The sequence below is a fragment of the Kitasatospora sp. MAP5-34 genome (assembly GCF_029894335.1).
Classification (GTDB): Bacteria; Actinomycetota; Actinomycetes; order Streptomycetales; family Streptomycetaceae; genus Kitasatospora.
Genome location: NZ_JARXZC010000008.1, coordinates 57,672 through 173,014, shown reverse-complemented (window position 1 = coordinate 173,014; position 115,343 = coordinate 57,672). Strand labels below are relative to the sequence as shown.

Genomic DNA, 115,343 nt, shown 5'->3' with positions numbered 1-115,343 from the left:
AAGGCGTCGCGGTGGACACCACACTGCGGACCGACCCCGAACGCTTCCCCTGGCTGTGGGCCCTGGCGGCCCCGCTGGTCGTCGTGGCGACCGCGATCACCGGAGCCCTGCGCCACCCGCACCTGCCGGCCACCCTGACCACGCACTGGGACAGCCTCGGCCACGCCACCGCCTCGGTCGGCGCCGCCTTCACCCCGGTCCTCGCACAGGCCGGCGCCACCGCCGTGCTGGTCGGTGCGGCCCTGGTCGCGCTGCGCAGCGCTCAGTCGCTGGATGCCGAGCAACCGGCCGTATCGGCCGTGCAGCACCGGGTCTTCGTGCGCTGGACCGCGAGAGGCCTGCTCGTGCTCGCCGCCGGCGTCGACCTCTCCCTGCTGGGCACGGCCCTGCAGAGCTGGGGTCTGGTCAGTCCGTCCGGTGCCGCCGTGGCCGCCACCGCTGTCCCCACCCTGCTCGGTGTCGCCACCGTGCTGGCCATCGCGCTCCGTACCGGCCAACAGGGCACCAGGGTGTCCGCCGACCGCCCGAGCACGACGGCTGTCGCCAACCGGGACGACGACCGCCACTGGCGCGCCGGGATCTTCTACGTCAACCGGGACGATGTCACGGTCTTCGTGCCCAAGCGCTTCGGCGTCGGCTGGACAGTCAACCTCGGCCGCCCGGCGGGCTGGCTGGCCGTCGCCGGTACGGTCGCGGTGCCGCTCGCCCTGGTGCTCCTCGGCACCGCGCTATCGCGCTGAGCAGTGCTTTTGCCGTACCGGCGATCCAACCCACCCGCCACAAACGGCGACACCTCTCCGGCCGGGGCGATATTCGATCTGGCGGAGAAGTACAACGCGCTGACCTTCCTGGACGAGACCCACTCGATCGGGGTCCGTGGCGCCACCGGCGCCGGTCTGAGCGAGGAGCTCGGGAACCACCGGGCCACCTTCATCCAGGGGGTCTTCGGCAAGGCGATCGGCACTGTCGGAGGCTATGTGGTCGGCCCGGACGCGGCGTTGGACTACGTGCGCTCCTTCGCGCCCGGTTTCATCTTCACCACCTCGCTTCCGCAGACCGCCATGGAGGCCACGCTGAAGAGCCTGGAGACCGTCCAGGCCGGGGTCGGACTGCGGGCCGAGCTCTACCGCAAGACCGCGTTCATGAAGGCCGAACTCCGAGCCAGGAACATCGACTTCATCGGCCTGGAGCTGACCGGTGGTGACACCGGCCTCGGTTGTCGACGACCCGGCCAGGCTCTGTGGCGACAAGGTGCGGCTCATGTCGTCACTGCAGCGTACGTGAAGGCGGTGACACGTCCCTCGGCGTCCTTGGCGGTGGTACGGCCCACCGACTCGTAGCTGTATCGAATCTGCTGACCAAGGGGATTGGTACGGGCGACGACCTGGTCGGCTGCGTTCAGCCGGTAGCTGACGGACCGCCCGTCGAAGTCCTTCTCGCCGGTGAGCCGACCGGCCGCGTCGTAGGAGTAGCTCCAGCACTGGCCGAGCGCGTTCGTGACGCCGACGAGCTGCATGTGGGCATCGTGGGTGAACTCTATCCGGGCGCCGTCGGGGCCGGTGCGAGCCGCGAGCGCCTCGAAATGGGTGTACTCGAAGGTGCTCACTTGCCCGAGCTGATCGGTGTGGGTGAGGGGATTTCCCTCACCGTCGTACGCCCACGACTGGGTAGCGCCGTTCGCAGTGGTACGCGACGTCAGGTAGCCCTCGGTGGTCCAGATCAGGCGGGTGACGGCGCCCAGCGGGTCCGTGATGGCGGTGGTGCGGTTGAAAGCGTCGCGCTCATACCGGGTGGCCGCTCCGGTCGGGTCGGTGATCTCGATGGGGAGTCCGGCAGGGTTGCATCGGATCAGCGTCGTGCAGCCGAGTGCATCGGTAACGGACATCACGTGCCCGAGGCCGTCGTAGCCGTACCGGGTGACGGCCCCGGTCGGATCGGTGAGCGAGCTGCGTCGGCCGCCCTCGTCGTAGCCAGACCGAAGGTGGCCACCGCCGCCGCCTGGTCCGCCACGAACGCCGCCGCCATCGTGGCGAGTTCGGCGATCGCCTCGGCCTTCATGCCCACGATCACGTCGGCCGCCACGTCCAACGCGGTCGCCACCGCGTGGCACGCCTGGACCATCTCGGCCATGTGCCCGCTCGACAGCTGCGTCCACTTGGCGAGCAGCGCCTCGTACGACGCCCCCTGGTACGCCTCGGCCAACTGGTGCACCGTCGCCGTCGAGTCCTGGTGCGCCGACTCCACGTTCTGGGCGAACTCCCGTACATGCGAAGCGAATTCGCGGACCTTGTCCTCGTTCACCTGCGGCCAGTCGATCCCGAAGAACTGTAGGACGACACCACCTCGCCGGGCAGCTCGATCGCCATGCTTTCCTCCCCCGTGACGGCCTGCGACCCCGACCGTAGCCCAGAGCGGAGGCCCGGGGAATGCCGATCGGACAAGGTAGCCGTCAGTACTCAACTACCTTGTCCCAGCTATGCCCTGGATGTCTTCACAGCGCTAGGGAAGCGCCGGCCTTCAGTGCGTACGCGACCCCGTGGGAACCTCCTCCGCCCCGGAGCGGGGGGCGACCAGGTGGCGGTCGGCGGGCACCGGGCCGAGGGTACCCTCGAGGATGAGGCCGCAGGAGAGCAGCGGGAACAGGTACTGCAGCGTCCTGAGCGCCAGATTGGCCCCGGCGACCAGCGGAACGGCGGGCCGTGGCACCCGGGCGCGGAACAGGTGCGGGTCGTAGTAGTACGGGCGCACCGTGATGTCGTGCAGCGGCGCGCGGCCGGAGAGCGTGCTCAGGGTGCGGAAGGAGTAGACCTGCAGGTGGTCCGGGTGGCAGCTCTCGCGGCCCAGCAGGGCCAGCAGCAGGTTGACCACCGAGGTGGTGTTGGGAGTCGTCGCCACGAAGCGCGTGCCGGGGGTGATCCCGGCGAGCCGGGAGATCCAGCCCAGGGTGTCCTGGGTGTGCTCGACGAGCTCCCCGGCGACGATCAGGTCGGGCTTGAAGTCCTCGACGATCCGGTCGAGTTGCTCGACCGTCCCGTAGACGATCGAGGTGTCGCAGGGTGTCCGCACGGTGCCCTTGACCCGGACCTTCTCGGACGCGTCCACCCCGAGGCACTCGGCGGCGACGGAGGCGATCTCGGCGTGCAACCAGCGCCAGGAGGTGTCGTGTTCGTTGTCGACCTCGGTCTCGTCGTAGGCCCCGAGGTCGAGCACCCGCCGGCCACGGCTCAGTTCGCGCACCCGGTCGTACCGGTCCACGGGTCGCGGCACCCGCAGCCGCGCGAGCGGCCCGGGGTCGGCCGCGCCCGGGGTGGCGGCGAGCGCGCAGATCTGATCCGCCGTGAGTGACTGGCCTGAACGTGCCATCGGATCCTTCGATTCTGGGAGGAATGCGAGCCGCGCGACCGAGCCGGACGACAGAACAACGCGCTGCAAAACCCAACGAAGTAGCGGGAGATTGGTCACCCCCACCTGGCCAGGTACCGCCGTCAACCGGCCAACGAACGTTCGGTACTCGAACTCCTGCTCATGACAAGGACATTGGCGGCCAGCAGTAGCGCCACCGTCCAGCAGCCGGCCAGGTAGGCGTTCTCGACCGCCGGCACGGCGTCCTCGTGCGCGGCGGCGGAGAGGACGAAGACCGTTGCGCCCACGATCCACGCTGCGCCCTGCAACCGCTGCTTGCGCAGTGCCAGCAGAGGCTGGCCGAGCACCATCGCGAACAGGTAGCCCACCGTGCCGAGGCCCAGCAGCAGGAAGTCACGACGGCCCAGCAACTCCGGCGCGGACAGGAAACGGACGGACACGTACGGCCCGGCGAGTACCACGCAGAGCAGCGCGCCGACCCCGATCGCCGCCACCACCCGGCAGGCGGCGCGTACTTGGCCGGTCCACGCCTGCCGGTCCCCCAGCGTCACCGTACACGCGAGCGCGGAGAGCAGCGGCACCTGCATGGCGGCCACCGCCATGACCGGGATCCGGACGATGATCGAGGCGCAGAGCAGGGCGGGCACCGCCCGGGAGTCCGCCGGCTCGAGCAGCTTCGCGGCGATCACCGGCGCATTCGGCAGCAACTGCGTCAGCAGCGTCGAGCACATCAACACCGGTAGTCCGGCCCGCAGTTCGGCCGGACAGGGCGCACTGCCGGGGCGGCAGGACCGCCGCAGGGCCGGGCTGACGGCGGCCACCGACACCACCGGCGCCACGACCAGCACCAGCGCGAAGGCGAGTGGTGAGCGGACCTGGCCGAGCCAGAGGGCGGCGGCGGCCGCGACCCGCAGCAGCGCGTCCAGCCACATCTGGGTGCAGTAGTCCCGGAACCGGCCGTGTCCCGCGAGCACCCCGCGCGCCACATGCGCCGTCGCCAGGCCCGCGAAGCCCGCGCCGAGCGCCACAACCATGCGCCGGTCGCCCGAGAACAGCAGGTCGGCCACCGGCCGGGCGCCGACCGCCAGCAGTACCAGCAGGGTGGCCAGCAGTCCACCGGCGACCCGCATCCCCCGTAACAGCACCGGAAGTCCGCCGTCGCCCAGCGCGATCCGGGCCGCCACCGCCCGGCTGGCCTCCTGCTCCAGCGGGATGAACAGCCCGGCCCCGACCGAGAAGACCAGCGCCCAGACCATCGAGAACTTCGCCATGGCCACGCCGTCCAACACCTTGCCGGCCAGCGCCAGATGCAGATACGACCCCCCGGCGAGGGCAAGCGCTCCCGCGCCGACGGCCAACGTTCCCGAGGGTGGTACCGCGACCCGCAGCGGTGACTTCAATGGTGACTTCACGAAACCGGAACTATACCCAACGTGACCAATGGTGGGCGGGCGCGGCCTCGTCGGACCGGACGGATAGCCTGTCCGATCGTCAGTGATGATCCGGTTACGCAGTAGCAGGGGGACCCAGCACGATGTCATCTCGCCGCTTGATCAAGGCCGTTGCGGCTGCCACGGCCGCGCTCGGACTCGCCGCGTGCGGGCCGACCAGCAGTTCGAGCAGTTCCGCCACCACTGCGGCCGCCGCCGCGCCATCGGCCTCCACGGCCGTCTCGGCACCCGGCGCGTCCGGCGCGCCCACCGGATTTGCGCCGAGCAGCGCGAACCCCGCGCCGACGGACGGTGCCTCCTCCGCGTCGGCCACCGACGACGGCGGCCCGGCCATGAGCTGCACCCAGCCGGTGCCGGCCGCCGGACACAAGATCGTGATGCCGGTCCGCCGCCCGACGCAGGACACCCTGGACGCCAAGGCCGTCAAGTTCGTCTGTGACCCGAACGACGGCCACTACGAGGGCACCGGCACCGAGAAGCCGTACCTCTTCGCCCCCACGGTCAAGGCCCAGCTGGCCACCGGCGCCGACCAGTTCAAGACGGTCATCGTCGGTGACCTCTGGATGCACATCGGGGACTGCCTGAGTGGCGGCACCACCGTGCAGCCGCCGCTCAGCTGCTCCGCGTACCCCGCGTACGAGATCACCCTGGACTCCTCCGGCAAGATCAACGCGATCAAGGAGATCTGGCACTCCTGACCAGCGCGGGAGCAGGGTGCGGCGGGGGTGGTGCGGTGAGCGAAGATGGTGCGGTGACCACCACCCCTCACCGCACCCGCCTGATCGCCACCGACCTGGACGGCACCCTGCTCGGCGGCAACGGCACCGTCTCCGACCGGACGGCCGCAGCGCTCGCGGCGGCCGAGGCGGCGGGCATCCAGGTGGTGTTCGTGACCGGGCGGCCACCACGCTGGATGCAGCAGCTCAGCTCGCACATCGGCGGTCACGGGGTGGCGATCTGCTCCAACGGCGGCGCGGTCGTCGACGTCCGGCGCGGCGAGCTGCTGGAGACCTTCCCGCTGAGCGGCGAGGACGTACGCGCGCTGATCACCACGCTGCGCGGCGCACTGCCCGGCATCAGCTTCGCCTTCGAGTGCCCGAACGGCTGGGCCCGCGAGCCCGGGTACCAGCTGCGCATGTGGGGCGACGACCAGGAGCACGCGGTCGCCACCGCCGAGGAGCTGCTGGCCGACGGCCGGGTGGACGGCCTCTTCAAACTGCTCGCCAAGCACCCGACCCTCGCCCCCGACACCTTCCTCACCGAAGCCCGCCGCGCCGCCGGCCACCTCGCCGAGATCACCCGCTCCGCGCCGATATCGATGGTGGAGATCAGCGCACTCGGGGTCACCAAGGCCAGCACACTGGAGACTTGGTGCCGCGAGCAGGGCATCGACCGCACCGAGGTGGTGGCCTTCGGCGACATGCCCAACGACCTGGAGATGCTCGCCTGGGCCGGCACCTCCTACGCCGTCGCCAACGCCCACCCGGACGTCCTCGCCGCCGTGGCGCAGCACACCGTCAGCAACGAGGACGACGGCGTCGCGGCAGTACTCGAAGAACTCCTCGCACAGGGTTGACCACAGCAGGGGCGCGGGGAACTGCGCGACCAGGGCACAACGTTGGTACACGGTTGCGCGCACAGCTCCCCGCGCCCCTACTGTGGTTACTCTGAGTACAGACTCAGAGCCTCGCGGACCAGCGAACCCGCGTCCCCCGCCCGTACGGCCCCGGTTCGTGCCAGGCGTCGCCGCCGAGCGTCTCCGCGCGGCGGGTGAGGTTGCGCAGACCGCTGCGGCGGCCGCCGTCGGGGATGCCGACGCCGTCGTCCGTCACCGTCAGCAGGACGCCGGGGCGGCCGGCCCGGTCGAGGGACTCGGGGTCGCCGGAGACGGGGTGGCCCTGGGCGTCGAGGTGGACGGTGGCGTCGACCTCGACACCGACCCGGGAGGCGCGGGCGTGGCGGGCCGTGTTGGAGAGTATCTCGCGTAGGGCGGCGAGGAGTTGGCGTCCGGTCTTCTCCCCCACCAGGCTCTCGACCGGGCCCGTGAAGGTCATCGACGGTTTGAAGCCGAGCGCGGCGGCGGCCTGGCTGCCCTCGCGCAGGACGCGCGTCCGCAGGGTGTCCGGCTCGTTGCCGTGGTCGTCGTGCTGGAGGGCGTAGATGGTGGTGCGGACCTCCTGGATGGTGGCGTCCAGCTCGTCGACGGCTCGGCCGATCCCGGTCTGCACCTCTGGGACGAGCGAGCGGCGGGCGGCGCTCTCCAGCATCATGCCGGTGGCGAACAGCCGCTGGATGACCAGGTCGTGCAGGTCGCGGGCGATCCGGTCGCGATCCTGGAAGACGGCCAGCCGCTGCTGGTCGCGCTGACCCTCGGCGAGCCGCAGGGCGAGGGCGGACTGCGAGGCGAAGGTCTGGGCGAGCTCCTTCTCGGACTCGGTGAAGGGGGGCGCGCCCCGGCTGCGCCAGACGCAGAGCCCGCCGAGCACCCGCCCGGCCGCGACCATCGGGATGGCCATCGAGGCCCCGAAGCTGCGGGCCAGCCGCAGCACCACCTTCGGGTCGGTGGACATGTCGTCCCGGTAGACGCTCTCCCCGGCGAGCAGTTGGGCGGCGAAGCCGGTGTCCGGCATCAGCTCGCCGGTGAGGAACTCGGCGGCCTCGCCGGAGGCGTGGGCGACCCGCATCTGTCCGTCGCCGGTGGGTAGCAGGATCATGCCGAGCGCGGCGTCGGCCAGCTGCCGGACCTGTTCGGCGGCGACGAGCAGGGCGACCCGGGCCTCGTCCGTGGAGAGCAGCGCGGTGGTGACGGCGGAGGCTCCGGCGATCCAGCGCTCGCGGCGCAGGCCCTCCTCGTAGAGCCGGGAGTTCTCGATGGCGACCCCGGCGGCGGCCGCGAGGGCGTGCACGACTTGGGCGTCCTCGGGGGTGAACGCGCCGCTGGCGCTCTGTTTCCCGGTCAGGTAGAGGTTGCCGAAGACCTCCTCGCGGACCCGGATCGGCTCGCCGAGGAAGGACTGCATCGGCGGGTGGTGCGGCGGGAAGCCGGACGAGCGCGGGTCGGCGGCGAGGTCGTCCAGGCGGAGCGGCTCGGGGCGGTCGATCAGGGCGCCGAGGATGCCGCGCCCGGTGGGCAGTTCGCCGATGGCGGCGGCCGTCTCGTCGTCCACACCGATGTGGATGAAGTCGGAGAGCCCGTCGGCGTGCGGGGAGATCACGCCGAGGGCGGCGTACTTGGCGTCGACCAGTTCGGCGGCGGCGGTGGCGATCCGCTGCAGGGTGGCGTGCAGGTCGAGCCCGGCGCCGACGGAGACCACGGCTTCGAGCAGCCGCTGCATCCGGTCGGTGACGGCGGCGGCGGACTGCAGGCGCTCGGAGACCTCGGTGACCAGGGAGTCCAGGCCCAGCGAGGCGATCTCGGGCACGCGGTGGGGAGCTTGGTCCGGGGGAGTCTCCATACGATGAGCGTAGTTTGTCCGGGTTTATCGTCAGCCCGTGACGAGCAGCGTGTCGGCGCGCTGCTCCCGCTGCCACATCGCGCCGAGCCGGCTGTCCGGGCGGCCGATCAGCTCGGACCAGCCGCCGCGCTCGGCGATCCGGCCGTCGTCCAGTACGAGCACCTCGTCCACCGACTCGTCGTCCAGACCGGCCAGCCGGTGGGTGATCAGCAGGGTGGTCCGGCCGGCCGTGGCGGCGAGCAGGTCGGCGGTCAGGGCGTCGGCGGTGGGCAGGTCGAGGTGCTCGGCGGGCTCGTCCAGGATCAGGACCGGGAAGTCCGCGAGCAGCGCGCGGGCCAGGGCCAGCCGCTGGCGCTGGCCGCCGGAGAGGCGGGCGCCGTGCTCGCCGACCATGGTGTCCAGGCCGTCGGGGAGGGTGTCGACCCAGCTCAGCAGGCGGGCCCGGTCGAGGGCTTCGCGAAGCTGCTCGACGGTGGCCTCCGGCCGGGCGAGGCGAAGGTTCTCGCGCAGCGAGCTGTCGAAGACGTGGGCGTCCTGGGCGCAGAGACCGATCGCGCGGCGGACGTCGTCGGAGGCGATCGTACGGGTGTCCACAGGCTGTGGAGAACCCGCCGTCACGCTGCCCGCGCTCTGGTCCAGGAAGCGCAGCAGCACCTGGGCGAGGGTGGTCTTGCCGGAGCCGGACGGGCCGACCACGGCGATCCGGCGGCCTGTGGTGAGGTCGAGGTCGATGCCGTGCAGCGCGTCCTCGGTGCTTCCCGGCCAGCGGGCGGTGAGTCCGCGTACGGCGATCGGCAGGGGCTCGGCGGGCAGCGCCACCGGCTCGGCGGGTTCGGCCACGGGCGGCTCGGTCTCCAGAACGTCGGCGAGCCTGGCCCGCGCGGCGCGGCTGCGCTCGCGGAACCGTACGGCGGTCGGCATCCCGGCGACCGCCTCGAAGGCGGCCAGCGGGGTCAGCACGACCAGCGCCAGGCAGACGCCCGACACCGTGCCATCGCCGACCCCCCGGACCCCGGCCGCCGCGCTCGCGGCGACCGTCAGCCCGGTGACCAGGGCGATCAGCCCGGCCGAGAGCGCGGCGGAGGCGGCGGACCGGGCCGCGAGCACGGTGAGCCGGCCGTCGGCCGTACGGGCGGCGGCGAGGCGCGCGGGCAGCGCGCCCGCCACCGTCAGCTCGGCGGTGCCGGTCAGCACGTCGACCACCGCCACCGCCAACTCACCTCGGGCCGGAGCCTGTTGGCGCTCGGTACGACCGGACAGCCGCACCGCCAGCGCGGGCACGGCGGCACCGGCCAGCAGCAGCCCGAGCGCGAGCACCGCCCCGGCGAGCGGGAGGAAGGCGGCCAGCGCGGCGGCCGAGCCGAGCGAGACGGCCAGCGCGATCCCGGCGGGCAGCCGCCAGCGGAGGTAGTGGTCCTGGACGGAGTCGACGTCCGACACCAGCCGGGAGAGCAGGTCACCCCGCCGGAACGCGGGCAGCCCGGCCGGAGCGAGCCGCTCCAGCCTTCCGTACACGGCGGCCCGGATGCCGCCGAGCGCGCGCAGCACCGCGTCGTGCGACACCAGCCGCTCGGCGTAGCGGAAGACGCTGCGGCCGATGCCCAGCGCCCGGACGGAGGTGACGGCCATCATCAGGTACAGCACGGGCGGCATCTGGGAGGCGTACGAGATCAGCCAGCCGGAGGTGGCCATCAGCGCGACGGCGCAACCGAGGGCGAGGGAGCCGAGGACGGTGGCGAGCAGGAGCTTGGGCTTCGCGGGGGTGGCGCGCTCCGGAGGCTCGGGGAGCTGGGCGCCGAGGGAGGGTGCGGGTCGTTGCCTTCCGGTTTCGCGCACGCAGTCGACAAGCAGAGCCTCGCGCCCCTGTTGTGCTTGCCCAGGGGCCTGAAGGTGGTGGCGGTGATCGGCGACGGCGAGGAGGGCCGGGCGGTGGGCGACCAGCAGGACGGTGCGCCCCGCGAGTCCCCGGACCGCGTCGACGACGGCCTCCTCACTGGCGCCGTCCAGGTTGGCGGTGGGCTCGTCCAGCAGGACCAGCGGGCGGTCGGTGAGCAGGGCGCGGGCCAGGGCGAGGCGCTGGCGCTGACCGGCCGAGAGGCCGGTGCCGCCCTCGCCCAGGACGGTGGCGAGGGCGGCGAAGTCGGTGGCGTGCGCGGCGGCGAGGGCGGCGCGCACCTGGTCGTCGGTGGCGGACGGCCGGGCCAGCCGGACGTTGTCGGCGATCGTCCCGGCGAACAGGTGCGGGTGCTGCGGGACCCAGGCGATCTGCCGCCGCCAGCTCTCGGGGTCGAGGTCCGCGAGGTCGTACGAAGCGGACGCGGTACGGATCGTCACCGTACCCGAGGCGGCCGGGGTGAAGCCGAGCAGGACGGCGAGCAGGGTGGACTTGCCCGCGCCGCTGGGCCCGGTGAGCGCGGTGGTCTCGCCGGCGGCGAGGGTCAGCGAGAAGTCGTCCAGCGTGGCGCCGGTGCGGTCCGGATGGACGACGGTGAGCCCGCTGATCTCGATCGTGGCGCCGGCCAGCGCGGGCGCCGGGGTGCTGCCCGTGGCGGGCAGCGGAGTCTCCAGGACCTCGAAGATCTGGTCGGCGGCGCTGAGCCCCTCGACGCTGGAGTGGTAGAGCGCGCCGACCTGGCGGATCGGGAGGTACACCTCGGGCGCCAGGATCAGGATCAACAGCCCGGTCTCCAGGCCGAGGGTGCCGTCAACCAGCCGGAAGCCGATCGAGACGGCGACCAGGGCGACCGAGAGGGTGGAGAGCAGTTCCAGCGCGAACGAGGAGATGAAGGCGATCCGCAGGGTGCGCAGGGTGGCGCGGCGGTACTCGTCGGTGATCCGGGTGATGGTCCGGGCCTGGGCCTTGGCGCGGTTGAAGACCTTGAGGGTGGGCAGGCCGGCGACCACGTCCAGGAAGTGGTGCGAGAGCCGGGAGAGCGTCCGCCACTGCTGGTCCATCCGGGACTGGGTGGCCCAGCCGATCAGCACCATGAAGAGCGGGATCAGCGGCAGGGTCCCGGCGATGATCGCGGCCGAGGTCCAGTCGGCGCCGACGATCCGCGCGAGCACCACCACCGGGACGACCACGGCCAGCGCCAACTGCGGGAGGTAGCGGGCGAAGTAGTCGTCCAGGGCGTCGACACCCCGGGTGGCGAGGGCGGTCAGTTCGCCGGTCCGGCGGCCGGCCAGGTAGGCCGGGCCGAGCGCGGTGGCGTGGTCGAGCAGTCGGCGGCGCAGGGTGGACTTCACCCGGGCCACCGAGCGGTGCGCGGCCAGCTCGGTCAGCCAGGCGACCACCGCCCGGCCGACCGCCGTCGCCACCAGCCAGAGCAGCGGGGTGCCGAGGTCGTACGAGTGCTGTTGGAACGCCCGGACGACGATCTCGGCGATCAGGCTCGCCTGCGCGACCACCAGGGCCGCGCCGACCCCGCCGAGGATCACCGATCCGGCGAGGAAGGCGCGGGTGGTGCGGGCGTACTGGAGCAGTCGGGGGTCGACGGGCTTCATCAGGGGTCCTGTTCAGTGGTCCTGGACCGGTGCGGGGATGTGCTGGACGCCGATCCGCTTGCGGAACACCCAGTACGTCCAACCCTGGTAGAGCAGCACGAGCGGGGTGAAGACGGCCGCGACGATCGTCATCAGCTTGAGCGTGTAGGGGGAGGAGGCGGCGTTGTCGACCGTCAGCGACCAGTTGCCGCCCAGGGTGGAGGGCATCACGTCCGGGAAGAGCGCCAGGAAGAGCATCGCGACGGCCGCCACGACGGTCAGCCCGGAGAAGGTGAACGCCCAGCCCTCCCGCCCGAGTTGGTTGGCCGCCAGCGAGGCGGCCAGGGCCAGCACCGCGACGGTCATCGCGGCCAGGCTCCACCCGGTGCCTTGGTGGGCCTGCGTCCAGCCCAGGAAGACCAGCGCCAGCACGGTTGCCACCAGGCCGAGTTGGCCCGCGACGGCGCGAGCGCGCAATCGGATGTCGCCGACGGTCTTGAGCGAGGCGAAGATCGCGCCGTGGAAGGTGAAGAGCGTCAGGGTGACGAGCCCGCCGAGGATCGCGTACGGGCTGAACAGGTCCCAGACGCTACCGACGTAGTTCTTGTCCTTGTCGATCGCCACGCCGTGCACGATGTTGGCGAAGACGACGCCCCAGAGGAAGGCGGGCAGCAGCGAGGTCCAGAAGATCGCATGCTCCCAATTGCGCTGCCAGCGCTTCTCGTTGCGCTTGGCCCGGTACTCGAACGCGACACCGCGCACGATCAGGCAGACCAGGATGATCAGCAGCGGGAGGTAGAAACCGCTGAACAGCGTGGCGTACCAGTCGGGGAAGGCCGCGAAGGTCGCGCCACCGGCTGTGAGCAGCCAGACCTCGTTGCCGTCCCAGACCGGGCCGATGGTGTTGATCAGCACCCGGCGTTCGGCGGTGTCGCGGGCGAGCAGCTTGGTGAGGACGCCGATGCCGAAGTCGAAGCCCTCGAGGAAGAAGTAGCCGATCCACAGAACGGCGATGAGGATGAACCAGACGTCGTGGAGTTGCATCGCGTTGTCCTCAGTAGCTCAGTGGGCGAGTAGCTCAGTGGGCGAGTAGCCAAGTAGGCGAGTGGCTCGGCAGTCGCTCAGTAGGCGAAGGCGAGGGGCTTGTCGGCGTCCTCGTCCGAGGACGGCCCGCGCAGGGTCGGGTCCGTCGCGGGGGGCTGCTCGGCGGTGTTCGGGCCGGCGCTCGCGTACTTGACCAGCAGCCTGACCTCGATCACCGCGAGGATCGCGTAGAGCGTGGTGAAGGTGGTGAGCGCGATGACCTGGGTGGTGACACTGACGTTCGGCGAGACCGAGTTCGCCGTTGTCATCAGGCCGAAGACGGACCAGGGTTGACGGCCCATCTCGGTGAAGACCCAGCCGAAGCTGTTGGCGATCAGCGGGAAGCCCATGGTCAGGATGCCGATCCGCCAGCTCCACTTGGTGAGCTGTGGGCTCAGCTCACGGTGCTTCGTGAGCATCAGCTTCGGGACCTCGTCCTCGGCGGTGCGGTGCTCGGGTGCCAGGAACAGCCTCCGCCGGGTGGTCCAGAGGCCGATCAGGCAGGCCACGAAGGACGTCATCCCGAAGCCGATCATGAGGCGGAAGCCCCAGTACGTGACGAAGATGTTCGGGATGTAGTCGGTGGGCTTGCCGCCGTACTTGGCGGCCTCGGCGGCGGCGGTGTCGTTGATGCCGGGGACGGGCGAGCTGAAGTCGCTCTTGGCCAGGAAGGACAGTATCCCGGGGATCTCCAACTCCACCGAGTTGTGGCCCTGGTTGACGTTGCCGACCGCGAAGATCGAGAAAGGGGCCGGTGCCTGGGTGTCCCAGAGCGCCTCGGCGGCGGCCATCTTCATCGGCTGCTGCTCGAACATCACCTTGGCGAGGCTGTCACCGCTGACGGCGGTGCCGAGACCGGCGATCACCCCCAGCGCCAGGCCGACCCGGAGCGAGGTCCGCATCGAGGCGACCTTGCGGCGGTCCGGCTCGCCCTCGCGCTTGGCGCGCCACAGGTGGAACGAGGCGATGCCGACCATGAAGGCTGCGCCGGTCAGGAAGGCGGCAGTGAGGGTGTGGAAGACCACGACCAGGGTGGTGTTCTGAAACAACACCGCGCCGATGTCGGTCAGTTGGGCCTTCCCGGTGGCCGGGTCGATCTTGTAACCGGTCGGGTGCTGCATCCAGGAGTTGGCCGCCAGGATGAAGTAAGCCGAGAGCATCGTACCGAGCGCCACCATCCAGATGCAGGCGCAGTGGATCTTCTTGGGCAGCTTGTCCCAGCCGAAGATCCACAGGCCGATGAAGGTGGACTCGAAGAAGAACGCGATCAGCGCCTCCATCGCGAGCGGAGCACCGAAGACGTCCCCGACGAAGCGGGAGTAGTCGGACCAGTTCATCCCGAACTGGAACTCCTGAACGATGCCGGTGACGACACCCATCGCGATGTTGATCAGGAAGAGCTTGCCCCAGAACTTGGTGGCATGGAAGTACTTCTCCTTGCCCGTCCGGACCCAGGCGGTCTCCAGCCCGGCGACGATCGCGGCCAGGCTGATCGTCAGCGGGACGAAGAAGAAGTGGTAGACGGTGGTGATGCCGAACTGCCATCGCGCGATGGTCTCGTGAGCGACTGATAGCTCCACTGCGCCCTCTCTCTTCCATGATCCTGGGCCCGCACGTTCGTCCCGAACACGGCAGGCAGCAGCTTTGCCACATATCGGGGCAGAGCACTGCAAGCTTGTCCGCTTGTGAACGTGAACACGTTCACAAGCTCAGTATCCAACATGCTTACATCTGCTCGAACAGCGGGGTCAATACTGGGGACGACAGCAAGGGTCACAACATCGGGGTCGACCGAACGGTCAACCGGATCATCCGACGCGCCGCTGACCCCTCACAAGAGCCGGACGGCCGCCTGCCCACGCCGATCCGGCACTTGACAGGCGACGGCCGGACGGGGCCTCAGGCCGACGGCCCTCAGCTGCGGCCCTCAGCTGCGGGCCTCAGTTCCGGCGGAGCGCACCCGTGATGGCAGGGCCGATCGCGAAGCCCTTGGCCGGCCCCTCTGGAACGATCGCTTCCTCGCCGTAGGGCGTACGGACGGAACGGGCGTAGCTCCCGCGCACGCTGTCCGGTCCGCTCAGGATCGTGACCGAGCCGCCGTCGTCGTAGTCGTCGATGATCACGTAGACCGGGATGCCGGCCGTCGCGTAGGCGCGGTGCTTGCGCACGAGGTCGCGCTTGCGACTGTCAGCGCCCGGAGACACCGTCTCCACCACCAGCGAGACGCCGGAGGCGAGCACACCGAGGCCCTCGGGGTGCTCGATCTCCTCAAGGTCGTCAGGGGCTACGAACAGGTCGGGGATCCAGACCTTCAGCCCGTGGATCACGTTGCCGTCGTTCGCGGGACCGCACCCCGAACCGCGGAGATGCTCCAGCAGAGCCCAGTAGAGCCGCCGGTTCACAGTCAGGTGACGCTGTCCACCGGTCGGTGACATCTCGACGGCCCCCTCGATGATCTCCGCACGGAAGCCCTCCGGGACGTCCATGGCCCTCCACACCTGCCACAGAGCCTGGTCCAGGTCCACGGTGATCTCCTCCGTTGCGAGCGCGAACATCGAGGCACCTCTCTTGGACCGACCGGCACATGGTGGGCGGATGAAGGAGCGGCGTCCGGGCCGAGTCTGGGCGGTGCCGACGATGGAGTAGCAGCGGAGCTGCGGCGACTGAGGAGAAGCCGTTCAGGCGAGAGTCCGGGCGTTGCGACGCCGCCCACCATGTGCCGGTCGGTCCTGGTCCAGTGTGGGCAGCCCGCTCGGCGTGGCACAAGCCGCAGCGGAACAGTCGCACACGTCCATCGGGTCTGCCACCACATTCGCTGCACGTCACCCGATCGACGGACGCGCCTTCGGGATGCGGACCTGGAAGGCCGCGCCCCGGCCCGGGGAGGTCTCCAGGGTGAGGGTGCCGCCGTGGGCGTTGACCAGGGCGGAGGCGATGGCGAGGCCGAGGCCGGCGCCGCCGCCCTCGTGGCGGCTACGGGAGGCGTCGACGCGGTAGAAGCGTTCGAAGACCTGGGCCGCCTGGTCGGGGGCCAGGCCGGGGCCGGAGTCGGCGACCTCGAGGAGGCAGCCGCCGTCGGTCGCGGCGAGGCCGACGCCGATCCGGACGGCGGTGCCCGGCGGGGTGTGCTTGACGGCGTTGCCGACCAGGTTGGTCACCACCTGGCGCAGCCGGGCCTCGTCGCCGAGGACGGGCGCGGGCTGCGGAGCACCCGTACCGTCCGGGCCGGTGAGCGCGACCGGGCGGCCCGGGTCGAGGGCGGTGAGGTCGTGCAGGGCGTCGGCCGCCAGCGTGCGCAGGTCCATCGGGGCCAGGTCCAGCGGGCGTTCCTCGTCCAGCCGGGCCAGCGTCAGCAGGTCCTCGACCAGGCCGCCCATCCGGACGGCCTCGCTCTCGATCCGGTGCATCGCGCTCACCACGTCGGGGAGCGCGCCCATCCGGTGCAACTCCGCGAAGCCCCGGATGCTCGCCAGCGGGGTGCGCAGCTCGTGCGAGGCATCCGCGACGAAGCGCCGCATCCGGGCCTCCGACTCGGCCCGCGCAGCGAAGGCCGCCTCGATCTGGGTGAGCATCCCGTTGAGCGTCGCGGAGAGCCGGCCGACCTCGGTCCGGGGTGCGAGTTCGGGCATCCGGTGCGAGAGCCGGCCGGCCGCGATCAGTTCGGCGTCCTGCCCGATCCGGGCCAGCGGGCGCAGCCCGGCCCGGACGGCGAAGAAGCCGAGTGCGGCGATCAGCAGCAGCACGGCCGCGCCGATCGCCAGGAACGACGCCCGCAACTTGCCGACGGTGGAGTCCACGTCGTCCAGCGAGACGGCCGCCAGTAGGTAGGAGGGCTCGACGAAGTCACTGCCGCCCGTGCCCCGGGCGACCGGGAGGACGAGCACCCGCCAGGTGCCCTCGCCGTGCTCGTCGGGGACGGTGAAGCCCGCGCCCTGCTTGGCCATCAGCTGAGTCGGCGTCAGATCGTCCAGCTCGGGCGAGGGATCGGAGTCGGAGATCGGCTGGCGGAGCACAGCCTGCACGTTGCCGTTCGCACCCAGGTACTGCACCACGTACTGGCTGGGCAGGTACTGGCCGCCCCGCTTGGCGGCCGGCCCCTGGCCGTAGGGACGGCCACTGCCCCACGCCGCGTGCCGGGACATCGGCTCGGCGAGGCGCTGGAGCTGCTGGTCGGCCCGCTGCACCAGCTGCATCCGGACGGCGCCGAGCACCACCGTGTCGCTCACCGCCAGACCGGTGGTGACCAGCACGAGCGACAACACCAGCAGCCGGGCCCGCAGCGACAGCCGGGACGGCGCCAGCCACCGCAGCCTACGGAGGCTGCGGAGGCCGGGGAGCCGGCGGAGGCTGCGGAGGCGGGCGACGGGCTTCATCGGCTCAGGACTGCGGCGGGCGACGCAGTGCGTACCCGATGCCGCGAACGGTGTGGATCAGCTTGGGGCCGTGCGCCGGGCCGGAGTCGAGCTTGCGGCGCAGGTAAGAGATGTACGACTCGACGATCGAGAGGTCGCCGCCGAAGTCGTACGCCCAGACGTGGTCGAGTATCTGGGCCTTGGAGACCACCCGGCCGACGTTGGCCATCAGGTAGTGCAGCAGCTTGAACTCGGTCGGCGAGAGCGCGATCGAACGGTCCGCGCGGGTCACCTCGTGGGCGAGCGGGTCCAGGGTCAGGTCGCCGACCATCAGCCTGCCGTCGTCGGACGGACCGCCCGCCCGGCGCAGGATCGCCCGGATCCGGGCGATCAGCTCCTCCAGGCTGAACGGCTTGGTGACGTAGTCGTCCGCTCCGGCGGCCAGGCCCTGCACCTTGTCGCCGGTGCCGTCCCGGGCGGTGAGGAAGAGCACCGGCACGTGCTCGGCGGACTGCGGCCACTGGGTCTGCTCGCGCAGCCGCTCGACGACGGTGAAACCGTCCAGGTCGGGCAGCATCACGTCCAGCACGACCAGGTCGGGCCGCTCGTTGGCGACGGCGGCCAGCGCCTCTTCGCCGGTCGCGGCGGAGACCACCCGGAAGCCGGAGAATCGGAGCGAGGCCGAGAGCAGCTCGCGGATGTTGGGCTCGTCGTCGACGACCAGCAGGAAAGCCTCGCCGGCTGCGGCAGTACCCGCGACCCCGGTTCCTGTGGTCGGCACGGCTGCGGTCGTAGTCCCTTGCACGGTTGATCCGCCTCCCGGTCGAACGCTGACATCCTTGATGGACGATAGCCCGGGGGACGCTACGTGTGGTTGATGAAGGCTTGATGAACCCGCCCGACACCCCACAGCCCACGGAGCACCGGCCGGTTCGCATACCTGATCGTCCAGGTCCGCCGGCCGCGCAGTGTCGAGCGGCCGGTACCGGACTGTACCGGAACCCGACCGGGACCGGACCGGAATCGGACTAGCCCAGACCGGATCGGACCGGCAGGACCACCCAGGACCGGACCGCCGGACCGCCGGGCAGCACGGGACGGCCGACCGGCGGTGCCGGAAGACGGACCGGCCCGGCCGATCGGGGTATCGGCCGGGCCGGAGTCTGTCGCGAGCGGGTGTCAGCCGCCGGACGGGGTGCGGGTCCCCCCGCCACCACCGCCGCCGAAGCCACCGCCACCGCCGCCGCCGCCGAAGCCGGTGGTGCCGCCCTCGGTGAGCTGGGTGGCGGCGTAACCGCCGGAGGCGTCCGGGGTGCCGACCACCACGACGCTCTGGCCGGGCTGGAGGTCGGCGACCTGGCCGTCCTTGCTGAGCTGGATCTTGGTGGTGGCGGCCGTGGTCACCTTGATGGTGTTGCCGTTGGCGTCGGTGAGGTAGACGGTGCTGCCGTCGACGGCCTTGACCGTGCCCCGGGCGAAGCCGCCGCCCGCGCCACCCTGGCCGCTGCGACGGGTGCCGCCACCGGCGCCGCCGCCGTAACCCCCGGCGCCGCCGCCCGCGCCACGGGCGCCCTGGCCTGCGGCCCGGGTGCTCGTACCGGTGGTCGTGCCGTTCCCCTTCTCGTACCAGGCGCCGCCCGCGAAGGCGGCCGTGGCGATCGCCGCGCCGGCCAGGCCCAGCGAGAGCCAGGGCAGCTTGCGGCGCGGGGCCGCCGCGAGTTCGGCGGTGATGTCGCGGGCGTCCGGCGGGGTGGCCAGCAGCTCCGTGTTCGGATCGTTCTCGTGAGGCATGGTTCGGTGCTCCTGGTTCACTCGTGCCGAAGGGCTTCGATCGGGCGCAGCGAGGCGGCCCGGTTGGCGGGGTAGCTGCCGAAGAACAGCCCGATGGCCACCGCGATCGCGAAGGCGCCGAGCACGGACTCCGGGATGACCACCGGCTTGATGCCGACGATGCTGAAGTGCGATCCGAAGATCCCCACCGCCACCCCCAGCCCCGCGCCGATCACCGAGAGCAGCGTGGATTCCGTGAGGAACTGCCCGAGGATGACGCCCTTGGGTGCCCCGAGCGCCTTGCGGATACCGATCTCCCTGGTCCGCTCGGTGACGGTGACCAGCATGATGTTGGTGATGCCGATCCCGCCGACCAGCAGCGAGATCGCGGCGACCGCGCCGAGCAGCACGGTGAAGGTCTTGGTGGTGCTCTCCCGGGCGGTCAGCAGCGAGGTCTGGTTGCTGATCCGGAAGTCGACCTTGCTGGGGTCGCTGATGGCGTGGGTGCCCATCAGGATCCGGGTGATGTCGCTCTGCGCGGCCGTCGTGGTGTCGGCCGAAGTCGCCTGCACCAGGATCTGGTTGACCGAACCGAAGCCGGTGAAGGCGTTCTGCACGGTCGGCAGCGGGGCGATCACCACGTCGTCCGGGTCGTTGAAGCCGGTGCTGCCCTTGGTCTGCAGCACACCGAGGACGGTGAACGGGGTGCCGCCGATGGTGATCTTCTTGCCGACCGGGTCCTCGGTGTCGAAGAGCTGGCTGGCGGTGGTGGAGCCGATCACCGCGACCTTGCGGGAGTTCAGCACGTCGTCGTTGCTGAAGTAGTCGCCCTTCGCCACCTTCTGGTTGGCGGTCTCGAAGTACGCCGGGTAGGTGCCGATGATCGAGCCGGGCGTGTACGAGATGTTCCCGTACAGCGCGGCGGCGCTGGTGGTGACCACCGGGGCGACGGACTTGATCGAGGGCGCGTCGGTGGCCGAGGCCAGCGCCTTCGCGTCGTCGACCGTCAGCTTCTTGACCGTGCTGCCGGCGGCACCGCGCGCGCCCATCGAGGAGACGGTGAGCGAGTTGGTGCCGAGCGAGGTGATCGAGTTCTTGACCGCCGTGGAGGAGCCGTTGCCGACCGCCAGCAGCAGGATCACCGAGGCCACACCGATCAGCACGCCGAGCATGGTGAGGAACGAGCGCACCTTGTTGGCGGCCAGGCCGCCGAAGGCGAAGCGGAGCATCTGCCAGAGGATCACGCGCGAACCCCCACGAGCTCGAGGAGGGCGGGCGGCAGGCCGTTGACGGGCGCCTGCCGTACGTCGTGGATGATCGCGCCGTCCACCAGGCGGATGACCCGCTTGGCGTGGTGGGCGACCTCGTCCTCGTGGGTGATCAGGACGATGGTGCGGCCGGTCGCGTTGAGGTTGTCGATGATCGACAGCACCTCCTCGGTGGAGCGGCTGTCCAGGTTGCCGGTGGGCTCGTCGGCCAGCAGCATCGCCGGTGCGGTGACCAACGCCCTTGCCACCGCGACACGTTGCTGCTGGCCGCCGGAGAGTTCGTTGGGCTTGTGCCCGGCGCGCTCGGTGAGCCCGACCATGTCCAGCGCGGCCAGCGCCCGCCGCCGGCGCTCGGCGGAGCGCACGCCCGCGTAGGCGAGCGGGAGTTCCACCTGAGCGAGGGCGGTGGTGCGGGGCACCAGGTTGAACGACTGGAAGATGAAGCCGATCTTGCGGTTCCGGACCAGCGAGAGCTGCCCCTCGTCCAGGTGACCGACGTCGATGCCGTCCAGCAGGTAACGACCTGCCGTCGGGACGTCGAGGCAGCCGAGGATGTTCATCAGCGTCGACTTGCCGGAGCCCGAGCTGCCCATCACCGCGACGAAGTCACCCTGTTCGATGTCCAGGTTCACCCCCAGCGGGGCGCCGGTCACCGGATCGTCCGGACCGCGCAGGGCGTGCACGGTCGCGTCACCGTGGCCGTACGACTTGGTGACCCGGCGGATCTGGATGACGGGGGGCTTCTGACTCGACATCAGCCCTTGCCTCCGCCGCCGCCACCGGTGCCGCCACCGCCACCACCGGCTCGACCGCCACCGCCGCCACCGCCGAAGCCGCCACCACCGAGGGCGCCACCGCCCAGACCGGGGAAGCTGCCGCTCGGGAAGCCGTTGCCGCCACCGGCGGTGGTCGAAGCGAGCTCGACCTTGTCACCTTCGTTGAGTCCGGAGACCACCTGCACGGTGGAGTCACCCTCGACGCCGACGGTGACGTCGACCCGTGCGGTGGTGCCGTCGTCGTGGACGAGCGTCGCGGTCCGGCTGGTGCCGGTACCGGCGAGCGCGGTGGTCGGCACCGAGAGCGCGTTGTCCGCCTCCCCGGTGATGACCGAGACGGTGGCGCTCAGGCCGGTCCGCAGCTTGCTGGTGTCGCCGTTGATCTGCAGCACCGCGCCGTACTGGACCGCGCTGGACGAGCCGCTGCTCGCCAGCGGGAGCGAACTGACCGACAGGACGGTCGCGTTGAGCTTGGTGTCGGACTGCGCGTTGAGCGTGACGGTGGCCGCCTCGCCCTTCTTCAGCTTCAGCGAGTCCAGCTCGGAGAAGGCGCCGCTGACCTGCATCCCGGAGGGGTTGGTCAGCACGACGAAGCCGGTCGGCGAGGAGCCACTGGAGCTCGAACCCGAGCTGCCGGAGGAGGACTTGGAGCCACTCGCCCCGGAGCCGGAGCTCGAACCCGAGGCGGACGCGACGGTGTCGCCGACCTTGCCGGCGACCGAGGCGACCGTGCCGTCCGCCGAAGCGGTGAGCGTGGTGCCGGCCAGCGCGGTCTGGGCGTTCGCCAGCGCGATCTTCGCGGTGTCCACCTGCTGCTGGGCCTGGGCGACCTGGGCGTCGTCGACCTTGGTGGTGGTGATGGTGGTCATCTGCGGGGCAGGCGTGGTCGAGGAGCGACCGCCGCCGCTGCCACTGCCGCCACCGGTGCCGGTGCCGCCCGTGGAGGGCAGCGGGGAGCTGGTCGTGGTGGTGACGCCGGCCTGGGCCTTGGTGAGGTTCGCGTCAGCGGCGGTCAGGGCCGACTGGGCCGTGTCCACCTGCTGCTGGGCGTCGGTGGTGTCGACGGTCGCGAGCACCTGGCCCTTCTTCACCGAATCACCGACGGCGACGTCGACCGAGGTCAACTTGCCGCCGGTGACGAAGTCCTGGCCTGTGTCACTGGGGGAGGAGAGGGTGCCGGAACCGGACACCGTGGCCAGGACCGTGCCCTTGGTGACAGCGACACTGCGGATCTGGGCCTTGCCGGCGGCCGAACTCGTACCGCTTCCCAGAATTGTGTAGGCGAGCGCGGCCCCGGCCAGCAGGGCCACGCCGAGCGCGGAGTTGACTAGGACGGCACCGCGCCGTCGCGGGAGGACCTTCATGGGCCACAGCTTCGCGCGGGGCTCTTGCCAACCCCTGTGCCCCGGCTGGGAGAAACCTGAATCCAGCAATCCGGACAATTACCACCCAACCGGTGTGGCCGAGTCCGATTCACTACCCGTTTCCGGCAAGCTGTTGATTGAACTACCAGCGAGTTCCCAGCGCATCCAGTGTGCTTCTGAATCCTCCTGCCCCAGCCCGGCCGCAGCACCCTCCCGACGTCGTCCGGTGACCGTCGCAACCGGCCGGACGGCCAGGGCGGTTCCGGAGGGCGCGAGGTGCTGTCACCCGCCCCCGAGGTGCTGTTACACGCCCATGACAGCCGCCGCACAGCCCCGGGATCCTTGGCTGACAGTCTTCTCTCATCGCACAGAGCGGCAGCAGGTCGAACGGGTGGACGACAGACCCAGGGGACGAGCGGCGCGGCTCCCGAGCAACCAAGCAGCATCCACATCCCTGGGGGGAAACACTCATGTCCGCTCGTATGCACCGCCGCTCCGCCGCCATCGCCCTCACCGTCGCCATCACGGCCGGCGCCGCAGCACTGCTCTCCGCCTGCGGTCCGAACGCCACCGGTAGCAACAACGCCGCACCGGCCGGGAACACCGTGGTCACCACGACCCCCTCGGCAACGGCCACTCCGACCGCCGCCCCGACCGCGTCGGTCGCGCCCAGCACCGCCCCCAGCACCACCCCCGGCAGCGCCGCCCCGGTCACCGCGACCCCCCGCCCGGCCTCCCTGCACAGCGCCCCCGCTGCCGCGCCCGGCCGGAACGGCACCGCGAAGAACGGGCTGACCATCAGCAACGGCACCCGGTACGTCCTGATGAACGGCACCTCGGTCGACTTCGGCACCGCCGTCAAGGACCTCGCCTGGTCGCCGAACGGCGCCAAGGCCGCCTTCATCGACGGCGCCGGCGACCTCGTCACCGCGAACCCGGACGGCAGCGGACGCGTCGTCGTCGCCAAGAACTCCGGCGGGCAGACCTGGTCGCACCCGACCTGGCAGGTGGCCCCGGCCGACTCGCACTACCTCATTCCGGCGAAGAACAACCTCGTCTTCAGCGTCGGCCGCGGCGGCGCCGCCCGGTTGGAGAAGGTCCCCGCCGACAGCGTCGACGCGCAGCCGACCGTGCTGACCCTGGGCGGCTACGCCGGCGACAACGTCGCCCCGCTGCCCGAGACCGGCAACGGCTGGGCGAGCGGCGGCGGCAAGATCGCCCGGATCGTCTACGCCAACTCCACCGACGGCAATGTCTACATCCGTGACGAGTACCTGCGCCAGAACGGCGGCGTACTCACCCCCGGCTCCGAGCCCGCGCTGTCGCCGAGCGGCTCGGAGGTCGTCTTCGTCCGTTCCGTCGGCGGGCACGACCACCTCTTCGCGGAGCAGCTGGACAACGGCCCGGTCCCCGCGAAGGACCTCACCCCGCACGCCACCACCGACTACACCGAGCCCGCCTGGTCCCCCGACGGCACCACCCTCGCCGTCCGCACCCCCGACGGCATCGCCACCCTGCCCGCCAACGGCTCCGCCGCGCCGACCCTGGTCTCCACCTTCCCTGGTCTGCCGTCCTACCGCTGACCGAACCCACGAGGTGAGGGGCGGAGCGCCGGTGGCGCTCCGCCCCTCACCCGTCGGCTCCCTGACTCAGACCGACCGGTCCTACGTCACAGCTCCTTGCGGAAGGTCTCCGCAGTGGCGAGGAAGATGTCGTTGCCGGCCACCTCGCCGATGGTGACCCGGACGCCCTCGCCGGCGAACGGACGGACCACCACGCCGGCCCGGTCACAGGCCGCCGCGAAGTCCATCGTCCGCTCGCCGAGCCGCAGCCAGACGAAGTTGGCCTGTGAGTCGGCCAGCTCCCAGCCCTGCTCGGTCAGCGCGGCGACGACCCGGGCCCGCTCCTCGACCAGCGCCTCGACCCGGACCAGCAGCGCGTCCTCGGCCCGCAGCGAGGCGACGGCCGCGTCCTGGGCGAGCCGGCTGACGCCGAACGGGACGGCGGTCTTGCGCAGCGCGGTGGCCACCGGCTCGTGCGCGATGGCGAAGCCGACCCGCAGGCCGGCCAGGCCGTACGCCTTGGAGAAGGTCCGCAGCACGCAGACGTTCGGCCGGTCGCGGTAGATCTCGACGCCGTCCGGCACCTCGCTGTCGCGGATGAACTCGCGGTACGCCTCGTCCAGCACCACCAGGATGTCGCCGGGGACGGCGTCCAGGAAGCGCTCCAGCTCGGCGCGGTGGATCGCCACGCCGGTGGGGTTGTTCGGGTTGCAGACGAAGATCAACCGGGTCCGGTCGGTGATCGCGGCGAGCATCGCGTCCAGGTCGTGCGCCTCACCGGCGGTCAGCGGCACGGGCACGGGGGTGGCGCCGGCGACCTGGACGATGATCGGGTACGCCTCGAAGGAACGCCAGGCGAAGATCACCTCGTCGCCCGGGCCCGCCGTGGCGAGCAGCAGGGACTGCGCCACGCCGACCGATCCGGTGCCGGTCGCGATGTGCTCGGCGGGCACGCCGAAGCGCGCGGCCAGCTCGGCGGTGAGCTCGCTCACGGCCATGTCGGGGTAGCGGTTGAACGAGCCCGCAGCGGCGATCGCCGCCTCCAGCACGCCGGGCAGCGGCTCGTACGGGTTCTCGTTCGAGGACAGCTTGTACGAATCGGCGCTGGCCGGCTTGCCGGGCTTGTAGGTCGGGATGCCGTCCAGGGTCGGCCTGAGCCGGGGACCCTGCGCTGCCGTACCGCTCACGGTGCACTCCTTCTGTTCTGGCCGTCTTGCGGCGCTCTGCCTACGTCCGGGACCGCCGTCGTACGGAGCCCGTGACCCGGACCCGCACCACCCCGGTCGGGTGCCCTGAACGATACCGACCGCTCTCACCCGTAGGAGTGAGATGCGGATCCGGGTCACAGGTGCAGATCAGCCATTCTGCCGCGTTCCTATGGCACATGTCAGAGGTAAGAAGGCCGAATCGAGGCGGGTATCGAAGGGGCCTCCAGCGCCCGACTCACGGAGAAACGGTTCTCCATCACCTCCGTACGCCTCGGTCACAGAGACCCGTCATGCGCCATACGATCGGTCCGCCATGACAGCAGCAGCCAACCAGAGCGGTCGGCGACCCACCACCTCGCGGCGTCTGGAGCGGGCCGGCATCCGGGATGTGGCAGCAGCCGCCGGAGTGTCGATCACCACGGTCTCGGACGCCTTGAACGGTAAGGGCCGCCTTCCCGACGAGACCAGAAGCCGAGTGCGCGAGGTCGCGGAGCGCCTCGGCTACCGCCCGTCCGCCGCCGCCCGGACCCTGCGCACCGGCCGGTCCGGTCTGATCGGACTGACCGTCACCACCTATGGCGAGGAGCCCTTCACCTTCACCGAGTTCGCCTACTTCGCCGAGATGGCGCGCGCGGCCACCAGTGCGGCGCTCGGCCGTGGTTACGCGCTGGTGGTACTGCCCGCCTCCTCCCGGCACGACGTCTGGAGCAACATCGCCCTGGACGGCACCGTCGTCATCGACCCGCCCGACCAGGACCCGCTGGTCAGCGAGCTCTACCGGTCCGGCGTGCCGGTGGTCAGCGACGGCAAGCCGGGCAACTGCCCGGTCACCGCCTGGGTCGACAACGACCACGAGGCCGCCGTACTCGGCATCCTCGACCACCTCTCCGAGGCCGGCGCCCGCCGGATCGGCCTGCTCACCGGCACCTCCACCGACACCTACACCCGGCTCTCCACCGACGCGTACCTCGGCTGGTGCCACAAGGTCGGCCAGGAGCCGGTCTACGAGACCTACCCCGCCCACGACCCCGCCGCCGGCGCGGTCGCCGCCGACCGCCTGCTCGCCCGCCCGGACCGCCCGGACGCGGTGTACGGCCTCTTCGACCCCAACGGCACCGACCTGCTCGCCGCCGCCCGGCGGTACGGGCTGCGCGTCCCCGACGACCTGCTGCTGATCTGCTGCAGCGAGAGCGACGTGTACGCGGCCACCGAACCCCCGATCACCACCCTCTCGCTCAAGCCGCGCCGGATCGGCACCACCGTGGTCAACCTGCTGATCGACGCCATCGAGGGTGTCGACTCGGGCACGGGCGTCGACGTCGGCCGCCTCTTCCCCGCCCGCTACCGCACCGCCGGCACCGGCCCGCCGCCCGGCACCCTGATGCCCACCGAGCTGATCGTCCGGGCGTCCTCGCAGCGCCGCAGCACCCGCACGACCGTCAGCCCACCCCGCCCCCGCCCGGCCGGCGAGGCCTGACCGCCGCCGGCCCCCGCAAGAAACTGCTCCAAGAGGTCACAGTTCTGCCCCCGGAGGGACTCTCCGGACGATTGGATACCGACCAGGTGAGGACGCCGGGAGAGTGGTCTTCCTATGATGGGCGAATGACACCCGAGGACCGCTTCCCCGGGCCTGAACAGCCCGACTCAGGCCCCCGCCATCAGCAGGACCTCGACGTGCTCCCGTACGGCTCCTACTACGAGCCTCCCGAGCCGGCCCCCGGGTACGGCTACGACAACACGTACAGCGACAACACCTACAGCGGCTACGGCGGCGCCCGCTTCCTGGAGCAGCACTGGCCGACGGTCAGTCACCACCCGGACGCCCGAACGGCGCAGCCCTCGGAGCCCGCTCCGGGGCCGCAGCACGAGGCGCCGGTCCAGCAGCTCCCCCGGCACGAAGTTCCGCAGCACGAGATCCAGCAGCACGAGGTCCCCCAGCACGAGGACCCGCCCACGATCGAGCTGAGCGCGCTCGGCGAGGAGCTCCACTACCCGTACCCGCAGCCCGAGCCGGGCGAGGCCCCCGGCCCGCTCTACGTGGTCGGCGACGTGCACGGGTACCTCGACGAGCTGCTCGCCGCCCTCCACCAGCAGGGTCTGATCGACGCCGAGGGGCACTGGTCGGCCGGGCGTTCGCGGATCTGGTTCCTCGGCGACTTCACCGACCGGGGGCCGGACGGCATCGGCGTCATCGACCTGGTGATGCAGCTGGCCGCCGAGGCCGCCGCAGCGGGCGGGTACTGCCGGGCCCTGATGGGCAATCACGAACTGCTCTTCCTCGGCGCCTCCCGGTACGGCGACGAACCCGTGCAGTCCACGGCGGGCACCGCGTCCTTCCTCGCCGCCTGGCGGCTCAACGGCGGCCAGCAGCACGATCTCGACCGCCTGGAGACGCACCACATCAGCTGGCTCTCCCGGCTCCCGGCGATCGCGCTGGAGGACGAGCACCTGCTGCTGCACTCCGACACCACCGCCTACCTGGAGTACGGCGAGTCGATCGCGGCGGTCAACGACGCGGTCCACGCCCTGCTCGCGGACGAGGGCGCGGACGAGTGGTGGGACTGCTTCCGCCGTTTCACCAAGCGCTTCGCCTTCCGGGGCGACGCCGGACCGACCGCCGTGCACGAGCTGCTCTCGGCCTACGGCGGCCGCCGGGTGGTGCACGGACACAGCCCGATCCCGTACCTCACCGGCTCGGCCCACCTGGAGGACGGCACCCCGCCGCACGTTCCCGGCCCGTACATCTACGCGGACGAGCTGGCGATCGCGATGGACGGCGGGGTCACCATGGAAGGCCGCCTGCTGGTCGCCCGGCTGCCGCTCAACTGAGCGTGACCGGCCGGGCCACCGGCGTCAGCATCGGCGCCGACCTGGGGCTGACTGAACAAGTGTTCAGCGCTGCAGGACTCCTGACGGTGCGGAAAATCCGGAAACCGACTGTCTCCCGCTCGGTGCTCGCCCCTACGATCGAGGCAACCACACCGGACCACGACCGGCCGCCGCACGGCCCGCCCTGGTCCGTCCGACCAACTTCCGTCACCAAAGCGGAACGGGGTACCCATGGCCAACACCCCGCACCTGCCCGCCGAGGACCGCCCGGACTACGAGCGGGCCCTCGACGAAGCACTGCGTGACCGTTCGATCCTCGATGCCCTGCACGCATCCGGGCCACATCTGAACTCCGAGCAACTGCACACCAAGGCGCTGCTCGCGGCGGACGAGGTCGCGGCAGTCGTCGCCGCCGAGCACGAGCGCTACGCCGGACTGCGCGCCGCACTCCACCCGGCCGACGACCGGTCCACCGACAGCACCGGCGCCCGGGCCGATGACCGGGCCGACTCGGGCAGGCTCACCGCCCGGCTCCGCTCCGAGGAGGGCGCCGGGTTCTTCCCGGTGCTCACCGTGCTCACACCCGTGCTGGCCTGGGCGGCCGCAGCCGTCCTGCTGCTCATCGGGTACCTGCTGCGCGCCGGGAGCCCCACACTGCCGCTCGGCAGGGCGCTGGTGACGGCCGGCTGGGTGCTGGTCGCGGTCGGGGCCGCCGCCCTGGTGGTCGGCACAGTCGGCCTGCTGCTGACCGCCCTCCGGGACGGCTCCGCCACCCCGTACGGCCAGGACCCACAGCTGCGCGCCGACCTCGCCGAGGCCCGCCGGGTCTGGCTCACCGCCCTGCGCGAGCGCGCCATCCTCCCCTACCTGCACGCCAACCTGGAGTCCGCACCCGCGCTCTCCCCCCAACCCGTGCCGGCCACCCGGCCCGACCACGGCGGCCCGGACTTCACCAGCCCCGACTTCACGAGCCCCGGCTACAGCAGCGCGCGCTTCGGCAGCCCGGGCTTCACCAGCCCCGGCGCGGACGGCCTGACCGACCCGACCGGCGGCGCACCCCGCACCGCCGAGTTCAGCAGCCCCGGCTACAGCCCACCCGACTTCACCGGCCCGAACGAGGTCTGACCGCTGCCGAACCGGACCGGACCGTCGCCGGTCCCGACCGTCATCGAGTCGGCTCGGGAGGCATTGGCGGCACCGGCGGCGGCCGGTCGACACCTGCGGGCTCGGTGAGCAGCCGGTCCGCCGACCTGCTGTTCCCGGGGCCGGCGGCCGAGGCGAGCGCGGCCAGGGCGACACCCCGCCGGGTGCGCGGTGGCACCACCAGCAGCAGGAAGTGGTCCTGGTGTCCGCCGCCCACGCTCATCGTGTGGGCACTGGACGAGAAGCAGTTGATCCGGATGACATGCCCGTCCACCGTGATCCGGCTCGGCACCTCGTCCCAGGCCGACCGCTCGACCGCGACATGCAGGACCGGCCCGATCACCGGCCGAAGCGCGTGGATCAGACCGGGCAGCTCACGCTCTATCCGGCGCGACCGGGGCCACCAGCCCCCGTCGAACATGCCCGAGTGGGACAGCGAGGAGTCGATCCGCAGTCGCGGCGCCCTGCGCAGCACCGTACGGAGGGGCGGAAGATGGATCAGCGGATAGGGCGGTCCTCGGTCAGCTGCCATGACAGCCCGTCTCCGGCTCTCGACGAACCGGGTCACCGTCCAAGGGCGACATCGACTTCTGCGCCGACATGCTGGATGTCCTCAGTACCTCCAACAGTACGCCGCCGAAAGTCGATCCGGACCTCCCCGCCGAGCGTCGCTCAAGCTCCGAACCGGCGACCGAGTCAGCGGTCCGGAGCCTGCCGGGCGACAGCCTCAGCCGACCTGGTTCTCGGCAGCCGCAGCCGCAGCCGCCGGCACCGGCTGCGGCACGGCGTCCTGCGGAACAACGGCCTGCGGCGGGACCGGCTGCGCCATCGGCCGCGCCATCGGCTGCGGCGCGCTCGTCTTGCTGCGGGCACCCAACGACCGGAAGAAGTTGACGATCATCATGACCGGCAGGATGAACGCCTTGAAGAAGATGACGTAGTGGCCACCCTGGAAAATGAAGCCGAGGTAGACGCCGTAACCGACGAACCCGAGGCCGGCCACCACATTGAAGATGCGCCAGCCGGTGCTCAGCGCAGCTGACTTGACGGCACCGATGACAATCATCGCAATGCCGCTGAAACACAGAAGTACGACATACCAGGAGAAGAGGGGCTCGGCACTGAAGTCAAGGTTCAAGAAAGGGATCCGTATCAATATCGGACAAGCAGTCAGTAGGTACGGTCGCGTACCGTACTGGACCGCAGCAGCCCGTGTCTCCCCCATTTGCTCCGCGAGTTCGACCGGTGAGGTCTGGCTGATGGCCATCCCGGCTGCGGACCCAGACAGTGCATGCCGCGAATGCGGGACTCGATCGACGCACTGATCAACTCCCGTAGCACGAAGCGCACATGACTGTAACTCAGAAGCACCACCGGGATCGCCACCGGGGGCGGATGCGATTACTCCAGGCCGTCTTCGTCAGGCAGAATCTCGGCCTCCTGGAGCTCCTGCCATCCCTCGTAGTCCCACTGCCGGGCGGCCTGAATGTACCGGGCACGCTGGGCAGCACGCTCGGGGCACCCGTCAGACCCCGCTGGTGCGTCGGTCGACTTGTGGCAGGTACACCTGGTTACCCGAGGTGGGGCCGCGAGGCCCCTGGCCGGGCGGGGCTCGAAGGGCTTTCCGGGCTCCCCGGCGGCCGGCTCATCCGCCATGACTTCCTAGCCTCCAACGCACTCGACCGGGGGAGTCTCGAAGCCGTTCGGACACCTGCTCGACAGGCAAATGCGGTACAGCGGAACCGCGCAGACGAAGGGCTTCCGTGACAGCCGGAGGCCACCACGCCTACAGCCGCACGGACAGCTTCCCCACCGTGGCCATTATCGTCAGCTCGCCACCGATGGCGTGCAGGTACGCCGCCATCGTGGCGGTGTCGAGGCGGGCGGTACCACGTTCGATCTGGCTGATCCGACCCTGGGTGACACCCATCTCGGCGGCAACCTGCGACTGGGTGAGGCCCTGGGACTTACGCAAGGTGGCAAGCTCGTGCCCGCGCTCGGCGTCGACCAGCTCCGCCTTGAGCTCGTCGATCCGTTCGCGCTGCTCCGGAGTGATATCGGCTGTCAGATCGGTCATGCCACCGAGCTTCATCGTCCGTCACCTTCCTTCCGCTGGTGGTCCAGCTTCTCCTGTTCGAGTGCTTCAAGGTACGCCGCGTACTTGCCGTCCGCCTCTTTGATCGCCTTGGGATACCAGGATGCCCACTGTCGGCTCGCGGCCTTGTTCCCCGCGACCAGGAAGATGGCCCGCCGCTCGGGATCGAAGACGAAGAGCAACCGGATGCTGACCGTTCCGCCACTACGCGGACGCAGCTCTCTCATGTTCCGGTAGCGGCTCTTCTCGATCGCACCGACCGTGGGACGGCGCAGGGAGGGGCCGACCTCCTGAAGGCGCTCAAGTGCGGCGATCACGTGCAGGTGACTGTCCGGGTCCTCCTTGGCCAGCGTCTTGATCCACTCCAGCACATCGGCAAAGAAGCGCAGCTCATATGGTTCACCCACACAAATAAATTAGCACGAGCTAATATCTTGTGCAAGGCCTAAATAGCCCCGGACTCCGGCTGTGCGACCTGCGTGTCCCCCTGCCCGGATCCGCACCTCGCTACAACCCCGTGCAACGCCGAGTCGCTCCCCCGGCGGCTGCGAGAGCCGCCGGGGACAGCGCCCGTAGTGCTACAACCCCGCGAGGTTGTCGACCAGGTCGTCGAGGCCGAACGAGCCCTGGGAGAGGGCCTTCATGTGCCAGGCCTTGAGGTCGAAGGCGGCGCCGTGACGGCGCTTGGCGGCCTCGCGGCCCTGGAGCCAGGCGCGTTCGCCGAGCTTGTAGCCGATGGCCTGGCCGGGCCAGCCGAGGTAGCGGTCGATCTCGCCGTTGCGCCGCTCGGCGGGGCTGCCGTGGTAGGTGGCCATGAACTCGGTGGCCAGCGCCGGGGTCCAGCGTTCACCGGGGTGGAAGCCGGAGTCGGCGGGGATGGTGAGTTCGAGGTGCATGCCGATGTCGATGATCACCCGGATGATCCGCAGCATCTGCTTGTCCAGGTAGCCGAGCCGTCGGCCGGGGTCGGTCTGGAAGCCCAGGTCGTCCATGAGGCGTTCGGCGTACAGGGCCCAACCCTCGACGTTGGCACTGACCTTGCCCAGGGTGACCTGGTAGCGGCTCAGCCGGTCGGCGACCACGACCCACTGGGCGAGCTGCAGGTGGTGGCCGGGGACACCCTCGTGGTACCAGGTGCTGACGATGTCCCAGGTCGGGAAGGTCTCCCGGCCGAGGGTGGGCAGGTAGGTACGGCCGGGGCGGCTGAAGTCGAGGCTCGGGCCCGAGTAGTACGGCGCCGCCGAGCTGCCCGGGGGCGCGATCCGGGACTCGACCTTGCGGAGGGGCGCGGAGATGTCGAAGTGGACACCGTCGAGGGCGTCGATCGCCTCGTCCATGATCTGCTGCAACCAGTCCCGGATCCCCTCCTCGCCCTTGATCGCGTGGCCGTGCTCGTCCAGATGGTGCATGGCCTCCAGGGCGGACGAGCCCGGCAGCACGCGATCGGCCTCGCCCTGCATCTCGGCGGCCGTCCGGTGGAATTCCTCCCAGGCCCAGGTGTAGGCCTCGTCCGTGTCGAGGTCGGCGCCGGTGGCCTGGCGCGCGGCGCGCAGGTAGCGTTCGCGGCCGACGGCGTCCGGGGTGTCCGCTGCAGCGGGGAGGTAGGTGTCGCGCAGCCAGGCGCGGAACTCGTCGACGGCGGCGGTGGCCCGGAGGGCGGCGCCGTCGAGTTCGGGGCGCAGGCGCGCGGAGCCGTCCGCCGCGAAGCCGGCGAACCAGCCCGCGCCGCCGGTGTCCCGCCCGGTCCAGGCGTCGAGTTGACCGATCACCGCGTTGGTCTGGCGCGGAGCGGACAGCAGCCCCCGGGAGATGCCCTCGCCGAGGGTGGCCCGGTAGCGGTCGAGCGCACCGGGGAGGTTGCGCAGCCGTCCGGCGACTGCAGCCCAGTCCTCGTCGGTGGCGGTCGGCATCAGGGTGAAGATCCCGCGCAGCTGGTGGACGGGCGCGGCGACATTGCGCAACTGACGGAAGTTGTCGCCGGCGTCGTGCACGGCGAGCTCTGCGGTGAGGCGCTCTCGCAGCAGCCTGGCACAGGCCAGTTCGGCCGGGTCATCGACGGTGGGGAGGGCGTCGAGGACGGTGAGCGTACGGCGGGCGAGCTCGGCGACGGCGTCGAAACCCTCGGGCGAGAGATCCGGCTGCCGGTCGTCACCCGGGTGCAGGCCGAGCCACGCCGAGGTCATCGGGTCGAGGGCGGCGACCTGGTCCACATAGTCGTCGGCGATACCGCGAGGTGTGATTAGGTGATCTGACATACGGTCATCCTGTCTGACCGAGGGCTGTCATGTAAGGACACCAGCCACTTCGGCAGCACGGACGCTGTCACCGCCGCCGACACCCGCGCGACCGGCACACCCGGCAGAACACCCAGCCGGCACCCCCGGACGCCGGATGCCGCGCGGCACTGCCCCGGAAGAGCGACCAGCGGAAGCGCGTAAATCGCTATCCGGGAAACCCGCGCCGATCTCCCGGTACAGCGTCTCGGCGTCGAACTCGGTCACCACAGCCGTGGCGGCGGGCTGGTTCGGCAGCGGGACGCGCGGGCCGTCGGGGAGCCGAGGTGGAGATCGAGCGGAAGGACCGCAGCACCGCCGTCTTCTCCGTGGACGCCGTCGAGCTGTACCCCAAGGACCGCTTCCCGAGCGACAAGGTCTACGGCGATACCGGCCGGCCGGAGCTGCGGCTGATCACCTGCGGGGGTGGTTTCTCCAAGAAGACCGGCTACCTGGGCAACGTGGTCGCGTACGCCCACCTGACCCGCACCAAGCCGTGACGGTGGGCCACCCACCTGGACACCACACGCCCGGCGGCTCCTGAGAAGCCGCTTCACCCGTACGGGCCGCCTACCGTGCTGCTCGGCAGGCGGCCCGTCAGGTGAGGGAAGGTCAGGAGTAGTAACCCTGGAGGTCGGCGAGCAGGTCGACGTTGCCCGCGTTGTTGGTGATGTCGATGTAGCCGTCCGGGCTGACCGGGACGATCACCATCGCGGCGATGTCCTTGCCGGGGACGAAGTTGAGGTTCGAGGTGCGCGGCTTGGCCGTGCCCGAGGCGTACGCGGTCAGGTGGCTCGGAACGGAGGCGTTGGTCGCCGTCAGGTTGAGCACGACGGCCGACACCTTGGCCGGGGCACCCTTGATGCCGGTGACCTTCAGCCGGACCGTACCGCCGCCGCCGACCTGCCGCTTGGCTGCGCCGAGGCCGGCGCGGGTGTCCAGGATGCGGGCCGGGGAGGTGGGGCTGAACAGGCCCGAGGTGCCCGGGTTTCCGTTCGGGTGGCGGTCGAAGACGCCCACGTAGTCGAGGACCAGGTCCGTCCAGCCCGCGTGGTTGTAGATGTCCAACCCTCGCTGGTCGACGCTGACGAAGGTGAGGTTGGTGATGTCCTCGCCGGGCGTCACGTTGAGGTCGGACGTCTCGGGCTTCGCAGGGTTGAGGGCGTTGTACGCGTCGACGTAGCTGGGCTCGGTGGCGTTGGTGGAGGTCAGCTGCAGCACCAGATCCGAGGAGGAGTTGGGCGACGGGTCGGTGACCTTCGAGATGTCCGCGAGCAGCGTGGTGTCCGGGCCGACCCTGCCCCGGCGGTTGCCGATGTCGGTACGGGTGTCCAGGAGGCGGGTGGGCGCACCGACTCGGAAGGTCTCACCGGCGAGGTCGTCGTGGTGGCTCACCTCGTACTCACCTACGAGGTCGACGACGAAGTCGGCCTGGCCGGCGTGGTTGTAGAGGTCGATGACGCCGTCGGCGCCGAGCTGGACCGTGACCCGGTTGGTCACGATGTTGCCGTGGCCGGCTTTGAAGTTGAGAGTCGAGACGGTCGGGCGCGGTGCACCGTCCGGGTAGACCGACGCGTAGCCGTTCTTGGTCGGTCCGATCGCGGTCACGTTGAGCACGACTGCGGTCGTGGTCGCCACACTGGGGTCGACGCCCAGGTTGCCTATATTGATCTTGAGCACACTGTCCGCGCCGAGCGGCACGTCCGGAGCGCCGTAGCCGACACGCGTGTCCACGAGGCGGCTCGGGCCGCCCCCGAAGAAGGTGCTGGCCGGGCCGACCGCCGGAGCGACAGCCGCACTCGCCGGAACGGCGGGCAGAACGAGACCGGCCACCAGGGCCGTAGCGGCGAGGCCGAGCAGACGAGACTTGCGCATGATTGTTTCCCCGAGTCCTTGTGTCCGAGTGGGCGTACGGCCGTGATCCCCCCTGAGCCGGATCGCCGCGCTCCACGCGCAGGCACTTTATCTGACTACTCGCCCTCGCCGGAGGCGGTTTACTCCGTGCCCCTGACGGGTCTACAGCGCCGCGAGGTTGTCGACCAGGTCGTCGAGGCCGAACGAGCCCTGGGAGAGAGCCTTCATGTGCCAGGCCTTGAGGTCGAAGGCGGCGCCATGGCGGCGCTTGGCGGCCTCGCGGCCCTGGAGCCAGGCGCGTTCGCCGAGCTTGTAGCCGATGGCCTGGCCCGGCCAGCCGAGGTAGCGGTCGATCTCGCCGTTGCGGCGGGCGGCCGGGCTGCCGTTGTAGGTGGCCATGAACTCCGTTGCCAGCGCCGGGGTCCAGCGCTCGCCGGGGTGGAAGCCCGAGTCGGCGGGGATGGCGAGTTCGAGGTGCATGCCCAGGTCGATGATCACCCGGATGGTGCGCAGCATCTGCCCGTCCAGGAAGCCGAGGCGGCGCGCGGGTTCGGCGAAGAAGCCCAGGTCGTCCATGAAGCGCTCGGCATACAGGGCCCAGCCCTCGATGTTGGCGCTGACCATGCCCTCGGTGACCTGGTAGCGGCTGAGCCGGTCGGCGACCACGGCCCACTGGGCGAGCTGGAGATGGTGCCCTGGGACGCCCTCGTGGTACCAGATGCTGACGAGCTGCCAGGTCGGAAAGGTGTCCTGGCCGAGGGTCGGCAGGTAGGTGCGGCCGGGGCGGCTGAAGTCGAGGCTCGGGCCCTGGTAGTAGGGCCCGGAGGCGCTGCCCGCAGGCGCGATCCGGGACTCGACCTTGCGGATCGGGCCGGAGAGGTCGAAGTGGCTGCCGTCGAGGGTGTCGATCGCCTCGTCCATGAGCTGCTGCAGCCAGTCGCGGATGGCCTCCTCGCCCTTGACCGCGTGGCCGTGCTCGTCCAGGTGGTGCATGGCCTCGAGGAGGGTGGAGCCGGGCAGGACACGCTCGGCTTCGAGGCGCATCTCGGCGAGCGTCCGGTGGAACTCGCTCCAGGCCCAGGCGTAGGCCTCGTCCAGATCGAGTTCGGCACCGGTGTTGTGGCGGGCGGCGCGCTGGTAGCGGTCGCGGCCGACGGCGTCCGGGGTGTCCGCCGTGGCGGGGGCGTAGGTGTCGCGCAGCCAGTCGCGGAACTCGGCGACGGCGGCAGTGGCTTGACGGGCGGCGGTGTCCAGCTCAGGGCGCAGCCGGTCGGGGCCGTCCGCGACGAAGTCGGCGAACCAGCCCACGCCGCCGGTGTCGCGCCCCGTCCAGTCGGCGAGCTGGCCGATCACCCCGGCTGCCTGCCGGGGAGCAGCGAGCAGACCACGGGAGATCCCCTCGGTGAGGGTGGCCCGGTAACCGTCCAGCGCGCCGGGGAGGTTGCGCAGCCGTCCGGCCACCGCCGCCCAGTCCTCGTCGGTGGCGGTCGGCATGAAGGTGAAGATCGTCCGCACCTGGTCGACGTGCGCGCCCACGGTGCGCAGCTGTCGGAAGTTCTCGCCGGTGTCGTGCATCGCGAGCTCGGCGGTGAGGCGTTCCCGGAGCAGCCGGGCGCAGACCTGTTCAGCGGGGTCGTCCGAGGCAGGGGCGGCGTCGAGTGCGGCGAGACTACGGCGGGCGAACTCGGCGTGGGCCTCGAAGCCGTCCGGCGATAGGTCCGGCTGCCGGTCGTCGCCCCGGTTCAGGCCCAGCCATGCGGAGGTCATCGGGTCATGTGCGGCCACCTGGTCGAGGTGGCTGTCGGCAATGCCGCGCGGGGTGATCGATTCATCTGCCATGCAGACATCCTGACGTGTCGTCGGATTCGGCCGTCATGACGGTCGGACATCGATCTGGCGGACGTGCCGGCCGTCTTCGGGTGCCTCCACTCGCCGCGCGGAGGTACCGGCCTCGGCCTGTCCCCTGCTGCGGTGGGTGGCCGACGCCCAGGTGCTCACCGTCACGCCTGCGGGAATCGCCCGGATCGTCGCCTTCGTCGACCCGAGCGTGTTCGCCGCCTTCGGTCTAGGCCCCAGCCTCGACAGTCTCGACGCCGACGGGCTCACCGGACGCTGACCTGCGCCCAGTGCTCCAGCTGCTTCGCAGCGGTTCCCTCACAGCGAGGGGTCGGCGAGCTCTACCGGCTGCGCATCAACAGATGTCCTCGGCGGTACCGCTCCTCCTCGCAGGGCTCGCGCAGCATCCGGCCGACTTCGTCGAACCCGGCCTCGCGCGCCAGCGCGGCGAGATCGTCGATCGGCCAGCGGTAGGCCGGCGCCACCTTGTGGTCGAACGCCAGCATCGACCCGCCCTCGGACTCGAAGAACGCGAGCAGAAGCCAACCACCTGGGGCCAGTACCCGGCGGAACTCGGCGAAGTACGGTGGTAGTTCCTGCGGCGGGATGTGGATGACGGAGTACCAGGACACGATGCCGCTCAGTTCGCCGTCGGCCAGGTCGAGGGCACCCATCGAACCAACCTCGAAGCGCAGGTCGGGGTACGCCTCGCGGGCAATGTCGATCATCACAGGCGACAGGTCGACGCCGAAAACATCCAGACCCAGATCCCGCAGGTGCGCGGTTATCCGTCCGGGGCCGCAGCCGAGCTCGGCGACGGGCCCGACGCCGGCAGCCGACACGAAGTCGGCGAACGCCGCGACGATCGCCCGATCCAGCGGCAGGTGGTCGAGCCCGTCCCGGACGAAGTCGGCGTAGCGGACGGCGACGGCGTCGTATGCCTCCGCCGTCGCACTGAGGTAGGAGGGTGATTCAGTCACAGCGAAGGATGCTAGCCCGGCCGATCCCGCCGTGGACGGCTATCCCCGCATAACGGCTAGCCCCGCATGGGTGAAGACGCAGGTGAGGCCCACTCCCCAGTCGTCGCCGTCGTCGCCGTCGTACCGAAGGACGGGGTCCGCGAAGGCGGCGTGGAGCTCATCGAGCGGTATCACCGTGAAAGCGTCGCTGGACGCACCAGGAAGGTGCCGGACCTCGATCCAACCGTCACGGACGAACGGGAGCAGGGGAGCAAGTTGGTGATCGACCCACTCGGCCCGGTCGGCGGAACCCAGCTCGGTCGGCAGGTCCTCCCAGATGCCGAACGGCCCGGTCAGCATGCCGCTGCCCTCCATGGCGCAGACCAGGACTTCGCGTTGACCGATGCTGAGTTCGTCCCAGGCGGGCAGAGCATCGGAGGCCACCTTCGGGGATGCGGCCGCCCGCCACTGCTCCGTCGCGGACTCCGTTGCGGCCAGGTCGAAGTTGCGTGAAGCCTTTGATTCCCAGCGCCAGTTGGCCGGATCGGCAAGGACCTCGCGCAGCTCCACGCCGGTGAGGACCGGGTCGGACGCAGCAGGGAAGTGGCCCTGCCGCACCCGGATAGTCATCAGGCCGCGCCCGACGAGACCCAGGGCAGCGGCCGCCAGTTGCGGCACCAGCGCCCGCTCCTCGTCCTCGGTGTAGTTACGCAGCGTTGGAGCGCCCTCCGCCCCTGCCCACCGCAGATCAATGCCGTACTGCTGAATCGTCCACGCCAGGCCATTGCCGAACATGGCACGACGCATCAGCGTCTGCTCGGCAAAGGTCAGGGCATCCCAGGGGTCCATGGATCGCATCCTCCCAGGAGTTGCGCGGGCCGTGAGGTGCAATCCCTCGGCCCCGCAATGGCCGAGCGCTGCTCAAGCGCCGTATTCCTCCCAACCAGCACTCGCCCCTGACTGATCAGTCGCCTCGGTGCTCCAAATCGCGCGCGTGCACAGCGCCGTCCGCGGGCTCGACGACGAAGGGTACGCATACCCTGCGCACCCTTGGCAACGACCAGCCGACTCCTATCCATTCGCGCGCACGATGGAAGGCGGCTTGCCTCAACCACGTGATGAACTCGAAGCGTTCGTCGGACAGCACGCATCCTCCCAACTCCTGGGCGCCGGGGTGGATCCCGGTGGAGCGGGCCGCAGTCTGACCAGTCCGTTGAGCGCCGCACCGAGGATTCCCCTCCGGTCCCCGGTGCGGCGCTCAACGGTCGGCGGTCAGTCCGCCAGCGGCAGGTACACCCGGTTGCCCGAGGCCGCGAACTCCTCGGACTTGGCGGCCATTCCGGCCACCGCCTCCGCGTCGAACTCGGTTGCCACGGCGGTCGATCCCTCGCCGTGCTCGGCTCGGATCTGCTGGGAAATCTTCATGGAGCAGAACTTCGGACCGCACATCGAACAGAAGTGCGCGGTCTTGGCGGGCTCGGCCGGGAGGGTCTCGTCGTGGAAGGCGCGGGCGGTCTCCGGGTCGAGGGCCAGGTTGAACTGGTCCTCCCAGCGGAACTCGAAGCGGGCGTCGGACAGGGCGTCGTCCCAGTCCTGGGCGCCGGGGTGGCCCTTGGCGAGGTCGGCGGCGTGGGCGGCGATCTTGTAGGTGATGACGCCGGTCTTGACGTCGTCCCGGTTGGGGAGGCCCAGGTGCTCCTTGGGCGTGACGTAGCAGAGCATCGCCGTTCCCCACCAGGCGATCATCGCGGCGCCGATGCCCGAGGTGATGTGGTCGTAGCCGGGTGCGACATCCGTGGTCAGCGGGCCGAGGGTGTAGAACGGCGCCTCGTCGCAGATCTCCTTCTGGAGATCCATGTTCTCCTTGATCTTGTTCATCGGGACGTGCCCGGGGCCCTCGATCATCACCTGCACGTCGCGGGAGCGCGCGATCCGTCCGAGCTCGCCCAGTGTCTGCAGCTCGGCGAACTGCGCCTCGTCGTTGGCGTCCGCGATCGAGCCCGGCCGCAGGCCGTCACCGAGCGAGAAGGTGACGTCGTACGCAGCGAGGATGTCGCAGAGCTCCTCGAAGTTGGTATAGAGGAAGTTCTCCTGGTGGTGCGCCAGGCACCAGGCGGCCATGATCGAGCCGCCGCGCGAGACGATCCCGGTCTTGCGACGGGCCGTCATCGGGACGTACCGCAGCAGCACGCCCGCGTGGACGGTCATGTAGTCGACGCCCTGCTCGCACTGCTCGACGATGGTGTCGCGGTAGACCTCCCAGCTCAGCTCCTCGGCCTTGCCGTCGACCTTCTCCAGTGCCTGGTACAGCGGCACCGTCCCGATCGGCACTGGGGAGTTGCGCAGGATCCACTCGCGGGTGGTGTGGATGTTCCGGCCGGTCGAGAGGTCCATGACGGTGTCGGCGCCCCAACGGGTCGCCCAGGTCATCTTCTCGACCTCCTCCTCGATCGAGGAGGTGACAGCGGAGTTGCCGATGTTCGCGTTGATCTTGACGAGGAAGTTGGTGCCGATGATGGACGGCTCGACCTCGGGGTGGTTTACGTTCAGCGGGATGACGGCCCGGCCGCGCGCGACCTCGTCCCGGACGAACTCGGCCTCGAGCCCCTCGCGCAGCGCGATGAACTCCATCTCCGGCGTGACGATCCCCCGCTTCGCGTAAGCGAGTTGGGTCACGGCGACCCCGTCCCGGCCCCGCAACGGGCGGCGCGGCCGGCCCGGGAAGACGGCGTCCAGGTTGCGCAGGCCGCCCCCGCGCGGCGCGGTGTGCTTGATCCCGTCGTCCTCCGGGCGGGCCTCGCGGCCGTCGTACTCCTCGACGTCGCCGCGCTGACGGATCCACGGGTCGCGCAGCGCCGGCAGGCCGCGCCGGACGTCCGGCTCGTAGGCGGCGTCGGTATACGGCCCGGAAGTGTCGTACAGCGGGACGGTCTTGCCGTTGGTGAGCACGACCTCGCGGTACGGGACGCGCAGGTCGGGCCGCGAGCCCTCGCGGTAGGCCTTGCGCCAGGCCGGGGTCGGGTAGCCGGTACCCGCGCTGGCCACACCACTGTTCAGGGCAGGGCTCTGCGATGCTTCAAAGGTGGTCATCAGACCTCTATCTCCCTACGCCGGCATTACCCGGTCCAGGTTCCTGCGGTCGGCGCAGCAGGTGGTACGTGCCGTCGTAGCTGACGACGTACCGTTCAGCGCCCTCTCAGCCCGGTGCTCCGAGCTCCCGTGTCCACAGACGGATTTGCCTGCGGACAAGATGTCCAACACCGTAGCGGGCGGAACCTCCCTGGTCCAGACGGGGTCCGGCCCGTGGTCCGGCCCGTAGTCCGGCCCGTGGTCCGGGTGTCAGACTCGGAGCATGGTGGGCAACGTGGGACGAGTGACGGGGAAAGTCGGCATGGGACTGGTGGGGGAGGTGCTGGTGCACATACCCGAGCGGCAGGGGACGGAGGCCTTCCTCGCCTACCTGGCCACGCCGGGGGATCCGCTGCCGGTCGGTACGCAGGTGCTCGTGACTGAGTACCAGCCGCCACGCACCGTGTACGTGACCTCACTGATCTGATGATCTTGCGGCGCCCTTTCGGACAACCGGTCGAGTGAGCCGCGACACGCCGGTGAAATGCTCTTCCCAAGTGATCCGGACAGGCGCAGAATCTCGTGCTGCCACCGAGTTCCGCGCCATCCTGCACAACAGAGCGCAGCCACGGAACGCGGTGTGCCCTGAAGGGGGAATCAGCCGATGCTCATCGGCATCGCGGGGGCCGTCGTGGCCGCCATCATCGTCTCGGTCGTGCTCTTCAAGGCCATGTGGCGGGTCGCCGAACCCGACGAAGCACTGGTCATCTCCGGCTCCAAGCACCGCACCGAAGGTGTCGGCGAGGGGCTCGGCTTCCGGATCGTCACCGGGCGGGGGACGCTCGTCACACCGGGTCTGCAGGTGGTCCGCCGACTGTCGCTCGACCTCAACGAGGCCGACCTCGACGTCGAGTGTGTGACCTCGCAGGGGATTCCCGTGCACGTCAAGGGAGTTGTCATCTTCAAGGTGGGCGACGACATGGTGTCGATCGCCAACGCCGCCCGGCGTTTCCTCGGCCAGCAGCAGCACATGGGACCGCGCGTCCACAACGTCTTCGCCGGTCATCTCCGTTCCATCGTCGGTGGGTTGACGGTCGAGGAGATGATCCGCGACCGCGAGCGGCTGACCGGGGAGACCCGGATGGCGTCCGGCAGCGAGATGGAGAAGCTGGGCCTGATCATCGACTCGCTGCAGATCCAGGAGATCCTGGACCCGACCGGTTACATCCAGAACCTGGCCGCGCCGCACGCCGCCGCCGTCCAGCGGGACGCCCGGATCGCGGCCGCCGAGGCTGACCGGGTGGCCACCGAGGCGGAGCAGGAGTCGTACGCCCGCAAGGCCCAGGCGACGCGTAACTCCGGTATCCAGCAGGCTGGTTACCAGGCGGAGATGGAGACCGCAACGGCCCGTGCGATGCAGGCCGGGCCGCTGGCCGAGGCCGCCGCCAAGCAGGAGGTCGTGGTCCAGGAGACCAAGGTCGCCGAGTTGGAGGCGCACCGCAAGGAGCAGCAGCTGCAGGTGGACGTCCGCAAGCCGGCCGACGCCCGCGCGTACGAGACCCGCACCAAGGCCGAGGCCGACCGTGACGCCCGGATCTCGGCGGCGGAGGCCCAGGCCCGGGAGACCGAGCTGAAGGCGATCGCCGAGGCGAACCGGGTGAAGATCGCGGCGAGCGCCGAGGCCGAGTCCACCCGGGCCCGGGGCCTGGCGAGCGCCGAGGCGACCAAGGCGACCGGTCTCGCGGAGGCCGCAGCCGCGGAGGCCAAGGGTCTTGCCACGGCCGAGGCGACCCGCGCGCTCGGTCTGGCCGAGGCCGAGGCCATCAAGGCCCGGGCGGCGGCGCTGGCCGAGAACCAGGAAGCCGTCGTCGCGCAGCAACTCGCCGAGAACTGGCCGGAGATCGTCCGCGCCGGGGCCGAGGCGTTCGGCAACGTCGAGCACATGGTGCTGCTGAACGGCGCCGAGGGCATGGGCGAGATGTTCGCCAAGGCGCTGACCATGGGCGGCACCGGCCTCGGCCTGGCCCGCCAGCTGCTCAGCTCGATGAACAGCACCCCCGACACGGCGTCGCCGTCGGGTACGGCGACCGGGCCGGCCAAGCCCGCTGGCCAGCCGGTCCCGGTCGTCAGCCAGTCGATCCCGGTCCAGCACGACGGCGTCTGACCCCGGCAGGCGTACGTATCCACGTACGAGGCGCCCGCTCACCGTCCAGGTGAGCGGGCGCCTCGCGCGTACCGGGGGCAGGTCAGACGGACTTGCTCTCCTCGATGACCAGCTCGGCCATCCGCCCGGCGAAGAAGTTGCCGACCGCGATGGCGAGCACGATCGCGCCGACCAGGAAGACGGTGCCCAGCCAGACCATGGTGTCCAGCGGCAGTGTGTACGCGCCGACCACCTTGGCCGCGCACTCGGCGACCAGCGCGGAGCCCCAGACCAGGGTGAAGCTCCGCTCCAGCCGCCGGAACGTCACCGAGGTCGCGGCCAGCCGGTCCCAGGCGGCGTCGCGGCCGGCGTCGCGCTTGACGACGAAGGGACGCATCCCGGCGGTCATCATCGGACGCCCGGCGAACACCGACCCGATCATGGCGAGCCCGATCACGCTGCTCACCGCGCCGTCCTTGGCGATCATCAGCCTCGGGTCCCCGGCGACCAGCGAGAGCCCGATCCCCAGCAGGTTGACCACCAGCATCAACGTCGCCAACCCGTTCAACGACCGCTCCCGCAGCAGTTGGTGGCCCGCCCGGACCGCCGGCACGACACTGCCGAGCACCAGCGAGTCGACCAGGCTCAGCCCGAGCACCGAGTGGGCGGTGTAGTAGGCGAGCAGCGGCAGCGCCACGTCGACGGCGATCGGGCGGAGGGCGCCGGACATCTGGTGGGTGCCGGTCTCGACCGTCGCGCTTCGGGTGATGACTGCCATGGTCCGCTCCTTCAGTGTCCGGGTCCTTCGCTGTGCCTCAAGAATCCCGTCCGGGAGGGGTCGGGCAGCAGTGTCCGGCGTACCTGAAGCGGTATGACAGATGTCATCCCCCAGCTGCCATCCGGCAGCTGTCATCCGGCAGCGCTGAGGGCTCGGCCGGAATGCTCAGCCGGGATACCGAACGAGCCCCGCTCTCCCTGGGATCAGGGGGAACGGGGCTCGTTCGAAGTCCGGCCCGGCGTCAGTGCTTCGAAGCCTTCTTCACCAGGATGATCACGGCGGCGGCTATGCCGACCAGTACCAGTCCGTTGATCAGCAGCCCGATCAGCGAGCTGACCACCACCCAGAGCAGCTTCCAGGCGAGGACCACCACGATGATCGGGATGACGATGTTGCGCACCCACGAGGGCAGCGACTTCCAGAGCTCAGCCATGTCCGTTCCTTCTCTCCCCTCGGGCTTGCGCCGGCCTGTCCGCCGCGTCCCGTCCGCTTTCGATAACTCGATCGTACGGGCGTCGTGCCTGGTAAACGAGGGTTCCAGCCCCCGAGAGAACCCGGAGATCCCCCTTAGGGCGTCCGCCAGTAGGGGCCGGGTGAAGGAGCGGCGTCCGGGCCGAGTCTGGGCGGTGCCGACGATGGAGTCCATGCGGAGCATCGGCGACTGAGGAGAAGCCGTCCGTGGGGGTCCCCCCGGCCGAAGGCTGGGGGAGAGAGTCCGGGCGTCGCGACGCCGGCCCCATACTGGCGGACGCCCTTCGGCCCGCCCCAGGGATCCCTCGGGCTACGGGTTGAGACCGACCGGCCAGGTCTCACCGCGCCAGGCCGCGTCCCAGAACATCCACTCGTACCGGGACGTGATGCTGAAGTGCTCGACCATCCGACGGCGTTCGGCCGGCGAGATCTCCGTACCGAGGCGGTCGGTGAGGGCGAGCACCCGGCGCACCACCGACTGGAACGCCTCGTCGCCGTAGGTGGAGATCCACCGGGCGTAGAGCGGGTCGGGGGAGGACTTGGTGAGCAGCTGCTCACCGACCCGGGCGTAGATCCAGTAGCAGGGCAGTACGGCAGCGACCGCCTCCGCGAAGGACCCGCCGTACGCGGTGGCGAGCAGGTAGCTGGTGTAGGCGCGGGTGGTGGGCAGCACCGGCTCCGCAGCGGCCTCCTCGGCGGACTGCCCGAAGGCGGACATGAACTCGGCGTGCATACCCTGCTCGGCGGCCAGCGCGCCGATCGCGTCGTCGGCGAAGGCGCGGACGTCCTGCTCGTCCGGCGCCTTGGCGGCGCAGACGGCGAGGGCCCGGGCGTAGTCGCGCAGGTAGTGCGAATCCTGGATCACGAAGTGGCGGAAGGCTTCGCGCGGCAGGGTGCCGTCGGTGAGGCCCGCGATGAAGGGGTGGCCGAGGATCTCGGCGTAGACCGGCTCGACGGCCGACCAGAGTTCGTCGGTGAGCGACGCGGATGCGGGCGCGGATGCGGGCGCGGACGCGGGCACGGACGCGGGCGCGGACGCGGACATGGGTGTGGACGCGGACATGGGTGTGGACACGGGTGGTGACTCCCTCCCTGTCCCGGGCAGGGTTTCCCCGTGCCACGGCCAGGTTCTGGCGGTCGGCGCAGCGCGTCAGCGCCCTCTCAGCCCGCTGCTACGGGCTCCCGCGTGATCGGTGAAGTGAGGTGAAGTGAATGACGTGAGTGACGTGAGTGACGTGGATGATGCAACTGACGTAAGTGCCGTACGCCGCACGCGACGCACGGCGCCGACCCTACCCGGGCGGTGGCGTCGGGTCGGGTCGGGTGGGGTGGGGTGGGCCGGTCCGACCGGGTCAGTCCTCCGGTGGGGAGAACACGACCAGCACCCGCAGTTCCTCGGTGATGTGGTGGAAGCGGTGCGGTACTCCGGCGGGTACGTACACCACGCTGCCCCGGCCGACGGTGGTGGTCTCGTCCCCGACGGTCAGTTCGGCGCGGCCGCTGATGACCTGGTAGATCTCGTCCTGGGCGTGCGGCGACTGGGTGTCGGTGTCGCCCGGCGAGAGCGCGTACAGGCCGGCCGACATGTTCCGCTCCTTCAGGAAGCGGAGATAGGCGCCCTCGTTGGCGGCGCGCTCGGCGTCCAACTGGTCCAGCCGGAAGACCTTCATCGAACCGTTCCTCCACCCTTGTCCCGCGCCCACGACATTGGACAACATATCGGGGCGAGGAACTTCCCCCGGGCCCGCTGGACTGCAACGATCTCCGATATGAAGAGTTTCGTGGTCAAAACCCTCATCAACGCCGCTGCGATCTGGGTGGCCGCCTGGATCGTCAACGGGATCACCCTCTCGGGGGGTGACTGGCAGCACAAGACCATCACCGTGATCGTGGTCGCACTGATCTTCGGCGTGGTGAACTGGCTGATCAAGCCGGTGGTGAAGCTGTTCTCGCTGCCACTGTTCATCCTCACGCTCGGCCTGATCACCTTCGTGATCAACGCGCTGATGCTCTGGCTGACCTCGTGGGCCTCCGACAAGATCAAACTGGACTTCCACGTCTCCGGCTTCTGGCCGGCCCTGATCGGCGCGCTGATCATCAGCCTGGTGTCCTGGGGCCTCAACCTGGCCTTCGGGGACGAGGACTGATCTCCCCCGCTACTGGCGGGCCCACCGAGGAACCCCCGCCCCGGCAGCGCGGTACCGGGCCCCCGGCGTTCAGGCGCTTCCCGGGGGCCTCTCCGCATCCACGGCCGGCCCGGCCGCGCGCAGCCGTCCAACCACTCAGCCGGCGTTCTCGCAGCCCCGGCTGAGGATGTTGGCCAGCTGGGCGTCGAGTTCGGCGCCGGTGATCTCCTCCCCCATCGGCACCAGCTGGTCCGTCCTGGCCAGGAAGGCGATCAGCGGCGGGGCCGAGGCGCGCAGCAGGGCGTCCCCCTCGGGGGCGTACAACCGGATGCAGACGTCGGAGAGTTCACCGCCGACGGGATGAATCTGCACATCGCCCTCGCCCGTGGCACTGCTGATCCCGTCGAGCAGCAACTCACGCGCGAAGACCCAGGCCACCGGCGTGTCACCGGGCAGGTGGAAGATGCAGCGGACCGCGTAGGGATCGGCGGGGTCGTACTCGAGATCGACCACGATGCGGAAGGAGAGCTCGTTCGAGACCACGAGCTGCATGACCACGTGGCCCTGGACTGTGCTGTGCATGCGCCGGTACCTCTCGTTCTGGCACGGCCTGGGACGACGCCCGGTGGCGGCGCCGCCCGGCCCTGCGGCGGTCGGGGAAGTGCAGCCGCTCGTACCTTCACTCGCGGCCGTGGCATCCCGGCGTTCTGCTCCATGGCCATGCCCAGCCCCCAGCCCGAGTCGCTGCACAGGAGGGCATTTGGAGTACTCGGCTCCGCTTTGCCCGACTGGCGCTCATTGCAGCACAGGGCCAGCACGCCTGCAATCATTAACACTCGAACGGCCCACAAATGACCTTGGAATCTTAGGTCGCGATCCGACAATTTCAGCATTTGCTCCCCAAATCAGCGGCAGCTTCCCCTGCTATCGAAGATCCACAGCATTTATGCCACAGTGCGCGAACGACACCCGCCGGGCCCCGCGAATCATCCGTTCGGCGCAGCACCGCCCCCCCTGAGCGGGTCTGTACGAGTTTCAGCCGCCCTGTGGTGCGGGAGAATCCCGCACAACGCTCGTGACCCGGAGGTGGCCATGCCCAGCCCCGTCCGCCCTGTCGTCAAGCGCACTGCCAGGGCGATCCTGCTGGAGTTGGACCCGGACGCGCCGCACGCCCCGGCCACCATCGTGCTGATCAAGCGCACCCGGCCCGGCTCGCATCCGTACTGGATCACTCCGGGCGGCGGGGTCGAGCGCGCGGACCGGACCGTGGTGGACGCCCTGCACCGCGAGATGGACGAGGAGTTGGGCGGGAAGGTCCAGGACGTGGTCCCCGCCTTCGTCGACACCGTCGCCCACTCGCACCACGAGGACGGCACGCTCGCCCACCCGCACGGGGTCAAGGTGCAGCACTTCTTCGTCTGCCGGCTCGCCTCGATGGACCCTTCGCTCCGGCACGGGCCGGAGGTCGACGAGCCCCAGGGCGAGTACGAGATCGTCCGGCTGCCCTTCACCCGGGAGGGCGTCACCTCGGTCAACGTCGTACCGCCGCGCCTGCGCGCCTACCTCGCCGCGAACATCGAGGGCATCCGCGCCATGCTCGCCCCCGACCTCGGCTGAACCGTGCGCCCCAGACCGGTCAACCCGCCGCGAGGTCATGGTGGATGGCCGAGTTCGCCACCCCAGCGCGCAGCAGTGCCCCGCTCGCCCGCCGCACCATCGCGGCGGGGCCGCTGAGGTATGCGGCCCGGCCCGCCAGGTGGCCGTAGCCGCCGATCACCTCGGGCAGGTCCCCGAAGAGCGCCTCGGCCGTGGCGACCCGCTCCTCCGAGAGCACCGCCCGGAGCGACAGCCAGGGGTGCCGCTCGGAGAGCCTGCGCAGGCTCTCCAACTGGTACAACTCGCCCCGCCGCCGGGCCCCGTAGAACACCTCGACCGAGCGGCCCGCCGAACCGTACTCGGCGACCTCCTCGACCAGCGCGCTGATCGGCGCGATGCCGGTACCGCCGCCCAGGCAGAGCAGGTCGGTACCGCTCGCATGGTCCACCACCATCTCCCCGGCGGGCGGGCCGAGCCGCAGGACGTCCCCGGGGGCGGAGCGGTTGACCAGTGCGTTGCTCACCCAGCCGGCCTGCACCGCCTTGACGTGGAAGCTGAGCAACCCGTCCGGCCGGGGCGCGTTGGCGAACGAGAAATGCCGCCACACCCGGGGCCACCAGGGCGTCTCCAGGGTGGTGTACTGCCCGGCCCGGTACGGGTAGGACTGGTCGGGCCGGACGGTCACCACCGCGATGTCGGACGTGACCCGCCGGTGCTCGACCACCTCGGCCTGCCACCAGGGGGGCGAGGACTTCGCGGCGCCCTCGGCCGCGTCGATCATGATCTTCGAGATCAACCCGTAGCCCCGGCGCCAGGCCAGTTCGGTGGCACTGTCCCAGCGGCTTCCGCAGAAACGTTCCAGCGCGGCGATCAAACACTCTCCCACCGGCCCGTAGTGGCCGGTCAGCGTCCCGTACTTGCGATGTCCCCGGCCGAGTCCGGTCAGGTACTCGGTCAGCCCGGCCGGGTCGTCGGCGTTGCGGCCGGCCATCAGCAGGGCACGGAAGAGCCGGTCCCGCTGCACGTCCATCGCCGCCGGGAAGAGCGCCCGGATCTCGGGGTGGTGCAGGAAGATCAGTGCGTAGAAGTGCGCGGTGGCCCGGTCGGCGACCGGCTCGACGATCGCCAGGCTGGCCCGGATCAGCTGGATGTCCGCCGGAGTCGGCGCCTGCTCACCGGCCGCCCGCAGATCCGGGGCGGGCCCGGCAACGGCCGGGGCCGCAGCGCTGCCACCGAGGGTGTCCATCGCCCACGCCCGACTCCAGTGATCCCCCGGACCGGCCCAGTTGAGCCCGGGAGCCCGGGTGAACATCGGCTCGATCGCCGGACTGGGAAGGGGAGTTGGCACCACCGGCACCCCCGGCGCAGCCGGTACCCCCGGAACCATCGGTGCCGCCGGAACCATCGGCGCCGGGGGCGGGGGCGAGGGCGGGGCCGGAGCCGGTACGTCCGGTGGGAAGGCCGGGCGGGCCGGGATCACCAGTTCGGCCACCAACTGCGGCTCCGGCCCGGGATTCTCCACCACCGGCATCCCCGGAACAGCGGCGACCGCCACCGACCCGCTACCCGCTCGGACCCTCAACGAGGTCGGCTTCACCATGACTTGACGAGTGCCCAAGAGAATCGCTTCGCTTCCGGTCGTCCCTTTGAACCACACCTGGCTTGTCTCTGCTGACGCCCTCGGTAGCCTGGCACGCCCAAACAGCTGATCCGACAAATCCTGTGAAGCCCTGACGCCCGGCCCGGACAAGCGCTACGCTCGCCCGACCTATGGTCGACCCACGGTCGCCCCGCGCGGATCTGCACCGCGCGGAGCGACCGACCCCACCTCCGTTACAACTGCCGCAGCAGCATCCCCGGCTGCTCGACACAGTCCGCGACGAAACGCAGGAACCCTCCCGCCGTGCCCCCGTCGCAGACCCGGTGGTCGAAGGTGAACGACAGCTGGGTCACTTGCCGTACCGCCAACTGCCCCTCGTGCACCCACGGTTTGGCGACGATCCGGCCGACCCCGAGCATGGCGGCCTCAGGGTGGTTGAGGATCGGGGTGGATCCGTCGACGCCGAAGACGCCGTAGTTGTTGAGCGTGAAGGTGCCGCCGGTCAGCTCGGCCGGGGTGAGCCGGCCGTCCCGGGCAGTCTCCGTCAACCTGGCCAGTTCGGTGCCGAGTTGCTCCGTCCCGAGCAGGTGCGCGTCACGCACCACCGGCACGACCAGACCACGGTCGCTCTGCGCCGCGAAGCCGAGGTTCACCACGCCGTGTCGACGGATCCCCGAACCATCGCTCTCGACGCTGGAGTTGAGCTCCGGAAAGCGCTCCAGCGCGGCCGTGCAGATCCTCGCCAGCAGTGCCAGCACGCTCACCTTCGGTCCGGCCGACCGGTTCAACTGTGCGCGTAGAGCCATCAGTTCGGTTGCGTCGGCGTCCACCCAGCAGGTCGCGGCGGGGATCTCCTGGTGGCTGCGGGTGAGCTTCTCGGCGATCGTCCGCCGCAGCCCGCGCAGCGGCACCACCTCGTCCGACGTCGGTGCCACGGCCGCCGCCACAGCAGCGGCCGCCGCAGCCGGACGGGACGCGGCAGCCACCGCCCGCTCCACGTCCGCCCGCAGGATCAGCCCGTCCGGCCCGCTCCCGGTGAGCCCGGCCAGATCGATCCCGTGCTCCCGGGCCGACCGCCGGACCAACGGCGAGATCACCGGCACCACCACCGGCACAACTGCCGGAGCAGGCACCTCAGGCACCGCAGCAGCCAGAACCGCAGACACCGCAGCACCCGCCCGCACCCGCCCGCGCCGGGCGCCCTTGGGCCCGTCCGCCACTCCGTACCCGACCAGCGGGCGCTCGTTCGGGGGCTCCGGCACGGCAGGCCCTGCGGAGGGCGAACCCCCGGACGGCGAGACCGCGACCGTCACCAGCGGAGCGCCGACCGGCACCTCCTCCCCCGGCTCGCCGTACCGCGCGGTGACCACGCCGCCGTAGGGGCAGGGGACTTCGACGACCGCCTTGGCGGTCTCCACCTCCACCACCGGCTGGTCGACGGCGATGACCTCGCCCACCTCGACCATCCAGCGCACCACCTCGGCCCCGGTGAGTCCCTCACCGAGGTCGGGCAGGGTGAACTCGCGTACAACCGGCATCATCGTCACTCCTCCCACTGGAGCCGGGACACGGCGTCCAGGATCCGGTCCACCCCGGGGAGGTGGTGGTGCTCCAACATCGGTGGCGGGTACGGGATGTCGAAGCCGGCCACCCGCAGCACGGGCGCGGCCAGGTGGTGGAAGCAGCGCTCGGTGACCCGGGCGGCGATCTCCGCGCCGACGCCGCCGAAGCCGGTCGACTCGTGCACGACGACCGCCCGGCCGACCGAGCGAACCACCTCGCAGACCGTCTCGTCGTCGAACGGCACCAGCGTCCGCAGGTCCAGCACCGCGAGGTCCCAGCCCTCCGCCTTCGCGGCCTCGGCCGCCTCCAGGCAGACCGGCAGCGAGGGCCCGTACGTGATCAGCACGGCCGACCGCCCGGTCCGGCGCAGCGCCGCCCGCCCGATCGGCTCGACCGGCGCGGTCGGGTCCCACTCCGCCTTGCCCCAGTAGAGGCGCTTGGGCTCCAGGAAGATCACCGGGTCGTCGGAGGCGATCGAGGCGCGCAGCAGCCCGTACGCGTCGGCGACGGTCGCGGGGGTGACGACGTGCAGGCCGGGGGTCTGGGTGTAGTACGCCTCGGAGGAGTCGCTGTGGTGCTCGACGCCGCCGATGCCGCCGCCGTACGGGATCCGGATGGTGATCGGCAGCGGCATCGCGCCGGCCGTACGGTTGCGCATCTTGGCCACGTGCGAGACGAGTTGCTCCATCGCCGGGTAGGCGAAGGCGTCGAACTGCATCTCCACGACGGGCCGCAGCCCGTACATCGCCATGCCGATCGCGGTGCCGAGGATGCCGGCCTCGGCGAGCGGGGTGTCCAGGCAGCGGTCGGCGCCGAACTCGGCGGTCAGGCCGTCGGTGATCCGGAAGACACCGCCGAGCGCGCCGACGTCCTCGCCCATGACGTGGACCGTCGGGTCGGCCCGCATCGCGTCCTTGAGCGCCGAGTTGAGCGCCTGCGCCATGGTGGAAGTGCGGGTCTGTACTGCTGTGCTCATCGCTCGTGCACCTCGGACTCGGCGGCCAACTCGGCGGCGAGCTGGGAGGCTTGCTCGCGCAGTTGTGGGGTGGGCTCGGCGTAGACGTGGGCGAAGAGCGCGTGCGGGTCGAGCACCGGCTCGGCGTGGAACTCGGCGCGCATCCGGGCCGCGAGCGCCTCGGCCTCGTCGGCGGCGTCCTGGACCAACTCGTCGTCGAGTATCCCGGCGGCCCGCAGGTGGCGGTCCATCAGCAGGATCGGGTCGTGCTCCCGCCAGGCCGTCACCTCCGCGGCCTCGCGGTAGCGGGTGGCGTCGTCGGCGTTGGTGTGCGCCTCGATCCGGTAGGTGAGCGCCTCGATCAGGGTCGGGCCACCGCCGTTGCGGGCGTACTCGATCGCCTCGCTGAGCACCGAGTGCATCGCGACCGCGTCGTTGCCGTCCACCAGCCGGCCGGGCATGCCGTAGCCGACCGCCTTGTGCGCCAGGCTGGGTGCGGCGGACTGCTGGGTGAGCGGGACGGAGATCGCGTAGCCGTTGTTCTGCACCAGGAAGACCACGGGGGCGTGCAGTACGGCCGCGAAGTTGAGCGCCTCGTGGAAGTCGCCCTCGCTGGTGCCGCCGTCGCCGAGCAGGGCCAGTGCGACGGTGTCCGAGCCGCGCAGCCGGGCGGCGTGCGCCAGGCCGACGGCGTGCGGGGCCTGCGTGGCGAGCGGGGTGCAGAGCGGCGCGGTACGGGCCGCGCGCGGGTCGTAGCCGGTGTGGGCGTTGCCGCGCAGCAGGGTGAGCGCGGCCAGCGGGTCGACACCCCGGGAGACCACGGCGAGGGTGTCGCGGTAGCTCGGGAAGAGCCAGTCGTCCTCGCGCAGTGCGAGCGCGGCGGCGACCTGGCAGGCCTCCTGGCCGGTGGAGGCCGGGTAGACGGCGAGCCGGCCCTGCTTGGTGAGGGTGGTGGCCTGCTGGTTGTAGCGGCGGCCGACGACCAGCCGGCGGTAGAGCTCGCGGAGCAGCAGCGGGTCGGCCTTGTCCAGGGCGGGCGTGCCGAGGACCCGTACGGGCGCGGCGTCGGGCAGCAGCGGTGCGGGGTCGCTGCGGGGGCCGGTCGCACCGGGCAGCCACCCGGGGACGGGAGCCAGGTGTCTGTGATCGAGAACGGTCATCTCGGGCACCTCCAGAGGGTGGGGGAGGGGTGCAGCGGGGGCAGTGGTGATGCCGTGGTGCACGAGGGGTGCCAGTGCTCGTCGCCGGGCCGTTCCTCCCTACCGATTGTTCGGTCGTCTGGTCATTCTGGCCACAGCTGCGGCAAGGTGGTGGACATTCGGTCCGATCGGCGGTCGACTTGTTGCAGCACGTCCATTTTCGGAGGGTGGGGGACCATGTCCGCTGAACAGATGTCCAGGTCGGAGCGCGCGGACCGGCTCGACCGGGTCGACCGTGCGATCCTTCGTCTGCTCCAGCAGGACGGCCGGGCGTCGATACGTTCGGTCGCCGAGCGGGTGCACGTGTCCCGGGCGAACGCGTACGCCCGGATCTCCAGGATGGTCGAGGACGGCGTGATTCGCGGCTTCACCGCCCGGGTCGACCACGAACGGGCGGGGCAGGGAGCCACCGCGTACATCACCCTCAAGATCGTGCAGAACTCCTGGCGGACGGTCCGCGAGCAACTGCTCGGCCTACCCGGGGTGGCCCACATCGCCCTGGTGGGCGGCGAGTTCGACGTACTGCTGCTGGTCCACACCGCCGACAACCACGCACTGCGCGAGCTGGTGCTCGGCCGGATCCAGTCGTTCCCGGACGTCCTGGCCACCCAGACCCTGCTGGTCTTCGAGGAGACCGACCAGGTCCCCCCGGTCTGACCTCACCAACTTCTCAGGCAATCGGCCGGCCACAGTCAAGGGCGCGAGGCTCTGCTCAATGAACCGCGTGCGCGAAACCGGAAGGCAACGGCCCGCACCTCACCGCCGCGTTCAGCCCCGCCAGGCCCCCAGCGTCAAGCCCGCAACCCGCCGAAGGCGAGATGCACGACCGCCTCGGCGACGCCGTCCGCCGCCTTCGCGCCGGGCCGGTACCACTCCACCACCGAGTTGATCATGCCGAACAGCAGCCGGGTCGCCAGCCGGGGTTCGACATCCGAACGCAGCTCGCCCGCCGCCACGGCGGCCCGGACCAGCTCGGCCACCTGGTGGTCGAAGTCCCGGCGGCGCTCCAGCGCCCACAGCTCGGTCGTGGTGTTGCCCCGCACCCGGAGCAGCAGGGTGACGTACGGGAGCTCGGCGAGCAGCACCTCGGTGGTCCGCAGCACGACGTGCTCCAGCCGGTCCACCGGGCGGCCGGTCACGGCGGCGGGCTCGTCCAGGATGCCGAAGAGCGAGTCCAGCGCCCGCCCGACGGCGAGCCGGAGCAGCTCCTCCTTGCCTCGTACGTGGTGGTAGATCGACGACTTGGAGATACCGGCCGCCCGGGACAGGTCCTCCATCGAGGTCCCGTCGTACCCGCGCTCGTTGAAGACCTCTACCGTCACCGCGAGCAGCGACTCGACGGTGTACGCGGTGCGGGTGTTGTTCTCGGCCATACGAACGAGTATCCCCGGCGCCCTGGCAGCACGTCAGCCGGGGGCCTGGGGCACCCGTACCCGGGCCGCTGTCAGACCCTGCCCTCGAACCGGGCCGGGGACAGCCGGAGCGCGGGCTCGTCCGCCGAGTCGTAGCCGATGAAGTAGGTGGGGCGTCGCTGCACAGCGGTGTATATCCGGCCGATGTACTCGCCGAGCAGACCGACGCAGATCAGCTGGACGGCACCGATGAACAGCACCCCGACGAACAGGGACGTCCAGCCCGGCACGGTCTTCCCGGAGACGTACGCGACCACCGTGAAGACCAGCAGCCCCAGGCACGCGAAGAAGCTGGTCACCCCGAGCCAGGTGGCCAGCCGCAGCGGGGCGGCCGAGAACCCGGTGACGCTGTCGACGGCGAGCCTGATCATCTTGCTGAGCGGGTACTTGGTCTCACCGGCGACCCGCTCGTCGCGCTGGTAGTGCACCTCGCCGCTCGGGAAGCCCAGCCAGGGCACCAGCAGGCGGTAGACCTGCTGCTGGTCCGGCAGCGCCTTGATCGCCTCGACGGCCTCCCGGCTGAGCAGACGGAAGTCTCCGGCCTGGGCGGGCATCTGCTTGCCGGCCAGGCGGCGCATCAGCCAGTAGTAGGCGCCGGCGCTGCGGCGCTTGAAGCCGGAGTCGGTGCTGCGGTCGTTGCGTACGCCGTAGACGATGTCGAGCTGCCGTTCCAGCGCGAGGTCCAGCATCTCCGGGATCTTCTCCGGCGGGTCCTGCAGGTCGGCGTCGATGCTCGCCACGTACCGGCCGACCGCCCGGTGCAGACCGGCCGTGAGGGCCGCCTGGTGCCCGGAGTTCCGGCGCAGCCGGACCACCCGCAGCTCCGGCCAGGCGTGCCGGAAGTCTCCGAGCAGCTCGGCGGTCTTGTCCTTGCTGCCGTCGTCGACGGCCACCACCTCGTACGGAACGCCGATCCCGTCCAGGACCGGGCGCAGTCGGGCGATCAGGGCTGGAAGGGCTTCCTCTTCGTTGTACATCGGGATGACCACGGAGAGTGCGGTCTCTGCATGTTCGGAAGTCATATGGTCTTCCCGCCCCAGGCGACGTCGGTAGGCTGGTCAGATTTTACCTGCGCCGCCTTAATCCGATATGAGACCTCGCGGCCCGATTACCACCACATCGCCTAGGCTCAGGGCGGTACGGGTCCTTGACGACCAGAGAATCAGCAGCAGGCGGGGAATCGGATCCGATGAGCACGATATCCAGTCGTCCGGCGGATGAATATTCACTCCCGGACAGCCCCGCCGACGACGGAGACGGCGGCCCCGAGGGCGACGGCCTCAAACAGTGGACGCAGCGCGCCGCCCGCCGGTTCGGGCCCGCACTGGCCGTGTTCGGGGTGTTGAAGCTGCTGGGCTTCACCACGTTCATGTACCTGCTGGACGCCTCCGGCGACTTCCGCACCAAGGAATACCGGTACGGCGGCGCGGCCCATGTCTGGGACGTACTGCAGAGCTGGGACGGCTGGTGGTACCAGCAGGTCGCCGAGAAGGGCTACCACCCGCAGCTGGTGCCGCTGGCCGCCGGGCAGATGATGACCGTGGACCAGAACTCGGCCGCCTTCTTCCCGCTCTACCCCGGGCTGATGCGGCTGGTCTCCGACTGCACTGGCCTCGGTCTCTACGGCGCCGGGATGCTGGTCTCGGTGGTCTCCTCGTTCGTCGCGGCGGCCGGGATCTTCGCCGTCACCGCCAAGCTCACCGACCGGCGGACGGGCATCATCGCGGCGGCCGTCTGGGCCGTCTTCCCGGGCTCCGGCGCCGAGTGGGCGGTGTACTCCGACTCGCTCTTCGTCGCGCTCGCCGCCTGGGCCTGCTACGCCGTGCTGACCCGCCGCTGGGTGGAGGCCGGGGTGATCACCCTGGTGGCCGGCCTCAACCGCCCGACCGCCTCCGCCCTGATCGCCGCGCTCGGCGTCGCCGCCCTGATCGCCCTGTACCAACGGCGGGACGGCATCCTCCGCCCGCTGGTGGCGATGCTCATCTCCCCGCTCGGCCTGTTCGGCTACGTGTTCTGGGTCGGCTGGCGGATGGGCGACCTGACCGGCTACTTCACCCTGCAGCGCGGCGCCTGGCTGCACTTCTTCGACTACGGGCAGCACACCGCGAACGTGCTGCGCGGGGTGCTGTTCGGACACAGCGACTACCTCTTCGGGTACCCCACCGAGGACCTGATCGCCGTCCTGCTGGTGCTCACCCTGCCGGTGCTGCTCTTCCTGCTGGTACGACTGCGGACCCCCGCGTTCCTGATCGTCTACACCCTGGTGACCATCGTCATGGTCCTCGGCAGCCAGCAGATCTTCGGCAACACCTCGCGCTACCTACTGCCCGCCTTCCCGCTCTTCGTCCCGCTGGCGGTGGCACTGCGCCGGGTCAGCCTGCCCTCGTTGGTCATGATCTTCGGCCTCACCGCCGCCGCCTCCGGCTGGTACGCCGGGTACGTCATCTTCGAACTGGGCGTGCCGTAACCAGGACCCAGCGGCGACAGAACCGCAATTGGGGGCTTGCCCCGACCGATCGTTCGGTTACTCTGAGGGGTGTCCCGTCCGCCCCTCGGAGGAGCGCACCATGACTGCTGCGGCCGACCACCCCTTTGTCGCCGAACTGATCGACCGTCACCAGGAGACGCTGACCCGCGCGCTCGACGCGAGCGTCTCCCGCGACTACTGGTCGCCGTACCCCGAGTTCCCGAAGGCGTACGGGGAGACCGCGCTTGAGGACGGCAAGGCCGCCTTCGAGTCGGTGCTCGGCCTGCCGTTCGTGATCGACGGCCAGCCGACCGACGGGGAGCCGGTCGGCGGCGAGTCCTCGCCGTACGGGATCGAAATGGGCGTCAGCTACCCGCACTTCGAGCCGGACGCGCTGATCGCGGCGATGGAGACGGCCCGTCCCGGCTGGGCCTCGGCGACCCCCGCCGCCCGCGCGGCGGTCTGCCTGGAGATCCTGGCCCGGATCAACGCCCGGTCGAACGAGTTCGCGCACGCGGTGATGCACACCACCGGCCAGGCGTACGGGATGGCCTTCCAGGCCGGTGGCCCGCACGCCCAGGACCGTGGCCTGGAAGCGGTCGCGTACGCGTACGCCGAGCAGACCCGGCTGCCGCAGCGCGCGAGTTGGACCAAGCCGCAGGGCAAGCGCGACCCGCTCAGCATGGTCAAGGACTTCACCGTCGTCCCGCGCGGCCTGGCCCTGCTGATCGGCTGCAACACCTTCCCGACCTGGAACGGCTACCCGGGCCTGTTCGCCTCGCTGGCCACCGGCAACCCCGTCCTGGTCAAGCCGCACCCCCGCGCCACCCTGCCGCTCGCGCTGACCGTACGGGTGGCCCGCGAGGTGCTCGCCGAGGCCGGCTTCGACCCGAACGTGGTCTGCCTGGCCGCCGAGCACGAGGGCTCGACCATCGCCCAGGCGCTGGCCGTCCGGCCCGAGATCAAGGTCATCGACTACACCGGCTCGACCGCCTTCGGCGACTGGCTGGAGACCAACGCCCAGCAGGCCCAGGTCTACACCGAGAAGGCCGCCGTCAACACGGTCGTGATCGACTCGACCGACAACTACCGTGGCATGCTGAACAACCTGGCCTTCTCGCTCTCGCTCTACAGCGGCCAGATGTGCACCACCCCGCAGAACCTGCTGATCCCCCGCACCGGCGTCAGCACCGACGAGGGCAGCAAGACCTACGACGAGGTCGTCACCGACCTGGCCGCCGCGATCGACGGCCTGCTCTCGGACGACGCCCGCGCCGCCGCCATCCTCGGCGCCGTGGTCAACCCGGGCGTGCTGCAGCGCACCGTCCAGGCGTCCGGCGGCGAGTACGGCGAACTCGCGCTGGCCCCACGGGTGGTGGCGTCGAAGGAGTTCCCGGCGGCGGTGCTGCGCACGCCCGCGCTGATCAAGGCCGACTCCGACAAGCCGGACGACCGGGCCACCTTCATGTCGGAGTGCTTCGGACCGGTCTACTTCGCGGTGGCGGTGGACTCCAGCGAGGCCGGCGTGGAGCTGATGCGGCGCACCGTACGGGAGCAGGGCGCGATGACGGCGTCCGGCTACACCGTGTCCGAGCAGGTCGAGTCGGCCCTGGTCGACGCCTGCCTGGACACCGGGGTCTCGCTCTCGCTCAACCTGACCGGCGGCGTGTACGCCAACCAGACGGCGGCCTTCTCCGACCTGCACGGCACCGGCGCCAACCCGTCCGCCAACTCGGCGTACTGCGACGCGGCGTTCGTCTCCAACCGGTTCCGGGTGGTCGAGGTCCGGCGCCACAGCTGAGGCCGTACCCCCAGGGGCTCCGCTCCGCCGAACCGCGTGCGCGAATCGGTGGGCGGAGCCCCTGGCGTTTGCCCGGACGGACCGTCAATCCTGCTTCAACTGTCCCCCTGGAGCAGCGATGATGGAAGGCTGGGAGCGAGCCGAGAACCGGCTCGTGCCGACCACCGGGAGACGCCGATGTCCGAGCCGCAGCTGACCTCCGATGTCGTGATCGTCGGGGCAGGGCCCACCGGGCTCCTGCTGGCCGGCGATCTGGCCACCGCCGGGCTGCGGGTGACCGTGCTGGAGAAGCGCGGCACCGAGTCCAACCTGACCAGGGCCTTCGCCGTGCACGCCCGGACGCTCGAGGCGCTGGACGCCCGGGGCCTCGCCGACGAACTGATCGCCACCGGTACGCGGCTCAGCTCGCTGCAGATCTTCGGGCGGCTGCAGGTCGAACTGGGCAACCTGCCGACCCGCTTCCCGTTCGTACTGATCACCCCGCAGTCCAACACCGAACGCCTGCTCCAGGAGCGGGCGTTGAAGGCCGGGGCGACGATCCTGCGCGGCGCCGAGGTGATCGGCCTGCGGCAGGACGCCGAGGGCGTCAGCGTGGACGTCAGCGAGGGCGGCGAGACCCACCGGGCGCGGTACGTCGTCGGCACGGACGGCGTCCGCAGCAAGGTCCGCGAGCTGCTCGGCATCCCCTTCCCCGGCGAGTCGGTGATCAGCTCGGTGCTGCTCGCCGACGTACGGCTGGAGCGCGAGCCGGCCGAGGTGCTGACGGTCGGCGCCACCGAGCAGGGCTTCGCCTTCCTCGCCCCGTTCGGCGACGGCTGGTACCGGGTGATCGCCTGGGACCGGGCCCGTCAACTCCCGGACAGCGCACCGGTGGCACTGTCCGAGGTGGTCGACATCACCCGCACCGTGCTCGGGGTGGACCACGGCCTGCACGACCCGCGCTGGATGTCCCGGTTCCACAGCGACGAACGGCAGGCCCCGGACTACCGCTCCGGCCGGGTCTTCCTGGCGGGCGACGCGGCGCACTGCCACTCCCCGGCGGGCGGCCAGGGCATGAACACCGGCCTGCAGGACGCCGCCAACCTGAGCTGGAAGTTGGCTGCGGTCCTGCGCGGTTGGTCCCCTGACGCCCTGTTGGACAGCTACCGGACCGAACGGCACCCGGTCGGGCGTACGGTGCTGCGCAGTTCGGGCGCGCTGATCCGGCTGGCCCTGGCCCACTCCGCACCGGCCCGCGCGCTGCGCACGGCGGTGACCTCGGCGGCGCGGCACCTCCCGCCGATGGCCGAGCGCGGGGCCCGGACGGTGTCCGGCATCGGCATCTCCTACCAGGCACCGAAGGGCGCCCACCACCTGGTGGGCCACCGGGTGCCCGACCTGCGGCTGGCGTCGGACGGGCCCGGCAGCCCGCAGCGGCTCCACGAGGCGCTGCGCGCCGGGAAGTTCGTCCTGGTCAGCCCGGACGAGCTGTCGGTGACCCAGCCGTGGGAGGACCGCCTGGTGACGGCGGCCCCGGCCGACCCGCACGGCAAGCTCCGCGACACCGTCCTGCTGGTCCGCCCGGACGGCTACGCCGCCTGGGCCGCCGTCGACCCGAGCCGGGGCGAACTCCGCGAGGCGCTCGCCGAGTGGCTGGGCCGGCCGTAACACCTGCCGCGTCGTGGGGTGCCCGGGCCCGGCTCGGGCACCCCACCAACCCCACCAGCCCCCATCCCTCAATTCTGTTGAATCCAATCACTCTTAACTGTATGAAGACCACGCATTCTGTTGTCTGCCAGGGGTTTCACATTTGACTGTTTTTTAGCAACCAATTACTCAGGCTTGGGCCCATTCCTGGGAGTTCTCTGAGAAGTTCTGACAAGCGTTCAGACCCGGAGCGCCCCCACACCTTCCGGAGGACCCAGTGCGACCTCGCTCGCTCGCCCTTGCCTCGGCACTCGCCGTCCTGCCCCTGACCGTGGTGTCCCTCGGTGTCACGGCCGCACAGGCCGCGCCGTCCCCCAACGCCGCGACGTCCCGGGTGGCCCTGCCCAACACCGTGACCCCTGCGGTGGCCCGTTCGCAGAAGCAGGCCGCTCTGCCCGCCGCCCAGCAGATCTCGGTCGCGGTCAGCCTGAAGCTCCGCAACACCGCCGACCTCGACCGCTTCCTCAAGGCGGTCAGCACGCGCGGTACGGCCGAGTTCGGCCACTACCTGACCCCGGCCCAGTTCAACGCCCGCTTCGGCCCCACCCAGGCGGACGTGAACCAGGTCCGTACCTACCTGGCCGCGCAGGGCCTGACGGTCGGCTCGGTCAGCGCCAACCGCCAGGTGGTGAACGCGCACGGCACCGCCGCGCAGCTCGCCAAGGCGTTCGGTGCCCACGAGAGCACGTACGTCGACCCGCTGCACAGCCGGACGTTCTTCGCCAACGAGACCGCCGCCACCATCCCGACCCAGCTGGCCTCGGTCGTCCAGGGCATCACCGGCCTCACCAACTACACGGTGCGCACCACCCGAATAGCCAAGCCGAACACCGTGGTCCCGCACGCGACCCCGAGCGGCTTCGGCCCGAGCCAGTACGACGGCGCCTACGACCTGAACAAGGTCGGCACCGACGGCACCGGAGTCAAGGTCGCGCTCTGGGAGTTCGACGGCTACACCGCCTCCAACCTGACCACCTACGACTCGCAGTTCGGCCTCTCCGGCCCGGCCGTGAGCACCGTCTCGGTGGACGGCGCCAACTACAACTCCGCCCCCGGCCAGGGCCAGGGCGAGGTCGAGCTGGACAGCGAGATCGTGCGCGGTGTCGCCCCCAAGGCGACCCAGCTGGTCTACGAGGCCCCCAACACCGACCAGGGCGAGCTGGACATGGCCGCCCAGATCGTGTCGGACAACCAGGTCTCGGTTGTGTCGATCTCGTGGGGATCCTGTGAGCCGGACACCACCGCCGCCTCGATGACGGCCGTGAACAACTCCTTCAAGCAGGCCGCCGCCCAGGGCATCTCGATCTTCTCCGCCTCCGGCGACGACGGCTCGCGCGACTGCACCCGCTCGACCAGCGGCGCGAACGTCAAGGCGGTCGACTTCCCGGCCTCCAGCCCGTACAACACCGGCGTCGGCGGCACCAACCTCTCGGTGAACGGCACCTCGTACTCCTCCGAGAGCGCCTGGAGCACCGCCGGTGGCGGCGTCTCCACCCAGTTCGCCAAGCCGAGCTGGCAGACCGGCACCGGCGTGACGGGCACCATGCGTACCGTCCCGGACGTGTCCTCCAACGCCGACCCGCAGAGCGGCTTCGCCATCTACACCCAGGGCACCAGCGCCCCGGGCTGGCAGGTCTACGGCGGCACCTCCGCCGCCGCGCCGCTCTGGTCCGGCTACGCCGCGCTGTACAACCAGAAGGCTGCGGCGGCCGGCAAGGCCAACCTCGGCGAGGCCAACCCGAAGCTGTACTCGATCGCCAACAGCGCGAGCTACAACTCCACGTTCCACGACGTGACCTCGGGCGCCAACCAGGACTTCTCCACCAAGGCCGGCTACGACCAGGTCACCGGCTGGGGCACCCCCGTCGCCGACTCGCTGGCCAACGCGCTGCTGAACAGCGGTGGCACGCAGACCGGTAACACCGTCACCGTCACCGCTCCGGCCAACCAGAACGGCACCGTCGGCACCGCCGCCAGCCTGCAGGTCACCGGCTCGGACAGCGACACCACCCAGTCCCTGACCTACTCGGCCACCGGCCTGCCCGCCGGCCTGTCGATCTCCTCGACCGGCCTGATCACCGGCACCCCGACCACCGCCGCCAGCGGCACGGTCACCGTGACGGCCACCGACGGCACCGGTGCCACCGGCAGCGCCTCCTTCAGCTGGACCGTCGCCGCCGCGCCTGCCGGCTGCACCCCGGCCCAGCTGCTCGCCGACCCCGGCTTCGAGTCCGGCGCCCCCGGCGCCTGGTCCGCCACCTCCGGCGTCTTCGACAACGGCACCTCCGAGCCCGCCCACAGCGGCAACTGGAAGGCCTACCTGGACGGCTACGGCAGCGCCCACACCGACACCCTGTCGCAGACCGTCTCCATCCCGGCCGGCTGCAACGCGTCGTTCTCCTTCTGGCTGCACGTCGACACCGCCGAGACCGGCGGCTCGGCCAACGACACGCTGACCGTCGCCGCCAACGGCACCACGTTGAAGAGCTTCTCCAACCTGGACGCCAACACCGGCTACACCCAGCAGACCGTCGACCTCTCCGCCTACGCCGGCCAGACCGTCACCCTGAAGTTCACCGGTACCGAGGACGACTCGATGCAGACCAGCTTCGTCATCGACGACACCGCGCTCAACGTCTCCTGACGCAGCACCGCAGCTCTCTGACACACCACCCCTGATGCACAGTCAGTGACGATGCCGGTACGGGCCAGCGGCCCGTACCGGCATCCGTGTTTCTGCGTTGTTTCAATCTCGTTCGTAGATCGGTTTTCTTGTCGTGACCACTGTCATATGTTCGGGTTGATGACGTAGCCTCTCGACCGTGCGTAGGGTTCCGACAACTCGGTGACCAAGCCCCCGACGCACTCGCGTCGGGAGGTTCCCACCGAACGCGCCTGGTGGGGAGGGTGTCCGCATGGCCTCACAGCAACTGCAGCACGCCGGTCGGCTCAGACTCGTGGATCAGCCGCACGGGGGATTCGAGACCGGAATCGTACGGCTCCCGACAGAAACCCCACCGGCTCCACCCCCGGCAGCGGCCCCGGCCGCCCGGTCGGAAGGCGGCTTCGCCGAGGCCCTGCACACCGCCGTGGAGGCCAGTGGGCTCAGCCTGGAACGGATCAGAACGGCCCTCGCCAAAGAGGGCGTCAGGGTCAGCATCACTACCCTCAGTTACTGGCGGCGAGGACGCAGCCAGCCGGAGCGCGCCACCTCACTGCGCGCCGTCCACCTGTTGGAAGAACTGCTCGGCCTCCCGCACACCAACCTCTCCGCCCGCCTCGGCCCGCCCCGTCCGCGCGGACGCTGGGTCACCCCCGCCGCCTGCGACGGCCTCCGGGTGGAGGACGTCTGGCCCGGCGAGCAGGAGATCTCCGGCGTCTTCGCGGAGCTCGACGCGCCGCCGATCGGCGAGCTGGAGCGGCTCAGCATCCATGACGCCTACTTCGTGGACGCCCAGCGACGCGGACACCTGCTGCGGATGCGTCAGGTCGTCCGGGCCACCGTGAGCGGGGTGTCCCGCTGCCTGGTGGTGCACAAGGCGGACGACGAGGCGACCGGCTGCCCCGAGATCAACTCCGTCCGCCACGCCCGCCTCGGCCGGGTCCGCCGCCGCCCCGAGATCGGCCTGCTGGTCGCCGAGCTGCTGCTCGACCGGCCGCTCGCGGCCGGTGACAGCACGGTCTTCGAGTACGAGGTGGAGATCCCGCCCGGGAAGCCGTCCACCACCTACGCGCGGCGCTTCGCGGTCCCCGTCCGTGAGTACGTCCTCCAGGTGCACTTCGACCCGGCCACCGTCCCGGCGCACTGCGAGCGCTTCGACCGCTCGCCCGGCGAGGAGACCGACCAGGTCCGTCAGCAGCTGTGGATCGGCGCCTCGGCCAGCGCCCACGTCCTCGCCCCGGACCAGTCCCCCGGCCAGATCGGCATCCGCTGGGAGTGGGAGTAGCCGTCCCGAGCCCGCGCTCGCACTTCGGACTCGGACTCGTCCGTTCTGTCGCTTTTTTCCGAAAACCTGATATTCCGTCTGCTCACGGTGGAACACATCCTCTTCGCTGCACAATCCGGAAGCGGAAGGACCGACCCCGTGCCGATGGAATTCACCGAGATAGAGCCCGACGAGACCTGCGTCTGCGGCGGGTGCACGGCCGGCCGCCGGGCCCGGCTGCACGCCGCCCGCCCCGCCGCCGGCGGCCACCCCGCAGCCCGGGGCGCCCGGCGCGCGGCCGTCCTGCTCGCCGCCGTGGGCACGATGCTCAGCGGAGCGGCGGGCGCGGGCGCCGCCCCGACCACCCGCCCCGGCACCACCGCCACTGACCCCACTGACACCTCCGGCACCGCCGGCGCCGACACCCCGCAGGGCGAGCCCAGCGGCCTGTCCGGCGGTCGCATCCTCACCCCCCACCTGCGCTCGGCCGGCGCCGCCACCACCCGCGCCGCCATCCTGGCCCGCGCCCAGCGCTGGGTGGACCAGCAGGTGCCGTACAGCATGAGCACCTACTGGTCGGACGGCTACCGCCAGGACTGCTCGGGCTTCGTCTCGATGGCCTGGGGCCTCGGCAGCAGCCAGACCACCTGGACCCTGCCCGAGTTCGCCGACCGAATAGCCCGAGACGATCTCCAACCAGGCGACATCCTGGTCCGCAACAACCCGGACGACCCACAGTCCGGCTCGCACACCGTCCTGTTCGCCGGCTGGACGGACTCCACCCGGACCCACTACCTCGCCTACGAGCAGACCAGGCCCAGCACGCGTAGGCGGGCCACCCCGTACGCGTACTGGAGCCACTCCGACGCGTACATCCCGTACCGCTACCGGGGTCTCTCGGAAGGCGTCGTCATCGGCCCTGGCTCCGCCTTCCCAGGGGCCGCCAGTTTCGGCCCGGGCGCGTGCAACACCTACGTCACACGGCTCGGCGAGCTGCTGGTCCGACGCGGCGGCGGCCGGTTCTACGTCGAGGGCCCGGACCCGAGTTGGGGCGAGGCCGACCGGCGGGCGACGCAGGCCTTCCAGCTGGCCCAGGGCTGGCGCGGCAGCGAGGCCGACGGGATCCCGGGCAAGGACACCTGGGACTACCTGGTCAACGGCAAGGGCCGCGACATCCCGCCCGAACCCACCCTCAACCCCCCGCCGCCACGGGTACCGGCACCGCCCTACCCGGGAGCCGACGCCTTCGGCCCCGGCAGGTCCGGCCCGGCGATCCAGCAGCTCGGCGAGCAGCTGGTGAAGCGGGGCTACGGCCGCCACTACACCGACGGCCCCGGCCCGGACTGGACCGAGAACGACCGCCTGAACGTCGCCGACTTCCAACTCGCCCAGGGCTGGACGGGCACCGAAGCCGACGGCTACCCGGGCCCGGACACCTGGAAACTCCTCTTCAGCTGAGCCTGAATCCGAGTCCGAGTCCGAGTCAGTCAGTCAGTCAGTCAGTCAGGCCCGGGCGACCGAGCAGACCGCCGTCGAGTCCCTCAGGCGGCCCTCGGTCAGCCCGGGCCGGCGCCGAAGCCGTCCCGCAGGCCGTCCCGGACGCCGTCGCCGACCTGCTCCGACGGACTGTGCGTCATCCAGTGGAACAGGCCCATCCCCACACTGGTGGCCAGGTTGAAGCTGGACACCTGCGGCCTCATCGGGATGGCGACCAGCTCCGCCGCCCGGGCCCGCAGCTCCGGGGAGACCCCGTGCCGCTCCGAGCCGAACACCAGCAGCGCGTCGTCGGGGATGACGATGGACCTGATGTCCGACCCCTCCGCGTCCATGGCGTAGAGCGGCCCGGCGGGAAACTCCGACGGGTCCAGCCGCTCGACCGCCGTCGCGAAGTGCAGCCCGGCGCTCCCGCGCACCACATTCGGGTGCCACGGGTCGATGGTGCCCGTCGTCACGACCCCGGTCGCCCCGAACCCGGCTGCCAGCCGGATCACCGCACCGACGTTGCCCAGGTTGCGCGGATTGTCGAGCACGACGATCGGTGACGTACGCGGCGACCTGGCCAGCTCCTGCCCGACGGCCCGAGCGGTGGGACGGATCGCCAGCGAGACCACCCCCGTCGGATGGATCTTCGGCGTGATCCGCCGCATCTCAGACGCGGAGATCTCGATGGCGAGCGCCGCGACACCCTCCGCGACATCGTCGGCCAACGCCTCCGCCAACGCGATCAGCGCGGACCGATCGGTGGTGACCACACACCGCACCTCCGCCTTGAACCGCAACGCGTGCTTCAGCGCGTGAAACCCTTCGAGCAACACCGCTCCGGGATCCGAAGCCACGCTGCGCCACATCGCCGGGCCGGCCGAATCGTCTGCACTCTCATCGATCACACCTCCACCCTAGGTAACGAGCGGGGGCGGGTCGCCACCGGACGCAGCTACGGGCCCTGCCAGGCCCTGCCCGCCAGCGCGCAGCGGCGACCCCTGGAAACCGCAGGGTGCCGACCGGGGGCGGCCGGCACCCTGACGGGCCGGCGGTCAGGAGTGGTAGCGCTGCTTGACGGCGGTGATCTTGCCGGCCTTGTTCACCGTGATCGCGAACTGGCCGTTGCAGGAGGACGGGTACTGGACGGTGCCGGCGCCGCTGCCCGCGCACTTGTGGACGAAGCGGAGCAGCTCCGCCACGCTGACCTGCTTCGAGTGGATGCCGTTGAGCACGCTCGCGCTGGCGCCGGCCGCGAAGTGGAACTTCTCGGGCTTCCCCACCGCCAGGAAGTAGCCGTCGCCGTCGTTCGGCCCGCCGCAGACGAACTTGGTCTCCCGAGCCGTCAGCGTCGCGCCCGAGGCGCTCGCGTCGACGGTCTGGATGATCCGCATACCGGCGGCCCGGGCCGTGCAGTCGGGCATCTTCGCAGGCTTGGCAGCCGACACGACCGCGGTACCCGAGGAGGCAGACCGCGAGACGGTCGAAGCGGCAGCCGGGCCGGCCACGCCGAACGAGGTGAGCGTCAGGGCGGCGCAGGCCAAACCGGTTGCAGCAACGGTGAAGTGACGAATCGTCACGATATTCCCCCAGCGAGTCGTAGGTGTCCGCACCAAAGCGGATCTATCCCCTTACACGTAGCCCGCCTCGGTCAGGTTTCACTCCTCGCCGAACTATTTCTCCCCGTCGGGATCACCTGTTGAGGCAGTAGTCGGTGATGTGTGCCCCGGTGACGTCGATGGTGCGGCCGCAGACCTGGAAGTAGTCACGCAGCGTCGAGCTCTTGGCCAGCTCCCTCGCATCGTGGTCGGGGCGTTCGTCGGCGGGGTCGTGGACGACGACGATGCGGGAGAAGGCCCGCATGCGGGTGGGGATGTCCTGGGCGGGGAGTTCGACGCCGGACAGTGTGTCTGAGGAGGCCGGATCCTGTGCGAGGGCGAGGTCGGTCAGGCCCTGGGTGTCCTGGGGGTGGGCCGAGGTCCACACGCGGTGCCGCGCCGGGACGAAGAGCAGGCCGTCACCCGGGTGGGCGGCCTGCCGGACGGCGTGGCCGACGGCGGTGGCGTTGTCGTGGCGGCTCTGGGGAGTACGCAGGTAGACGCTGACCGGTACCAGCGGCACCAGAACCGCCGCCAGCGCGACCCACGCGGTCCAGCGGGGCGATGGTCGCGAGCCCCAGCGGCGGTCGAGTTCAGCGCCGAGGAGCAGCGCGAACCCGATGGCGCAGTACAGGACGTAGCGGTCGACGAACAGCGGTCTGACGACGGCGGCCGCGAGCAGCAGCAGGCCCGGCAGGAGCAGCACCGGCAGTGCGAGGGCGGACAGCCGGGACAGCTCCCTCGCCCGGATCTGGTGGCGGGCGCACCACAGGCCCGCCAGTGCCATCGCGGTCAGGCCCAACAGTTGCAGGGCGTCCGGCCAGCCGATCCACGCCACCTGTCCGGCCTGGCGCCGGCTGAGCACGATGAGCGGCAGCAGGCCGGCCACCGCGCACCCCGCTGCCGTGGCCCATGCGCGGATCAGCGCCCGTGGGCGCCCGGAGAGCAGCAGGGCGATCCCGTGTGCCGGTACGACCAGTACGGCGAATTCGTGGAACATGGCCGCGACCCAGAGCAGCACCGCGTAGCCGGCCCACCACCGCCGGGTGGATCGGTCGGCGGCCTGGAGCAGCAGGTAGCTGGACCAGGTCACCAGGGCACAGACGATCGCGTAGGAGCGCCCTTCCTGCGCGTACTGCTGCACCAGGGGGATCAGGGGAAAGGCCAGGCCGGCCAGCAGGCCGGCGCGGGGGCCGGCCAGGCGCTGCCCCAGGAGCGCGATACCGCCCGCCGCCAGGGACATGGCGACCACCGAGGGCAGTCTCAGGGTGAGCAGTCCGCCCTCCCAACCGGCGAAGAGCACATGCATGAACAGGTAGTAGACGCCGTGCACCAGGTCCACGTGCTGGATGGTGTGCCAGATCTGGGACGCACTGCGGTGGGCCACCTCGTAGGTGACGGCCTCATCGCCCCACATGCTGTTCTGGCGGCGCATCCCCCACAGCCCCAGGGCGAGGGTCACCAGGATCGGGGGCAGCATGATCGCGCTTCCCCTCAAGGACGTGGAGGCCCGCAGGCCCGGGGTTACAGGAGCGGTGACCATCATTGCGCGTTGATCGCCCGCAGCATGTTCAGGCTGGCCGCCCGCCGGGCCGGCCAGACCGCCGCCAGCACCCCGATCGCCAGGCCGAGCAGCAGGAACAGGCCGAGCCGCGCCCAGGGCAGCACGGTCTCGTACTGCGGAAGCGAGGCTTTGCTGAGGCTGCCGCACGCCCAGGCCAGGAAGATCCCCGTGCCGATGCCCAGGGCCGTGCCGAACAGCGAGATCACCACCGATTCCAGGCACACCATCTGCTTGACGCCCCTGTTGTCGAGGCCGATCGCGCGCAGCAGCCCGATCTCCCGGGTCCGCTCGAAGACCGACATGGCCAGGGTGTTGATGACGCCGAACACTGCGATGACGACGGTCATGCCGAGCAGGCCGTACATCATGTTGAGCATCACATCGCTCGCGCCGGACTGCTCCTTCGTCAACTGCTCCTGGTTCTGCACCCGGATGAGCGGACTGTTGCCGAGGACCTGGCGGATGTCCTGGTCGAGGCCGCTCGCGTTCCGGTTGGACGCGGCCTTGATCAGAATGCTGTCGAGCTTTCCTCCGAAGAACGCGTGCGGCAGGACGTCGTCCATGGTGCCGATGGCGCCGCCGAAGGCGCGGGTCTGCCGGTAGACACCCACAACGGTCAGCTCCCTCTTGTTGCGGCTGTCGCCCACCGTGCCTTGGAAGGTGTCGCCCTTCGACAGGCCGGTGTCCTTGGCCAGCCTGTCGGAGAGCACGATCTTGCCGGGGCCGAGGTCTGCGAGCGAGCCGCTGCTGAACTTCAGGTCGGAGACCGTGGCGAGTCGCCGCGGGTCCGCGCCGGTGAGCGTGGCCCCCCTGCCCCGCGCCACCAGGACTGCCGAGGCGACGGGCACGGACTCCGCGACGCCCGGGACTTCGGCGACCTTCGCGCCGAGTGCGGGGTCGATGGTGGCGGAGCCGCTGATGGACACCTTGTAGTCCGCCGTCAGGCCCGCTACTGCCGCCGCCTTGAGAGCGGCATTCATGGAGCTGCCAGCCACGCTCAGGCCCGTGATCAGGGTGAGCCCGATCATCAGGGCGGAGGCGGTGGCGGCGGTGCGGCGCGGGTTGCGCAGCGCGTTCTCCATGGCGAGCTTGCCGCTGACGCCGAAGAGCCGGGTGGTCACCGCCCCCGCGAGCCGGATCAGCGGCTGGGACAGCAGTGGTGCGATCACGATCATGCCGGTCGGTACGAGCACCGAACCGAGTGCGGCGGCTTTGAGGTTGGTGTCAGCTCCGTCCTTCCGCGTGGAGACGTACAGCACGATGAGGACACCAACGCCGGTGAGCAGCCCGCCGAGGCTGTTGCGGAGCACCATGCTGCGCCTGGGCGGCATCAGGTCGACGGCGGTCAGTGCCTCTACCGGTGCGACCTTCGCGGCCTTGCGGGCCGGCAACCAGGCGGCGAGCACGGTGACGCCGATGCCGACCAGGAGGGACCGGACGAGCGCGTCCGTGGAGATGACCAGGGGGCCGTCCGGCAGGCCCGCGCCGCCCGCGTTGAGGACTGGCCTCATGGCGGTCGCGATACCGATTCCGAGCGCGAGGCCGACTGCGGAGGCGCCGAGTCCGAGCAGCCCGGCCTCGGTGAGGACCGCGCGGACGACCTGGCGGCGCGAGGCCCCTATGGCGCGCAGCAACGCGGTCTCACGGCTTCGCTGGGCGATCAGCATGGTGAAGGTGTTGGCGATGACGAAGACGCCGACGAACAGCGCGATCCCGGCGAAGGCCAGCAGCATCCGGGTGAGCGCCTTGGTGCTCTCGGCGATCAGCTCCGCCTGCTCGTTTGCCAGCTGGGCTCCGCTGGTGACCGTGATGCCCTCGGCGGGCAGCAGCGCGCGGATCCTGCTGGTGAGCTCCTGGTTGTCGGTGCCGGGTGCGGAGCTGACGTCCAGTTCGTCGAACCGGCCCGCCTGCAGGAAAAGCTGCTGTGCGGTGCTGGTGTCGAAGAGCGCGAGGGTGCCGCCCACGGTCACGCGCGGGTCGTCGGTGGTGACGATGCCGACCAGCTTCTTGGTGAGGGTGGGGCCCTGGATGGCGAAGCGGACGGGGTCACCGATGTGGTAGCCGGCCTTCTCGGCGGTACGCCGGTCCAGAGCCATCTCGTCGCCGGCGGTGGGGGCGCGTCCGGCGCTGAGGGGGAAACGGCTGTCCTGGTCGGTGCCAGGCGTGTCCGGTGCGTAGTTGGTCGCCAGGTTCTGCCAGTTGTTGTCGGCGTTCAGCGGTCGGCCGTCCTTGGCTGCCAGGGTGGCGGCGCCGTCGACCATGGGGTGCACGGACGTGACGCCGGGCACCGTACGGACCTTGTCGACGAGATCACTGGTGAGCGCCGTGGAGCGGGTGCCGTCCGCCCCGCTGTCGGGGTTCGACTGGGGTTCGGCCTGTACGGATACGGCGACGTCCTTGAAACTCCTGGCGGAGGCGCCGCGAAGGGCCTGGGCGACAGTGTCGCCGAAGACGAGCGTGCCGCAGACGAAGGCGACGCCGAGTGTGATCGCGAGGGCGGTCATGACGAGTCGGGCTCTGTGCGCGAAGACGTTGCGCAGGGCTGTACGCAGCATGGCGGTGGTCCCAGTTCTAGGGTGCGCGGCGGAGGTGCGCGTGGGGAGCGGGCGGTCGGGTCAGCTCGTGCGAGCCAAGGCGTCGAACTGCCTCATCCGGTCCAGGACGCCCTCGGCGGTCGGTGCGAGCAGCTCGTCGGTGAGCCGGCCGTCGGCGAGGAAGACCACGCGGTCGGCGTAGGCGGCGGCCACCGGGTCGTGGGTGACCATCACGACGGTCCGGCCCCACTCCCGTACGGACTCCCGCAGAAAGCCCAGGATCTCGGAGCCGGCCCGGGAGTCCAGGTTGCCGGTCGGCTCGTCCGCGAAGATGATCTCCGGCCGGGAGGCGAGGGCGCGGGCCACGGCGACCCGCTGCTGCTGGCCGCCGGACAGCTGGGCGGGGCGGTGGCTCAGCCGTCCGGAGAGGCCGACGGTCGCCACCACCGTGTCCAGCCACTGCTGGTCCGGCCTGCGGCCCGCGATGGCCATCGGCAGCGTGATGTTCTCCAGCGCCGTCAGCGTGGGGAGCAGGTTGAACGCCTGGAAGACGAAACCGACGCTGTCCCGGCGCAGCCGGGTGAGCTGACGGTCGTTCAGGCCGGACAGTTCGGTGTCACCGATCTGCGCGGAGCCGGTGGAGACCGAGTCGAGACCCGCCATGCAGTGCATCAGCGTCGACTTGCCGGAGCCGGACGGTCCCATGATCGCGGTGAACCGGCCGCGCCCGAACTCCACCGAGACCGAGTCCAGGGCGACGACCCGGGTCTCACCCTGGCCGTAGACCTTGCCCAGCCCGGTGGCCCGGGCGGCGGCAGAACTCGTGGCGGCGTGGGCGGGCACGGGCGCGGCTGCCTGCATTGACATGTCAGCTCCGGAGTTACGGGGACGAGGTTCGGTGACTTCCTCTCATCCTCGATGCGCCGTGCTGGCGAACCGTCAGCCTCAGGGCGTGACCGAGGCTTCTGTCGAAGGTCGGGCCCGGGGGCGCGCGTAGTCCTCGGGGCGGACGGCCGGCTCTGTCTTTCGGCAGAGTCGGTGTGCCTGGCAGGCTCTCAGGACAGCAGCCCCGTCCGGTAGGCGAGGACCGCCGCCTGGACCCGGCTGTCCGTGCCCGTCTTCACCAGGACGGCACTGACGTGGGTCTTCACCGTGCCCACGCCGATGCCAAGTTGACGGCCGATCTCCGCGTTGGCGAGGCCCTGACCGAGCAGTGCGAGGACATCGCGTTCCCGGCCGGTGAGCGCTGCCAGCCGCTGCCCGGGGACCGAACCTGGCTCGGAGGCCAGTGCTGACGTCCCATCAGACCATGGCTTGCCGGCCTCGCCGTCGAGCATGCGCTCGATGACGTTACGGGTGACCTTGGGCGAGAGGACCGCGTCGCCTGCGGCGGCGGCCCGTACCGCGCCGATCAGCTCGTGCGGGCCGTCGTCCTTGAGCAGAAAGCCGGTGGCGCCGGACCGCAGCGCCCGCGTCACGTTCTTCTCGTCGCCGAACGTGGTGAGCATGACGACCTGCGGCCGGGGGTCCAGGACGAGGAGCCGCTCGATCGTGGCGAGCCCGTCGAGCACGGGCATCCGGACATCGATCAGGGCCACGTCGGGACGGGTCTCGCCGGCGACCCGCACGGCCTCCTCGCCGTTCGACGCCTCGCCGACCACCTCGATGCCTCCGGCATGACGCAGGATCAGCCGGACGCCGTGCCGGATCAGCTCCTCGTCGTCGGCGAGCAGGACCCGGATCGGGCGGTGGTCGGAGACGGGAAGGTCGGTCATGGGGACTCCCACGGTGGCGTACGCGACACCATGGGTACGGTGAAGCGGTCGATCGTGGCCAACGTATCGCCACGGAAGCAGTACCGGGTGATCCTGAGGTGATCGGGGTCGTACTCGACGAACTCGGTCGGCGGCGTCAAGTCCTCGAGCGAATACGAGTACATGCAGCTCGTCACGGACTCCGGGTGGGCCGGCTCCCGACCCGTCGCCGCCGCGCGCGCCAACGCGCTGTCCCAGTACCCGGCCGCCTCCAGCATCGTGCGGGACATCCCGATCCGGGGCGGCTCGTGATTGCGGAGGTCGGGGCCCGGGAAGGCCTGGGCGACCAGCAGGAGACCGCACATCATCATCACGCCCACGCCCATGAGGCCAAGAAGCCCCCGGAGGGCATTCACAGCACGGCGTTGGACACCGGCGGGTGAGTGCTCGGAGCTCGGCTCGGACGACGATTCACGCGGCGGGGCGCCTGCGGCGGCCAGGCTCGCTCCCGGGTCCGACTGCGCCGGACTCGCTCCCTTTTCCGGCTGCGCCGGGATCTGCGCTGTCACCACGAAACCACCGGTCGGCGTCGGGCCCGCCTCCAGGATGCCGCCGAGCAGTGCCACCCGTTCCCGCAGCCCGACGAGGCCACGCCCCGAGCCCAAGCCGGTCTCCGCTTCCGGGGCCACCGGCGGGAGCCCGTTGCGTACGAGCACGTCCACCCGGTTGTCGGTGTGGGCGACCACCACGGTGACCCGGGCTCCGGCGGCGTACCGGTGCACGTTGGTCAGCGACTCACGCACCACCCGGTGCACCGCACGCCGCACCTGGGCCGCGCGGTCGTTCAGGTCGGGCCCGTCCCAGGTGAGATCGACGGGTATGCCGCCGCTGCGCGACTCCTCGGCCAGCGCCTCGACATCGGATCGGGTACCCGTGGTGTCGGTCAGCGCGTCCGTCCCGGTGTCCCGCCCCAACGGGCCCAGGACACCCAGCACTTCGCGCAGTTCCCGCATCGCGTCGGCGGCGGCCCGGCGCACCAGGGCTGCCTCGTCGCGCAGTTCGGGCGACTCCTTCTGCAGTGCCATCTCCAGGCCGCCCGTATGCAGGGAGACCAGGCTGAGCCGGTGGCCGATCAGGTCGTGCATCTCAGCGGCGATCCGGGACCGTTCATGTATCCGGGACTCGCTGTCCGCGAGCCGGTGGGCCGCCTCCGCAGCGGCGGCACGTTCCCGAAGCGCCCGCAGCAGCCGGACCTCCTGTCCGCCCGAGGTACCGAGAAGTCCCGGCACCATCAGCGTGGTGGCGGCGAGTACGGCGCCGAGCGCGAGCCCGAACGAGTGACTGCGGAGCCCGAGGCCTGGGGCGAAGGCGGCGCAGGCCAGTGTCGCCAGAACGGTCGAGCCGAGCAGCACAGCCCCCCGGCGACGGGGGGCCACCAGGTGCTCGGCCGTGGTGTACGCGGCCACGGCTGCCGCCAGCCCGGCGGCGGGCAGCAGGCCCACGACGACGGAGATGCCCAGCAGGCTCATCGTGGGGAAGCGACGGCGGACGGCAAGGAGGGCGAGGGCGACGGCAGCGAGGAGAAGCTGAATCCCGCCGAACGGGGCCTGGTTCAGCAGGATCAGCTGGTTGAGGAGCATCAGCACCGCGCCACCGCTCACCTCCGCGAGCGCGCGCCACAGCCCCCGGCTCTGCTTGCCAGGGGCCGTGAACGGATTTCGGGAGACGGGGGCCATCGGCCAATTCTCGGGGGCAGTGGTGCGGGTCCGTATGCGACCTGGGGATGAGGTACTCCTCTGCCGGAAGCCAGAGGCGCGGATCAGGCGTGCCCAGGGATGCCCGACCGGGCAAGGGCTCGAACTGTGCAGCCGCGCCGCAGGTGCATCATCGGCGAATCGTGGCCGACCCTGCGGGCGGGAGTCGGCGCAACATGATCGGCTTCATGATGCTGCCATCGGCCAAGTCGAGGGCAGCGTGCGCGGCACGGCACGCCTCGTCGATCTCGCCTCACTCGGTGTGGATCAGCCCGGCCGACGAGCCCGCGCGATGACCCGGCGACCGGACAGCTCGCCCCTCACGTCCCCGAGGCTGCGGGCCGGCGCGGGCGGACGGCCCGGTCGAGGTCGGCGACGGACTGCATCGCGAGGCGGACCCCGGCCCGGGTGAGGCCGGTGCGCTCGTCCGGTGGCAGCTCGGCGAGTTCGGCGTCCCAGCGGTCGTGGGCGGCCCGCAGGCCCGAGAAGTCGACCCGCTGCCCGACCAGCAGGGCCGCCGCCGCGATCGCCGTGGCGTACCGGAGTTCCTCGGCGAACTCCGCCGCCCCCGGCACCGGTTCGGCGTCCGCCGTCGGCAGGTGGGCCTCCAGCAGCAGCGCGCTGCGGGTGAGCAGCGCGATCGCCGCCCGGGCCCGGTCGATCTGCTTGCGGGAGAGTTCGGGCAGGTGGGCCGCGTGCCGGACGGGTTCGGCGTCGGCCCGGTCGATCGCCTGCAGCAGTTCGGAGCGGGCCTCCCGGGAGTCCAGCAGTGCCGCCCGGACCTCGCCCCCGCCGCCGGCCGGGTCGCCGAAGACGGTGAGCACCGCGCCCGCGTACCGCCCGGCGGCGGCCAGCCACTCGGCCAGCCGCTCGGCGAGCCGGGCGGTCTGCCAGGTGGGGAAGAGCGCGTACGCGAGCAGCGCGACCGAGCCGCCGAGCAGGGTCAGCACGACGCGTTCCACGGCCGTCCGCAGCGGGTCGCCCGGCTGGAGGCCGAGCAGGAACACCACGTACGAGGAGACCCAGGCCGTCATCAGCGCGTACCCGGTGCGCAGCGTCAGGTAGGCGCCGCCGATGCAGACCACGGCGAGCGCCGCCGCGAGCCACTCACCGGGGTGGAACAGCTGGACGACGACGGTGGAGACGGCGACGCCGACCACCGTCCCGGCGAGGCGGGCGACGCCCCGGCTGTAGGTCTGGGCGAAGTCGGGGCGCATCACCATGGCGGCGGTCAGCGGCGCCCAGTAGCCGTGGTGCAGCCCGAGCAGCTTGGCCGCGAGGTACGAGACGGTGACGACGCCCGCCATCCGGACGGCGTGCTGGAAGATGGCCGAGTGCGGCTGGAGCTGCCGCCGGACGGCCTGCCAGGCGTGGGGGAGCAGCCGGAAGAGCGAGGGCCGGCGCAGGCCGGGGCCGACGGCCGGGCTGCTGACGGTGTCCTGGTCCTGCCGGTCGAAGGTGTCGGCGGCCCGGCGCAGCAGGGTGGCCAGCCGACGCGAGGAGCGCCGGGCGGCGCCGGTCAGCCGGGGGCCGCCGGTACCGCCCTCGACCAGGACGAGCGCGGGTGCGGACACCGTGGTGCGGAGCGGCTCGCCGGCCCGGATGGCGTGCGCCAGCACGTCCATCGCCTCGGCGGCGGCCGCCAGCACCTCGCAGGCGCGGTCCCGCTCGGGGCCCTCGGCAGGAGCGCCGACCTTCGGGTCGGCCAGGGCGGCGAGGGTCGGGCGGATCCGCTCGGCGATACCGCGCAGGCCGCGCAGTTCGGGCGGGCGGTGTCTGGCCTGCCAGGGCGTCAGGGTGGCGGCCTGCCGGGCGACGACGAACGGATCGGGGTCGAACAGGGTCGCCGGGTCGACCCGGAGCTGCCTGGCGTAGTCGGCGAGCGAGGCGTAGGCGTCGGCGAGGGCTTCGCGCTGCTCCCGCCAGCTCTCGATCGGCCAGAGCGTGACGACGAGCGCCTGGACGGCGCCGCCGAGCGCGCAGAGCAGCCCGTGTCCGAGCGCCGTCGGCACGCTGACGGGCAGTTGGACGACGACCAGCATCACCGACACGGTGGTGGACGCCACCACCCCGGCGCTCGGCCCGATCGCCCAGGCCAGCCCGGCGCCGAAGGCCCAGACCGCCAGCAGCACCGGGAAGGCCCCGGGCACCCCGACGGCGAGGTAGCCGAGGAAGGCGCTGACGCCCAGTCCGAGCCCGGCGGCGACGGCGAGCGAGACGCGCGGGCGGAAACTGCGCTGGAAGGTCGCGGTACCGGCGATGAACGCGCCCATGGCCGCCGAGGTGGCAAGGGCCGGTCCGCCGAGCGCGAGGGTGGGGAAGACCACCAGAGCGACGGCGAGGGCTCCGCGCAGCGCTCGCTTGGGGCTGCTGACGGTCCGGTCCAGGGTCAGCCCGGTCCGCGCGGTGTCGCGAAGAGCCGCCAGCCAGGACATACGTGCAGCTTAGACCGATCGGGCCGACCGGCCGAGGGCGCGTCCCAGCCACCGCAACGCGGCGGTGGGGAGGAAGACCGCGTCCGCCGCGATCATCGCGAGCGAGAAGAACGGCAGCCCGAGCGTGACGGCGATGCCCGCGTGCTCCAGCATCATCAGCACCAGCAGCACGTTCTTCAGCCGCCGGTTGAAGAGGGTGAACGGGAAGGCGACCTGGAGGATCACCGTGCCGTAGGAGAGCAGGAAGACCAGCAGCAGGCTCGACCCGAGCAACCCGGATAGCCCGGGCCAGGGCGTGAAGTAGTCCAGGTGCAGCGGGTAGTGCAGGGCGGTGCCGTCCTGCCAGCGCGAGCCTTGGACCTTGTACCAGCCGGCCGTGGAGTAGATCAGCACCACCTGCGCGGCGATCACCAGCATCCCGCAGTTGTGCAGCATGTTCGCCAGTGCGTCCAGTACGGCCCGCAGCTCCCCCTCCGGGCGCCACCGGTTGACGGCGTACCAGACCCCGGCCACCGCCCAGAGCGCCCACAGCCACCCAGGCGGCCCGGCCGCCAGCGCGAACCCGAGCAGCGACCAGAGCCAGACCGTCCCTTCCCGCCCACGGCGGGCGTCCAGCGACCAGACCTCGGCGCAGCGGGTGACGACCAGGTAGATCGCCATCAGATGGACGACGTTGTCACCGCCGTCGCCGACCAGCACGTTGTGGTTCTGCAGCGACAGCACGGTGACCATGAAGAGCGCCCCGCTGGCCCTGGTCCGCCAGCCGAGCATCAGCAGTACGGCGGAGACGATCGCCAGGTGGTAGACCAGCTCGAACCAGAGCCGCCCGTGGTACCAGCCGAGCACCGTGAAGGCGTGGTTCTGCGCCAGCAGCCGGGCGGCCAGTCCGTCCGACCAGGGCGACCTGTCGCCGTACAGCACCCGCCGATTGGGCCACTCCCGCAGCAGGTACGCCGCCCAGGCCAGGCCGAAGCCGATCCGCACCACCGCCGCCTGGTACGGGCCCAGGGCCCGCCCGGTGAAGGTGGCGAAGGCCCGCTCGAGGCGGCCGGGCACCGCCGGCGGGCCCGGCTGCTCAGGTCCGGTCCGGCGGGGGATGCCGGCCGGCAGCTGACGCTCCGTCTCCTGAGGCGTGCTCACCCGAGCCCCTGGTAGTCCGAGTCGTCCACCGGCCACCAGGGCAGCACCCGGTCGGCGACCGCCCCCGGTGTCTGCTCGGCGCTCCAGGACGGCGGGGCGATATCGACCGTCCGCTGCCGGAACTGGATCTGCAGCACCCGCTCGCCGCCCTGCGTCCGGCCGAGGCGCTGCAGCCCGATCCGTTTGAGGTACTCCTCCGCGAGCTGCGCGCGTTCGGCGTCGACGGTGACGGCGACCGTCCCGTCCTGGGCGGTGTGGGTGGAGTCGTAGAAGTCCCAGGCCCGGCGCAGCATGTTCTGGTCCACGTGGCTGGGCGCGGGGTTGCCCCGTATCGCGGCGATGTCCTGCGCCGTCAGCCCGATCCAGTCCCGGGTGTGCACCTGATCGGTGGCGGATATGGTCTGCACCCGAGCATCCACGGCGAGGTTCTGCTGCAACGGATTGGGGGCGAACAGCTTCCAGTTCTGCTCGAACTCCGGGTAGACCACCTGGTCGAGTTCGCTCCGGTAGCGCTGCGAGAGCGCGTTGGTGGGTGCGACCTCGAGGAAGAGCGAGGCCAGGAAGATCGCGGTGCCGCCGAGCAGCACCACCCCGGCCGTGCAGAGCACGGCCAGCGCGGGGGTCGACCAGGTGCGAGCCACGGCCTGCCCCTCCCATGCCCGACGGTGTGCCCGGTCATCCTGCCCCAACCGGACACACCCGCAACAGGGTCTGCACCCTCACCAGCGCCACAGGCTCTGCAAGTTCTACGAGCTCCACGAGCTCTACCGGCTAGAGAACGAACGCGTCCCGGCCGTCGCCGCTCACCATCGGACGGCCCGCCGCCTCCCAGGCGAACATGCCGCCGTCCACGTTGACCGCCTCGCGGCCCTGCTGGAGGAGGTACTGCACGACCTGCGCGGAGCGCCCGCCGACCCGGCAGAGCACGTAGAGCTTCCCGTCCGGCAGCTCGTCGATCCGGGCCACCACCTGGCCGATCGGGATGTGCAGCGCACCGTCCACGTGCCCGGCGTCCCACTCGTCCTGCTCGCGGACGTCGAGCAGTGGGGCGTCGGCGGGCACCGAAGCGGCGTCGGTGCTGGGTAGCTGGGTGAACATCGTCAGGTTCTCCTGGGGTTCGGGGTGGTCTCCACCATTGTCACTCGCACCTGCGCTGTCACCGATGCTGTCACCCGCGCCGGACAGCAGCCGGGCCAGCTCGGCCTGCCGCTCGGCGGCCTTGGCGAGCAGCTGCTCCGCCAGCTCCTCCAGCAGCCGGTCCGGCTCCTGCGGAGCGAGCCGCAGCAGCTCGCCCATCGCGGTGTTCTCCAGCCTGACCTGCTCGGTCGCCAGCTGGGTGATCTTCCCGGTCAGCCACTCCAGCCGCTGGTTCAGCCAGCCGAGCCGGTCCGGGGCGTCCGGCGCCGGAGCCGCCTCGGGAGCGGTCGACCACTCCTCGGCCAACTCCTCCAGCGCCCTGCTGTCACCGTGCGCGTACGCCTCGTTGACCCGGGCGATGAACGCGGAACGACGCTGCTGCTCGGCTTGGTCGGTGGTCAGGTCGGGGTGCGCACGGCGGGCCAGGTCGCGGTAGATCCGCTGCGCGTCCTTGCCCGGGCGGACCCGGCGCGGCGGCTCGGGCCGGGTCGGGTCGGCCTGGCCCGGATCGGTCGGGAAGCTGTCGAGGAGCGCGTCCAGATCCGGCAGCTCGTCCACCTGGCGGCGCGCCTCGGCGGCCCGCCGGTGGTCCTCGGCGTCCCCGGTCCGGGCCGCGACGGCCTCGGCGACCAGGGCGTCCAGCTCGTCCAGCCGGGCGTAGAGCGGGCCGAGCAGCTGGTGGTGGATCAGCGCGAAGTTGTCGATCTCGACCCGCAGGGTCTCGACGTCGACCTCCAGCGTCAGCCAGGCGAGCTCGGTGGCGGCCACCCGCTCCTCCAGCCACTGCCGCTCGGGGTCGGTCCACTGGACGGGGCTGTCTGCGCTCAACTGCTCGCCTTCATCCGGTTACGGGCGTACGGGCTGGGTCACCGCCGTACGGGCTGTACGGGCTGCCACCCTACCCGGGCACCCGGGATCGCCGACGCTGCTCCGAACGGATGAACTATGGGTGAAACCGGACACAGGGCGCGTGCGGCGCAACTGATACTTACGAATCTCCCCGATTGGCTATCAGTTCCGGGCCTCTCCGTGCTTCGCTGGAAGGCGCACAGCCCCGGCACCGGACAGCACGGTCCCGGGGCCGAACAGAGCAGCGCGGGCACCGGACCACAGCACCGAACAGAGCACCGAACAGAAGCGGGACAACAGGAACGGCACACCCAGGAGCGGCCAGGCAGGAGCAGACCGGATCTATGGCGGACGAGCCCAACTCCACACCGAACACGGCGAGCGCCGGGGTGGTCGCCCTGCTGCGGCTGGCCTCCGTCCTGGTCGACCAGGACGGCCGGATCGCCCTGTGGAACCGCGCGGCGGAGGAGCTCTTCGGGCACCGCGCCGAGGTCGCCTTCGGCCGTAACGCCTCCGGCCTGCTCCCGGCCGTCGAACCCCGCCCGGAGACCGCCGGCACCCGTCCGTCCGGTGCCGGCCGCCGCTGCGACGCCTTCGACACCCTGGACAACCTCACCGGGCTCGACCACACCCCGTGGGCCGGTGAGATGGCGGTCACCGACCGCGAGGAGCGGACCCGCGACGTGCTCTGGTGGGCCTACCCGCTGATCGAGCCGTGCGGGCGCAGCCTGCTGGTGCTGGCCGCCGACGCCCGGCCGCTGCGCGCCACCGGGCCCCGGATCGCGCTGGGCGAGCGCCTGCTGCCCTATGCGGCGGCGCAGTCCTCGCAGGGCGGGTTCCACCGGGTCGCCGCCACCTTCACCGCCGCCGCCCCCGACTGCGCCGACGCGCTCGCCGCACTGCTGCCCAGGGGGACCGACGAGCGCCGCCGCCGACTGCTGGACCAGGTCGCCGAGGCCGGTGCTCCCGCCCTGTGGGTGGACACCGCGACCAGGCTCCCGGTGCTGCCGTACGAGCCGACGGGCTCGGGGGTGGCCCGGGTGGCAGCCGGTCTGAGCCGCCGGTACCCGACCGCACAGCAGCGCGCCGTGCAGCCCCGCGCGGCCCGACGGCCACCGGAGGCGGCCCGTCCGGCCCTGGGCCAGCTCGGCCTGGGCCTCGGCCTCGGCCTCGCCGAGCCGCCCACGCCGGTCGGCGCGGCGGTGCCGGCCCCTCGCGAAGCCTCCGCCGCCCGTAACCGTGGCGCGCGGGCGAACGGCACGTCCACCGGTCCGACTCCGGGAGGCCCCACCATCGAACCCGCCACCATCGACCCGGCCGGCCTCGACCCGAGCAGCGTCGACCCGACCACCAACGGCCACGCCCCCTCCCCCTCGCACGCCCGGCCCACCGTCCCCGCACCCGCCGGGCCATCCGTCGACGTCGAGGTGCTCACCAGCAGCCAGGCCGGTGAGCAGCTGGCCCTGCTGAGCGATGTCGGCAGCAGCGTGGGCACCACGCTCGACCTGGACACCACCGCGCGCGAGCTGTGCCACGTGCTGGTGCCCCGGGTCGCCGACTTCGCCTGCGTGGACCTGCTGGACGGGCTGATCTCCGACTCCGAACTGCCCCTCGGCCGGCCGCACGACGCGACCATGCTGCGCCGGGTGGCCCGCTCCTTCAACGCCGCCTCCGGCCAGTGGGACCACGTGCTGGAGGAGGGCGCGCTGCTGGCGATGCCCCGCTCCACCCCGCCCGGTCTCGCCCTCCAGGAGAACCAGCCGGTACTGGTCCCGCTGATCAGCCCGGACGTGGCGGTGGAGTACGCCGCCTCGCTCGGCAGCACGGATCTGGTCCCGATAGTGGTCGGCCGCTCGATGCTGGTGCTGCCGCTCTCCGCCCGGGGCACCGTACTGGGCATCCTCAAACTGCTCCGGCTGCCCGACCGGGCGCCGTTCGACCGCAGCGACGCCGCGACCCTGCGCGAGCTGGCGGCCCGCGCCGCGCTGTCGCTGGACAACGCCCGGCTGCACCGGGCCGAGTCCAAGGTCGCCACCACCCTCCAGCGGAGCATGATCCCGACCCGCCCGCCGAAGATCCCCGGCGTGCAGATCGCCCACCGCTACATGCCGGGCGACCGCCGCGCCGAGGTCGGCGGCGACTGGTTCGACGCGATCCAGCTGCCCGGCAGCCGGGTCGCGCTGGTGGTCGGCGACGTGATGGGCCACGGCCTGCACTCCGCCGCCGCGATGGGCCGCTTCCGCACCGCGATGCAGACCCTGGCCGCCCTCGACCTGCCGCCCGGCCAGCTGCTGCGGCACCTGGACAACCTGGCCCAGAAGCTCGGCGACGACCACCTCGCGACCTGCCTGTACGCGGTCTACGACCCGATCAACCGGACCTGCGAGCTGGCCAGCGCCGGGCACGTCCCGCCGGTGCTGGTGCACCCGGACGGCAGCGGCGAGCTGTTGGAGATCCCGTCCGGCGCGCCGATCGGGGTGGGCGGGGTGCCGTTCGTCTCGAAGAAGATCGACGTGGTGGACGGGTCGATGCTGGTGATGTGCACCGACGGTCTGGTCGAGGTCCGGGGCGGTGACATAGGAGCAGGGCTGGCCGCGCTGTGCGGCAACCTGATCGACCCCAAGCAGACGCCCGAGGAGGCGTGCGACGTCGTACTGGACCGGCTGCACTCCGAGGACCGCCAGGACGACATCGCCCTGCTGGTGGCCCGCTTCGACGGGGTCGCCCCGACCGAGGTGGCCACCTGGGAGCTGGCGGCCGACGCCGTCGAGGTCCGCCGGGCCCGCGCGCTGGTCCGCGAACAGCTCGCCACCTGGCAGCTCACCGCGCTCACGGACACCGTCGAACTGCTGGTCAGCGAACTGGTCACGAACGCCGTCCGGGTCGCCCGCGACCACGTCCAGCTACAGCTGATCCGGGTGGACAAACTGCTGGTCGAGGTCAGCGACGACAACCACAACCTGCCCTCGCTGCAACCCTCCGAGGAACTGGACGAGGACGGCCGCGGCCTCAACCTGGTCAGCAAACTCGCCGAACGCTGGGGCACCGCCCGCAAAGCCGTCGGCAAGGTCGTCTGGTTCGAAATGGCCCTCCCCCGCCACTGAAGGCACCTGCTCAGCCAAAAGGGGCGCGGGGCCCTTCCTTGATCAACTGCGTGCGCGAAACGGGAGGCTACGGTCCGCAGTCGGCCCCTACGCTCAGCCCCCGCGCCTCAGCGAGCAATCGCCCCGGCCGCCGCGCGACGCCGCGCATCCGTGGTCACGGAACTCGCCGCGCCCACGCCGGCCAGCACCCGGGGCCAGAAGTCGCCGAAGACCTCGACCGAGACGGCGATCAGCACGGCGGAGAGCAGCGCGACCACGTGCTCCAGACCGGCCAGGTTCGGCAGCACGACGGCCTCGCCGACCATCACGGCGATCACCGAGCCACCCGTCCAGTAGGCCCGGCAGCGGAAGGCGACGCACACCGCGAGGGCGACCACGGCGGCCGAGGGCCCGGTGTCCCGGACGTAGGCCACCCAGCGGGGGAAGCCGAAGAGGTGGTCGGGGCCGAGCGCCACCCCGAACCGGGCGAACAGCGTCCCGGCGAGGGTGCAGACGTAGGCGATCACCAGCATCAGCCGCCTGCCCAGGACGATCTCCGCCACCCCGAAGACCACGAAGACCTGGGCCAGCGCACCCCAGACCGGCAGGTCGAGCGCGGGGACGTAGAGCGAGAGCGGCGTGCGCAGCAGCGACACGTCGAGCGGCAGGGCGGCCTTGACGACACCGATGTGGGTGACGAAGCGCTCACCGCCGGGGAAGTGCTGGACGATGCTGAACAGCAGCACCAGCAGGGTGGCCGTGGTCGCGAGCGGGATGGCGGCTAGCCGCTTGCGCACCAGCTGCTCGCGGACGACGGCGAAGAGCGCACCCCACTCGGCGACAGCGGCCTGTCTGGCGTACGCCAACGGCCCCTTTCGCACGCCCCCCGCGTGGGTGATCCGACTCACGACAGTGCTCCTGTCCGCTCCTTCTCGACCCAACACTTTCCAGGCCCGAAACCATCCTGCCCCGCATGCTTCCGGAACCCACTTCATCAACACTAGGGACTCGCCATAGCGAATGCCTCAGCTCAAAAGGGGAATCCCGACTCATCCTGAAGAGGGAGAGAAACCGCGAGTTACCCCCCGAACGCCGGTGCCGCGACTGATCCCCAATCCGTCGCGGTGTCGGGAAATTACTGATCGGACGGGTGCCCGGGCAGGTCAACCGGTCGGTACCGGGACCTGACCGGTTGCCCTCCGCCCCCCGGCGGAGGGACTACCCCTTCCCACCGCGTTCCGCCACCGGCAGCCCGGGCCCGTCCGCTCCTGCGGCGGCCCGGACATGTCGACGACGGAACAGAGCGGGGAGACTCGGTGCGGTGATGAAACCCTCCGCACGGGCGCTGGCGAGACCGATCCGGGGGATCTCGCTGCTCTTCTCGAACAGCAGATAGCGGGGCTCCCAGATCGGGCGGTACTTCGCGTTCGCCCGATAGAGGGACTCGATCTGCCACCAGCGGGAGAAAAAGCCCAGCACAGCGCGCCACAGCCGGAGAACCGGACCGGCGCCGAGCTTCGAGCCGCGCTCGAAGACCGAGCGGAACATCGCGAAGTTCAGCGAGACCCGCTCCAGCTCGATCTGCTTCGAGTCCTGCAGCAGTTCGATCACCATGAATTCCATCAGGCCGTTCTCGGTGTCCCGGGCCCGGCGCATCAGGTCCAGCGAGAGACCCTTGTCGCCCCACGGGACGAAACTCAGCAGCGCCTGCAGCTCGCCGTCCGAGTCGTGGCATTCGAGCATCACGCAGCGCCCGTCGTCCGGGTCGCCCAACCGGCCGAGCGCCATCGAGAACCCGCGCTCCGTCGCGCCGTCCCGCCAGTGGTCGGCCTTCTCCACCAGCGCGGCCATCTCGGCCTCGGGGATGTCCTCGTGCCGCCGGACCCGCACCGTGTAGCCGGCCCGCTTGACCCGGTTGTACGCCTGGCGGACCACCCGCATCGCCCGGCCGTCGAGCGAGAACTCGTCCAGTTCGACGATCGCCTCGTCGCCCAGCTCCAGCGCGTCCAGGCCGTGCCGGGCGTAGATCACCCCGGCCTCCTCGGAGGCGCCCATCACGGCCGGCGCCCAGGCGTGCGCGCGGGCCTCGGCCAGCCAGTTGTCGATCGCGCCCGGCCACGCCTCCGGATCCCCGATCGGGTCGCCGGAGGCCAGCGAGACGCCACCGAGCACCCGGTACGCCACTGCCGCCTTGCCGCTCGGCGAGAAGATCACCGCCTTGTCCCGGCGCAGCGCGAAGTACCCGAGCGAGTCCCGCCCGCCCTGCCGGTCCAGCAGCTCGCGCAGCTTGGCCTCGTCCTCGGCCGTCAGCAGCTCCTGCCCGCGCGGGCTGCGGAAGACCACGTACAGGACGAGCAGGAAGAGCACCGCGCCCATCGCGTTGATGAAGGCGTTCACCCAGGTCGGCACGTCGATCACGTCGAGCACGTGCTCGGACGGCTGAATGGTGACCATCCGGGCCACCGAGTAGCCGAACCGGTCGCCGAAGGTCGCGCCCGTGACGGTGTTGGTCCACTCGACCAGCAGCGCGCCGAGCCCGCCGCCGAACAGCAGGCCGGCGATGAAGGTGGCGGCCCCGATCTTCGGGTTGGAGCGGTCGCCCTTGGAGGTGAACTCGCGGCGCCCGAGCAGGCAGGCGATGAAGAACAGCCCGGTCAGCACGGTGGAGAAGTAGTTCAGCGGGTGCGAGCTGTACCGCACGTCCTCCTCGGGCCACAGCATCAGCAGCAGGTAGAGCAGGAAGAACAGCCCGGACACCGCCGTGTTGAAGATCCACGCCGCCCGCTTGCGCCGCCGCATCGCGACCGCCAGGAACAGCGACAGCACCATCGAGGTCAGACCGGCGGTCAGCAGGTAGGGCGTGAAGAACTCGCCCTCGTTGTGGTGCTGCACCTGGTTGCGGAACGGCACCGCCAGCACCGCGACCAGGTTGAGCAGGGCGAGCAGGCGTAGGTACCAGACGGTGGTGGTGGCAGCGCGCGGCGACCAGCGCGCCAGCAGCCGCGCGGCGGCGCCGGAGCGCTCGGGGGGAACGGCGGAGGGCTCCGGCTTCACAGTGGAGGACACAGCTCAATTCCAAACGATCAGATGTGGGGGCGCATCCGCACAACCCCCGGGGCGCCTGTCCCGGCCCGATGGCCGGGCTCCGATCGGCCCGTACCGGTAGGTGGTCGCCGCTTTCCATGGTTGCTCACCCCGGATGAGAATTACGTGAACCGGGCAGCGGATTCCGCCCCCCGCCGATCGGCGGGGGTATTCTCCGCCCGGCAGCTCAGCGCCCTGCTCCGACCGGCCGCTCTAAGCTCGGACCCGACCCCCGCTCACACCTTTAGGAGAGACCATGACCCCGATCCGCGTCCTGATCGTGGACGACGAGGTCCTGGTCCGCTCCGGGCTGGGACTGATCGTCGGCTCGGCCCCCGACCTGGAGGTGGTCGGCGACTGCTCCGGCGGCCTGGCCGAGGACCGGGTGAGCGCCCTTCGGCCACACGTGGTGCTGCTGGACATCCGGATGCCCGATCTGGACGGGGTGTCGGTGCTGCGGCGGCTGCGGGCCCTGCCGCACCCGCCGGCGGTGGCGATGCTCACCACCTTCGACACCGACGAGTACATCGGCACCGCCCTGCGGGCCGGCGCCGCCGGGTTCCTGCTCAAGGACACCGCCCCCGAGCAGCTGGTGCACGCCGTCCGGGTGCTCGCCGCCGGTGGCAGCGTGCTCTCGCCCACCGTCACCCGCACCGTGATCGGCGGGTACGTCGAGGGCGGCGGCCCGGACGCGGAGGCCGGCTCGCTGACCCGGGGGCTGACCGGCCGCGAGCTGGACGTGCTCGCGCTGCTCGGCGAGGGCCTGTCGAACGCGGAGATCGCCGACCGGCTCTTCCTGGGCACCGGCACCGTGAAGGACCACATCAGCGCCATCCTGGGCAAGCTCGGCGTCGCCAACCGCGTCCAGGCGGCCGTGGTCGCCAACCGCGCCGGGCTGGCCCGGGCCCCACGGCAGCAGCCCGAGGCATGAGCACCAGCGAGCCCGTGAGAACCGGCGAGCCCGTGAGAACCGCCACCAGCGGCAGCGGCCGCCCGGCCTGGCTGACGGCGCCCTGGCTGACCGCGCCCTGGCTGATGCTGACCCTGCCCGTACTGGTCGCCGCACTGGACACCGTGCTGGTCTCCAAGGGCGCCTCCTGGTGGCAGGTGGCGCTCTCCGCGCTGGCGACGGCGGCCCTGCTGCTGCGCAGGCGCTGGCCCGTCCTGGTGCTGCTGCTGACGCTGCCCGGCAGCTCCGTCGACTTCATCTGGATCGCCCCGATGACGGCGGTCTACTCGGTCGCCTCGCACTATTCCAAGCTCCGCGTGACGGTGCTCTGCGCCACCGCCTTCGCACTGGTGGAGTTCTTCCACTGGCCGCTCGCGGACCACCCGTTCGCGCTGACCCGGGACAACGCGCTGTACGCCATCCAGTGCGTGATGCTCGCCGCCGGGCCGGCCGCCCTCGGCCTGCTCGCCCGTACCAGGCACGAACTCGCCGTCCGGCTGGACGAGCTGACCAAGGGGCAGCAGCGCGAGAGCCGGCTGCTGGCGGAGCGCGTCCTCGCCACCGAGCGGGCGCGGCTGGCCCGGGAGATGCACGACGTGGTCTCCCACCAGGTCAGCCTGATCAGCATCCAGGCCGGCGCGCTCCAGGTGGTCTCCAGCGAGCCGCTCGTCAAGTCCACCGCCGGGACGATCCGCGAGCTCTCCGTCCGCACCCTGGAGGAGCTGCGGCAGATGGTCGGGGTGCTGCGCGCGGCGGGCCTGCGGCCGGACGCGCCGCTCGCCCCGCAGCCGCGCCTGGCGGACCTCCCCGGGCTGATCGAGAGCAGCGGGCTGCAGGTCACCACCGAGCTGTGCCCGGGCGACCACCCGTGGCCGGAGGCGGTCGAACGGGCCGCCTACCGGACGGTCCAGGAGGCCCTCACCAACATCACCAAGCACGCCCCCGGCGCGGCCATAGAGGTCCGGCTGGGCGCCCGGGGTCCCCGACTGCTGGTCGAGGTCCGGAACGGGCCGCCACCGCTGGGCACGAGCTCCGTGCCCGTCCTCCCCGGCGGCGGCCACGGCCTGGTCGGCCTGCGCGAGCGGGCCCAGCTGCTCGGCGGCTCGCTCACCGCCGCCGCCACCCCGGAGGGCGGCTTCGTCGTCCGCGCCGACCTCCCGGCCGTCGGCGAGTAGCCCGGTACGAGAAGAGCGGCGCCCTCCCCACCGGGGAGGGCGCCGCTCTTGTCGTACCGGTCAGCTACCGAATCCGCTCAGTTGCTGTAGAAACCGAGCAGGTCGACGACCGCGTCGGCGCTGCCGTACCCGAAGGCCGCCAGGTCGACCTTGCCGTTGACGACCGGGACGGTCACCTGGTTGGCGATGGTGGTGCCCGCGGTCCAGTTCAGGTTGGACACGGTGGGGTGGGCGCTGCCGTCCGGCCACACCGTCAGGTACCCGGGAGCGGTGGTCTTGGTGACGGTGACGTTGAGGACCGCCGAGGTGGCCGCCGTCAGCGGGCGCCCGTTGGTGTCACGCAGCGTCAGCACGTACGGGTTCCCGCCGCTCAGCGGGGCCTTCAGGTCGTACCGGGTGTCCAGCTGACGGGCCGGGCCCGCCTGGTGGAACCGACCGCCGGAGACCGAGGGCGAGAAGTAGCCCGCGATGTCCACGATGACGTTGGTCGGGGAGTAGCTGCCGTTGAAGAGGCTGACGGTGCCGTCGGCCCCGATCGGCACGATCACCGCGTTCGGGATGGTCTGCCCGGCAGCCCAGTTCAGGTTGGAGGCCGTCGCGCGGTTGGTGCCCGACGGGTAGGCGGTGAGCCAGCCGGTACCGGCGGTGTCGGTCACCGTGACGTTGAGCACCGCAGCCGTGGCACCGCTGGCGGGCACGCCCGCCTGGCCGGCGACCGGCAGCGAGATCGCGCTCTGGGGGGCCACGTTGGCCACGTGGGGCTGGGACGGGTCGCGGGTGTCCAGCAGGCGGGTCGGGCTGACCGGCTGGAGCTGCGAACCCGGCTGGGTGGTGGAGTAGTAGCCCTGAATGTCGGCGATGAGGCCCACCTGGCCCCAGCCACCGTTGTACAGGTTGACCATGCCGTCGACGACCGGCACGGTGACCAGGTTCGGGATGGTCTGGTTGGCCGCCCAGTTGAGGTTCGACGACAGCGGGCGCTGGGTGCCGTGCGGGTAGACGGTCAGGTAACCGCCGGACTGCCTGGCGTCGGTGACCGTGACGTTCAGGACCACGGCCGAGACCCCGGTGGTGGGGACGCCACCCTGCCCGGTGACCTGGAGCGTGTAGTCGGTGTAGCCGGCGGTCGGGGTGCCCCGGCCGTCCAGGATGCGCACCGGCGGGAGCGGCGTGAAGGTCGCGGCCGGCGGGCAGATCTGGTCGACGATCTGGGACGCCTTCGGGGTGCCCAGGCCGGTCGCCATGTCGTAGCCCGGCGCGGCCGCGTACAGGCCGCCGTGGGTGCCGAGGTCGTTGTTGCCCGTGGTGATGTCGGTCAGCGGGCTGTGACCGGTCTTGGCGGCGTTGTACAGCGGCTGGTTCAGCAGACCGACCCGGCCGGCGCACTTGCCGGAGGAGTTCAGGTGCGCCGCGATGGCCGCCCACAGCGGGGCCGCGCCACTGGTGCCACCGATGGTCGTCCAGGAGGTCGGGCCGGTCGCGATGACGTAGCCGGTCGACGGGTCGGCGACGGCGGCGACGTCCGGGCTCTGCCGGCAGGTCTGCCCGGCACCGGCACCACAGTTGTTGGTGTAACCGGGAGCGGTGAAGCCGGCCTGGAAGTTGAACGCGTTGTTGATCGGCAGGTGGGCGATGCCACCGCCGCTGGCGCCGTTGTTGCTGTTCCACACCGTCTCGGACGGGTTGGCCACGCCGCCGGTCAAGGTGGTGCCGCCGACGCCGGTGACGAACGGCTGGACGGCCGGGTCGTCCGCGCTCAGGATGTTCGGGTCCGGGACGCTGGAGCCCAGGTTCTTGCAGGAGCTGGAGCCGTTGTCGCCGGAGGCGGCGACCACGGTCTGGCCCTGGAGCGCGGCCTGCAGGAAGATGTCGCTCTCGGCCTGCATGGAGCCCGCCGCCACGACGTTGTCGCAGACGCCCCAGCTGGACGAGATGACCTGCGCCTTGTTGTCCGTGACGATCTGCCGGTACGTGGCCTGGAGGGCCGCGTCGCTCGCGTTCGCCGCGTCCGGGCCCTGGTAGACCAGCACGTTCGCCTTCGGGGCGAGACCCACGATGGTGTCGATGTCGAGTGCGGACTCGATGCCCACGGTGGAGGTGTTCGGCGGGGCCTGCTGACCGGTGTTGACGCCGATCCGGGTGACGGAGGCGTTGGTGCCGTAGCAGTTCTGGAAGGCCTGGACGGCGGAGGCGTCGTACGACTCCAGCGAGAAGATCGCGACCGTGGTGCCGGCGCCGCCGTCACTCAGGCTGTTCATCCCGTAGACCGAGGCGAGCGAGGAGGCGCTGAAGTAGTTGGTGCCCTCGGTCGCCCCCAGGCTCGTGGTCAGCTGGTCCTTGACCGACTGGCAGAGCTGCGGGTAGTCCGACGCGGCCCGCGAGCTGACGCCCGGCTTGGCCTTCGGCACCTCGACGGTCCGGCCGCCGACGTGGTTGTCGTGCGGGCGGGCCAGCGTGTTGAGGCCGACCACGCTGACGATCGAGCCGGCCACGTCGCCACCGAAGGACGGGGCGGCGGTGTTCGCCAGACCGGTCGAGCCGTCGGCGAGGCGGTAGCCCGCGAAGTTGGTGTCGAAAGCGCTCTTGGCTGCCGCCACGGTGGTGTGCACCGGGATCGACAGGCCGTCGGCCTCCAGGTCACCCGGCGTCAGGCCCTTGGCCCGGAGCGCCTGCTCGACCTTGGCGACCGTCGCCCGGTCGGCGCCGAAGCGCTGGGCGAACTCGCCCGTCCCCAGGTAGTGGCGGTACTGCGGGGAGGTGGTGTCCGCGACGGCGGCGGCGAGGGCGTGGGCCCCCTGCTCGTCACGCGAGCGCAGGTGGACGCTGAGGTCCAGCGAGGTGTTCCCCGCCGGGTCGGCGACCTTGGCGGCGCCCACCGGGACCGGGGCGACTCCGCCGACCCGCTGCGGGGTGACGGTCGCGGCCTGGGCCGTCACGGCGGTCGGCAGACCGGCACCGGCGACGAGAGCCGCGGTGACGACCGCGAGGGTGCTCGCGCGTCCGAGTGACCCTCTTATTCGAGGTGTCCGGTTGTGACCCGACGGGTCGAGCATCCGCGTTCTCCTTGGGATGACTATGTGCAGGAATAGGCGAAATTCCAGCCAGAACACCGGGCAAAGGGCCGCAAGCGTAGTAAGCGGCCAAATGGGACATATCCCCCGACTGCCCAACTGAATTCCTGATGAGCTTTTTATCAGCCCGCAATGACAGGGCTGATCCGGGGGCACCCGCAGTCGCCAAGCACAGATCCCCGTCCCGCTCGAGGCACGCATTCTCGGCGCACGCAAAAGAGCCCCGCAGATCCTGAGATCTGCGGGGCTCCGCTGTGCGCGAGGGGGGATTTGAACCCCCACGTCCGTTAGGACACTGGCACCTGAAGCCAGCGCGTCTGCCGTTCCGCCACTCGCGCCCGAGTGATGTCGTAGATGCTATCCGATCCTCGGACCCGCTTCGAACCCTCTCGGGTTCTTGCTGGTCTCCGGTCCGGCTCCCTCTCGGGCGGCCCCTTCCGACGTGCAAAACATTAGCACGACCTGCGGGGAGGCTACGAATCCCTTCCGCCGGAGGCCGTCGGCCGCTGAGCGGAGGAGGAGGATCGAGGGGTGAGCCCGCCCCGGTCCGGGTACTCCTGGCTTGCCGCAGGTGAGGGCTGTGCCAAGGCTCACCCCGGAGCACCACCCGCGCGGGGAACCGTACGAATGGCCCGGGCGTGGATACGATCAGTACGGAAGTACCGCTAGTAGGGCCCACCCGGAGCCCGACCGAAGCCCTTGGAAGGGGGTGCCCCGTGGGAGTCCTGAAGAAGTTCGAACAGCGGCTCGAGGGTCTCGTGAACGGCACCTTCGCCAAGGTGTTCAAGTCCGAGGTCCAGCCCGTGGAGATCGCCGGAGCGCTGCAGCGCGAGTGCGACAACAACGCCACCATCTGGAACCGCGACCGCACCGTGGTGCCCAACGACTTCATCGTCGAACTCAGCTCGCACGACTACGAGCGCCTCAGCCCGTACTCCAGCCAGCTCGGCACCGAGCTCTCCGGCATGGTGCGCGAGTACGCCGACGCCCAGCGCTACAGCTTCATGGGGCCGCTCCAGGTCAACCTGGAGCAGGCCGACGACCTGGACACCGGCCTGTACCGGGTGCGCAGCCGCACCCTCGCCGCCGAGGAGCAGCCGCCGCAGGCCGCCCCGCCGCAGGCCCACCCCGGCTACGGACGCCCGCCCACCGCGCCCGCTCCCGGCGCGCCCTGGCAGCAGCAGAGCGCGGCCCCGTACGGCGCGCCGCCCCCGCCGTCCACACCTCCCGCCATGCCACCCGCACCCCCGACCGCCGGCGGCAACGTCCGCCCGTTCCCGGGGGCCGGGCACACCTCCGCCGCCACCAGGCGCTGGATCGAGATCAACGGCGTCCGCCACCAGATCACCGGCAACGCCTGCGTACTGGGCCGCTCCACCGAGGCGGACGTACGCGTCGACGACCCGGGTGTCTCCCGCAAGCACGCCGAGATCCGGCCCGGCACACCCGCCATGGTGCTCGACCTGGGCTCGACCAACGGCATCGTGGTGGACGGGCAGCACACCCAGCGCGCTACGCTCCGCGACGGCTCCAGGATCGTCCTGGGGAGCACCACCATCATCTACCGACAGGTCGAAGGGTAGAGCGGGCCACCTATGTCAGAACTGACCCTGACAGTCATGCGGCTGGGCTTCCTGGCCGTGCTGTGGCTGTTCGTCATCGTCGCTGTGCAGGTGATCCGCAGTGACCTGTTCGGCACCAAGGTGAACCCGCGCTCCTCGCGCCGGGGCGCCGCCGCACCCGCCACCGGCCCCGGCCCGGCCCGGCCCGCGCAGGCGGACCGGCCGCAGCAGACCGCCGCCACCCAGGCCCAGCCCCGGCAGCGCCGGGGAGCGCCGACCCAGCTGGTCGTCGTGCAGGGTTCGCTGGCCGGCACCACGGTCGCCCTGCAGGGGCAGACCATCACGCTCGGCCGGGCACACGACTCCACGATCGTGCTCGACGACGACTACGCGTCCTCCCGGCATGCCAGGATCTACCCGGACCAGACTGGGCAGTGGACGGTCGAGGATCTAGGCTCCACCAACGGCACCTATCTGGACCGGCAGCGGCTCACCGTGCCGATGCCGCTCCAGCCGGGAATGCCGATCCGTATCGGCAGGACCGTCATCGAACTGCGGAAGTAGTAGCGCATGAGGGACAGCACACCGTCCAAGAACAGCCGCCGCCCCGGGAGCACCCGGCGCGGCTGCCACGCTGCCGCTTCCGTGCGCGCCGACGCGGTGCGCACCCATCGCCAGGGTGGGATCCAGAGGGAGACCCGGTCCGTATGAGCCTCGTGCTGCGCTTCGCCGCCGGTTCCCACAAGGGCCTGATCCGGGAGGGGAACGAGGACTCCGGCTACGCCGGGCCCCGGCTGCTCGCCGTCGCCGACGGCATGGGCGGTGCGGCGGCCGGCGAGGTCGCGTCCTCCGAGGCACTCGGCGCGATCGTCCGGCTGGACGAGGACGTCCCCGGCGCCGACCTGCTCACCCTGCTGAACGACGCCGTGCAGGGCGCCAACGAGCGCCTGCGCCAGATGGTCGACGAGGACCCGCAGCTCGAAGGCATGGGCTGCACCCTCACCGCGCTGCTCTGGACCGGCCAGCGGATGGGCCTGGTCCACGTCGGCGACTCCCGGGCCTACCTGCTGCGCGACGGCCGCCTCGACCAGATCACCCAGGACCACACCTGGGTGCAGCGCCTGGTCGACGAGGGCCGGATCACCCCGGAGGAGGCCGAGACCCACCCGCAGCGCTCCCTGCTGATGCGCGCGCTGGACGGCCGCGGCCAGGTCGAGCCCGACCTGTCGATCCGCGAGGTCCGGGCCGGCGACCGGTACCTGATCTGCTCCGACGGCCTGTCCGGCCCGGTCAGCCACCAGACCCTGGAGGAGACGCTCGGGAGCTTCTACTCCCCCGAGCAGACCATCCAGGAACTGATCCAGCTCGCCCTGCGCGGCGGCGGCCCGGACAACATCACCTGCATCGTCGCGGACGTGATCGACGTCGGCGCCACCGACACCCTCAGCGGCCGGCTCGCCGACGTCCCGGTGGTCGTCGGCGCGGTCGCCGAGGCGCCGCCGTCCACGGCGCACGACCACTTCATCCTGAACACCCCGGCCGGCCGGGCGTCCGGCCTCGGCCGCCCGCCGCAGAGCCCGCAGAGCCCGCAGGGCTCCTTCGGCCCGGCCAGCGGCTACGACGGCGCGGCCCCCGGCTTCGGCCCCGCCGAGGGCTACGGCGACGGGTACCCGGACGGCTACGGCGGCGAGGGCTACGGCGACGGCTCCGGCGCGTACGGCACCTTCGGCGACGCCGAGCCGCAGGCGTACGACGACGACTACGACGCCGAGGACGAGGACCAGCCGCGCCGCAAGGGCCGCTGGCTGAAGGTCACCCTGGCCGTCGCCGTCACGCTCGGCCTGCTCGGCGGAGGCGGCTACTTCGGCTGGCGCTGGACCCAGGACCAGTACTACGTCGGCGCGGACGGCGATGTCGTCGCGGTGTACCGGGGCGTCAACCAGAACCTCGCGGGTCTGAGCCTCTCCTCGGTCTACCAGCAGTTCGGCGACGTCCAGCTCAAGTACCTGCCCGCCTACCAACGGACCCAGGTCACCGACACCATCCAGGCCAAGAGCCTGGACGACGCCCGCGATCAGGTCCAGCACCTGAGCGCCCAGGCGGCGGTGTGCAAGAAGGTCGCCGACGGCGCCACCGGCACGCAGACCCCCGGCACGACGCCGACCGCGAGCACGGGCGGCGCCCCGGTGACCAGCGTCGGATTCCGCACCACCGGCCCGAGCCCCAGCCCGAGCGCCGCCATCCCGAACCAGGCGACGGGCACCCCCACGGCCGCCGGGTCCGGCACCGCTCCGACGCTCACCCCGCAGGAACAGACGCTGGCGGGCAACTGCCCGGCGAAGTAACGGCAGACCTCAGGCAGCAGACTTCAGACAGCGGACCTCGGGTAGCGGACCTCGGGCGGCGGACATCAGGCAACGGACATCAGGCGACGGGCAGCGGGCGGTCAGCCCGTGAGCATCCTGGACCTTCGCGGCCGCGCCGGGCGCCGTCCGTGGCGGGCGACCACTCCGATCACCCCGCAGCGGGCGCGGGGCCGCCGGGGCACCGAGCTGGCCCTGCTGGCCTTCGCGGTGCTGCTGCCGGTCTGCGCGTACGCCAACGTCGGCTTCGCGATGGACCGGAAGGTCCCCGCCGGGATGCTGGAGTACGGGCTCGGCATGGGGGCGCTGGCCCTGGTCGCACACCTGGTGATGCGCCGCTTCGCGCCGTACGCCGACCCGCTGCTGCTACCGCTCGCCACCCTGCTCAACGGGCTCGGCCTGGTGATGATCTGGCGGCTCGACAAGGCCGGACCGCTGCTGCGCGGCAACTTCCCGGCGGCGGCGAACCAACTGATGTGGTCGGGTCTGGGCATCGCGCTGTTCATCGGCGTCGTCGTGCTGCTCAAGGACCACCGGATCCTGCAGCGCTACACCTACATCTCGATGGCCGTCGCCCTGGTGCTGCTCGCCGCGCCCGCCTTCTTCCCGGCCCGCCGGGAGGACTACGGCGCGAAGATCTGGATCCACCTGGGCGGCTTCTCGTTCCAGCCCGGCGAGTTCGCGAAGATCATCCTGGCGGTGTTCTTCGCCGGCTACCTGATGGTCAAACGGGACGCCCTGGCCCTCGCCAGCCACCGCCTGCTCGGCATCTACCTGCCGCGCGGGCGTGACCTCGGACCGATCGTCGTGGTCTGGCTGCTCTCGATCCTGATCCTGGTCTTCGAGACCGACCTCGGCACCTCCTTCCTGTTCTTCGGCCTCTTCGTGGTGATGCTCTACGTCGCCACCGAGCGCACCAGCTGGATCGTCTTCGGCCTGCTGATGTCGGTCGGCGGCGCGGCCGTGGTCGCCCGCTCCGAGCAGCACGTAAGGATCCGGATCGACGCCTGGCTGCACCCGATGGCGGCGTTCGGCCCCAAGGCGCCGCCGGGTTCCACCGAACAGATCGGCCAGACCCTGATGGCCTTCGGCTCCGGTGGCGTCACCGGCGCCGGCCTCGGCCAGGGCCGCTCCTGGCTGATCCAGTTCGCCGCGAAGAGCGACTTCATCCTCGGCTCCTTCGGCGAGGAACTCGGGCTGGCCGGGATGATGGCGCTCTTCCTGCTGTACGGGCTGATCGTCCAGCGCGGCCTGCGGACGGCGGTCGCGGCCCGCGACCCGTTCGGCAAGCTGCTCGCCGTCGGGCTCTCGTCGGCGTTCGCGCTGCAGGTCTTCGTGGTGGCGGGCGGCGTCACCGGGCTGATCCCACTGACCGGTATGACCATGCCGTTCCTGGCCCAGGGCGGCTCGTCGGTGGTCGCCAACTGGGCGCTGATCGCGATCCTGATCAAGATCAGCGACAGCGCCCGCCGCCCGGCCGCCCCCGCGCCACACCCGGCGCCCACGCCGGAACCGACCCGGGCTGCGGACGCGTGAATGAATGTGCGCTTGACTGTGCGCTTGACTGTGTCTGCGCGACCACCGACCGACGCGTGCCCACCTACCGGCACCCGACGGCCGACCGACACGCGACCACCGTCAGACACCTGACCACCACCACCGACCGACCGACACGGAAGAAGGGAGCCGACTCGTGAACAAGCCAATCCGGCGGGTCTCGATCTTCTGCCTCGTACTGATCCTCGCCCTGATGGTCCGCACCAACTGGGTGCAGGGCGTCGAGGCCAACACCTACGCGTTGAACAGCCACAACGACCGGAACAAGTTCGACCGCTACGCCTACCCGCGCGGCAACATCATCGTGAGCGGCAACCCGGTCACGAAGTCCGACTTCGTGAACGGCTACCGCTTCAAGTACAAGCAGGGCTGGACCGACGGCCCGATGTACGCCCCGGTCACCGGCTACTCCTCGCAGTCGTTCGGCAGCACCCAGCTGGAGTCCATCGAGGACGGCATCCTGTCAGGCACCGACTCCCGGCTGTTCTTCCGCAACACCCTCGACATGCTGACGGGCAAGCAGAAGCAGGGCGGCGACGTGGTCACCACGATCGACGCCAAGGCGCAGAAGGCCGCCTTCGACGGCCTGGGTGACAAGAAGGGCGCGGCGGTCGCCATCGACCCGCGCACCGGCGCCATCCTCGCGCTGGTCTCCACGCCCTCGTACGACCCGTCGACCATCGCCGGCCAGAGCGACGCCGACTCCAAGGCCTGGACCACGCTGAACGCCGACAAGAACGCTCCGATGCTCAACCGGGCGCTGTCGCAGACCTATCCGCCCGGCTCGACCTTCAAGCTGGTCACGGCGGCGGCGGCGTTCGAGAACGGCAAGTACCAGAGCCCGGACGACGCCACCGACACCCCGCAGACGTACATCCTGCCGGGCACCAACACGCCGCTGAACAACGACAGCCCGGACGAGCAGTGCGCGAACGCCACGCTCAAGTACGCGCTGGCGATCTCCTGCAACACGGTCTACGGCAAGATCGGCGCCGATCTCGGCAAGGACAAGATGCGGGCCGAGGCCGAGAAGTTCGGCTTCAACAACCCCAAGCTCACCATCCCGATCAGCGTCGCGAAGAGCACCTTCCCGCTCAACTCCTCGCCGGACGGCACCGCCCAGGACTCGATCGGCCAGCACAACACCCAGGCCACCCCGCTCCAGATGGCGATGGTCGCGGCGGCGATCGCCAACAACGGCAGCGAGATGGAGCCGTACCTCGTCGACGAGGAGCGCGCGGCCAACCTCACCACCATCTCCAAGCACTCGCCGCACCAGCTGAGCCAGCCCGTCAGCCCGGCCACCGCGCAGAAGCTGCAGCAGATGATGGAGTCCGTGGTCCAGGACGGCACCGGCAAGAAGGCGCAGATCGACGGCGTCACCGTCGGCGGCAAGACCGGCACCGCCCAGCACGGCCAGGACAACAGCGGGCTGCCGTTCGCCTGGTTCGTCTCGTACGCCAAGGTCGGCAACAGCTCGCCGGTCGCGGTCGCGGTGGTGGTCGAGGACGGCGCGGCCCAGAGCAACGAGATCAGCGGCGGCGGCATCGCGGCCCCGATCGCCAAGTCGATCATGGAGGCGGTGTTGAACAAGTAGCCGTCTCCACCCCCGGCCATTTGTCACACTTGGATCCGCGAGAGCCGCCGCCCGGATACCGGTCCGGTCACATGCCGACAGCCGGGGCCGGTTGTCGGGTGCGCGACCGGTAGCGTGTCCGCAAGCAGCGGGTCTACCCGCTGCCCACTCACGGCCCCGGCCGTGAGGCCGAGGTCACCAGAACCAGCGTGGCGTCGGCGGCGTCCAACAGAGCGTGCGGGGACACCTACGTCACATCCTCACCAGCCGGTGAGGGAGAGGGTCGGAACTATGGAAGAGCCTCGTCGCCTCGGCGGCAGGTACGAGCTCGGCGGCGTCCTCGGACGCGGCGGCATGGCCGAGGTCTACCTCGCCCATGACAGCCGGCTCGGCCGCTCCGTCGCAGTGAAGACGCTCCGGGCCGACATGGCCCGGGATCCCTCGTTCCAGGCCCGCTTCCGCCGCGAGGCACAGTCGGCGGCCTCACTGAACCACCCCGCCATCGTCGCCGTGTACGACACCGGCGAGGACTACATCGACGGCATCTCCATCCCGTACATCGTGATGGAGTACGTCGAGGGCTCCACCCTGCGCGAGCTGCTGCACTCCGGCCGACGTCTGCTGCCCGAGCGCGCGCTCGAGATGACCATCGGCATCCTGCAGGCGCTGGAGTACTCGCACCGGGCCGGCATCGTGCACCGCGACATCAAGCCCGCGAACGTGATGCTCACCCGGCAGGGCAACGTCAAGGTCATGGACTTCGGCATCGCCCGTGCGATGGGTGACGCCGGCATGACGATGACGCAGACCTCGGCCGTCATCGGCACCGCCCAGTACCTCTCCCCCGAGCAGGCCAAGGGCGAGCAGGTCGACGCGCGCTCCGACATCTACTCCACCGGCTGCCTGCTGTACGAGCTGCTGGCCGTCCGGCCGCCGTTCGTCGGCGACTCCCCGGTCGCGGTGGCGTACCAGCACGTCCGCGAGGAGGCGCTGCCGCCGTCCACGTACGACCCCGAGCTGCGGCCCGAGATCGACGCGATCGTGCTCAAGGCACTCACCAAGGACCGCGACTACCGGTACCAGAGCGCCGACGAGATGCGCGACGACATCGAGCGCTTCCTCGACGGCCTCCCGGTCGCCGCCGCCCAGCAGGCCGCCGCGTACGGCATGGGCGCCCAGGGCTACGGCTACGACCAGCAGGGCTACCCGGCGCAGCACGACCCGTACGGCCAGACCAACCTGCTCCCGCAGCAGGGCCCGGCCGGCGCGACCACCATGCTGCCCCAGGTCGGCGGCCCGCAGCAGGGCTACGGCTACCAGGACACCGGCTACCCCGACAACGGCGGCGGCTACGACGACGGCTACGACCGTGGCGGCCGTCGCCAGGACTCCCCGAAGAAGAACAACACCTCCTGGATCATCCTCGCCGTCGCGGCGGTGCTGGTCCTGGTCGGCGCGTACTTCGTGGTCGCGGCGATGACCAAGACGGGCGGTGGCGCCGCCGGCAAGGTCTCCGTCCCCAACCTGGTCGGCAAGACCCTGACCGACGCCCAGGCTGCGGCGAAGGCCCAGAACGCCAAGCTCCAGGCCGCCCAGGTCGACCAGATCCCCTGCCCGGACGCGACCATCAAGGTCGGCCAGGTCTGCACCCAGGAGCCGGCCGCCGGTCTCCTGATCGCGCCCGACGGCACGATCAAGCTCCACATCGCCGCCGCCCCGACCTCGAGCGCCGTCCCGGACGTCCGGGGGAAGTCCTCGAGCGACGCGGCCACCGCCATCACCGCAGCCGGCTTCACCGTCGGCAACACCACCTACCAGGCCAGCGACACCGTCCCCCAGGACTCGGTCATCTCGACGGACCCGAGCGGCACCGCCGCCCCGGGCACCGCCATCAACCTGGTGGTCTCCTCCGGGCAGGGCAAGACCCCGGTGCCGAACGTCATCGGCCAGCAGCAGGACGCCGCGACCCAGGCCCTCAGCGACGCGGGCTTCAACGCGGTGCCCAAGACGCAGACCGTCACCGACCAGACCAAGGACGGCGTGGTCATCGACCAGTCGCCCAAGAGCGGCTCCCTCAAGAAGGGCGCGAACGTCACCATCACGGTCGGCAAGATGGCCCAGAACGCGACCGTCCCGCCGCTGCAGAACGTGACCCTCAAGGAAGCCATCAAGCAGCTGCAGGGTCTGGGCCTCAACTACACCCTCGGCCCGCTCAGCCCGCCGGACCCGAACTCCATCGTGATGTACAGCACCCCCGCCGCCGGCAGCCAGCAGCCCCCCGGCACCGTCATCACCCTCTTCACCCGCGCCGCCGACAAGACCCCGGGCCAGGGCCCCGGCAGCCCGCCGCCGGGGCAGTAGGCGCCCGACCCACGACGGACAGGGCGCGGGGGCGGTAAGAGGGACAACCTGTCCCTCTTACCGCCCCCGCCCCCTCTGTACCCCGCCCGGTGCTCGCCTCGGGCCGCTCCGCCAGGTCCAGCAACCGTCCCCGCACCTGCCGGGCCACCTCGCTGTCCCGCAGCAGCATCGCCACGTTGAGGACCGCCCGCCGGGGGAACACCACGACTCCGCGCCCCGGCAATTTTCTAGTGGTCATGTTGACCACTAGAAAACCTCGCAGGTCAGCGCAGCTCCGGCGGCGGCGTCCGCCGGGCGTCCATCTCGTCGACGCGGACCAGGCTGCCCCAGACCGCCATGCGGTAGCGGGAGGTGTAGACGGGGGTGCAGGTGGTCAGCGTGATGTAGCGCCCGGGGCCCTGGTAGGGCGACTCCGCCGGGACGGGCGCGACGATGGCGGTGTCGTAACTGGAGGTCTGCGGCAGGGTGCCGTCCACCCGGTAGACGTACCAGTTGTCGCGGGTCTCGACCACGATCGCGTCGCCCTTGGCGACCTGGTCCAGGTCGTGGAACCTGGCGCCGTGCCCGTCCCGGTGGGCCGCCAGGGCGAAGTTGCCGTCCGGGTCCCAGGGCATCGCCGCGCGGTACGGCTGCTGGTAGACCCCGGCGACGCCCTCGTTGAGCACGTCCGGGTCCGTTCCCATCCGGATCAGCGTCTGGTTGCCCCGGCCGAGTGCGGGCACGTGCAGGAAGCCCACCCCGTCCCCGGCGGCGTACACCGGGGGAGCGGCCTCCGGCGCGCCCGGGGGGCGCGGTACGGGCGGTGCCGACCAGCTCTGCCGCAGTCTGTCCCCGGCCTGTCCGGAGCGGCCCTCCGCGACCACGTCCGTCCACCAGAGCGAGTACCCGACGAACAGGGCCAGCACCAGCCCCGCCGTCATCAGCAGCTCACCCACCACGCCGAGCAGCGCCGCCACCGGGCTCCGGCGGTGCTGTTCGTGACCCGGGGTCTCCCGTTCCTTCTCCACACCCCATTAACGACGCTCAGTCACCCGTGAGAGCGGGAGGCTCGCCCTGGCTCCTCGGCCGTTCGTCGAGGAGCCTGCCGAAGACGATCAGCCGGCCCCGGGCGCTGAACTCCGGTGTGCAGGTCGTCAGGGTGATGTAGCGACCGGGCTGGGTGAACGGCGATCCCTTCGGGACGGGCTGAATCACCGTCACATTGGACGGCGGCGTCTCGGGGATGCCGCCTGCCACCTGGTACGTGTAGAACGACGTCGCGGTCTCGACCACGATCTTGTCCCCGGGCACCAGCTGCCCGATCTTGCGGAAGGGCTGCCCGTGCGTCGTCCGGTGCGCGGCGATGGCGAAGTTTCCGGCCTGGTCGGCGGGCATCGCCGTGCCGGTGTAGTGCCCCACCAGGCCCTTGTCGAGCACCTGCTGCTTCCCGGTGCCCTCGGCGATCGGGTACTTCAACCCAAGCTTGGGGATGTACAGGACCGCGAAGCCCTGCCCCGGCTCGAAGGCCCCGGCGGGCTTGGCCGTACCCCCCGACGGAGCGGGCGGGGCCTGGTTCCACTGCTGCTCCAGGCGGCTGCGGGTACCGGCGGCGGAGGCGTCGGCCTGCACGTTGGTCCACCACAGCTGGTACGCGACGAAGAGCAGCATCAGCATCCCGAGGGTGATGAACAGCTCGCCGACCAGCCGGGCCGCCACCACCTGCCCGGCCTCCTTGGGGCGCGGGCGCGGTCCGGCGGAGCGCCCGCTCGCCCGGCGCCGTCCGTTGCCCGCACTCAGCGCCACCCGGCCCTGCGCCACCCGACCCTGCGCCACCTGCCGCCGGCCCGCCCGGCTGCCGTCCTGGCCATCTTCCTGGCCGCCGTACGGCTCCCCTGACGGCATCCCGGCAGGCAGACCGGCAGGCGGACCGACGCCGGGTATCGCGCGCAGTTGCATCGTCTGCTCGCCCAGGTCCTCGCCCGCCGGCCAGGGGTACTCCGGCGCCGGCTCGTACACGCCCCAGTCGCCCGGATCCGGCCCGGCCTGCCTGCCCCCCTCCGGGCGTAGCGTCGTCACCTGCTCAGCCCCGGCCGATCACCGGTGCGAGACCCGCCGAGCGGCTCACGGCCTCCGGGAAACCGCACTGCGCGAGCCAGTTGGCGAGCATCCGGTGACCGCCCTCGGTCAGCACCGACTCGGGATGGAACTGCACGCCCTCGACCGGGTGCTCACGGTGCCTCAGCCCCATCACGACCCCGCTCGCGGTCCGCGCGGTCACCACCAGCTCCGGCGGGACGGTACCCGGCTCGACCGCCAGCGAGTGGTAGCGGGTCGCCGTGAGCGGCGACGGCAGGCCCTCGAAGACCCCGCCGTCCTCGTGCGTCACCGCCGAGGTCTTCCCGTGCAGCAGCTCGGGCGCCCGGTCCACCAGCGCGCCGTACGCGACGGCGATCGACTGCAGGCCGAGGCACACGCCGAACACCGGTAGCCCGATCCGCGCACAGTGGTGCACCATCTCGATGCAGACCCCGGCCTCCTCCGGCGCGCCGGGGCCGGGGGAGAGCAGCACCCCGTCGAAGCCCTCCTCGTCTGCCCGGCGCACGGCGTGCTCGACCGTCACCTCGTCGTTGCGGACCACCTCGCAGGTGGCCCCCAACTGGTACAGGTACTGGACGAGGTTGAAGACGAAGCTGTCGTAGTTGTCCACGACGAGGATCCGGGGCGAGCTGCCGACGGGGGTCATACGCGCGGTACTCCTGAAGTACGGGGCCCGGTCACCCGGTGCCGCTCTGGTCCACCGTGACGTCGCCGAAGGGCAGCAGCGGCTCCGCCCACGGGAAGACGTACTGGAACAGGACGTAGACCACCCCGACGACGAGCAGCAGTGCGAGGATCGTCCGGACGAGGGTGTTCCCCGGCAGGTGCCGCCAGATCCAGCCGTACATGGTGCTCCTAGAGGTTCAGGTCGGGGTCAAGACTAGACCGACCCGCCCGCCGTGCAGGCGAATATCGCGGGTCTTCCCCCGGCGCGCCCGCCGACCCGCTACAGCCGAGCGCCAGACCTCCGTGCCACCGGCCCGCTCAGCCCCTCGCGGCCGACCGCAGGTCGGCGGTGCCCGAGTAGCCGGGGACGGTCAGGTCGGTGCTCTCCTGGACCTTCCAGCCGAGCCCGTAGGCCGCGACGTACTGCAGGTAGTTGCGGATGGCGGAGTCGGCCGCGACCGCTGCGCGCAGCCCGTCCGTCCTCCCCACCGCCTTGATCACGTACGGCGGCGAGTACACCCGTCCCTGCAGCAGCAGCGTGTTGCCGACGCAGCGCACCGCACTGGTGGCGATCAGCCGCTGGTCCATCACCTGGATCCCCTCGGCACCACCCCGCCAGAGGGCGTTCACCACGGCCTGGATGTCCTGCTGATGGATCACCAGGTCGTTGACGCCGGGGTCGGGGACCCCGGGGATGCGCGCGGTGGCACCGGGCGGGGCGTCGTTGAGCGTCACGGTCAGCCCCGGGCCCTGCAGGGGCTGCAGCCCGGCGGCCTGCTGCAACGCCTTGAGCTGCGCGGAGTCGGCCGGGCTCTGCCCCTGCTCCTTGGCGAGCGCGTCCGCGCGGTCCTGCAGATCACCCAGCTGGGCCTGCGCCTGCTGGTTCTGGGTGCTGCGCTGCTGTATCACGTCACTGAGGTGCAGCAGGGTGTTGTCGGTCCGCAGATCGGTGCCCCGGGCGGTCTGCGCGCTGATGTAGAAGAGCAGTCCGGCCAGTGCGAAGACGGCGCAGGTCAGGACACGTCCGACAATTCGGGTGCCGGAACGGCGGCCGGAGCCGGGGTTGGAGGGAATCGTGAAATTAGGCACCGTACCCTTATCTCCTTCAGACCCGGCGAGCCACTACGCTAACGGACGCCGGTGGCATGTGCGGAGCGCCTGTCCGGAAGTCCTCAGGTCGACCTGTGGACATCCGGGCCGATCGTCCCCCGTCACAGACCGGTCCCCACAGCCGCCCGCCCCCGCTGCACCCTGCGCGGTCACAGCGCATCGACAGGAGATCCCCTCGTGCCGAAGTCTCGACTCCGCAAGAAGTCCGACTACACACCGCCGACCAACGCGACCGCGGTGAAGATCAGTTCCGGTCGCAGCTGGGTAGCCCCGCTGATGCTGGCGCTCTTCCTGGTCGGACTCGTGTGGATCGTCACCTACTACGTGACCAGCGGCACCTGGCCGATCAGCAGCTGGGGCAACTGGAACATCCTGGCCGGCTTCGGCTTCATCGCGGCGGGCTTCGGCGTCTCCACCCAGTGGAAGTAGGCCCGCCCGCTCCGAGCCACTGAGCTCCGGCGGAAGCACCGCCCGGCCTGTCGGCAGGGGTGGTGCTTCCGGCTGTCCGGATACCGGGCCCGAAGGCCACCCGGTCAATCGGATGATGTGTTTATCCACACGGTTATCCACAGTGGGGAAAAGTCACCCCAGCCTGTGGATAACTTTCCTGTCCGCGACCCGCCAACTGCCGCCGAAATCAGGCATACCCACAGCTGGACGCGCGTAGCAGGATCTGCGGCCGAGGGGGCGCACCACCGGGTGTGCACAACCCCACATGCGCTGTGGACAACCGCTCACCCAGTCGCTCAGCCAGCCCGCCCACAGAACCGGCTACGCAGCCGGGCCCGCAGCCGGCTCACGCCCCGAGGCGGGCCGTCTCGATCAGCATGATCACCAGTGCCAGGCCCACCATCGCGGCCACCGTCAACCCCTGCACCAGATTCCGGTGCGCCCGTGGGGCGTACATCAGCCCCACCCCGGCGATCGTGCCGGCCACCAGGCCGCCGACGTGGGCCCGCCAGTCGATCTGCGGCACCGAGAACGTGATCACCAGGTTGAAGACCAGCAGCGCGATCACCGGCCCCAGCGGGACCCGGCTGGCCCGGAACAGCACCGCCGTGGCCCCCAGCAGCCCGAAGATCGCCCCGGAGGCACCGGCGGAGTACGCGTTCCCGTCGGAGGCCAGGAAGACCAGGGCGTTGCCGACCACGCCGGAGACGAAGTACAGGCCGAGGAACCGCAGGCGGCCCAGTACCTTCTCCAGCTGCGGGCCGAGCACCCAGAGCGACACCATGTTCGCCCCGATGTGGAACTCGCTGAGGTGCACGAACATGGCCGACACCAGCCGGTACCACTGGTCCGGCCCGGCGGCGACGCCCAGCGCCGGAGCGCCGTTCTGGGACGGGTAGCTGAACACGCTGAGCAGCTGCCGCCACTCCGGGTGGACGTACTGCGTCAGCACGAAGACCAGCAGGTTGATCCCGATCAGGATCTTGGTGACCAGCGCCTCGTCCCCGACCGGCCGCCCACCGAACCGGGTGGTGGCCGCCCGGACCTGCCGGGCGCCGCCGCCCACACACTCCGGGCAGTGGAAGCCCACCGAGGCGCTCACCATGCACTGCGGGCAGATCGGTCGCCCGCAGCGGGAACAGGCGATGCCCGTCTCGCGCTCGGGGTGCCGGTAGCAGCCGGGCAGCCCGGGGTGCTCCTCAGCCTGCGGTCGGGCCGGTTCGTCCGGAAGCATCCGGGGTTCCCTCCTCATGACTGTCCCGTCATGACTGATCCCGGCCACGCACACCGTGTCGGGAGCGCCACCGGGACCGCCAAGGTTACTGCGGGGCGGCGTCAGCCGCGCCTGATCTCCACGGACTCGATCACGACGTCGTCGACCGGGCGGTCGTCAGGCCCGGTCTTGGTGGCGCCGATCGTCGACACGGCCTGCCGGCTCGCCTCGTCGAGGACCTCGCCGAAGATGGTGTGCTTGCGGGTCAGCCAGAGGGTCGGCTCGACCGTGATGAAGAACTGGGAGCCGTTGGTACCCGGGCCGGCGTTGGCCATGGCCAGCAGGAACGGCCGGTTGAACGCCAGGTCCGGGTGGAACTCGTCGGCAAACTCGTAGCCCGGGCCGCCGGTGCCGGTGCCCAGCGGGTCGCCGCCCTGGAGCATGAAGCCGGCGATCACCCGGTGGAAGACGGTGCCGTCGTACAGGCCGCCCTCGCCCTGCTGCCCGGTCCTCGGGTCGATCCACTCCCGGGTGCCCTCGGCCAGCCCCACGAAGTTCGCCACCGTCTTCGGGGCGTGGTTCGGGAAGAGCTTGATCACGATGTCGCCGTGGTTGGTCTTCAGAGTGGCGAACAGTTCCTCGGCCACGAGCTGCCTTCCTATGTACCTATCGCACCGGACACCGCAAATCATCCCACGCGCCGTCCCTGACCGGGCCGCAAGCCCGCCCTCCCCGTTCCGACCACCGCCCGGCCCGATCGACCCCACCGCACCCTCGTCGCCGTCCCGTCCCGTCGCCGTTCCGTCCCCGTCCCCACCCCGCGTACGGCGCAACCCGGCGCGCCGAGGGACAGATGGGCATGCATGATCTCGAAACAGGTGGAAATGTGCATATAGGACGCCACCGAGGAGGAGAAGCTCGTGACCCGTTTGGACTCAGCTCGTGAGACGGCCGAAAAGACCAGGGACACTCTCGCGCCCTATGCCACCACCGCCCGGCACACCGCGCTGCACTACGCAGACGAGGCGATGCAGCGGTTCGGCCCGGCGCTGGAAGCACTCGGCCCCAAGGTCGGCTCGGCAAGCACCCAGGCCAGGACCGGCGCGGCCAACGCGGCACACGCCGCCCGTGTCCAGTACGTGAAGCGAGTGGCCCCACAGCTGGAGCAGGCTTTCTTCGCCCTCCCGCCGCAGACCCAGCAGAGCACCCTCAAGGCCGTCCACCGGGCCCAGGAAGCCGCCCTGGCGGCCAAGCACTCGGCGAGCAAGGCTGCGGAGACCACCAGGAGCAGCGTCGTCCCCAAGGTCACCGACAAGGTCACCGACGCCGTCGACAGCGCCCGCTCGGTCATCACCCCCGTCGCCCACGAGGCCCAACTGCGCGGCAGCGCCGCCCTCACCGCGCTGCACGGCCATGTGAGTGCGGCCGAGATCAGCGACCTGGCGGCCAGGAACGCCAGGAAGGAGCAGCGCAGCGGCTGGGCCACCGGCCTCGCCGTCGCGGGCACCCTGGCGGTCGGGACCGGCGTGATCGCCTGGCAGTGGTGGCGGCGGCAGAGCGCGCCGGAATGGCTGGTCGAGCCCTCGGCCGGCCAGGACACCCCCTATGGCACCGCCGGAGGTTCCCCGATGGGCGACAGCATGCTGAACGGCTCACATAGTGTCTCTTCCAACCCCAACCCCGCTCCCACCCCGGACCCGGACCCCGCCCCTGACCCCGAGCCCGGCCACCCGGCCCCCGGCGACCGCCCCAAGCCGCACGACCCGCGCAAGCCGCACTGACGCGTCCCACCCCGCACCCACCCCGCACCTGAGCCGAATCGGCCGCCGCCCCTGCCGCACCGGGCCGGCGGCCCTTTCGTGCGCTCCTACCGCTCGTACCGCTACTGCCTACTGCGCCGACCGACCCGTCCGGGCGCCCGGACGACTGCCCAGGTAGGCGGCGATCCGCGCCTCGCTCCAGCCGTGGGCGGCGGCCAGACCTTCGCTGAGATGCCCCAGATAGGCGGCCGACGGCGCGTTCAGCTCGGCCTCCGCGCTCCGCCAGGGGGCGGTGAACGTCAGCACGGGGTACCCGTCCAGCACACCGGGACAGACCAGCGTCTCGTACCGGCCCGGACCGAGCCGGGCCCGTCCCGTCGCCAGCACCCCACTCAGGTCCAGGTCGGGCCCGGGAGCCCGGTGCATCTCCTGGGCCGCGACGTCCGAGAACTGGCCAGCCGTCAGCAGGTAGGCACGGGCGGGCATCTCGCCCGGGTCCATCGGGTCGTAGAAGCCCATCCCGCCGGTCCACACCCGCGATTCGAACGCGAAGTAGAGCCGCCCGGGCAACAGCACGGGAACCGCCCGCGCCGGCCGCCGCCGATCCCGGCAACCCGGATACTCCCGGGCCCCACCGGACGGCCGGCCCCCGGCCAGATAGCAGACCAGCCGGTCGAGATTCATGTTCGAGCCGTATGCCGCGTACCAGACCCGTGCCGACCCGGGTGCCGCACCCGTGAGCGGCTCCGGCCGCCGCGCTCCGCTCCGAGCCACCGACCCACCTGCCTCCCGCTCGCACACTCGCACCGGGACAACGAACGCCGGGACGACGAACGCCCCGGACCATTATCGGTCCGGGGCGTCCGTGCACGTGGAGCTTAGGAGACTCGAACTCCTGACATCTGCCTTGCAAAGGCAGCGCTCTACCAACTGAGCTAAAGCCCCGTGCGGTTTGCTGCGCACCAGCGTACCCGCTCCGGCGGACAATCTGTGAGCAGGTATCCGTCTGAGCGGGATCGCGGGTCGGTCCTGGCCGTCCGGTCAGGACCGACCCGACGGGGAGACCGCGAGCGGCCCCCGAAAGATCGTCCGATGCCTCAGCGGCAGTGCCTCAGCGGGAGGCGGGGACCGGGTCGGTCGCCTCGGTCCACAGGTCCTGCTCGGCACGGTCCGCCTGGACCTGACGGTAGACAAAGAAGCCGCCGAGGGCGACCAGGGCGACCAGGAGAAGCTTCTTCACCGCGGGACCTCGTCCTTCTTGCTTACATGGGGGCGGACTCAGCAGAGCTCTCCCTGAAGGGGAAGAGACCACCTCGCGAGTCCTCGGGTGTACGAGCACGAACCAGCGGCCCTGGTGGCAGACCGCCCTGCGGCCGATGATACACACCGGTAACCGGTTCCCGGGTGGCCGCCATCACCTCCAACCGGCCGATCCGAGCACAGGATTGACGCCGCGCCTCCTGTCATACCGGCGCCCGTCACGGCCCCCTCAGCGCCGCCACACCCATCGCCCCCGCCGCAGCTCCCGGACATCCGCCGCCACCTCGCACAGCCGCGCGCTCATGGCTCCGACCAGCACCCGGTCCGCGATCAACATCGCCTCGCAGCGCGCCAGCCGCTCCCCGACCGTCCCGGCCAGCAACCGTCGCTCCAACTCCACGGCCATCCCCTCGAAGTCGAAGTCGAGGTACGGGCCCGCCTGCGGCTCGCGTCCCGCCCGCTCCGCGTCGAGCAGGTACCGCCGCACGCTCCGCGCGACCTCGCTGTCCCGCAGCAGCATCGCGATGTTGAGGACGGCCCGGCGGGGGTAGATCGCCATCCAACGCCCCCTGACCTGCGTTGGCTTCAAGTTGAAGCCAACGAATCCAGAGTTATCCACAGGCCGCAGAACGACGAACCCGTTTCCCTCCAGCTCGGCCCGGTGCCGCTGGACGAGCGAGTTGACGGCCCTCTCGCCGACCTCGAAGTAGTCGGCGACCATCTGCGTGGTGACGTGGACCCCGTCCGGCAGCAGGGACAGCGCCTTGACCTTGTCGAGCGCGTCGACGCGCTCGCTCAGGCTCTCGCGGAGCGTCCGGGACTCGAGCAGGGCAGCTTCATGGACATGGGGATGCCTCCATGGTTGGAGTGAACGGTGGACCGCCCTTTCACCCAGGGCGTACGGGGGCTGGAGCATCCGCCAGCAGGAGCAAAGGTCGCGCTACGTCCACAGATCCAATGACCGGTACTGACGCCGGCTATCCCCAAATTCACAGCAGTTTCGAGTCGTCCACCCCAAGATGCCTCTGCGCACCAAGTACAACCACCGGAAGTGACCACGGTCACGCCATCCGACCTACCTGCCGAAGCAACTCCGTCGGGAACAAGCAGAAGGCCCGGAGTGAGATCACTCCGGGCCTTCTTTGCAGGTGGGCCTAACAGGACTTGAACCTGTGGCCTCTTCCTTATCAGGGAAGCGCTCTAACCGTCTGAGCTATAGGCCCTTGCCGCACTCAAAGATTAGCGGACCGTCGGCCGATCTCCCAAATCCGTTCCTCCGGGCACTCCAGCTGCGGGTTCGCCTCCGGGCCCGAGGTCGCCGAGGGCCGCGTCCCGGCCGGCGCCCAGCCACTGCCGGCGGGTGGCTGGGAGGCCGCTGTCGCCGGCGGTGCCGGTGCGGACGGCGAGGACCTGGTTGACCCCGATGCGGTTCTCCTCGAAGGCGAGGGCGCAGGCTGCCATGTAGAGGCGCCAGACCCGGGCCCGGCCGCGCCCGACCGAGCGGACGGCTTCGGTCCAGTTGGCCTCCAGGTTGGAGACCCACTCCCGCAGCGTCAGGCCGTAGTGCTCGCGGAGCGACTCGACGTCGCGGACCTCGAAGCCGGCCTGTTCCAGCAGCGAGACCGTGCTGCCGACCGGTGAGAGCTCACCGTCCGGGAAGACGTACCGCTCTATGAACGGGCTGGTCACGTACGGTTCGCCGGGGCAGCTCGGGCGGCGGGCGATCTGGTGGTTGAGCAGCCGTCCGCCCGGGGTGAGCAGTTGGTAGAGCCCGGCCGCGTACGTCAGGTACTGGGAGGTGCCGACGTGTTCGGCCATGCCGACGCTGGAGATCGCGTCGAAGGGGCCGTCCTGGATCTCCCGGTAGTCCTGCAGCCGGATCTCCACCCGACCGCTCAGACCGGCCTCCGAGACCCGCTCCCGGGCCAGCGCGACCTGCTCGGCCGAGATGGACACCCCGACCGCGCTGACGCCGTAGTGCCGGGCCGCGTGGATCACCAGCGAACCCCAGCCGCAGCCGACGTCCAGCAGCCGCATCCCGGGCCGCAGGCCCAGCTTGCGGCAGATCAGGTCGAGTTTGGCCTCCTGGGCGCCCTCCAGGCTCTTGGCGCCCGGCTCCCAGTACGCGCAGGAGTAGACCATCGAGGAGCCCAGCACCAGGGCGTAGAAGTCGTTGCCCACGTCGTAGTGGTGGCTGATCGCCGCCCGGTCGCGGCCCCGGCTGTGCAGCCGCCCCTCGGCCGGGCGGGCCTCCTCGGGCGGCGGGGTGGGCTGTGGCCCGAGCGCACCGGCCCGCAGCGCGGCGGCGGCCAGTCGGCGGCCCTTGGGCCCTACGGCGTCCCGGAGGCCGAACCGCAGGTCCTGGAGGTCGGGGCGCTCGGAGAACCGGGCGACGGCCGTCAGCACGTCGTACAGGTCCGCGTCGGGCGCCAGGTCCAGGTCCCCCGAGACGTACGCCCGGGCCAGGCCGAGCTCGCCCGGCTGCCAGACCAGCCGGCGCAGCGCGCGGCGGTTGCGGAGCACCACCAGGGGTGCGTCCGGCGGTCCGGCCGCGCTGCCGTCCCAGGCCTGCACCCGGAGCGGGAGGCGGGCCCCCAGCAGTTCTTCCAGCGCTCCGACCAACTGCGTTGCGATCCGCGCCACCGCGCACCTCCGACCAGCCGAACCCACCCGTCACCTGCCCGGCCCCGGACATCGCGGACAGCTAATCCACCGCGCCCTCGGCAACGCCGCTCGGCACGCCGGAACGCCACAGCTGTCACCCGAACGTCAGCGGGCCCCGGAGGCTGGAACAGCCTCCGGGGCCCGCTCATTCCGCAGTGCCCGATATTTCCCGACGGTCCGTCAGGCAATCGGTGAACCCTGGCTCGCAGCCAAGTCCGAGCTGCGGACTCTCAGTCCTCTTCCGCGAGCGTCAGCTCGATGCCGCCCGTGAATCCGGCGGCCGTGTTGTAGATGAAGGCCGACAGGGTCGCCAGCGCCGTCATCAGGATCACGTCCACCACCGCGATCAGGGTGGTGAAGAGCATCACCGAGCTGAAGCCGATGTAGTCCATTAGGTTCACGCTGCTGGCGCCGTCGGCGGAGCCGGTGACCTCCTTCAGGGTGCTGTTGAGCGAGGTGAAGACACCCAGCCCGTCCAGCGTCATCCAGAGCACCGCAGCCGCGACGATCATGATGATGCCCACCGCGAGGGAGAGCAGGAAGCTCACCTTCATCACCGACCAGGGGTCGGCCCTGGTCACCCGCAGCCGGGCCTTGCGGACCCGGCCCGAGAGTCCGCCGGCCTGCTGGCCGACCGGGCCGCCCGACTGGGCCGGGCCGCCGCGCCGGGCGGCCGGGGCAGCGGGGGCACCCGAGTTGACCCGGGTGCCGCGTGCGGGGGTCGGCTGACCCTTGGCGTACGTCGTCGGCGTCGAGAACCCCGCCGCCGGCGGCTGGGCCGGCGGCTGCGGTGCGCCGCCGTACGTCCCGCCCTGACCCGCCGAGGCCACCGGCGGCATCAGCGAGGTGGACGCGGCCGGGTGCTCGGCCGGAGGCTGCGGCCCGCCGCCGTACGGCATCCCGCTCTGTGCGGCGCCCGGCAGGCCGCCCCCCGCGGCACCTCCCGCAGCACCCGTGGCTCCACTCACCCTGGTCCTCCGCATCAACCCGCCAGGCCGGCGATCCGCCCTGGTCGTTTCAGTCCTCTTCCGGTACCCGGGCCGATTGCCCGGGACCGGTCAGTGGCCGGTACCCGCCCAGCAGGGGGCGGGTACCGGCCACCAAGGCTTGCGGTCAGGCCAGTTCGGCCGAGCCACCCGCCGTGGTACCACCATCGTTCTGCTCGGCCGGGATGTCACCCGAAATCTCGGCCGTAGCCGAATTCTCATGGTCAGTACCCTCAGCCGAAGCCGAGATCTCAAGGGCGGTGCCCTCGTCCTCGGCCAGCTCCTCGTCCTCCGCCTCCGCGTTGCGGGCCATGCCCACGACCGCGTCGCGCTTTCCGAGGTTGATCAGTTGGACGCCCATCGTGTCACGTCCGGTTTCACGAACTCCGGAAACCCTGGTGCGGATCACACCGCCCGAGAGCGTGATGGCCATGATCTCGTCGGTCTCCTCGACCACCAGGGCCCCGACCAGCGATCCGCGACCCTCGACGATCTTGGCCGCCTTGGTGCCGAATCCACCGCGTCCCTGAACACGGTACTCGTCCACCGGAGTGCGCTTGGCATAGCCGCCGTCGGTGGCGGTGAAGACGAACGTCCCCGGCCGCACCACGTTCATCGACAGCAGCTCGTCGCCCTCGCGGAACGACATGCCCTTCACACCCGAGGTGGCCCGGCTCATCGGCCGCAGCGCGTCGTCGGTCGCGGTGAAGCGGATCGACTGTGCCTTGCGGGACACCAGCAGCAGGTCGTCCTCGGCGGAGACCAGCTCGGCGCCGATCAGCTCGTCGTCCTTGCCCTCCTCGTCCTGCCGCAGGTTGATCGCGATCAGGCCGCCGGAGCGCGGGGAGTCGTAGTCCTTCAGCCAGGACTTCTTCACCAGACCGGCCCGGGTCGCCAGCACCAGGTACGGCTTGTCCAGGTAGGTCCGGACGGCCATCACCTGGGTGATGTGCTCCTCCGGCTGGAAGGCCAGCAGGTTGGCCACGTGCTGGCCACGGGCGTCCCGGCCCGCGTCGGGCAGCTCGTAGCCCTTCGCGCGGTAGACCCGGCCCTTGTTGGTGAAGAACAGGATCCAGTTGTGCGTGGTGGTCACGAAGAAGTGGTCGACCAGGTCGTCCTGCTTCAGCTGGGCACCGCGCACGCCCTTGCCGCCGCGCTTCTGCGAGCGGTAGAGGTCGGACCTGGTCCGCTTGACGTAGCCGCCACGGGTGATCGTG

Annotated in this window: 97 protein-coding genes, 3 tRNA genes, 2 pseudogenes and 1 riboswitch (2 of these 103 cut by a window edge); of the genes and pseudogenes, 34 read left to right on the top strand and 68 right to left on the bottom strand. The window is 71.0% G+C overall.

The genetic code is table 11. The features are described 5' to 3' along the window. Window positions 1-740, top strand: partial view of a DUF5808 domain-containing protein gene (locus P3T29_RS10575; RefSeq protein ID WP_280716060.1) — the 3' portion only. The gene continues 367 nt to the left of window position 1, outside the view; 740 of the gene's 1,107 nt are visible here — the last part of the coding sequence; its start codon lies off the left edge, out of view; its stop codon occupies window positions 738-740. 9 nt (window positions 741-749) lie between these two features. Further along, on the top strand, window positions 750-1,340 hold the full coding sequence (locus P3T29_RS10570) for an aminotransferase class I/II-fold pyridoxal phosphate-dependent enzyme (RefSeq protein ID WP_280716059.1): 591 nt from the start codon (window positions 750-752) through the stop codon (window positions 1,338-1,340). Here the strand turns inward: P3T29_RS10570 and P3T29_RS10565 are convergent. The 4 genes from P3T29_RS10565 to P3T29_RS10550 form a co-directional block, all read right to left on the bottom strand. Next, the gene (locus P3T29_RS10565; protein WP_280716058.1) at window positions 1,259-1,885 is read right to left on the bottom strand and encodes a hypothetical protein; all 627 of its coding nucleotides are present in this window, start codon (window positions 1,883-1,885) and stop codon (window positions 1,259-1,261) included. The genes P3T29_RS10570 and P3T29_RS10565 overlap by 82 nt on opposite strands. Then, on the bottom strand, window positions 1,885-2,301 hold the full coding sequence (locus tag P3T29_RS10560) for a WXG100 family type VII secretion target (RefSeq protein ID WP_280716057.1): 417 nt from the start codon (window positions 2,299-2,301) through the stop codon (window positions 1,885-1,887). Before P3T29_RS10560 ends, P3T29_RS10565 begins: the two co-directional genes overlap by 1 nt. Before the next feature lie 216 nt (window positions 2,302-2,517). After that, a complete protein-coding gene (locus P3T29_RS10555; protein ID WP_280716056.1) occupies window positions 2,518-3,363 on the bottom strand; it encodes a hypothetical protein in 846 nt (281 codons plus the stop codon). A 122-nt stretch (window positions 3,364-3,485) separates the two neighbouring features. Further along, entirely contained in the window at window positions 3,486-4,775 is a 1,290-nt protein-coding gene (locus P3T29_RS10550) for a hypothetical protein (RefSeq protein WP_280716055.1), read from the bottom strand. Between the two features lie 122 nt (window positions 4,776-4,897). Here P3T29_RS10550 and P3T29_RS10545 point away from each other — a divergent pair, with 122 nt between their 5' ends. Then, window positions 4,898-5,512, top strand: coding sequence for a hypothetical protein (locus P3T29_RS10545; protein WP_280716054.1), 615 nt, complete (start codon window positions 4,898-4,900; stop codon window positions 5,510-5,512). A 53-nt stretch (window positions 5,513-5,565) separates the two neighbouring features. After that, window positions 5,566-6,390, top strand: a complete 825-nt coding sequence (locus P3T29_RS10540) for an HAD family hydrolase (RefSeq protein WP_280716053.1) — start codon at window positions 5,566-5,568, stop codon at window positions 6,388-6,390. 103 nt (window positions 6,391-6,493) lie between these two features. Here the strand turns inward: P3T29_RS10540 and P3T29_RS10535 are convergent, their stop codons facing one another. From P3T29_RS10535 to P3T29_RS10485, 11 genes are all read right to left on the bottom strand, one after another. Next, complete coding sequence (locus P3T29_RS10535; RefSeq protein WP_280716052.1) at window positions 6,494-8,269, bottom strand: GAF domain-containing protein; 1,776 nt, start codon at window positions 8,267-8,269, stop codon at window positions 6,494-6,496. A gap of 30 nt (window positions 8,270-8,299) precedes the next feature. Continuing rightward, window positions 8,300-11,773 (bottom strand): thiol reductant ABC exporter subunit CydD, encoded by a 3,474-nt coding sequence (cydD, locus tag P3T29_RS10530; RefSeq protein ID WP_280716051.1) that lies wholly within the window; start codon window positions 11,771-11,773, stop codon window positions 8,300-8,302. A gap of 12 nt (window positions 11,774-11,785) precedes the next feature. After that, entirely contained in the window at window positions 11,786-12,796 is a 1,011-nt protein-coding gene (cydB, locus tag P3T29_RS10525) for a cytochrome d ubiquinol oxidase subunit II (protein WP_280716050.1), read from the bottom strand. A gap of 77 nt (window positions 12,797-12,873) precedes the next feature. After that, window positions 12,874-14,415 carry a cytochrome ubiquinol oxidase subunit I gene (locus P3T29_RS10520; RefSeq protein ID WP_280716049.1) on the bottom strand — a complete coding sequence of 514 codons (1,542 nt, stop codon included), beginning with the start codon at window positions 14,413-14,415 and terminating at the stop codon, window positions 12,874-12,876. 360 nt (window positions 14,416-14,775) lie between these two features. Continuing rightward, a complete protein-coding gene (locus tag P3T29_RS10515) occupies window positions 14,776-15,390 on the bottom strand; it encodes a Uma2 family endonuclease (protein WP_280716048.1) in 615 nt (204 codons plus the stop codon). A 267-nt stretch (window positions 15,391-15,657) separates the two neighbouring features. Continuing rightward, window positions 15,658-17,208, bottom strand: coding sequence for a HAMP domain-containing sensor histidine kinase (locus tag P3T29_RS10510; protein WP_280716047.1), 1,551 nt, complete (start codon window positions 17,206-17,208; stop codon window positions 15,658-15,660). A 4-nt stretch (window positions 17,209-17,212) separates the two neighbouring features. Continuing rightward, window positions 17,213-17,968, bottom strand: coding sequence for a response regulator transcription factor (locus P3T29_RS10505; protein WP_280716046.1), 756 nt, complete (start codon window positions 17,966-17,968; stop codon window positions 17,213-17,215). Between the two features lie 398 nt (window positions 17,969-18,366). Continuing rightward, window positions 18,367-18,978, bottom strand: a complete 612-nt coding sequence (locus tag P3T29_RS10500; protein ID WP_280716045.1) for a DUF5666 domain-containing protein — start codon at window positions 18,976-18,978, stop codon at window positions 18,367-18,369. A 17-nt stretch (window positions 18,979-18,995) separates the two neighbouring features. Next, a complete protein-coding gene (locus P3T29_RS10495; RefSeq protein ID WP_280716044.1) occupies window positions 18,996-20,186 on the bottom strand; it encodes an ABC transporter permease in 1,191 nt (396 codons plus the stop codon). An 11-nt stretch (window positions 20,187-20,197) separates the two neighbouring features. Continuing rightward, window positions 20,198-20,980, bottom strand: a complete 783-nt coding sequence (locus P3T29_RS10490; RefSeq protein WP_280716043.1) for an ABC transporter ATP-binding protein — start codon at window positions 20,978-20,980, stop codon at window positions 20,198-20,200. Continuing rightward, window positions 20,980-22,365, bottom strand: a complete 1,386-nt coding sequence (locus tag P3T29_RS10485; RefSeq protein WP_280716042.1) for a biotin/lipoyl-binding protein — start codon at window positions 22,363-22,365, stop codon at window positions 20,980-20,982. The genes P3T29_RS10490 and P3T29_RS10485 overlap by 1 nt, the downstream gene beginning before the upstream one ends. A gap of 470 nt (window positions 22,366-22,835) precedes the next feature. Here P3T29_RS10485 and P3T29_RS10480 point away from each other — a divergent pair, with 470 nt between their 5' ends. Further along, window positions 22,836-23,948, top strand: a complete 1,113-nt coding sequence (locus P3T29_RS10480) for a hypothetical protein (protein WP_280716041.1) — start codon at window positions 22,836-22,838, stop codon at window positions 23,946-23,948. Between the two features lie 86 nt (window positions 23,949-24,034). Here the strand turns inward: P3T29_RS10480 and hisC are convergent, their stop codons facing one another. Continuing rightward, a complete protein-coding gene (hisC, locus tag P3T29_RS10475; RefSeq protein ID WP_280716040.1) occupies window positions 24,035-25,114 on the bottom strand; it encodes a histidinol-phosphate transaminase in 1,080 nt (359 codons plus the stop codon). A 334-nt stretch (window positions 25,115-25,448) separates the two neighbouring features. Here hisC and P3T29_RS10470 point away from each other — a divergent pair, with 334 nt between their 5' ends. From P3T29_RS10470 to P3T29_RS10460, 3 genes are all read left to right on the top strand, one after another. Continuing rightward, a complete protein-coding gene (locus tag P3T29_RS10470) occupies window positions 25,449-26,612 on the top strand; it encodes a LacI family DNA-binding transcriptional regulator (RefSeq protein ID WP_280716039.1) in 1,164 nt (387 codons plus the stop codon). Between the two features lie 125 nt (window positions 26,613-26,737). Further along, window positions 26,738-27,964 (top strand): metallophosphoesterase, encoded by a 1,227-nt coding sequence (locus P3T29_RS10465; RefSeq protein ID WP_280716038.1) that lies wholly within the window; start codon window positions 26,738-26,740, stop codon window positions 27,962-27,964. Between the two features lie 231 nt (window positions 27,965-28,195). Beyond that, window positions 28,196-29,089, top strand: a complete 894-nt coding sequence (locus tag P3T29_RS10460) for a hypothetical protein (protein ID WP_280716037.1) — start codon at window positions 28,196-28,198, stop codon at window positions 29,087-29,089. Window positions 29,090-29,129: 40 nt separating this feature from the next. Here the strand turns inward: P3T29_RS10460 and P3T29_RS10455 are convergent, their stop codons facing one another. The 5 genes from P3T29_RS10455 to P3T29_RS10435 form a co-directional block, all read right to left on the bottom strand. Further along, window positions 29,130-29,639 (bottom strand): DUF5994 family protein, encoded by a 510-nt coding sequence (locus P3T29_RS10455; protein ID WP_280716036.1) that lies wholly within the window; start codon window positions 29,637-29,639, stop codon window positions 29,130-29,132. A 195-nt stretch (window positions 29,640-29,834) separates the two neighbouring features. Next, window positions 29,835-30,245: a hypothetical protein gene (locus P3T29_RS10450; RefSeq protein ID WP_280716035.1), complete on the bottom strand. Its 411-nt coding sequence runs from the start codon at window positions 30,243-30,245 to the stop codon at window positions 29,835-29,837. A gap of 648 nt (window positions 30,246-30,893) precedes the next feature. Further along, complete coding sequence (locus tag P3T29_RS10445) at window positions 30,894-31,184, bottom strand: helix-turn-helix transcriptional regulator (protein ID WP_280716034.1); 291 nt, start codon at window positions 31,182-31,184, stop codon at window positions 30,894-30,896. A gap of 11 nt (window positions 31,185-31,195) precedes the next feature. Next, window positions 31,196-31,609, bottom strand: a complete 414-nt coding sequence (locus P3T29_RS10440) for a type II toxin-antitoxin system RelE/ParE family toxin (protein ID WP_280716033.1) — start codon at window positions 31,607-31,609, stop codon at window positions 31,196-31,198. Window positions 31,610-31,780: 171 nt separating this feature from the next. Continuing rightward, entirely contained in the window at window positions 31,781-33,457 is a 1,677-nt protein-coding gene (locus P3T29_RS10435) for a DUF885 domain-containing protein (RefSeq protein ID WP_280716032.1), read from the bottom strand. 284 nt (window positions 33,458-33,741) lie between these two features. Here P3T29_RS10435 and P3T29_RS10430 point away from each other — a divergent pair. Then, window positions 33,742-33,975, top strand: a pseudogene (locus P3T29_RS10430) (sortase); the annotation flags it as partial. A gap of 112 nt (window positions 33,976-34,087) precedes the next feature. Here the strand turns inward: P3T29_RS10430 and P3T29_RS10425 are convergent. Beyond that, entirely contained in the window at window positions 34,088-35,350 is a 1,263-nt protein-coding gene (locus tag P3T29_RS10425) for a hypothetical protein (RefSeq protein ID WP_280716031.1), read from the bottom strand. Between the two features lie 141 nt (window positions 35,351-35,491). Beyond that, the gene (locus tag P3T29_RS10420; protein ID WP_280716030.1) at window positions 35,492-37,168 is read right to left on the bottom strand and encodes a DUF885 domain-containing protein; all 1,677 of its coding nucleotides are present in this window, start codon (window positions 37,166-37,168) and stop codon (window positions 35,492-35,494) included. A gap of 136 nt (window positions 37,169-37,304) precedes the next feature. Here P3T29_RS10420 and P3T29_RS10415 point away from each other — a divergent pair, with 136 nt between their 5' ends. Then, window positions 37,305-37,445, top strand: a complete 141-nt coding sequence (locus tag P3T29_RS10415; protein ID WP_280716029.1) for a hypothetical protein — start codon at window positions 37,305-37,307, stop codon at window positions 37,443-37,445. A 61-nt stretch (window positions 37,446-37,506) separates the two neighbouring features. Here the strand turns inward: P3T29_RS10415 and P3T29_RS10410 are convergent, their stop codons facing one another. The 3 genes from P3T29_RS10410 to thiC form a co-directional block, all read right to left on the bottom strand. After that, window positions 37,507-38,145 (bottom strand): class I SAM-dependent methyltransferase, encoded by a 639-nt coding sequence (locus P3T29_RS10410; protein WP_280716028.1) that lies wholly within the window; start codon window positions 38,143-38,145, stop codon window positions 37,507-37,509. A gap of 39 nt (window positions 38,146-38,184) precedes the next feature. After that, a complete protein-coding gene (locus tag P3T29_RS10405; protein ID WP_280716027.1) occupies window positions 38,185-38,973 on the bottom strand; it encodes a hypothetical protein in 789 nt (262 codons plus the stop codon). 423 nt (window positions 38,974-39,396) lie between these two features. Further along, complete coding sequence (gene thiC / locus P3T29_RS10400) at window positions 39,397-41,214, bottom strand: phosphomethylpyrimidine synthase ThiC (RefSeq protein ID WP_280716026.1); 1,818 nt, start codon at window positions 41,212-41,214, stop codon at window positions 39,397-39,399. After that, a riboswitch (TPP riboswitch) is annotated at window positions 41,210-41,355 on the bottom strand. It overlaps the preceding gene by 5 nt. Before the next feature lie 121 nt (window positions 41,356-41,476). Between thiC and P3T29_RS10395 the strand changes: the two genes are divergently transcribed. Together P3T29_RS10395 and P3T29_RS10390 are read left to right on the top strand one after the other, a co-directional pair. Next, window positions 41,477-41,680, top strand: a complete 204-nt coding sequence (locus P3T29_RS10395) for a hypothetical protein (RefSeq protein WP_280716025.1) — start codon at window positions 41,477-41,479, stop codon at window positions 41,678-41,680. A gap of 177 nt (window positions 41,681-41,857) precedes the next feature. Continuing rightward, the gene (locus P3T29_RS10390) at window positions 41,858-43,357 is read left to right on the top strand and encodes a flotillin family protein (protein WP_280716024.1); all 1,500 of its coding nucleotides are present in this window, start codon (window positions 41,858-41,860) and stop codon (window positions 43,355-43,357) included. An 82-nt stretch (window positions 43,358-43,439) separates the two neighbouring features. Here the strand turns inward: P3T29_RS10390 and P3T29_RS10385 are convergent, their stop codons facing one another. The 4 genes from P3T29_RS10385 to P3T29_RS10370 all read right to left on the bottom strand — a co-directional run bounded on the left by P3T29_RS10385 (window position 43,440) and on the right by P3T29_RS10370 (window position 46,255). Further along, complete coding sequence (locus tag P3T29_RS10385) at window positions 43,440-44,114, bottom strand: VC0807 family protein (RefSeq protein WP_280716023.1); 675 nt, start codon at window positions 44,112-44,114, stop codon at window positions 43,440-43,442. Between the two features lie 241 nt (window positions 44,115-44,355). After that, window positions 44,356-44,547: a DUF5326 family protein gene (locus tag P3T29_RS10380; protein WP_280716022.1), complete on the bottom strand. Its 192-nt coding sequence runs from the start codon at window positions 44,545-44,547 to the stop codon at window positions 44,356-44,358. 348 nt (window positions 44,548-44,895) lie between these two features. Continuing rightward, window positions 44,896-45,660: a thiaminase II gene (tenA, locus tag P3T29_RS10375; RefSeq protein ID WP_280716021.1), complete on the bottom strand. Its 765-nt coding sequence runs from the start codon at window positions 45,658-45,660 to the stop codon at window positions 44,896-44,898. A 277-nt stretch (window positions 45,661-45,937) separates the two neighbouring features. After that, window positions 45,938-46,255 (bottom strand): cupin domain-containing protein, encoded by a 318-nt coding sequence (locus tag P3T29_RS10370; RefSeq protein ID WP_280716020.1) that lies wholly within the window; start codon window positions 46,253-46,255, stop codon window positions 45,938-45,940. A gap of 99 nt (window positions 46,256-46,354) precedes the next feature. Here P3T29_RS10370 and P3T29_RS10365 point away from each other — a divergent pair, with 99 nt between their 5' ends. Further along, complete coding sequence (locus P3T29_RS10365) at window positions 46,355-46,732, top strand: phage holin family protein (RefSeq protein WP_280716019.1); 378 nt, start codon at window positions 46,355-46,357, stop codon at window positions 46,730-46,732. A gap of 135 nt (window positions 46,733-46,867) precedes the next feature. On the opposite strand, the gene P3T29_RS10360 is transcribed toward P3T29_RS10365, so the two are convergent. Beyond that, entirely contained in the window at window positions 46,868-47,293 is a 426-nt protein-coding gene (locus tag P3T29_RS10360; RefSeq protein WP_280716018.1) for an SsgA family sporulation/cell division regulator, read from the bottom strand. 510 nt (window positions 47,294-47,803) lie between these two features. On the opposite strand from P3T29_RS10360, the gene P3T29_RS10355 reads away from it, so the two are divergent. After that, on the top strand, window positions 47,804-48,328 hold the full coding sequence (locus P3T29_RS10355) for an NUDIX domain-containing protein (protein ID WP_280716017.1): 525 nt from the start codon (window positions 47,804-47,806) through the stop codon (window positions 48,326-48,328). A 19-nt stretch (window positions 48,329-48,347) separates the two neighbouring features. Here the strand turns inward: P3T29_RS10355 and P3T29_RS10350 are convergent, their stop codons facing one another. Beyond that, window positions 48,348-49,553: a globin domain-containing protein gene (locus P3T29_RS10350; RefSeq protein WP_348532809.1), complete on the bottom strand. Its 1,206-nt coding sequence runs from the start codon at window positions 49,551-49,553 to the stop codon at window positions 48,348-48,350. 58 nt (window positions 49,554-49,611) lie between these two features. Here P3T29_RS10350 and P3T29_RS32685 point away from each other — a divergent pair, with 58 nt between their 5' ends. Then, the gene (locus P3T29_RS32685; RefSeq protein WP_348532808.1) at window positions 49,612-49,914 is read left to right on the top strand and encodes a hypothetical protein; all 303 of its coding nucleotides are present in this window, start codon (window positions 49,612-49,614) and stop codon (window positions 49,912-49,914) included. A 226-nt stretch (window positions 49,915-50,140) separates the two neighbouring features. Here the strand turns inward: P3T29_RS32685 and P3T29_RS10345 are convergent, their stop codons facing one another. The 3 genes from P3T29_RS10345 to pdhA are packed head-to-tail and all read right to left on the bottom strand — an operon-like array spanning window position 50,141 to window position 53,585. Further along, complete coding sequence (locus P3T29_RS10345) at window positions 50,141-51,445, bottom strand: dihydrolipoamide acetyltransferase family protein (RefSeq protein WP_280716080.1); 1,305 nt, start codon at window positions 51,443-51,445, stop codon at window positions 50,141-50,143. 5 nt (window positions 51,446-51,450) lie between these two features. Beyond that, window positions 51,451-52,446 carry an alpha-ketoacid dehydrogenase subunit beta gene (locus P3T29_RS10340; protein WP_280716016.1) on the bottom strand — a complete coding sequence of 332 codons (996 nt, stop codon included), beginning with the start codon at window positions 52,444-52,446 and terminating at the stop codon, window positions 51,451-51,453. Continuing rightward, window positions 52,443-53,585: a pyruvate dehydrogenase (acetyl-transferring) E1 component subunit alpha gene (gene pdhA / locus P3T29_RS10335; protein WP_280716015.1), complete on the bottom strand. Its 1,143-nt coding sequence runs from the start codon at window positions 53,583-53,585 to the stop codon at window positions 52,443-52,445. The genes P3T29_RS10340 and pdhA overlap by 4 nt, the downstream gene beginning before the upstream one ends. Window positions 53,586-53,801: 216 nt before the next feature. Here pdhA and P3T29_RS10330 point away from each other — a divergent pair, with 216 nt between their 5' ends. Then, window positions 53,802-54,281 (top strand): Lrp/AsnC family transcriptional regulator, encoded by a 480-nt coding sequence (locus tag P3T29_RS10330; RefSeq protein ID WP_280716014.1) that lies wholly within the window; start codon window positions 53,802-53,804, stop codon window positions 54,279-54,281. A gap of 134 nt (window positions 54,282-54,415) precedes the next feature. Here P3T29_RS10330 and P3T29_RS10325 read toward each other — a convergent pair whose 3' ends face one another. Together P3T29_RS10325 and P3T29_RS10320 are read right to left on the bottom strand one after the other, a co-directional pair. Next, entirely contained in the window at window positions 54,416-54,997 is a 582-nt protein-coding gene (locus P3T29_RS10325) for a TetR/AcrR family transcriptional regulator (protein WP_280716013.1), read from the bottom strand. A 71-nt stretch (window positions 54,998-55,068) separates the two neighbouring features. Continuing rightward, a complete protein-coding gene (locus P3T29_RS10320) occupies window positions 55,069-56,058 on the bottom strand; it encodes a glycosyltransferase family 2 protein (RefSeq protein ID WP_280716012.1) in 990 nt (329 codons plus the stop codon). Between the two features lie 167 nt (window positions 56,059-56,225). On the opposite strand from P3T29_RS10320, the gene P3T29_RS10315 reads away from it, so the two are divergent. From P3T29_RS10315 to P3T29_RS10290, 6 genes are all read left to right on the top strand, one after another. Continuing rightward, on the top strand, window positions 56,226-57,503 hold the full coding sequence (locus P3T29_RS10315; RefSeq protein ID WP_280716011.1) for a hypothetical protein: 1,278 nt from the start codon (window positions 56,226-56,228) through the stop codon (window positions 57,501-57,503). 100 nt (window positions 57,504-57,603) lie between these two features. Continuing rightward, window positions 57,604-59,304 (top strand): phenylacetic acid degradation protein PaaN, encoded by a 1,701-nt coding sequence (paaN, locus tag P3T29_RS10310; RefSeq protein ID WP_280716010.1) that lies wholly within the window; start codon window positions 57,604-57,606, stop codon window positions 59,302-59,304. Window positions 59,305-59,481: 177 nt separating this feature from the next. Further along, window positions 59,482-60,951 (top strand): FAD-dependent monooxygenase, encoded by a 1,470-nt coding sequence (locus P3T29_RS10305; protein ID WP_280716009.1) that lies wholly within the window; start codon window positions 59,482-59,484, stop codon window positions 60,949-60,951. Window positions 60,952-61,207: 256 nt separating this feature from the next. Continuing rightward, the gene (locus P3T29_RS10300) at window positions 61,208-63,634 is read left to right on the top strand and encodes a protease pro-enzyme activation domain-containing protein (RefSeq protein WP_280716008.1); all 2,427 of its coding nucleotides are present in this window, start codon (window positions 61,208-61,210) and stop codon (window positions 63,632-63,634) included. 271 nt (window positions 63,635-63,905) lie between these two features. Then, window positions 63,906-64,937: a hypothetical protein gene (locus P3T29_RS10295; RefSeq protein WP_280716007.1), complete on the top strand. Its 1,032-nt coding sequence runs from the start codon at window positions 63,906-63,908 to the stop codon at window positions 64,935-64,937. Window positions 64,938-65,081: 144 nt separating this feature from the next. Beyond that, the gene (locus P3T29_RS10290) at window positions 65,082-66,374 is read left to right on the top strand and encodes a peptidoglycan-binding protein (protein ID WP_348532811.1); all 1,293 of its coding nucleotides are present in this window, start codon (window positions 65,082-65,084) and stop codon (window positions 66,372-66,374) included. A gap of 98 nt (window positions 66,375-66,472) precedes the next feature. Here P3T29_RS10290 and P3T29_RS10285 read toward each other — a convergent pair whose 3' ends face one another. Together P3T29_RS10285 and P3T29_RS10280 are read right to left on the bottom strand one after the other, a co-directional pair. Further along, window positions 66,473-67,264, bottom strand: a complete 792-nt coding sequence (locus P3T29_RS10285) for a TrmH family RNA methyltransferase (protein ID WP_280716079.1) — start codon at window positions 67,262-67,264, stop codon at window positions 66,473-66,475. A 186-nt stretch (window positions 67,265-67,450) separates the two neighbouring features. Next, complete coding sequence (locus P3T29_RS10280; RefSeq protein WP_280716005.1) at window positions 67,451-67,819, bottom strand: hypothetical protein; 369 nt, start codon at window positions 67,817-67,819, stop codon at window positions 67,451-67,453. A gap of 10 nt (window positions 67,820-67,829) precedes the next feature. Between P3T29_RS10280 and P3T29_RS10275 the strand changes: the two genes are divergently transcribed. Continuing rightward, a complete protein-coding gene (locus P3T29_RS10275) occupies window positions 67,830-67,964 on the top strand; it encodes a hypothetical protein (RefSeq protein ID WP_280716004.1) in 135 nt (44 codons plus the stop codon). 123 nt (window positions 67,965-68,087) lie between these two features. Here the strand turns inward: P3T29_RS10275 and P3T29_RS10270 are convergent, their stop codons facing one another. The 9 genes from P3T29_RS10270 to P3T29_RS10230 all read right to left on the bottom strand — a co-directional run bounded on the left by P3T29_RS10270 (window position 68,088) and on the right by P3T29_RS10230 (window position 81,139). Further along, on the bottom strand, window positions 68,088-69,473 hold the full coding sequence (locus P3T29_RS10270; RefSeq protein WP_280716003.1) for a glycosyltransferase family 39 protein: 1,386 nt from the start codon (window positions 69,471-69,473) through the stop codon (window positions 68,088-68,090). A 62-nt stretch (window positions 69,474-69,535) separates the two neighbouring features. Beyond that, on the bottom strand, window positions 69,536-72,112 hold the full coding sequence (locus P3T29_RS10265) for an ABC transporter permease (protein WP_280716002.1): 2,577 nt from the start codon (window positions 72,110-72,112) through the stop codon (window positions 69,536-69,538). A 60-nt stretch (window positions 72,113-72,172) separates the two neighbouring features. Beyond that, complete coding sequence (locus tag P3T29_RS10260; RefSeq protein WP_280716001.1) at window positions 72,173-72,958, bottom strand: ABC transporter ATP-binding protein; 786 nt, start codon at window positions 72,956-72,958, stop codon at window positions 72,173-72,175. Between the two features lie 188 nt (window positions 72,959-73,146). Then, window positions 73,147-73,866, bottom strand: coding sequence for a response regulator transcription factor (locus tag P3T29_RS10255; protein ID WP_280716000.1), 720 nt, complete (start codon window positions 73,864-73,866; stop codon window positions 73,147-73,149). Next, window positions 73,863-75,581, bottom strand: a complete 1,719-nt coding sequence (locus P3T29_RS10250) for a histidine kinase (RefSeq protein ID WP_280715999.1) — start codon at window positions 75,579-75,581, stop codon at window positions 73,863-73,865. Before P3T29_RS10250 ends, P3T29_RS10255 begins: the two co-directional genes overlap by 4 nt. Before the next feature lie 338 nt (window positions 75,582-75,919). Then, entirely contained in the window at window positions 75,920-78,034 is a 2,115-nt protein-coding gene (locus P3T29_RS10245; protein ID WP_280715998.1) for an FUSC family protein, read from the bottom strand. Window positions 78,035-78,043: 9 nt separating this feature from the next. Further along, window positions 78,044-79,090 (bottom strand): HTTM domain-containing protein, encoded by a 1,047-nt coding sequence (locus tag P3T29_RS10240; RefSeq protein ID WP_280716078.1) that lies wholly within the window; start codon window positions 79,088-79,090, stop codon window positions 78,044-78,046. A gap of 80 nt (window positions 79,091-79,170) precedes the next feature. Then, on the bottom strand, window positions 79,171-79,815 hold the full coding sequence (locus P3T29_RS10235; protein ID WP_280715997.1) for a DUF5819 family protein: 645 nt from the start codon (window positions 79,813-79,815) through the stop codon (window positions 79,171-79,173). Window positions 79,816-79,945: 130 nt separating this feature from the next. Beyond that, entirely contained in the window at window positions 79,946-81,139 is a 1,194-nt protein-coding gene (locus P3T29_RS10230; protein WP_280715996.1) for a rhodanese-like domain-containing protein, read from the bottom strand. A 365-nt stretch (window positions 81,140-81,504) separates the two neighbouring features. Between P3T29_RS10230 and P3T29_RS10225 the strand changes: the two genes are divergently transcribed. After that, window positions 81,505-84,264 (top strand): SpoIIE family protein phosphatase, encoded by a 2,760-nt coding sequence (locus tag P3T29_RS10225; protein WP_280715995.1) that lies wholly within the window; start codon window positions 81,505-81,507, stop codon window positions 84,262-84,264. Between the two features lie 107 nt (window positions 84,265-84,371). Here the strand turns inward: P3T29_RS10225 and P3T29_RS10220 are convergent, their stop codons facing one another. Beyond that, window positions 84,372-85,151: a hypothetical protein gene (locus P3T29_RS10220; RefSeq protein WP_280715994.1), complete on the bottom strand. Its 780-nt coding sequence runs from the start codon at window positions 85,149-85,151 to the stop codon at window positions 84,372-84,374. A 310-nt stretch (window positions 85,152-85,461) separates the two neighbouring features. Continuing rightward, window positions 85,462-87,243 (bottom strand): phosphatidylglycerol lysyltransferase domain-containing protein, encoded by a 1,782-nt coding sequence (locus P3T29_RS10215; RefSeq protein WP_280716076.1) that lies wholly within the window; start codon window positions 87,241-87,243, stop codon window positions 85,462-85,464. A 340-nt stretch (window positions 87,244-87,583) separates the two neighbouring features. Between P3T29_RS10215 and P3T29_RS10210 the strand changes: the two genes are divergently transcribed. Beyond that, window positions 87,584-88,258, top strand: coding sequence for a response regulator transcription factor (locus P3T29_RS10210; protein ID WP_280715993.1), 675 nt, complete (start codon window positions 87,584-87,586; stop codon window positions 88,256-88,258). A 32-nt stretch (window positions 88,259-88,290) separates the two neighbouring features. Next, window positions 88,291-89,451 (top strand): histidine kinase, encoded by a 1,161-nt coding sequence (locus P3T29_RS10205; protein WP_280715992.1) that lies wholly within the window; start codon window positions 88,291-88,293, stop codon window positions 89,449-89,451. A 77-nt stretch (window positions 89,452-89,528) separates the two neighbouring features. Here P3T29_RS10205 and P3T29_RS10200 read toward each other — a convergent pair whose 3' ends face one another. Continuing rightward, entirely contained in the window at window positions 89,529-92,504 is a 2,976-nt protein-coding gene (locus P3T29_RS10200; protein ID WP_280715991.1) for a S53 family peptidase, read from the bottom strand. Between the two features lie 273 nt (window positions 92,505-92,777). Then, window positions 92,778-92,860: transfer RNA gene (locus tag P3T29_RS10195), tRNA-Leu, on the bottom strand. Between the two features lie 378 nt (window positions 92,861-93,238). On the opposite strand from P3T29_RS10195, the gene P3T29_RS10190 reads away from it, so the two are divergent. The 6 genes from P3T29_RS10190 to pknB all read left to right on the top strand — a co-directional run bounded on the left by P3T29_RS10190 (window position 93,239) and on the right by pknB (window position 101,941). Then, window positions 93,239-94,105: a DUF3662 and FHA domain-containing protein gene (locus tag P3T29_RS10190; RefSeq protein WP_280715990.1), complete on the top strand. Its 867-nt coding sequence runs from the start codon at window positions 93,239-93,241 to the stop codon at window positions 94,103-94,105. A 12-nt stretch (window positions 94,106-94,117) separates the two neighbouring features. After that, window positions 94,118-94,648, top strand: a complete 531-nt coding sequence (locus P3T29_RS10185; RefSeq protein WP_280715989.1) for an FHA domain-containing protein — start codon at window positions 94,118-94,120, stop codon at window positions 94,646-94,648. Window positions 94,649-94,791: 143 nt separating this feature from the next. Beyond that, window positions 94,792-96,429: a protein phosphatase 2C domain-containing protein gene (locus P3T29_RS10180; protein WP_280715988.1), complete on the top strand. Its 1,638-nt coding sequence runs from the start codon at window positions 94,792-94,794 to the stop codon at window positions 96,427-96,429. Between the two features lie 168 nt (window positions 96,430-96,597). After that, on the top strand, window positions 96,598-97,983 hold the full coding sequence (locus P3T29_RS10175; protein ID WP_280716074.1) for an FtsW/RodA/SpoVE family cell cycle protein: 1,386 nt from the start codon (window positions 96,598-96,600) through the stop codon (window positions 97,981-97,983). Window positions 97,984-98,140: 157 nt separating this feature from the next. Beyond that, window positions 98,141-99,601: a penicillin-binding protein 2 gene (locus tag P3T29_RS10170; protein WP_280715987.1), complete on the top strand. Its 1,461-nt coding sequence runs from the start codon at window positions 98,141-98,143 to the stop codon at window positions 99,599-99,601. Window positions 99,602-99,871: 270 nt separating this feature from the next. After that, window positions 99,872-101,941 carry a Stk1 family PASTA domain-containing Ser/Thr kinase gene (gene pknB / locus P3T29_RS10165; protein WP_280715986.1) on the top strand — a complete coding sequence of 690 codons (2,070 nt, stop codon included), beginning with the start codon at window positions 99,872-99,874 and terminating at the stop codon, window positions 101,939-101,941. A gap of 112 nt (window positions 101,942-102,053) precedes the next feature. Here the strand turns inward: pknB and P3T29_RS10160 are convergent. The 6 genes and pseudogenes from P3T29_RS10160 to P3T29_RS10135 form a co-directional block, all read right to left on the bottom strand. Then, window positions 102,054-102,149: pseudogene (locus P3T29_RS10160) on the bottom strand (restriction endonuclease); the annotation flags it as partial. Window positions 102,150-102,204: 55 nt separating this feature from the next. Then, entirely contained in the window at window positions 102,205-102,948 is a 744-nt protein-coding gene (locus P3T29_RS10155) for a class E sortase (RefSeq protein ID WP_280715985.1), read from the bottom strand. 16 nt (window positions 102,949-102,964) lie between these two features. After that, complete coding sequence (locus P3T29_RS10150) at window positions 102,965-103,996, bottom strand: class E sortase (protein ID WP_280715984.1); 1,032 nt, start codon at window positions 103,994-103,996, stop codon at window positions 102,965-102,967. Window positions 103,997-104,000: 4 nt separating this feature from the next. Continuing rightward, window positions 104,001-104,663: an aminodeoxychorismate/anthranilate synthase component II gene (locus tag P3T29_RS10145; protein ID WP_280715983.1), complete on the bottom strand. Its 663-nt coding sequence runs from the start codon at window positions 104,661-104,663 to the stop codon at window positions 104,001-104,003. A gap of 31 nt (window positions 104,664-104,694) precedes the next feature. Continuing rightward, window positions 104,695-104,865 (bottom strand): hypothetical protein, encoded by a 171-nt coding sequence (locus P3T29_RS10140; protein ID WP_280715982.1) that lies wholly within the window; start codon window positions 104,863-104,865, stop codon window positions 104,695-104,697. Window positions 104,866-105,001: 136 nt separating this feature from the next. Beyond that, complete coding sequence (locus tag P3T29_RS10135) at window positions 105,002-105,772, bottom strand: DUF881 domain-containing protein (RefSeq protein WP_280715981.1); 771 nt, start codon at window positions 105,770-105,772, stop codon at window positions 105,002-105,004. Window positions 105,773-105,970: 198 nt separating this feature from the next. Here P3T29_RS10135 and crgA point away from each other — a divergent pair, with 198 nt between their 5' ends. Beyond that, window positions 105,971-106,222, top strand: a complete 252-nt coding sequence (gene crgA, locus P3T29_RS10130; protein ID WP_280715980.1) for a cell division protein CrgA — start codon at window positions 105,971-105,973, stop codon at window positions 106,220-106,222. Window positions 106,223-106,589: 367 nt separating this feature from the next. On the opposite strand, the gene P3T29_RS10125 is transcribed toward crgA, so the two are convergent. Both P3T29_RS10125 and P3T29_RS10120 read right to left on the bottom strand, forming a co-directional pair. Then, on the bottom strand, window positions 106,590-107,477 hold the full coding sequence (locus tag P3T29_RS10125) for a rhomboid family intramembrane serine protease (protein WP_280715979.1): 888 nt from the start codon (window positions 107,475-107,477) through the stop codon (window positions 106,590-106,592). A 101-nt stretch (window positions 107,478-107,578) separates the two neighbouring features. Continuing rightward, window positions 107,579-108,103 carry a peptidylprolyl isomerase gene (locus P3T29_RS10120; protein ID WP_280715978.1) on the bottom strand — a complete coding sequence of 175 codons (525 nt, stop codon included), beginning with the start codon at window positions 108,101-108,103 and terminating at the stop codon, window positions 107,579-107,581. Between the two features lie 273 nt (window positions 108,104-108,376). On the opposite strand from P3T29_RS10120, the gene P3T29_RS10115 reads away from it, so the two are divergent. Beyond that, window positions 108,377-109,237 carry a DUF5324 family protein gene (locus P3T29_RS10115; protein ID WP_280715977.1) on the top strand — a complete coding sequence of 287 codons (861 nt, stop codon included), beginning with the start codon at window positions 108,377-108,379 and terminating at the stop codon, window positions 109,235-109,237. A 108-nt stretch (window positions 109,238-109,345) separates the two neighbouring features. On the opposite strand, the gene P3T29_RS10110 is transcribed toward P3T29_RS10115, so the two are convergent. The 8 genes from P3T29_RS10110 to gyrA all read right to left on the bottom strand — a co-directional run. Further along, entirely contained in the window at window positions 109,346-109,900 is a 555-nt protein-coding gene (locus tag P3T29_RS10110) for a histone deacetylase (RefSeq protein ID WP_280715976.1), read from the bottom strand. Between the two features lie 188 nt (window positions 109,901-110,088). Further along, a tRNA-Ala gene (locus tag P3T29_RS10105) sits at window positions 110,089-110,161 on the bottom strand. Between the two features lie 166 nt (window positions 110,162-110,327). Continuing rightward, the gene (locus tag P3T29_RS10100; RefSeq protein ID WP_280715975.1) at window positions 110,328-110,456 is read right to left on the bottom strand and encodes a DLW-39 family protein; all 129 of its coding nucleotides are present in this window, start codon (window positions 110,454-110,456) and stop codon (window positions 110,328-110,330) included. A 249-nt stretch (window positions 110,457-110,705) separates the two neighbouring features. Further along, a complete protein-coding gene (locus P3T29_RS10095; RefSeq protein WP_280715974.1) occupies window positions 110,706-111,392 on the bottom strand; it encodes a hypothetical protein in 687 nt (228 codons plus the stop codon). Between the two features lie 233 nt (window positions 111,393-111,625). Further along, window positions 111,626-111,699, bottom strand: a tRNA-Ile gene (locus tag P3T29_RS10090). A 16-nt stretch (window positions 111,700-111,715) separates the two neighbouring features. Then, window positions 111,716-113,119 carry a cyclopropane-fatty-acyl-phospholipid synthase family protein gene (locus P3T29_RS10085; RefSeq protein ID WP_280715973.1) on the bottom strand — a complete coding sequence of 468 codons (1,404 nt, stop codon included), beginning with the start codon at window positions 113,117-113,119 and terminating at the stop codon, window positions 111,716-111,718. A 251-nt stretch (window positions 113,120-113,370) separates the two neighbouring features. Next, on the bottom strand, window positions 113,371-114,108 hold the full coding sequence (locus tag P3T29_RS10080) for a DUF3566 domain-containing protein (protein ID WP_280715972.1): 738 nt from the start codon (window positions 114,106-114,108) through the stop codon (window positions 113,371-113,373). Window positions 114,109-114,253: 145 nt separating this feature from the next. After that, on the bottom strand, window positions 114,254-115,343 hold the end of the coding sequence (gene gyrA, locus P3T29_RS10075; protein ID WP_280716073.1) for a DNA gyrase subunit A. It continues 1,517 nt past the right edge of the window; 1,090 of the gene's 2,607 nt are visible here — the last part of the coding sequence; its start codon lies off the right edge, out of view; the stop codon is at window positions 114,254-114,256.

Bases quoted from the DNA above. Each gene is read 5' to 3' on its own strand.
- P3T29_RS10480 (WP_280716041.1), top strand. From the start codon at position 22,836: ATGTCCGCTCGTATGCACCGCCGCTCCGCCGCCATCGCCCTCACCGTC.
- P3T29_RS10265 (WP_280716002.1), bottom strand. From the start codon at position 72,112: ATGCTGCGTACAGCCCTGCGCAACGTCTTCGCGCACAGAGCCCGACTC.
- P3T29_RS10510 (WP_280716047.1), bottom strand. From the start codon at position 17,208: ATGAAGCCCGTCGCCCGCCTCCGCAGCCTCCGCCGGCTCCCCGGCCTC.
- P3T29_RS10485 (WP_280716042.1), bottom strand. From the start codon at position 22,365: ATGAAGGTCCTCCCGCGACGGCGCGGTGCCGTCCTAGTCAACTCCGCG.
- P3T29_RS10435 (WP_280716032.1), bottom strand. From the start codon at position 33,457: ATGTCAGATCACCTAATCACACCTCGCGGTATCGCCGACGACTATGTG.
- P3T29_RS10210 (WP_280715993.1), top strand. From the start codon at position 87,584: ATGACCCCGATCCGCGTCCTGATCGTGGACGACGAGGTCCTGGTCCGC.
- thiC (WP_280716026.1), bottom strand. From the start codon at position 41,214: ATGACCACCTTTGAAGCATCGCAGAGCCCTGCCCTGAACAGTGGTGTG.
- P3T29_RS10490 (WP_280716043.1), bottom strand. From the start codon at position 20,980: ATGTCGAGTCAGAAGCCCCCCGTCATCCAGATCCGCCGGGTCACCAAG.
- P3T29_RS10095 (WP_280715974.1), bottom strand. From the start codon at position 111,392: ATGCTCCAGCCCCCGTACGCCCTGGGTGAAAGGGCGGTCCACCGTTCA.
- P3T29_RS10200 (WP_280715991.1), bottom strand. From the start codon at position 92,504: ATGCTCGACCCGTCGGGTCACAACCGGACACCTCGAATAAGAGGGTCA.
- P3T29_RS10185 (WP_280715989.1), top strand. From the start codon at position 94,118: ATGTCAGAACTGACCCTGACAGTCATGCGGCTGGGCTTCCTGGCCGTG.
- P3T29_RS10555 (WP_280716056.1), bottom strand. From the start codon at position 3,363: ATGGCACGTTCAGGCCAGTCACTCACGGCGGATCAGATCTGCGCGCTC.
- cydD (WP_280716051.1), bottom strand. From the start codon at position 11,773: ATGAAGCCCGTCGACCCCCGACTGCTCCAGTACGCCCGCACCACCCGC.
- P3T29_RS10405 (WP_280716027.1), bottom strand. From the start codon at position 38,973: ATGGACCCCTGGGATGCCCTGACCTTTGCCGAGCAGACGCTGATGCGT.
- P3T29_RS10465 (WP_280716038.1), top strand. From the start codon at position 26,738: ATGACACCCGAGGACCGCTTCCCCGGGCCTGAACAGCCCGACTCAGGC.
- P3T29_RS10180 (WP_280715988.1), top strand. From the start codon at position 94,792: ATGAGCCTCGTGCTGCGCTTCGCCGCCGGTTCCCACAAGGGCCTGATC.
- P3T29_RS10565 (WP_280716058.1), bottom strand. From the start codon at position 1,885: ATGTCCGTTACCGATGCACTCGGCTGCACGACGCTGATCCGATGCAAC.
- P3T29_RS10110 (WP_280715976.1), bottom strand. From the start codon at position 109,900: ATGAATCTCGACCGGCTGGTCTGCTATCTGGCCGGGGGCCGGCCGTCC.
- P3T29_RS10420 (WP_280716030.1), bottom strand. From the start codon at position 37,168: ATGGCAGATGAATCGATCACCCCGCGCGGCATTGCCGACAGCCACCTC.
- P3T29_RS10270 (WP_280716003.1), bottom strand. From the start codon at position 69,473: ATGCTGCCCCCGATCCTGGTGACCCTCGCCCTGGGGCTGTGGGGGATG.
- P3T29_RS10285 (WP_280716079.1), bottom strand. From the start codon at position 67,264: ATGTGGCGCAGCGTGGCTTCGGATCCCGGAGCGGTGTTGCTCGAAGGG.
- P3T29_RS10395 (WP_280716025.1), top strand. From the start codon at position 41,477: ATGGTGGGCAACGTGGGACGAGTGACGGGGAAAGTCGGCATGGGACTG.
- pdhA (WP_280716015.1), bottom strand. From the start codon at position 53,585: ATGACCGTTCTCGATCACAGACACCTGGCTCCCGTCCCCGGGTGGCTG.
- cydB (WP_280716050.1), bottom strand. From the start codon at position 12,796: ATGCAACTCCACGACGTCTGGTTCATCCTCATCGCCGTTCTGTGGATC.
- P3T29_RS10295 (WP_280716007.1), top strand. From the start codon at position 63,906: ATGGCCTCACAGCAACTGCAGCACGCCGGTCGGCTCAGACTCGTGGAT.
- P3T29_RS10535 (WP_280716052.1), bottom strand. From the start codon at position 8,269: ATGGAGACTCCCCCGGACCAAGCTCCCCACCGCGTGCCCGAGATCGCC.
- P3T29_RS10355 (WP_280716017.1), top strand. From the start codon at position 47,804: ATGCCCAGCCCCGTCCGCCCTGTCGTCAAGCGCACTGCCAGGGCGATC.
- P3T29_RS10290 (WP_348532811.1), top strand. From the start codon at position 65,082: ATGGAATTCACCGAGATAGAGCCCGACGAGACCTGCGTCTGCGGCGGG.
- P3T29_RS10460 (WP_280716037.1), top strand. From the start codon at position 28,196: ATGGCCAACACCCCGCACCTGCCCGCCGAGGACCGCCCGGACTACGAG.
- P3T29_RS10320 (WP_280716012.1), bottom strand. From the start codon at position 56,058: ATGACTTCCGAACATGCAGAGACCGCACTCTCCGTGGTCATCCCGATG.
- P3T29_RS10245 (WP_280715998.1), bottom strand. From the start codon at position 78,034: ATGTCCTGGCTGGCGGCTCTTCGCGACACCGCGCGGACCGGGCTGACC.
- P3T29_RS10380 (WP_280716022.1), bottom strand. From the start codon at position 44,547: ATGGCTGAGCTCTGGAAGTCGCTGCCCTCGTGGGTGCGCAACATCGTC.
- P3T29_RS10495 (WP_280716044.1), bottom strand. From the start codon at position 20,186: ATGCTCCGCTTCGCCTTCGGCGGCCTGGCCGCCAACAAGGTGCGCTCG.
- P3T29_RS10390 (WP_280716024.1), top strand. From the start codon at position 41,858: ATGCTCATCGGCATCGCGGGGGCCGTCGTGGCCGCCATCATCGTCTCG.
- P3T29_RS10250 (WP_280715999.1), bottom strand. From the start codon at position 75,581: ATGGCCCCCGTCTCCCGAAATCCGTTCACGGCCCCTGGCAAGCAGAGC.
- P3T29_RS10255 (WP_280716000.1), bottom strand. From the start codon at position 73,866: ATGACCGACCTTCCCGTCTCCGACCACCGCCCGATCCGGGTCCTGCTC.
- P3T29_RS10125 (WP_280715979.1), bottom strand. From the start codon at position 107,477: ATGCTTCCGGACGAACCGGCCCGACCGCAGGCTGAGGAGCACCCCGGG.
- P3T29_RS10315 (WP_280716011.1), top strand. From the start codon at position 56,226: ATGAGCACGATATCCAGTCGTCCGGCGGATGAATATTCACTCCCGGAC.
- P3T29_RS10325 (WP_280716013.1), bottom strand. From the start codon at position 54,997: ATGGCCGAGAACAACACCCGCACCGCGTACACCGTCGAGTCGCTGCTC.
- P3T29_RS10350 (WP_348532809.1), bottom strand. From the start codon at position 49,553: ATGGACACCCTCGGTGGCAGCGCTGCGGCCCCGGCCGTTGCCGGGCCC.
- P3T29_RS10445 (WP_280716034.1), bottom strand. From the start codon at position 31,184: ATGACCGATCTGACAGCCGATATCACTCCGGAGCAGCGCGAACGGATC.
- P3T29_RS10330 (WP_280716014.1), top strand. From the start codon at position 53,802: ATGTCCGCTGAACAGATGTCCAGGTCGGAGCGCGCGGACCGGCTCGAC.
- P3T29_RS10360 (WP_280716018.1), bottom strand. From the start codon at position 47,293: ATGCACAGCACAGTCCAGGGCCACGTGGTCATGCAGCTCGTGGTCTCG.
- P3T29_RS10515 (WP_280716048.1), bottom strand. From the start codon at position 15,390: ATGTTCGCGCTCGCAACGGAGGAGATCACCGTGGACCTGGACCAGGCT.
- P3T29_RS10280 (WP_280716005.1), bottom strand. From the start codon at position 67,819: ATGCCCGACTGCACGGCCCGGGCCGCCGGTATGCGGATCATCCAGACC.
- P3T29_RS10305 (WP_280716009.1), top strand. From the start codon at position 59,482: ATGTCCGAGCCGCAGCTGACCTCCGATGTCGTGATCGTCGGGGCAGGG.
- P3T29_RS10370 (WP_280716020.1), bottom strand. From the start codon at position 46,255: ATGAAGGTCTTCCGGCTGGACCAGTTGGACGCCGAGCGCGCCGCCAAC.
- P3T29_RS10500 (WP_280716045.1), bottom strand. From the start codon at position 18,978: ATGCCTCACGAGAACGATCCGAACACGGAGCTGCTGGCCACCCCGCCG.
- P3T29_RS10345 (WP_280716080.1), bottom strand. From the start codon at position 51,445: ATGCCGGTTGTACGCGAGTTCACCCTGCCCGACCTCGGTGAGGGACTC.
- P3T29_RS10365 (WP_280716019.1), top strand. From the start codon at position 46,355: ATGAAGAGTTTCGTGGTCAAAACCCTCATCAACGCCGCTGCGATCTGG.
- paaN (WP_280716010.1), top strand. From the start codon at position 57,604: ATGACTGCTGCGGCCGACCACCCCTTTGTCGCCGAACTGATCGACCGT.
- P3T29_RS10140 (WP_280715982.1), bottom strand. From the start codon at position 104,865: ATGTACGGCTGGATCTGGCGGCACCTGCCGGGGAACACCCTCGTCCGG.
- P3T29_RS10340 (WP_280716016.1), bottom strand. From the start codon at position 52,446: ATGAGCACAGCAGTACAGACCCGCACTTCCACCATGGCGCAGGCGCTC.
- P3T29_RS10470 (WP_280716039.1), top strand. From the start codon at position 25,449: ATGACAGCAGCAGCCAACCAGAGCGGTCGGCGACCCACCACCTCGCGG.
- P3T29_RS10260 (WP_280716001.1), bottom strand. From the start codon at position 72,958: ATGTCAATGCAGGCAGCCGCGCCCGTGCCCGCCCACGCCGCCACGAGT.
- P3T29_RS10455 (WP_280716036.1), bottom strand. From the start codon at position 29,639: ATGGCAGCTGACCGAGGACCGCCCTATCCGCTGATCCATCTTCCGCCC.
- P3T29_RS10545 (WP_280716054.1), top strand. From the start codon at position 4,898: ATGTCATCTCGCCGCTTGATCAAGGCCGTTGCGGCTGCCACGGCCGCG.
- P3T29_RS10225 (WP_280715995.1), top strand. From the start codon at position 81,505: ATGGCGGACGAGCCCAACTCCACACCGAACACGGCGAGCGCCGGGGTG.
- P3T29_RS10385 (WP_280716023.1), bottom strand. From the start codon at position 44,114: ATGGCAGTCATCACCCGAAGCGCGACGGTCGAGACCGGCACCCACCAG.
- P3T29_RS10145 (WP_280715983.1), bottom strand. From the start codon at position 104,663: ATGACCCCCGTCGGCAGCTCGCCCCGGATCCTCGTCGTGGACAACTAC.
- P3T29_RS10425 (WP_280716031.1), bottom strand. From the start codon at position 35,350: ATGCGCAAGTCTCGTCTGCTCGGCCTCGCCGCTACGGCCCTGGTGGCC.
- pknB (WP_280715986.1), top strand. From the start codon at position 99,872: ATGGAAGAGCCTCGTCGCCTCGGCGGCAGGTACGAGCTCGGCGGCGTC.